General features: G+C 69.9%; 111 protein-coding genes and 2 pseudogenes (2 of these 113 cut by a window edge). 61 read left to right on the plus strand and 52 right to left on the minus strand.

What is annotated here, in order from left to right:
* The 7 genes from IE153_RS20650 to IE153_RS20680 form a co-directional block, all read right to left on the minus strand.
* Positions 1–1,206 carry the 5' portion of a uracil-xanthine permease family protein gene (locus IE153_RS20650; RefSeq protein ID WP_229829075.1) on the minus strand. It extends 384 nt beyond the left edge of the window, so only the first 1,206 of its 1,590 coding nucleotides appear in the window; its start codon is at positions 1,204–1,206; its stop codon lies beyond the left edge, outside the window.
* A 105-nt stretch (positions 1,207–1,311) separates the two neighbouring features.
* The gene (locus IE153_RS20655) at positions 1,312–2,547 is read right to left on the minus strand and encodes an ATP-grasp domain-containing protein (protein ID WP_189591361.1); all 1,236 of its coding nucleotides are present in this window, start codon (positions 2,545–2,547) and stop codon (positions 1,312–1,314) included.
* Positions 2,548–2,603: 56 nt separating this feature from the next.
* Positions 2,604–3,653, minus strand: a complete 1,050-nt coding sequence (locus IE153_RS20660) for an isopenicillin N synthase family dioxygenase (protein ID WP_229829076.1) — start codon at positions 3,651–3,653, stop codon at positions 2,604–2,606.
* A gap of 41 nt (positions 3,654–3,694) precedes the next feature.
* Positions 3,695–4,255, minus strand: a complete 561-nt coding sequence (locus IE153_RS20665; protein ID WP_031102743.1) for an LOG family protein — start codon at positions 4,253–4,255, stop codon at positions 3,695–3,697.
* A gap of 19 nt (positions 4,256–4,274) precedes the next feature.
* Positions 4,275–5,039 carry an FAD-dependent thymidylate synthase gene (thyX, locus tag IE153_RS20670; RefSeq protein ID WP_031102742.1) on the minus strand — a complete coding sequence of 255 codons (765 nt, stop codon included), beginning with the start codon at positions 5,037–5,039 and terminating at the stop codon, positions 4,275–4,277.
* Between the two features lie 53 nt (positions 5,040–5,092).
* Positions 5,093–5,278 carry a hypothetical protein gene (locus tag IE153_RS20675; RefSeq protein WP_189591363.1) on the minus strand — a complete coding sequence of 62 codons (186 nt, stop codon included), beginning with the start codon at positions 5,276–5,278 and terminating at the stop codon, positions 5,093–5,095.
* 209 nt (positions 5,279–5,487) lie between these two features.
* The gene (locus IE153_RS20680; protein WP_229829077.1) at positions 5,488–5,808 is read right to left on the minus strand and encodes a hypothetical protein; all 321 of its coding nucleotides are present in this window, start codon (positions 5,806–5,808) and stop codon (positions 5,488–5,490) included.
* A 120-nt stretch (positions 5,809–5,928) separates the two neighbouring features.
* Here IE153_RS20680 and IE153_RS20685 point away from each other — a divergent pair, with 120 nt between their 5' ends.
* The gene (locus IE153_RS20685; protein ID WP_189591547.1) at positions 5,929–6,111 is read left to right on the plus strand and encodes a hypothetical protein; all 183 of its coding nucleotides are present in this window, start codon (positions 5,929–5,931) and stop codon (positions 6,109–6,111) included.
* Here IE153_RS20685 and IE153_RS20690 read toward each other — a convergent pair.
* Complete coding sequence (locus IE153_RS20690; protein WP_189591365.1) at positions 6,084–6,893, minus strand: GNAT family N-acetyltransferase; 810 nt, start codon at positions 6,891–6,893, stop codon at positions 6,084–6,086. The two genes, IE153_RS20685 and IE153_RS20690, sit on opposite strands and share 28 nt — an antisense overlap.
* 433 nt (positions 6,894–7,326) lie before the next feature.
* On the opposite strand from IE153_RS20690, the gene IE153_RS20695 reads away from it, so the two are divergent.
* Both IE153_RS20695 and IE153_RS20700 read left to right on the plus strand, forming a co-directional pair.
* The gene (locus IE153_RS20695; RefSeq protein ID WP_189591367.1) at positions 7,327–7,593 is read left to right on the plus strand and encodes a ribbon-helix-helix domain-containing protein; all 267 of its coding nucleotides are present in this window, start codon (positions 7,327–7,329) and stop codon (positions 7,591–7,593) included.
* Positions 7,590–8,033 carry a PIN domain-containing protein gene (locus tag IE153_RS20700; protein WP_189591372.1) on the plus strand — a complete coding sequence of 148 codons (444 nt, stop codon included), beginning with the start codon at positions 7,590–7,592 and terminating at the stop codon, positions 8,031–8,033. The genes IE153_RS20695 and IE153_RS20700 overlap by 4 nt, the downstream gene beginning before the upstream one ends.
* Before the next feature lie 380 nt (positions 8,034–8,413).
* On the opposite strand, the gene IE153_RS20705 is transcribed toward IE153_RS20700, so the two are convergent.
* Positions 8,414–8,791: an ArsR/SmtB family transcription factor gene (locus tag IE153_RS20705; RefSeq protein WP_189591373.1), complete on the minus strand. Its 378-nt coding sequence runs from the start codon at positions 8,789–8,791 to the stop codon at positions 8,414–8,416.
* 178 nt (positions 8,792–8,969) lie between these two features.
* Between IE153_RS20705 and IE153_RS20710 the strand changes: the two genes are divergently transcribed.
* Positions 8,970–10,349 carry an NAD(P)-binding domain-containing protein gene (locus IE153_RS20710; RefSeq protein WP_229829078.1) on the plus strand — a complete coding sequence of 460 codons (1,380 nt, stop codon included), beginning with the start codon at positions 8,970–8,972 and terminating at the stop codon, positions 10,347–10,349.
* A gap of 26 nt (positions 10,350–10,375) precedes the next feature.
* Positions 10,376–10,864, plus strand: a complete 489-nt coding sequence (locus IE153_RS20715; RefSeq protein ID WP_189591374.1) for an ArsI/CadI family heavy metal resistance metalloenzyme — start codon at positions 10,376–10,378, stop codon at positions 10,862–10,864.
* 410 nt (positions 10,865–11,274) lie between these two features.
* On the opposite strand, the gene IE153_RS20720 is transcribed toward IE153_RS20715, so the two are convergent.
* On the minus strand, positions 11,275–11,712 hold the full coding sequence (locus IE153_RS20720; RefSeq protein WP_003974483.1) for a hypothetical protein: 438 nt from the start codon (positions 11,710–11,712) through the stop codon (positions 11,275–11,277).
* Between the two features lie 509 nt (positions 11,713–12,221).
* On the opposite strand from IE153_RS20720, the gene hemL reads away from it, so the two are divergent.
* The 7 genes from hemL to ccsB all read left to right on the plus strand — a co-directional run bounded on the left by hemL (position 12,222) and on the right by ccsB (position 20,436).
* The gene (hemL, locus tag IE153_RS20725; protein ID WP_189591375.1) at positions 12,222–13,538 is read left to right on the plus strand and encodes a glutamate-1-semialdehyde 2,1-aminomutase; all 1,317 of its coding nucleotides are present in this window, start codon (positions 12,222–12,224) and stop codon (positions 13,536–13,538) included.
* Positions 13,535–14,233: a histidine phosphatase family protein gene (locus tag IE153_RS20730; RefSeq protein ID WP_184909350.1), complete on the plus strand. Its 699-nt coding sequence runs from the start codon at positions 13,535–13,537 to the stop codon at positions 14,231–14,233. Before hemL ends, IE153_RS20730 begins: the two co-directional genes overlap by 4 nt.
* 569 nt (positions 14,234–14,802) lie before the next feature.
* A complete protein-coding gene (locus tag IE153_RS20735; RefSeq protein ID WP_189591376.1) occupies positions 14,803–16,101 on the plus strand; it encodes a polysaccharide deacetylase family protein in 1,299 nt (432 codons plus the stop codon).
* A gap of 66 nt (positions 16,102–16,167) precedes the next feature.
* The gene (locus tag IE153_RS20740) at positions 16,168–16,815 is read left to right on the plus strand and encodes a TlpA family protein disulfide reductase (RefSeq protein ID WP_189591377.1); all 648 of its coding nucleotides are present in this window, start codon (positions 16,168–16,170) and stop codon (positions 16,813–16,815) included.
* 28 nt (positions 16,816–16,843) lie between these two features.
* Complete coding sequence (locus tag IE153_RS20745) at positions 16,844–17,617, plus strand: cytochrome c biogenesis CcdA family protein (protein WP_189591378.1); 774 nt, start codon at positions 16,844–16,846, stop codon at positions 17,615–17,617.
* Between the two features lie 3 nt (positions 17,618–17,620).
* On the plus strand, positions 17,621–19,357 hold the full coding sequence (resB, locus tag IE153_RS20750; RefSeq protein ID WP_189591379.1) for a cytochrome c biogenesis protein ResB: 1,737 nt from the start codon (positions 17,621–17,623) through the stop codon (positions 19,355–19,357).
* On the plus strand, positions 19,354–20,436 hold the full coding sequence (gene ccsB / locus IE153_RS20755) for a c-type cytochrome biogenesis protein CcsB (protein ID WP_189591380.1): 1,083 nt from the start codon (positions 19,354–19,356) through the stop codon (positions 20,434–20,436). Before resB ends, ccsB begins: the two co-directional genes overlap by 4 nt.
* Before the next feature lie 16 nt (positions 20,437–20,452).
* On the opposite strand, the gene IE153_RS20760 is transcribed toward ccsB, so the two are convergent.
* The 3 genes from IE153_RS20760 to IE153_RS20770 all read right to left on the minus strand — a co-directional run bounded on the left by IE153_RS20760 (position 20,453) and on the right by IE153_RS20770 (position 23,208).
* Positions 20,453–21,865: a condensation domain-containing protein gene (locus IE153_RS20760; RefSeq protein ID WP_189591381.1), complete on the minus strand. Its 1,413-nt coding sequence runs from the start codon at positions 21,863–21,865 to the stop codon at positions 20,453–20,455.
* 136 nt (positions 21,866–22,001) lie between these two features.
* On the minus strand, positions 22,002–22,454 hold the full coding sequence (locus tag IE153_RS20765) for a nucleoside deaminase (protein WP_189591382.1): 453 nt from the start codon (positions 22,452–22,454) through the stop codon (positions 22,002–22,004).
* A gap of 4 nt (positions 22,455–22,458) precedes the next feature.
* The gene (locus IE153_RS20770; RefSeq protein WP_189591383.1) at positions 22,459–23,208 is read right to left on the minus strand and encodes a MerR family transcriptional regulator; all 750 of its coding nucleotides are present in this window, start codon (positions 23,206–23,208) and stop codon (positions 22,459–22,461) included.
* A gap of 82 nt (positions 23,209–23,290) precedes the next feature.
* Between IE153_RS20770 and uvrA the strand changes: the two genes are divergently transcribed.
* Positions 23,291–25,738 (plus strand): excinuclease ABC subunit UvrA, encoded by a 2,448-nt coding sequence (gene uvrA, locus IE153_RS20775; protein ID WP_189591384.1) that lies wholly within the window; start codon positions 23,291–23,293, stop codon positions 25,736–25,738.
* A gap of 75 nt (positions 25,739–25,813) precedes the next feature.
* Positions 25,814–26,209: a DUF6281 family protein gene (locus IE153_RS20780; protein ID WP_189591385.1), complete on the plus strand. Its 396-nt coding sequence runs from the start codon at positions 25,814–25,816 to the stop codon at positions 26,207–26,209.
* A gap of 18 nt (positions 26,210–26,227) precedes the next feature.
* Here IE153_RS20780 and IE153_RS42585 read toward each other — a convergent pair whose 3' ends face one another.
* Positions 26,228–26,833: a DUF7848 domain-containing protein gene (locus IE153_RS42585; protein ID WP_189591386.1), complete on the minus strand. Its 606-nt coding sequence runs from the start codon at positions 26,831–26,833 to the stop codon at positions 26,228–26,230.
* 104 nt (positions 26,834–26,937) lie between these two features.
* On the opposite strand from IE153_RS42585, the gene IE153_RS20790 reads away from it, so the two are divergent.
* Complete coding sequence (locus IE153_RS20790) at positions 26,938–27,885, plus strand: helix-turn-helix domain-containing protein (protein WP_189591387.1); 948 nt, start codon at positions 26,938–26,940, stop codon at positions 27,883–27,885.
* Entirely contained in the window at positions 27,833–27,946 is a 114-nt protein-coding gene (locus IE153_RS41700) for a DUF397 domain-containing protein (RefSeq protein ID WP_229829103.1), read from the plus strand. The genes IE153_RS20790 and IE153_RS41700 overlap by 53 nt, the downstream gene beginning before the upstream one ends.
* Before the next feature lies 1 nt (position 27,947).
* Here IE153_RS41700 and IE153_RS20795 read toward each other — a convergent pair whose 3' ends face one another.
* The 3 genes from IE153_RS20795 to IE153_RS20805 all read right to left on the minus strand — a co-directional run bounded on the left by IE153_RS20795 (position 27,948) and on the right by IE153_RS20805 (position 29,283).
* Entirely contained in the window at positions 27,948–28,292 is a 345-nt protein-coding gene (locus IE153_RS20795) for a hypothetical protein (RefSeq protein ID WP_189591388.1), read from the minus strand.
* Positions 28,289–28,921, minus strand: coding sequence for a DUF6232 family protein (locus tag IE153_RS20800; protein WP_229829079.1), 633 nt, complete (start codon positions 28,919–28,921; stop codon positions 28,289–28,291). The genes IE153_RS20795 and IE153_RS20800 overlap by 4 nt, the downstream gene beginning before the upstream one ends.
* A gap of 68 nt (positions 28,922–28,989) precedes the next feature.
* Positions 28,990–29,283, minus strand: a complete 294-nt coding sequence (locus IE153_RS20805; protein WP_189591389.1) for a PLD nuclease N-terminal domain-containing protein — start codon at positions 29,281–29,283, stop codon at positions 28,990–28,992.
* Between the two features lie 66 nt (positions 29,284–29,349).
* Here IE153_RS20805 and IE153_RS20810 point away from each other — a divergent pair, with 66 nt between their 5' ends.
* Both IE153_RS20810 and mqnP read left to right on the plus strand, forming a co-directional pair.
* Entirely contained in the window at positions 29,350–30,801 is a 1,452-nt protein-coding gene (locus tag IE153_RS20810; protein ID WP_189591390.1) for a menaquinone biosynthesis decarboxylase, read from the plus strand.
* Complete coding sequence (gene mqnP, locus IE153_RS20815; protein ID WP_189591391.1) at positions 30,798–31,700, plus strand: menaquinone biosynthesis prenyltransferase MqnP; 903 nt, start codon at positions 30,798–30,800, stop codon at positions 31,698–31,700. The genes IE153_RS20810 and mqnP overlap by 4 nt, the downstream gene beginning before the upstream one ends.
* Here mqnP and IE153_RS20820 read toward each other — a convergent pair whose 3' ends face one another.
* Positions 31,701–32,309, minus strand: coding sequence for a rhomboid family intramembrane serine protease (locus IE153_RS20820; RefSeq protein WP_189591392.1), 609 nt, complete (start codon positions 32,307–32,309; stop codon positions 31,701–31,703).
* Positions 32,310–32,424: 115 nt separating this feature from the next.
* On the opposite strand from IE153_RS20820, the gene IE153_RS20825 reads away from it, so the two are divergent.
* The 9 genes and pseudogenes from IE153_RS20825 (at position 32,425) to IE153_RS20860 (ending at position 39,128) form a co-directional block, all read left to right on the plus strand.
* Positions 32,425–33,087 carry a UbiX family flavin prenyltransferase gene (locus IE153_RS20825; RefSeq protein WP_189591393.1) on the plus strand — a complete coding sequence of 221 codons (663 nt, stop codon included), beginning with the start codon at positions 32,425–32,427 and terminating at the stop codon, positions 33,085–33,087.
* A 57-nt stretch (positions 33,088–33,144) separates the two neighbouring features.
* Positions 33,145–33,600 carry an Lrp/AsnC family transcriptional regulator gene (locus IE153_RS20830; RefSeq protein ID WP_031103084.1) on the plus strand — a complete coding sequence of 152 codons (456 nt, stop codon included), beginning with the start codon at positions 33,145–33,147 and terminating at the stop codon, positions 33,598–33,600.
* An 82-nt stretch (positions 33,601–33,682) separates the two neighbouring features.
* Positions 33,683–34,846 carry an aminofutalosine synthase MqnE gene (gene mqnE, locus IE153_RS20835; RefSeq protein ID WP_189591394.1) on the plus strand — a complete coding sequence of 388 codons (1,164 nt, stop codon included), beginning with the start codon at positions 33,683–33,685 and terminating at the stop codon, positions 34,844–34,846.
* Between the two features lie 115 nt (positions 34,847–34,961).
* Entirely contained in the window at positions 34,962–35,612 is a 651-nt protein-coding gene (locus IE153_RS20840) for a UdgX family uracil-DNA binding protein (RefSeq protein WP_189591395.1), read from the plus strand.
* A 16-nt stretch (positions 35,613–35,628) separates the two neighbouring features.
* A complete protein-coding gene (locus IE153_RS20845) occupies positions 35,629–36,153 on the plus strand; it encodes a GNAT family N-acetyltransferase (RefSeq protein WP_097218918.1) in 525 nt (174 codons plus the stop codon).
* Positions 36,154–36,244: 91 nt separating this feature from the next.
* Complete coding sequence (locus tag IE153_RS20850; protein WP_189591396.1) at positions 36,245–36,544, plus strand: DUF4229 domain-containing protein; 300 nt, start codon at positions 36,245–36,247, stop codon at positions 36,542–36,544.
* Positions 36,545–36,726: 182 nt separating this feature from the next.
* A pseudogene (locus IE153_RS42900) lies at positions 36,727–36,786 on the plus strand (putative leader peptide); the annotation flags it as partial.
* 66 nt (positions 36,787–36,852) lie between these two features.
* Positions 36,853–38,175: a dicarboxylate/amino acid:cation symporter gene (locus tag IE153_RS20855; protein ID WP_189591397.1), complete on the plus strand. Its 1,323-nt coding sequence runs from the start codon at positions 36,853–36,855 to the stop codon at positions 38,173–38,175.
* Positions 38,176–38,462: 287 nt separating this feature from the next.
* Positions 38,463–39,128, plus strand: a complete 666-nt coding sequence (locus IE153_RS20860) for a TetR/AcrR family transcriptional regulator (RefSeq protein WP_189591398.1) — start codon at positions 38,463–38,465, stop codon at positions 39,126–39,128.
* On the opposite strand, the gene IE153_RS20865 is transcribed toward IE153_RS20860, so the two are convergent.
* The gene (locus tag IE153_RS20865; protein ID WP_189591399.1) at positions 39,116–39,970 is read right to left on the minus strand and encodes a MaoC/PaaZ C-terminal domain-containing protein; all 855 of its coding nucleotides are present in this window, start codon (positions 39,968–39,970) and stop codon (positions 39,116–39,118) included. The two genes, IE153_RS20860 and IE153_RS20865, sit on opposite strands and share 13 nt — an antisense overlap.
* Positions 39,970–41,295 carry a 3-oxoacyl-ACP reductase gene (locus tag IE153_RS20870; RefSeq protein WP_189591400.1) on the minus strand — a complete coding sequence of 442 codons (1,326 nt, stop codon included), beginning with the start codon at positions 41,293–41,295 and terminating at the stop codon, positions 39,970–39,972. The genes IE153_RS20865 and IE153_RS20870 overlap by 1 nt, the downstream gene beginning before the upstream one ends.
* A 121-nt stretch (positions 41,296–41,416) precedes the next feature.
* Here IE153_RS20870 and IE153_RS20875 point away from each other — a divergent pair, with 121 nt between their 5' ends.
* The 4 genes from IE153_RS20875 (at position 41,417) to kstD (ending at position 48,402) form a co-directional block, all read left to right on the plus strand.
* Entirely contained in the window at positions 41,417–42,706 is a 1,290-nt protein-coding gene (locus IE153_RS20875) for an acetyl-CoA C-acetyltransferase (RefSeq protein WP_189591401.1), read from the plus strand.
* A 242-nt stretch (positions 42,707–42,948) separates the two neighbouring features.
* Complete coding sequence (locus IE153_RS20880; protein WP_189591402.1) at positions 42,949–44,868, plus strand: AMP-dependent synthetase/ligase; 1,920 nt, start codon at positions 42,949–42,951, stop codon at positions 44,866–44,868.
* Positions 44,869–45,020: 152 nt separating this feature from the next.
* Positions 45,021–46,097 (plus strand): sugar ABC transporter substrate-binding protein, encoded by a 1,077-nt coding sequence (locus tag IE153_RS20885; protein ID WP_189591530.1) that lies wholly within the window; start codon positions 45,021–45,023, stop codon positions 46,095–46,097.
* A 505-nt stretch (positions 46,098–46,602) separates the two neighbouring features.
* Positions 46,603–48,402 carry a 3-oxosteroid 1-dehydrogenase gene (gene kstD, locus IE153_RS20890; RefSeq protein ID WP_189591403.1) on the plus strand — a complete coding sequence of 600 codons (1,800 nt, stop codon included), beginning with the start codon at positions 46,603–46,605 and terminating at the stop codon, positions 48,400–48,402.
* Positions 48,403–48,544: 142 nt separating this feature from the next.
* Here the strand turns inward: kstD and IE153_RS20895 are convergent, their stop codons facing one another.
* The 3 genes from IE153_RS20895 to IE153_RS20905 form a co-directional block, all read right to left on the minus strand.
* Positions 48,545–49,198, minus strand: coding sequence for a class I SAM-dependent methyltransferase (locus IE153_RS20895; RefSeq protein ID WP_229829104.1), 654 nt, complete (start codon positions 49,196–49,198; stop codon positions 48,545–48,547).
* 116 nt (positions 49,199–49,314) lie between these two features.
* Positions 49,315–49,668, minus strand: a complete 354-nt coding sequence (locus IE153_RS20900) for a hypothetical protein (RefSeq protein WP_189591405.1) — start codon at positions 49,666–49,668, stop codon at positions 49,315–49,317.
* Between the two features lie 111 nt (positions 49,669–49,779).
* Positions 49,780–49,983, minus strand: coding sequence for a cold-shock protein (locus IE153_RS20905; RefSeq protein WP_003992177.1), 204 nt, complete (start codon positions 49,981–49,983; stop codon positions 49,780–49,782).
* Between the two features lie 321 nt (positions 49,984–50,304).
* On the opposite strand from IE153_RS20905, the gene IE153_RS20910 reads away from it, so the two are divergent.
* Complete coding sequence (locus IE153_RS20910) at positions 50,305–51,153, plus strand: menaquinone biosynthetic enzyme MqnA/MqnD family protein (protein ID WP_031103061.1); 849 nt, start codon at positions 50,305–50,307, stop codon at positions 51,151–51,153.
* A gap of 92 nt (positions 51,154–51,245) precedes the next feature.
* Complete coding sequence (locus tag IE153_RS20915; protein WP_189591406.1) at positions 51,246–53,051, plus strand: serine/threonine-protein kinase; 1,806 nt, start codon at positions 51,246–51,248, stop codon at positions 53,049–53,051.
* Here the strand turns inward: IE153_RS20915 and IE153_RS20920 are convergent.
* Together IE153_RS20920 and IE153_RS20925 are read right to left on the minus strand one after the other, a co-directional pair.
* Entirely contained in the window at positions 52,966–53,472 is a 507-nt protein-coding gene (locus IE153_RS20920; RefSeq protein WP_189591407.1) for a hypothetical protein, read from the minus strand. The genes IE153_RS20915 and IE153_RS20920 overlap by 86 nt on opposite strands.
* 162 nt (positions 53,473–53,634) lie before the next feature.
* On the minus strand, positions 53,635–58,278 hold the full coding sequence (locus IE153_RS20925; protein WP_189591408.1) for an FtsK/SpoIIIE domain-containing protein: 4,644 nt from the start codon (positions 58,276–58,278) through the stop codon (positions 53,635–53,637).
* A 391-nt stretch (positions 58,279–58,669) separates the two neighbouring features.
* On the opposite strand from IE153_RS20925, the gene IE153_RS20930 reads away from it, so the two are divergent.
* Together IE153_RS20930 and IE153_RS20935 are read left to right on the plus strand one after the other, a co-directional pair.
* On the plus strand, positions 58,670–58,972 hold the full coding sequence (locus IE153_RS20930; RefSeq protein WP_030840100.1) for a WXG100 family type VII secretion target: 303 nt from the start codon (positions 58,670–58,672) through the stop codon (positions 58,970–58,972).
* A 434-nt stretch (positions 58,973–59,406) separates the two neighbouring features.
* Positions 59,407–59,976, plus strand: coding sequence for a hypothetical protein (locus tag IE153_RS20935; RefSeq protein ID WP_189591409.1), 570 nt, complete (start codon positions 59,407–59,409; stop codon positions 59,974–59,976).
* Between the two features lie 52 nt (positions 59,977–60,028).
* Here the strand turns inward: IE153_RS20935 and IE153_RS20940 are convergent, their stop codons facing one another.
* The 8 genes from IE153_RS20940 to IE153_RS42995 all read right to left on the minus strand — a co-directional run bounded on the left by IE153_RS20940 (position 60,029) and on the right by IE153_RS42995 (position 68,548).
* The gene (locus IE153_RS20940) at positions 60,029–61,333 is read right to left on the minus strand and encodes a hypothetical protein (protein WP_189591410.1); all 1,305 of its coding nucleotides are present in this window, start codon (positions 61,331–61,333) and stop codon (positions 60,029–60,031) included.
* A 402-nt stretch (positions 61,334–61,735) separates the two neighbouring features.
* On the minus strand, positions 61,736–62,377 hold the full coding sequence (locus IE153_RS20945; RefSeq protein ID WP_189591411.1) for a hypothetical protein: 642 nt from the start codon (positions 62,375–62,377) through the stop codon (positions 61,736–61,738).
* Positions 62,374–62,784, minus strand: a complete 411-nt coding sequence (locus IE153_RS20950; RefSeq protein ID WP_189591412.1) for a hypothetical protein — start codon at positions 62,782–62,784, stop codon at positions 62,374–62,376. The genes IE153_RS20945 and IE153_RS20950 overlap by 4 nt, the downstream gene beginning before the upstream one ends.
* A 292-nt stretch (positions 62,785–63,076) precedes the next feature.
* Entirely contained in the window at positions 63,077–64,408 is a 1,332-nt protein-coding gene (locus IE153_RS20955; protein ID WP_189591413.1) for a putative T7SS-secreted protein, read from the minus strand.
* Positions 64,405–64,710, minus strand: a complete 306-nt coding sequence (locus IE153_RS20960; protein ID WP_189591414.1) for a hypothetical protein — start codon at positions 64,708–64,710, stop codon at positions 64,405–64,407. The genes IE153_RS20955 and IE153_RS20960 overlap by 4 nt, the downstream gene beginning before the upstream one ends.
* Positions 64,711–65,386: 676 nt before the next feature.
* Positions 65,387–66,361: a hypothetical protein gene (locus IE153_RS20965; protein WP_229829081.1), complete on the minus strand. Its 975-nt coding sequence runs from the start codon at positions 66,359–66,361 to the stop codon at positions 65,387–65,389.
* Positions 66,362–66,405: 44 nt separating this feature from the next.
* The gene (locus IE153_RS20970) at positions 66,406–67,059 is read right to left on the minus strand and encodes a hypothetical protein (RefSeq protein WP_308432197.1); all 654 of its coding nucleotides are present in this window, start codon (positions 67,057–67,059) and stop codon (positions 66,406–66,408) included.
* Between the two features lie 535 nt (positions 67,060–67,594).
* A complete protein-coding gene (locus tag IE153_RS42995) occupies positions 67,595–68,548 on the minus strand; it encodes a DUF8017 domain-containing protein (RefSeq protein WP_189591416.1) in 954 nt (317 codons plus the stop codon).
* A gap of 274 nt (positions 68,549–68,822) precedes the next feature.
* On the opposite strand from IE153_RS42995, the gene IE153_RS20980 reads away from it, so the two are divergent.
* Positions 68,823–69,080, plus strand: a complete 258-nt coding sequence (locus IE153_RS20980; protein WP_189591417.1) for a hypothetical protein — start codon at positions 68,823–68,825, stop codon at positions 69,078–69,080.
* A 48-nt stretch (positions 69,081–69,128) separates the two neighbouring features.
* Here IE153_RS20980 and IE153_RS20985 read toward each other — a convergent pair whose 3' ends face one another.
* The 7 genes from IE153_RS20985 to IE153_RS21015 form a co-directional block, all read right to left on the minus strand.
* Positions 69,129–69,746, minus strand: a complete 618-nt coding sequence (locus tag IE153_RS20985) for a hypothetical protein (RefSeq protein WP_229829082.1) — start codon at positions 69,744–69,746, stop codon at positions 69,129–69,131.
* The gene (locus tag IE153_RS20990; RefSeq protein ID WP_189591419.1) at positions 69,743–70,408 is read right to left on the minus strand and encodes a hypothetical protein; all 666 of its coding nucleotides are present in this window, start codon (positions 70,406–70,408) and stop codon (positions 69,743–69,745) included. Before IE153_RS20990 ends, IE153_RS20985 begins: the two co-directional genes overlap by 4 nt.
* Entirely contained in the window at positions 70,398–70,811 is a 414-nt protein-coding gene (locus IE153_RS20995) for a hypothetical protein (protein WP_189591420.1), read from the minus strand. The genes IE153_RS20990 and IE153_RS20995 overlap by 11 nt, the downstream gene beginning before the upstream one ends.
* Before the next feature lie 13 nt (positions 70,812–70,824).
* A complete protein-coding gene (locus IE153_RS21000) occupies positions 70,825–72,081 on the minus strand; it encodes a hypothetical protein (protein ID WP_229829083.1) in 1,257 nt (418 codons plus the stop codon).
* A 132-nt stretch (positions 72,082–72,213) separates the two neighbouring features.
* On the minus strand, positions 72,214–72,504 hold the full coding sequence (locus IE153_RS21005) for a hypothetical protein (RefSeq protein WP_189591422.1): 291 nt from the start codon (positions 72,502–72,504) through the stop codon (positions 72,214–72,216).
* An 88-nt stretch (positions 72,505–72,592) separates the two neighbouring features.
* On the minus strand, positions 72,593–73,624 hold the full coding sequence (locus IE153_RS21010) for a hypothetical protein (protein WP_229829084.1): 1,032 nt from the start codon (positions 73,622–73,624) through the stop codon (positions 72,593–72,595).
* Between the two features lie 53 nt (positions 73,625–73,677).
* Positions 73,678–74,349: a hypothetical protein gene (locus tag IE153_RS21015; protein ID WP_189591423.1), complete on the minus strand. Its 672-nt coding sequence runs from the start codon at positions 74,347–74,349 to the stop codon at positions 73,678–73,680.
* Positions 74,350–75,032: 683 nt separating this feature from the next.
* Between IE153_RS21015 and IE153_RS21020 the strand changes: the two genes are divergently transcribed.
* A complete protein-coding gene (locus IE153_RS21020) occupies positions 75,033–76,889 on the plus strand; it encodes a bifunctional polysaccharide deacetylase/glycosyltransferase family 2 protein (protein ID WP_498063511.1) in 1,857 nt (618 codons plus the stop codon).
* A 35-nt stretch (positions 76,890–76,924) separates the two neighbouring features.
* On the plus strand, positions 76,925–78,088 hold the full coding sequence (locus tag IE153_RS21025; protein WP_229829085.1) for an LCP family protein: 1,164 nt from the start codon (positions 76,925–76,927) through the stop codon (positions 78,086–78,088).
* A gap of 12 nt (positions 78,089–78,100) precedes the next feature.
* Here IE153_RS21025 and IE153_RS21030 read toward each other — a convergent pair whose 3' ends face one another.
* Together IE153_RS21030 and IE153_RS21035 are read right to left on the minus strand one after the other, a co-directional pair.
* Complete coding sequence (locus tag IE153_RS21030; protein ID WP_189591425.1) at positions 78,101–78,805, minus strand: hypothetical protein; 705 nt, start codon at positions 78,803–78,805, stop codon at positions 78,101–78,103.
* 58 nt (positions 78,806–78,863) lie between these two features.
* Positions 78,864–80,855: a hypothetical protein gene (locus IE153_RS21035; RefSeq protein WP_229829086.1), complete on the minus strand. Its 1,992-nt coding sequence runs from the start codon at positions 80,853–80,855 to the stop codon at positions 78,864–78,866.
* A gap of 279 nt (positions 80,856–81,134) precedes the next feature.
* Here IE153_RS21035 and IE153_RS21040 point away from each other — a divergent pair, with 279 nt between their 5' ends.
* From IE153_RS21040 to IE153_RS21095, 12 genes are all read left to right on the plus strand, one after another.
* A complete protein-coding gene (locus IE153_RS21040; protein WP_189591427.1) occupies positions 81,135–81,566 on the plus strand; it encodes an SMI1/KNR4 family protein in 432 nt (143 codons plus the stop codon).
* A gap of 120 nt (positions 81,567–81,686) precedes the next feature.
* The gene (locus tag IE153_RS21045; RefSeq protein WP_189591428.1) at positions 81,687–82,208 is read left to right on the plus strand and encodes a hypothetical protein; all 522 of its coding nucleotides are present in this window, start codon (positions 81,687–81,689) and stop codon (positions 82,206–82,208) included.
* A 443-nt stretch (positions 82,209–82,651) separates the two neighbouring features.
* Positions 82,652–83,374: a hypothetical protein gene (locus IE153_RS21050; protein ID WP_189591429.1), complete on the plus strand. Its 723-nt coding sequence runs from the start codon at positions 82,652–82,654 to the stop codon at positions 83,372–83,374.
* A gap of 17 nt (positions 83,375–83,391) precedes the next feature.
* Positions 83,392–84,282 carry a hypothetical protein gene (locus tag IE153_RS21055; RefSeq protein ID WP_189591430.1) on the plus strand — a complete coding sequence of 297 codons (891 nt, stop codon included), beginning with the start codon at positions 83,392–83,394 and terminating at the stop codon, positions 84,280–84,282.
* Positions 84,279–85,586 (plus strand): TadA family conjugal transfer-associated ATPase, encoded by a 1,308-nt coding sequence (locus IE153_RS21060; protein ID WP_189591431.1) that lies wholly within the window; start codon positions 84,279–84,281, stop codon positions 85,584–85,586. Before IE153_RS21055 ends, IE153_RS21060 begins: the two co-directional genes overlap by 4 nt.
* 46 nt (positions 85,587–85,632) lie before the next feature.
* Positions 85,633–86,583: a type II secretion system F family protein gene (locus IE153_RS21065; RefSeq protein WP_037820145.1), complete on the plus strand. Its 951-nt coding sequence runs from the start codon at positions 85,633–85,635 to the stop codon at positions 86,581–86,583.
* Positions 86,583–87,506: a type II secretion system F family protein gene (locus IE153_RS21070; protein WP_185012738.1), complete on the plus strand. Its 924-nt coding sequence runs from the start codon at positions 86,583–86,585 to the stop codon at positions 87,504–87,506. The genes IE153_RS21065 and IE153_RS21070 overlap by 1 nt, the downstream gene beginning before the upstream one ends.
* Before the next feature lie 74 nt (positions 87,507–87,580).
* Positions 87,581–87,832: a hypothetical protein gene (locus IE153_RS21075; protein WP_031107180.1), complete on the plus strand. Its 252-nt coding sequence runs from the start codon at positions 87,581–87,583 to the stop codon at positions 87,830–87,832.
* 44 nt (positions 87,833–87,876) lie between these two features.
* Complete coding sequence (locus IE153_RS21080) at positions 87,877–88,338, plus strand: TadE family protein (protein ID WP_097219035.1); 462 nt, start codon at positions 87,877–87,879, stop codon at positions 88,336–88,338.
* On the plus strand, positions 88,339–88,767 hold the full coding sequence (locus IE153_RS21085; protein ID WP_189591432.1) for a TadE/TadG family type IV pilus assembly protein: 429 nt from the start codon (positions 88,339–88,341) through the stop codon (positions 88,765–88,767).
* Positions 88,764–89,234, plus strand: a complete 471-nt coding sequence (locus IE153_RS21090) for a pilus assembly protein TadG-related protein (protein ID WP_189591433.1) — start codon at positions 88,764–88,766, stop codon at positions 89,232–89,234. Before IE153_RS21085 ends, IE153_RS21090 begins: the two co-directional genes overlap by 4 nt.
* 305 nt (positions 89,235–89,539) lie before the next feature.
* Positions 89,540–89,770 carry a hypothetical protein gene (locus IE153_RS21095; RefSeq protein WP_031107186.1) on the plus strand — a complete coding sequence of 77 codons (231 nt, stop codon included), beginning with the start codon at positions 89,540–89,542 and terminating at the stop codon, positions 89,768–89,770.
* A 94-nt stretch (positions 89,771–89,864) separates the two neighbouring features.
* Here the strand turns inward: IE153_RS21095 and IE153_RS21100 are convergent.
* Positions 89,865–90,197 (minus strand): annotated as a pseudogene (locus IE153_RS21100) (hypothetical protein); the annotation flags it as partial.
* A gap of 368 nt (positions 90,198–90,565) precedes the next feature.
* Between IE153_RS21100 and IE153_RS21105 the strand changes: the two are divergent.
* Entirely contained in the window at positions 90,566–90,709 is a 144-nt protein-coding gene (locus IE153_RS21105; protein WP_189591434.1) for a hypothetical protein, read from the plus strand.
* A gap of 136 nt (positions 90,710–90,845) precedes the next feature.
* Here IE153_RS21105 and IE153_RS21110 read toward each other — a convergent pair whose 3' ends face one another.
* The 5 genes from IE153_RS21110 to IE153_RS21130 form a co-directional block, all read right to left on the minus strand.
* Positions 90,846–91,814: a hypothetical protein gene (locus tag IE153_RS21110; protein WP_229829087.1), complete on the minus strand. Its 969-nt coding sequence runs from the start codon at positions 91,812–91,814 to the stop codon at positions 90,846–90,848.
* 86 nt (positions 91,815–91,900) lie between these two features.
* A complete protein-coding gene (locus tag IE153_RS21115; RefSeq protein ID WP_189591435.1) occupies positions 91,901–92,551 on the minus strand; it encodes a hypothetical protein in 651 nt (216 codons plus the stop codon).
* A 137-nt stretch (positions 92,552–92,688) separates the two neighbouring features.
* Positions 92,689–93,393: a hypothetical protein gene (locus tag IE153_RS21120; RefSeq protein ID WP_229829088.1), complete on the minus strand. Its 705-nt coding sequence runs from the start codon at positions 93,391–93,393 to the stop codon at positions 92,689–92,691.
* Between the two features lie 19 nt (positions 93,394–93,412).
* Positions 93,413–94,498 (minus strand): hypothetical protein, encoded by a 1,086-nt coding sequence (locus IE153_RS21125; protein WP_189591437.1) that lies wholly within the window; start codon positions 94,496–94,498, stop codon positions 93,413–93,415.
* Positions 94,495–95,145, minus strand: coding sequence for a hypothetical protein (locus IE153_RS21130; protein ID WP_189591438.1), 651 nt, complete (start codon positions 95,143–95,145; stop codon positions 94,495–94,497). Before IE153_RS21130 ends, IE153_RS21125 begins: the two co-directional genes overlap by 4 nt.
* A 326-nt stretch (positions 95,146–95,471) precedes the next feature.
* On the opposite strand from IE153_RS21130, the gene IE153_RS21135 reads away from it, so the two are divergent.
* Together IE153_RS21135 and IE153_RS21140 are read left to right on the plus strand one after the other, a co-directional pair.
* On the plus strand, positions 95,472–98,456 hold the full coding sequence (locus tag IE153_RS21135) for a BTAD domain-containing putative transcriptional regulator (protein WP_189591439.1): 2,985 nt from the start codon (positions 95,472–95,474) through the stop codon (positions 98,454–98,456).
* Positions 98,453–99,181, plus strand: coding sequence for a prepilin peptidase (locus tag IE153_RS21140; RefSeq protein WP_189591440.1), 729 nt, complete (start codon positions 98,453–98,455; stop codon positions 99,179–99,181). Before IE153_RS21135 ends, IE153_RS21140 begins: the two co-directional genes overlap by 4 nt.
* A gap of 25 nt (positions 99,182–99,206) precedes the next feature.
* Here IE153_RS21140 and IE153_RS21145 read toward each other — a convergent pair whose 3' ends face one another.
* Positions 99,207–99,515, minus strand: coding sequence for a hypothetical protein (locus IE153_RS21145; protein WP_189591441.1), 309 nt, complete (start codon positions 99,513–99,515; stop codon positions 99,207–99,209).
* An 81-nt stretch (positions 99,516–99,596) separates the two neighbouring features.
* Between IE153_RS21145 and IE153_RS21150 the strand changes: the two genes are divergently transcribed.
* The 3 genes from IE153_RS21150 to IE153_RS21160 all read left to right on the plus strand — a co-directional run bounded on the left by IE153_RS21150 (position 99,597) and on the right by IE153_RS21160 (position 102,631).
* Positions 99,597–100,676 (plus strand): CPBP family intramembrane glutamic endopeptidase, encoded by a 1,080-nt coding sequence (locus IE153_RS21150; RefSeq protein ID WP_229829089.1) that lies wholly within the window; start codon positions 99,597–99,599, stop codon positions 100,674–100,676.
* A 70-nt stretch (positions 100,677–100,746) separates the two neighbouring features.
* Entirely contained in the window at positions 100,747–101,946 is a 1,200-nt protein-coding gene (mqnC, locus tag IE153_RS21155; RefSeq protein WP_189591442.1) for a cyclic dehypoxanthinyl futalosine synthase, read from the plus strand.
* Positions 101,947–101,953: 7 nt separating this feature from the next.
* Positions 101,954–102,631 carry an imidazolonepropionase-like domain-containing protein gene (locus IE153_RS21160; protein ID WP_189591443.1) on the plus strand — a complete coding sequence of 226 codons (678 nt, stop codon included), beginning with the start codon at positions 101,954–101,956 and terminating at the stop codon, positions 102,629–102,631.
* Between the two features lie 72 nt (positions 102,632–102,703).
* Here IE153_RS21160 and IE153_RS21165 read toward each other — a convergent pair whose 3' ends face one another.
* The gene (locus IE153_RS21165; protein ID WP_189591444.1) at positions 102,704–103,726 is read right to left on the minus strand and encodes a chitinase; all 1,023 of its coding nucleotides are present in this window, start codon (positions 103,724–103,726) and stop codon (positions 102,704–102,706) included.
* A gap of 289 nt (positions 103,727–104,015) precedes the next feature.
* Between IE153_RS21165 and IE153_RS21170 the strand changes: the two genes are divergently transcribed.
* Genes IE153_RS21170 through IE153_RS21185 form a run of 4 tightly spaced genes read left to right on the plus strand, consistent with a single transcriptional unit; the run spans position 104,016 to position 108,411 of the window.
* Positions 104,016–104,330 carry a hypothetical protein gene (locus IE153_RS21170; RefSeq protein WP_308432199.1) on the plus strand — a complete coding sequence of 105 codons (315 nt, stop codon included), beginning with the start codon at positions 104,016–104,018 and terminating at the stop codon, positions 104,328–104,330.
* Between the two features lie 12 nt (positions 104,331–104,342).
* Complete coding sequence (locus tag IE153_RS21175; protein WP_189591446.1) at positions 104,343–106,580, plus strand: bifunctional polysaccharide deacetylase/glycosyltransferase family 2 protein; 2,238 nt, start codon at positions 104,343–104,345, stop codon at positions 106,578–106,580.
* On the plus strand, positions 106,580–107,719 hold the full coding sequence (locus IE153_RS21180; RefSeq protein ID WP_189591447.1) for an acyltransferase family protein: 1,140 nt from the start codon (positions 106,580–106,582) through the stop codon (positions 107,717–107,719). Before IE153_RS21175 ends, IE153_RS21180 begins: the two co-directional genes overlap by 1 nt.
* Positions 107,716–108,411 carry a demethylmenaquinone methyltransferase gene (locus IE153_RS21185; RefSeq protein ID WP_189591448.1) on the plus strand — a complete coding sequence of 232 codons (696 nt, stop codon included), beginning with the start codon at positions 107,716–107,718 and terminating at the stop codon, positions 108,409–108,411. Before IE153_RS21180 ends, IE153_RS21185 begins: the two co-directional genes overlap by 4 nt.
* A 39-nt stretch (positions 108,412–108,450) precedes the next feature.
* On the opposite strand, the gene IE153_RS21190 is transcribed toward IE153_RS21185, so the two are convergent.
* Together IE153_RS21190 and IE153_RS21195 are read right to left on the minus strand one after the other, a co-directional pair.
* The gene (locus IE153_RS21190) at positions 108,451–108,762 is read right to left on the minus strand and encodes a PASTA domain-containing protein (protein WP_189591449.1); all 312 of its coding nucleotides are present in this window, start codon (positions 108,760–108,762) and stop codon (positions 108,451–108,453) included.
* Positions 108,763–108,872: 110 nt separating this feature from the next.
* A complete protein-coding gene (locus IE153_RS21195) occupies positions 108,873–109,397 on the minus strand; it encodes a GNAT family N-acetyltransferase (protein WP_189591450.1) in 525 nt (174 codons plus the stop codon).
* Between the two features lie 100 nt (positions 109,398–109,497).
* Here IE153_RS21195 and IE153_RS21200 point away from each other — a divergent pair, with 100 nt between their 5' ends.
* Positions 109,498–110,650, plus strand: partial view of a geranylgeranyl reductase family protein gene (locus IE153_RS21200; RefSeq protein ID WP_030839958.1) — the 5' portion only. The gene runs 140 nt beyond the window's last position; the window shows 1,153 of its 1,293 coding nt (coding positions 1–1,153); it begins with the start codon at positions 109,498–109,500; its stop codon lies beyond the right edge, outside the window.

Raw genomic sequence — 110,650 nt, forward strand, 5'->3', positions numbered from 1 at the left:
GGGCACCAGGTTGACCGGGTCCGAGAAGTCCACCCGCGCCTTGATCCAGATCTTGGCGCCGAGCAGCCCGATCATCCCGTAGAGCACCACCGTGATGCCGCCCAGTACCCCGCCGGGCGTGGCCGCGACGAGCGCGCCGAACTTGGGGCAGAGCCCGAAGGCCAGTGCCGCGCCCGCGGCCGCCCAGTACGCGGCGGTGGAGTAGACCCGGGTCGCCGCCATCACGCCGATGTTCTCCGCGTACGTCGTCGTGGGCGGGCCGCCGACCGCCGCCGAGACCGCGGTGGCCAGGCCGTCGCCGAGCACGGCACGGCCGAGCACCGGGTCGAGGTTCTCGCCGGTCATCTCGCCCACCGCCTTGACGTGCCCGGTGTTCTCCGCGATCAGCGCGATCACGCCCGGCAGCACGAGCAGCGCCGCGGAGACGCCGAAGGACGGGGAGTGCAGGGTGGGCAGCCCGAACCAGTCGGCGGAGGCGACCGAGTCCAGCTGCACGCGTGCGTGCGTGGTGACCTTGCCGTCCGGGCCGGGCGCGGTGATCGGGCCGGCCACCCGGTCCAGGACCCAGGACAGGACGTAGCCGAAGACGAGTCCGACGAACACGGCGAGCCGGCTCCAGAAGCCGCTCAGCAGCACGCCCGCCGCGATGACCACGCCCATGGTCGCGAGCGCCGTCCACTGGTCCTGCGGCCAGTAGATGTCCGCCACCACCGGGGCCAGGCTGAGGCCGATCAGCAGCACCACGGCACCGGCCACCACGGGCGGGAACGCCCGGTTGACCAGGCCCGGTCCCATGCGGTGGACGAGCAGGCCGACGACCGCGAGGACCAGGCCCGCGACCACGATCGCGCCCGTGACCTGGGCCGTGCTGCCGCCCGCCGCGCGGATCGCGGCGACCCCACCGACGAACGACGCGCTGGTGCCCAGATAGCTCGGCACCCGGCCCTGCACGACGAGCAGGAACAGCACGGTCGCGACGCCGGACATCATGATGGCGAGGTTCGGGTCGAGGCCCATCACCACGGGGAAGACGAACGTGGCGCCGAACATCGCCACCACGTGCTGGGCGCCCAGGCCCAGGGTGCGGGGCCAGGAGAGGCGCTCGTGCGGCAGCACGGCCGCTCCGGGCCGGGGCGCCCGGCCGTCGCCGTGCAGCCGCCATCCCACGCCCAGCCTTCTTCGCGCCGGACCTTCCGTGTCCTTCATGGGATCTCTCCGGTTTTCGGTCATGCCGCACGACGACGGCCACGAACTGGTGTACGAATCAAAGGGAGTGGGCCGCCGTCGACCGTGTGCCGGTGCGGGGTGGGCTCAGGCCTCCACGTCGCAGTCGACCAGTGTCATGACGGCCTCGGCCCGCCGGTCGGCCTCCGCCGGAGCGTCCGCCGTGACGATCACATGGCCCACCCGGGTGTGGGTCGCCGCCGCCCCGCCGACCAGCTCGCCCGGGTCGATGTAGGAACGCGCGGCGGCCAGATGCGGGTTCAGCACGAGCCCCGTCAGGCCCCGGAAGGTGCCGTGCGCCGAGGTGTTGATGAAGCGCAGCGCGGCGGCGCCCGGGCGTACCGGCCGCGCCGTCGGCTCCTCGCCGAGCACGGCCTGGACGTACGCCTCGGCCAGGTCGATTCCGGTGGCGTGCTGGATCGCCTGCAGCACGGCCCCGTCCGGCGGGCCGGCGTCGATCTCGATGAGCACCGGGCCGTCCGGCGTCAGCTTGAGGTCGGTGTGCGCGATCCCGTCCCGCAGGCCGAGCGCCCGCAGACCCCGCAGCACGGTGCCGGCCGCCCGGGCCGCCGTCCGCTCGTCCAGGCCGTGCGGCACGGTGTACCCGGTCTCCTCACGCTCCCGGCCCTCGGTCGTGTACTTCCGGGTCAGCACCGAGTGGGTGCAGTTCCCCGAGTGCAGCACGCTCACCATGCTGTACTCCGGGCCCTCCAGGTACTCCTGGGCGAGGGCCACCGAGTCGTAGGCGAGGCCGTACGTCGGGTCCGAGGAGTGGTTCAGCGCCCGGCGGACGGCCGGCCGGAGCTCCCCGGGTCCGTCCATCACGCTCACCCCCACCGACCCGGTGTTCTCCACCGGTTTGACCACGACGGGGTAGTCGAGACCGGCCGCCGCCAGGCGCTGCTCGGCGGCCTCGAAGGAGACCAGGGCGACGGTGCGCGCACTGGGCACGCCGCCCCGCTGCAGCGCCTGCGCCATCTGCCACTTGTGACGACTGGCCGGAGCGAGGCTCACGGAGTGCCCCGGCGCGCCCAGCCGGACGGCGAGGGCCGCGGCCAGCGGGGAGAACTGCGCCCCGCTGACCGCCACCGCCTCGATGCCCTGCCGGGCGCAGTACTCGGCGAGTTGGTCGACGGCCTGGTCGGCGGAGCGGAAGTCCGTGAACACCACCCCGCCCAGCTCTCCGCGGATCTGCGGACGGCACCGCTCGTACAAGTCCCGGTGCGTGGCGGCGTGCACGCGCACGTCGAGGCGCCGCGCCGCCCGCACGATGCACTCGGCCGCCGTGTTCTCGACGCCGAGAAGCAGAGCTGCTCTGGCCACGTCATCTCACCTTGCTCTCACCGGTACCACCGCCGGGCGTCTCGCGGGCTCCACCGTCAACCGCCGTACGCCCTGCTGAACTTCCCGGTGATGTAGTCGCCGGAACGTACCGACGCGTGCCTGGGCGGGTTGTCCGGCCCGGTACAGGTGGGGATGCACTCGATCAGCGCATCGTAGGACGGCTGGTGGAAGAACGGCACCGAATAACGTTCCCTGTCGGCCAGTTCGCGCGGCGGGTTCACGACCCGGTGGACCGTGCTCACCCAGCGGTTGTTGGTCCAGATCGCCATCAGGTCGCCGATGTTGACCACGAACGAGCCCTCGATGTACGGGACGTCGAGCCAGTCGCCGTTCTTGTCCAGGACCTGGAGGCCGCCGGGGCCGTCGTCCTGGTACAGGATCGTCAGGCTGCCCCAGTCGCTGTGGATGCCCTTGCGCAGCTGGCCCGGGGCCGGCGCCACGGTCTGACGCGGGTAGTAGTTCGCCGTCAGATTCGTCATGTGCCGGTCGATCTTGTCCTCGAACCAGTCCTCGGGCAGGTCGAGGGCGAGCGCGAACAGCCGCATGATGTCGCCGGCCAGGACCTCCATGGCCCCGTAGTAGGACCGGTAGGCCTCGGCGAAGCCGGGCAGCGCGGGCCAGTGGTTCGGGGTGGCCAGTGCCGGGTCGGCGTCGGCCGGGAGGCGGTCCTTGCCGTCCGGCTCACCGAGCCGGTTGATCGTGAAGGTCTCGGAGACGTCGGGCAGGCTGCGCTCGCGCTCCACCTCGGCGTCCGTGTTGGAGGCGGCGAGGCTCCCCTTGCGGCCGAAGCCGCGCATCAGCGGGTCCTCCGGGACCGCCAGCAGCTTCGCCTTCTCCTCGGCGGGCAGCGCGAAGAACTCGCGGGTGGCCCGGTACATCTCCCGGATGGCGTCCTGCGGCACCCCGTGACCGACGATCACGAGAAACCCGCTGGTGCGGCAGACCTCGTCGATCACGGCGCCGAGCCGGCGGTCCGCCGCGGCCGACGACCGCGCCGAACTCAGGTCGATCACCGGGACGTAGCCCTCGACCACGGTCACCTCGGCGGTCCGGCCGACCGCGCTCTCAGCATTCAGTAGCGACATCGCTCCTACTCTCGATTTCAGCCCTGGCGAGGGGGTTTCGGTCAGCCCCAGCGCGGCGGCGGGGGCTCCCAGTCCCGCACGAGGCGGAGGAATTCGGCGGCGTCCGCGACGGGCGCGAGGGTGCCGAGCTCCTCCTCGCGCAGGAAGCCGCTGAGGGACATGCGGCAGGTCATGCGCAGCAGCCGGTCCCAGTAGCCCTCGACGTTCAGCAGCGTGACGGGCTTCTGGTGGGTGCCGAGCACCAGCCAGGCCCACACCTCGAGGATCTCCTCGGCGGTGCCCACCCCGCCCGGCAGCGCGATGAACGCGTCCGCGAGGTCGGCCATGAGCTGCTTGCGCTGGTGCATGGTGTCGACGACGTGCAGTTCGGTCAGGCCGCGGTGGGCGACCTCGGCGTCGACGAGATGGGTCGGCATGACGCCGGTGACCCGGCCGCCGGCCGCCAGCGCGGAGTCGGCGACCACACCCATGAGGCCCGCCGCTCCGCCGCCGTAGACGATCTCGTGGCCCGCGGCGACCATCTCCTTGGCGAACACGGCCGCCGCTTCCCGGTAGACCGGCCGGTTACCCAGGGCCGATCCCGCGTAGACGGTGATACGCATGGCAGGGACCCCCTCCGGGTCAGGGGCTGACCCGGCCGAACTTCTCGAACGCCTCGTGGGTCAGCGGCATCAGACGGGCGAACTGCTCCTCCATCTGCTCGGCCACGACCTCGATCTCGCGCTGCGGGTGCGAGACGTAGGCGGCGTCGGCGCGGTTGGTGCGCAGGCCCAGGAAGTGCATCAGGGAACGGGCGTTGCAGGTCGCGTAGACGGTGGAGTACGTCGCCACCGGCAGGACCACGCGGGCCAGTTCGCGGGCGATGCCGGCGTCGAGCATCCGCTGGTACTCGCGGAACGCGGCGCGGTAGGCCTCACTGGTGGCGGTGCTCACCAGGTCGTAGTCCTGCTCGTCGCCCGGCACGTACTGGTAGTGGCCCGGCTTGCCGATCTGCTTCAGGGCGCGCTCGCGGTCCGGTACGTAAAACACGCTCTTCAGGTCCTTGTAACGCGCACTTTCCTCGTTGAAGGACCACATTCGGTGCCGCATCATGTGCCGGATCGTGAAAATCGGCGCGTGCACCAGGAAAGTCATGGAGTTGTGCTCGAAAGGGCTGCCGTGGCGGCTGCGCATGAGATATCGGATGAGGCCGCCTATGTAATCGTCGCCGCGCTCCTCGCGGTGCGCCTCCTCGCCGGCCGTGGACACGCGCGCCGCACGGACGACGCCGAGGTCGGACGCGGTGTGATCGACGAGCTCGACGGTGATCTCGCTGCGCAGTTCGATCTCGGGGGTGAAGACGGTGCTCTCGTCGGGGGCGGTCTCGATCGCCGGGCTGATCGTCATTGCGTTTCCCTCCGTTGACCTGGCTTGATGTCGGCTGGCTGAAGTTGTGCGGGTCAGTCCCAGCCGTGGTCGTCGGGCGTCTCGCCCGCGACGACCGTCGTGGCGGCGGGGGTACCGGCCGGGCCGGCGACCGCGGGGACGGCGGGGGCGGCGAGGAAACCGGCGGCGGCGACGGCGGTCAGGGTGCGCAGACCACGGGCGCGGGTGGCGGCCAGGTGAAGGGAGATCGTGCGGAGCATTTCGTTCCTCTTTCTCGTCCGGTGTTTTGAGCGGCTCCCCCGCTCGCAATGTCCATTCTTCGGTCGCGAGTGCTCCGCAATAAGGTCACACTTGTGCAGTGCGTAGGTGGGAATCCCCTGCAGGTACCTTCCGGCATATGCGAAGAGCCCCGTCGCCGGCGGCTGAAAACCGCTCCCTGGCGACGGGGCAACTTCGTTGAATGCAACGCCTATCGGTCGAGTCCGCAGACCACCCTTCCGGGGCCGGCGGGGGCGGCGACCTGCTCGCCGCGTTCCCGGTCGTGGATCTCGCGCACGGCCACGGTCGCCGTCACCACGGCGGCCCGGGCCGCGCCCAGCACGTCACGGGCGGAGGCCAGATCGCGCTCGGGCAGCCGCACCACGACGTCCGTGGCGCACTCGATGAGATGCAGCGCGGCCCGGGCGAGCGAGTCGTCGCAGGGGTAGCTCTGCTCCACGGCACTGCGGGCGCCCTGCAGCAGGGCGGCCGCGCTGAGGGTCTGCTGGGACGTGTCCAACTCGGTTCTCATACGGGCCTTCCTAGAAGTCGTTCGTACGGGGCTGGACGCAGAAGCAGAACGACTGTGCTGGCGCATACAGGGCGCCCGGAAGGGTCATAGCCGTGCAGTGCAGGGTTGTGCAGGGCGGCGGTGCGCGCGAAGCCGGCCCTGAAGCTCATCGACGACTCGGACGGCGACCACGAACGCCACATCGTCCTGCCGACGCACGTGATCCCCCGGGGGACGACGGCTCCGGTGGCCGCGAGGACGACGACGGATGCCGCCGCGGCAGCGGCCCGGGACGATCAGTCCGCGAGTTCGGCGAGCGAGTAGAACCCGATCGGGGAGTTCGGCCGGAACCCGATCCGCGGGTAGACGGGCGCACCGGCGGCGGTCGCGTGCAGCGTCGCCCGGGTCAGTCCGGTCGCCCGGGCCCCCTCGTGCAGCGCCTTTCGGGTCACGGCCTCCCCGTACCCGTGCCGCTCCCACGCCGGATCGGTGGCGACGAGCACGACGAAGAGCCGTCCGTCCGCCTCGACGGTGGCGGCGCACGTCACCGGGACCCCGTCCCGCAGACCGAGATACGCGAACACGCCGCTCTTCCACAACGCGGACCCGGCGAGCCCGTCCCGCCCGTCCTCCGCCGGGAACCCGTAGGCACGCGCGTTGATGTCCGCGTAGGCCGCGAGGAGTTCGTCGTCGGTCACGCGCACGAAGGTCAGCTCGGGATGGGCCGGCTCGGGGATCGGCAGCAGATCGCCCGCCATGCCGGTGCCGGGAAAGGCGTAGGCGAGCCCCGCCTCCTCGGCGGCCTCACCGAGCGCGGCGCGCGCCGGGTCGTCGAGCAGGTCCTCGAAGACCCACAGGAACCCGGGGCGGGACTTCGACCGCATGATCCCGGCGGCCTCGTTCAGCCGCTGCTTCAGCAACCCGGCGTCCGCGCCGACGTCCGTCAGGGTCAGACAGTTCCAGAAGGCGAACCGGCAGTCCGCCCACCGCACGGCGATCCCCGGCAGATCCCGCACGTCGGCCCGCGGCTCCCGGTCGAGCACCATGATCCGCCAGACCGTGGCGAGTTGCTCCACCGATTCGATCGAGTCCGCGAGATCACGCACGGGGGTCCCCCTGGGGTCATGGTCACCGGCTGCGTACCGGTACTGCCCAAGACGGGCGCGGCTCATCCCCTCACCGGGGTGGGGAGGCCGGCCCGTCTCCCGGATACCGGCGTGATCCGTGGCGTGCGCCTTGCGTGGAGCGCCGTGAAAGACCTGCCTGGTGTGCCGGCTGCGGTGGGCGCAGCTACCGGGTGTGCCCCGGGCCGGCCCAGTGGAACGGGCTGCGAGGGTCGTCCTGGTCCGAGGAGAGCAGCGTGATCTCGATGGCGAGGGCGCCGAGCCCCTCTTCCTCGCCGGCGAGTTGACGCCGGAGCCGGGCGCGAGGGTAAGCAGGTCGACCGCCGTCGACTGCGGGCCCACGCCGGGCTGCGGCAGGCCCGCGGTTGGCGCCTCAGCGAATACATCAATCCGGTACATGGACTACTCTTGGTACATGTCCATGAAGCGCACCAACGTCTACGCCGACCCCGAGGACCTGGCCATCATCAAGGAGGCCGCCAAGCGCCGAGGTATAAGCGAGGCCGAGATCATCCGCCAGGGCATCCACCTTGCAGCCATGGCGAACAGGGTCTGGGACGAGCCGCTGTTCTCACGCACCTTCGAGGGGCCGGGGCAAACGTTGTCCAAGTCGGAGGTCCGTGACACGGTCACCGAGGCCGTCCGGCGTGAGACCGGCTCGGGTTCCGGATCCGCCGCGTGATCATTGTCATCGCCGATACGTCCGGCCTTCTGGCAGCCCTGGACTCGGCTCATCCGGAACACCGGGCGGCGAACGAGGCGATCATGGCCGCCGGCCTGCTGGTCATGTCCCCGCTCCTACTGGCCGAACTTGATCACGTGGCGACGCGTGAGCTCGGCAGGGAGGCCGCCTCCAGCGCGGTCGACGACCTGCGGCGCTGGATGGGCCGGGGGCGTGTCGTCATGCCGGAGGTCACGGAGGACCACTTGGGCGCCGCCCAGTCCGTCCGTGTCCGATACCGTGCGCTGGACCTCGACCTCGCCGACGCGGTGAACGTGGCGCTTGCCGCCGACTACGACACGGATGCGATCCTGACTCTCGACCGACGAGACTTCCGGGCCGTGCGCCCGTTGGGCCGCTTCAAGGCGTTCCGGGTGCTCCCCGACGACCTTCCCCTGTGACGCAAGCTCCTCGGCGGTCAAGTGCACGTTCCCACACAGGACTTGTGTGCCGCCCACGACGAAGCAGGTGCCGGGCCAGGTCCGGGCCGTCGATGCCCTAGGGGAAGCCGGGAAAGTCTGGACCTCGGTCGTCGTGGTCAGCGCGCCGCCCACGAAGATCGCACCGCCGAACACAAGTGGCTTGAGTTCGGCGCGGCCTGTGTAGAGGGCGGTGTGTATCCGGCGGGGCCGGAGCCGATGACGATGACCTCGCGTATGCCGGTCTCGGTCACTGAGGTCACGAAGCGAGCTCACCGTCCCTTCGATCATCTGCCTGTGCCAGGGGCCGGAGGGTGATGGGAGCGTCGTGCGGCGAGACGTTCACACAGACAGGCCGATCGTCAGGCCGCGGCCGGCGCGATGGTCAGCAGCTTGCCCATCGCGGCCAGTACGGACGGCTCCACCCGGTAGTAGACCCAGGTGCCGCGCCGCTCGGAGGTCAGCAGGCCGGCGTCCTTGAGCTTCTTCAGGTGATGGGACACGGTCGGCTGGGAGACGCCGACATCGGAGATGTCGCACACGCACGCCTCGCCGCCCTCGTGTGAGGCCACGGCCGAGAACAGTCGCAGTCGTACCGGGTCTCCCAGGGCCTTGAACATCCGCGCGGCCGTCTCGGCCTCCTCCGCGGTGAACGGGCGCTCGGTGAGGGGCGGGCAGCACGGCGCCACGGTCTCGGAGACCTCGGGCTCCAGCAGCGGCAGCACCTTCGTATTCGACATGCATCTATGTTGACATACGTCGAACCAAGTCGACGAGGGTCGGGGTGGTCTCCTTTCGGCCGGGCGGCCCTCTCCTCCGCTCCTTCAATTCGATGAATGTCTATGTTGACGGTCATCGAAGCAAGTGCCATGCTGGCATCACAAGCCATCGACGAATGTCGAAGCAAAGGGGAATCCCGTGGCCAACAACGGCGTGCTCGCCGCTGATCAGCTGCCCGTCGTGGTCGTCGGAGCGGGCCCGGTCGGCCTGGCCACGGCAGCCCGTCTCGTCGAGCGCGGCATCGAACCGCTGGTCCTGGAGGCCGGACCGTCCGCCGGCACCGCCGTGCGCGGCTGGGCGCACGTGCGCCTGTTCTCCCCCTGGTCGGAGATCACCGACCAGGCCGCCGAGAAGCTGCTCGCCCCGACCGGCTGGACCCGCCCGGACGGCTCCGCGTACCCGACCGGCGGTGACTGGGCCGAGAACTACCTCCAGCCTCTCGCCGACGTCCTCGCCGGCAGGATCCGCTACGGGGCGACCGCGATCGGCGTCGCCCGCGCCGGACGCGACCGCACCGTCGACTCGGGACGCGACGAGCAGCCCTTCACCGTGCACATCGCCCTGGCCGACGGCCGCGAGGAACGGATCAGCGCCCGCGCGGTCGTCGACGCCTCCGGCACCTGGTCCACCCCGAGCCCGATGGGTGCCGACGGCCTTCCCGCCCTCGGCGAGAAGTCCGCGGCAGACCGCATCTCCTACCGCGTCCCCGACCTGAGCGACCCGGCCGTGCGCGGCCGGTACGCGGGCAGGCGCACCGCCGTGGTCGGCTCCGGCGCCTCCGCCTTCACCGCCCTCGCCGCTCTCGCGGACCTGGCCGAGGACGAGCCGGGCACCCACGCGGTGTGGATCCTGCGCCGCGGCATCACCGGCTCCACCTTCGGCGGCGGCGAGGCCGACCAACTGCCCGCACGCGGCGCCCTGGGCCTGCGCGCCAAGGCCGCCGTCGAGGCCGGCCACGCCGGTACGGCGACCGGATTCCGCACCCGGGCCGTGGAGCGCGACGGCGACCGGCTCGTCCTCGTGGACGACGACGGCCGCCGCCTCGACCCGGTCGACGAGGTCATCGTCCTGACCGGCTTCCGCCCGGACCTGTCCTTCCTCTCCGAGGTCCGCCTCGGCCTCGACGAACGCCTCCAGGCCCCGACCGCGCTCGCCCCGCTCATCGACCCCAACGTCCACTCCTGCGGCACGGTCTACCCGCACGGCGTGAACGAGCTGTCCCACCCCGAGCAGGGCGTCTACCTCGTGGGCATGAAGTCCTACGGCCGCGCCCCGACGTTCCTCGCGATGACCGGCTACGAGCAGGTCCGCTCCGTCACCGCGGCCATCGCCGGAGACCGAGAGGCCGCCGAACGCGTCGAACTGACCCTGCCGGAAACCGGAGTGTGCGGTGGCGCGGGCCTGTTCGACGAGCCGGAGAACGCCGAGCAGGACGCCGCCGGATGCTGCTCGACCACCGGCGCCCCCCGGATCGAGACCGGCATCGGCACCCCGGCCGCCGGCTCCGGCGGCTGCTGAACACTCCGCAACCAGAGAGGTCCGCCATGTCCCGCGTACAGCTCGCCCTTCGCGTCCCCGACCTGGCCGCGTCGGTCGCCTTCTACAGCAGACTGTTCGGCACCGAGCCCGCCAAGCTCCGCGACGGCTACGCCAACTTCGCCATCGCCGAGCCCCCGCTCAAGCTCGTCCTCATCGAGGGCGCGGCGGGAGAGGCGACCCGCATGGACCACCTCGGCGTCGAGGTCGAGAACACCGATGCCGTCCGGGCGGCGACAACCCGCCTGAGCGACGCCGGTCTGACCACCGACGTGGAGAACGACACCACCTGCTGCTACGCCCTCCAGGACAAGGTCTGGGTCCACGGCCCCGGCCGGGAACCCTGGGAGGTCTACGTGGTCAAGGCGGACGCGGCGTCCCTGGCCAAGCAGCGGGGAAGCACGTGTTGCGACAGCTCGGCCGATCGCTCCGACAGCTCCGCCGATAGCCGAGCCGAGAGCCCCGGTGATCCGGTCGCGACGCGCGGCTGTTGCTGAGCCGCTCCGGCGATGCGCGAGCGGGACGGCGGTGGGATCAGCTCAGGGCCACACCAGACAGTACGGCCGATGCCCCGCCTCGTGCAGCCGGTGCGACTTCCCTGCCGATCGGTGGGAGCTGCGCCGCCGTGTGGCTGGAGCCGGCGTCTGTCTGGCCGCCGGGCCTGTGCAGGGGCTTTAGGGTCGAGTCGGCATGTGGGCCGGACGGCAGGGACGAAGGTGAGGCGGAGCGCGTGATCCGGGTAGTGGTGGTGGACGACGAGGCTCCACGCTCCACCCCGGCCTGGACCGCTCATGGATCCAGCAAGCGGCTCAATGCCCTGGATGTGCCCCGGCCGCTTGACGACCCCTTCCCGGCACGCAAAAGGGCGAGGCCCGAAGACCCCGCCCGACTCCTACGAAACCCCAGCTCAGGGCCACACCAAGCAATAAGGCTGATGCCCCGCCTCATGCAACCGATGTGAGAAGTCCTGCCACTCGTGCAGCAGTTGGTACACGTTGAACGCGTCCCGGGGGCCGCCCCGGTCCGGGACCGTCGACCAGATGAAGGCCGCCGCGCCCACCGCCTCCTCGCCGATGCCGCGCAGGGGGTCGACGACCGTCATGGGGAGTTTCACCACGGCGTAGTCGGGGTGCAGGACGACCAGTTCCAGGGGCGGGACCTTGTGCAGAGGGACGCCTTCGATGCCTGTGAGGACCATGGCCGCCATGGTCTCCGGCTTGATCTTCGTGAACATGCCGTTCATGCCGAGCTCATCGCCGCCGAGCTCCTCGGGGCGCATCGAGATCGGGACGCGGGCCGCGGTCGCGCCGTCGGGCGCACCGAAGTACTTGTACGTCACCCCCACCCGACCACCATTCCCGCTGCCCCCGGCCCGAAGATCGTCCACCTGGCGTTCAGTACGTCCGGCGGCCCGCTCCGGTTCACTCGGCCGATCCTGTGTCTGACGCGGTTCCTGAGCGTCCTCCGCCTCGCGCCGGTGCCTTCCCCGCCGGGCACGTCGAGGACCCAGGTCATCAGTCCCCTCGCCCAGTCCGCCACCGCGATGCATATCTCCACCCGACTGCTTTTCCAGAACGCGTCGCCCCCGCCGCGCAACCCGATCATCGTGTCAGTGACCTCCCCCACGGCCGCCCGCCGAAACGTGCGCTGAAACATCTGCCCGCAGGATCTCCGCAGCCTCCGACCACCCCGGGCCGTTTGAGCTGTGTGTATCAGGGACCAGTCTCGCAGACGACGGCGACCTGGGGGCCGGTTGTCCCACGCCCCGCCCGCGCACGCCCCTGGCCTACCCTGAACAGGTCACTGGCACCCGGAGCCCGACAGCGTCGGAGAAGGTCGGAGAAGTCGCAGGTCATGAGTGAACTGGCATATCCGTATGAAGCACCGGCCTCGCAGGCTCTGTTCGACCGCGCGGCGGCCGTCACGCCCGGCGGCGTGAACTCACCGGTGCGGGCCTTCCGAGCCGTCGGCGGCACGCCGCGGTTCATGGTGTCCGGCACCGGTCCCTATCTGACGGACGCGGACGGGCGGGAGTACGTCGACCTCGTCTGCTCCTGGGGGCCCATGATCCTCGGGCACTCCCACCCCGAGGTCATCGCCGCCGTGCAGGACGCCGTCTCGCGCGGCACGTCCTTCGGCACGCCCGGTGAGGGCGAGGTCGCGCTCGCGGAGGAGATGGTCGCGCGGGTCGCGCCGCTGGAGCAGGTGCGGCTGGTGTCCAGCGGCACTGAGGCGACCATGTCCGCGATCCGGCTCGCCCGCGGCTTCACCCGGCGCACCAAGGTGATCAAGTTCGCCGGGTGCTACCACGGTCACGTCGACTCGCTGCTCGCCGCGGCAGGCAGCGGCGTCGCCACCTTCGCGCTGCCCGACACCCCGGGCGTCACCGGCGCGCAGGCCGGCGACACGATCGTCCTGCCGTACAACGACCTCGACGCCGTCCGCGAGGCCTTCCGGGCGCACCCCGGCGAGATCGCCTGTGTGATCACCGAGGCCTCCCCGGGCAACATGGGCGTCGTCCCGCCCGCAGACGGGTTCAACCAGGGCCTGAAGGACATCTGCTCCGAGAACGGCGCGCTCTACGTCTCCGACGAGGTCATGACCGGCTTCCGGACCAGCCGCGCCGGCTGGTTCGGGGTCGACGGCGTCGTCCCCGACCTGATGACCTTCGGCAAGGTCATGGGCGGCGGCTTCCCCGCGGCGGCCTTCGGCGGACGGGCGGACGTGATGGCCCACCTCGCCCCGGCCGGGCCCGTCTACCAGGCCGGCACCCTCTCCGGTAATCCCGTCGCCACCGCGGCCGGCCTCGCCCAGCTGCGGCTTCTCGACGACGCCGCGTACGCCAAGGTCGACGCCGTCTCGAAGGAGATCCAGGGGCTCGTCACCGGGGCCCTGACCAAGGAGGGTGTCGCGCACCGGTTGCAGACCGCCTCCAACATGTTCTCGGTGTTCTTCACCGACCGGCCGGTGCGGAACTACGAGGACGCCAAGACGCAGGAGTCCTTCCGCTTCACCGCGTTCTTCCACTCGCTGCTCGCCGACGGCGTCTACCTGCCGCCGTCCTCCTTCGAGTCCTGGTTCGTGTCCACCGCGCACGACGAGCGGGCCGTGCAGCGGATCGCCGACGCCCTTCCGGCGGCGGCCCGGGCGGCTGCGGAGGCGACGGCATGAGCGACCAGCGGAACGACAGCGCCGAGGACATCACCGTCGTCCACCTCATGCGGCACGGCGAGGTCGCCAACCCGGACGGCATCCTCTACGGCCGCCTCCCCGGCTACCACCTCTCCGACCTGGGCCGGCGCATGGCCGACCGGGTCGCCGAGCACCTGTCCGGCCGCGATGTGACGCACGTCGTCGCCTCGCCGCTGGAGCGGGCGCAGGAGACGGCCGAGCCGATCGCCAAGGCGCACGGGCTCGGTCTCGCCACGGACGAGCGGCTGATCGAGGCCGACAACATCTTCCAGGGCAAGACGTTCGGCGTCGGGGACGGGGCGCTGCGCAAGCCCGGCAACTGGAAGCACCTGGTCAACCCGTTCCGGCCGTCCTGGGGCGAGCCGTACGTGGACCAGGTCGTCCGCATGATGAGCGCGCTGGGCGCGGCGAAGGACAAGGCCCGGGGGCACGAGGCGGTCGTGGTCAGCCATCAGCTGCCCATCTGGATCGTCCGGTCGTACGTCGAGCGCCGCCGCCTCTGGCACGACCCGCGCAAGCGCCAGTGCACGCTCGCCTCGCTGACGACCTTCACGTACCAGGGCGACCGGATCGTCTCCGTCGGCTACACCGAGCCGGCCCGCGACCTGGTCCCGGCCCACCTCCTCGCCGGTGCGAAGCCGGTGAAGGGCCAGGCGAAGGCCTTCGGGGCGTAGGCGCGGTACGCGTCAACAGGGTGTGGACAAGCGCGCCTGCCCGGGCGGAACCCGGGGCAGCCGGGCACCCCGCCCCTCGGGGGACGCCCGTGACCCGGGCGGGGACGCCGCTGCGGGCGCAGGCTCTCGGCGTCGGCACCCGGGAGAGGGGAGCGGGGGCGGTGAGTCGAGTGCGAGCGGGCGCACCCGCGGCGCGGTGCGCCTGAACGGGCGCCGCAGAGGCGCCGCGCCCGGGCGGAACCCCGGCGTGGCGTCCCCCGTCTTCGCCCCAGGGGCGCCATTGAGCCGCCAGGATGCGGGTGCGAAGCGCAGCGGCGCCGCCGGCGCCCCGGGGCGTCCGCCCGCCCTGGCGGACGCATGAACCCACGGTCGGCCCGGCGACCGCTCCCGCCGCCCCCGCGACGGGCAGCGCACGCGGCGTCTTCGACAGGCGCGCACGCCCCTCTCTTCGCCCCCTTCTGATCGCTTACGACCGCTTCGTTACGGAATCTGCGCAATTAAGCGGAACCTCCCCGCTCTTCACGTCCTCTGACTGGGTGACCAGCACGACGTGACGAATCGGGGATGCCATGCGCGCTCTCTCCCGCAGGGGAATGCTCGGACTCGGCGCGGGAGCCGCCGCCGCCGTCTCACTCGCCGGATGCGGCGGTCTCACGGGCTCGGACGAATCCGGCCACGCCGACGGTTCCGGCGGCGACTCCGCGCAGGGCGGAGCGAAGGCGAAGCCCGAGCCCACCGCCCGCCCCATCGGCGATGGCTCCACCGCCCACACCGGCAAGCAGCCCCACCAGCCCGCGAAGCCCGAGCCGCTGGAGCCGGGTCAGACCCCGCCGCAGTTCGTCGTGTTCTCCTGGGACGGCGCCGGCGAGGTCGGCAACGGTCTCTTCCCGCGCTTCCTGGACCTCGCCAAGGAACACGGCGCGAGCATGACCTTCTTCCTGTCCGGGCTGTACCTGCTGCCCGAGTCGAAGAAGCGCCTCTACAACCCCCCGAACAACCCCCGCGGCGCCTCCGACATCGGCTACCTCACCGACGACCACGTCAAGGCGACCCTGAAGAACGTCCACCGCGCCTGGCTCGAGGGCCACGAGATCGGCACCCACTTCAACGGGCACTTCTGCGGCGAGGCCCACGGCTCGGTCAAGAACTGGACGCCCCGGCAGTGGCGCAGCGAGATCGACCAGGCCAAGGCCTTCGTGAAGGAGTGGCGCACCAACACCGGCTGGACGGACCTGCCGTCGCTGCCGTTCGACTACGACAAGGAACTCGTCGGCGGCCGTACGCCCTGCCTGCTCGGCCAGGACAACCTGCTGCCCACCGCCCGCGAGCTCGGCTGGCGCTACGACGCCTCCTCGCCCGGCGGCCTCCAGGTCTGGCCCGCCAAGCGCCAGGGCATATGGGACCTGCCCCTACAGCAGATACCTTTCCCCGGCCGCGGCTTCGAGGTCCTGTCGATGGACTACAACATGCTGGCCAACCAGTCCCTCGCCACCACGAAGGCCCCGGCCCACAACTACCCGGGCTGGCGGAAGCAGTCGGCGCAGGCGTACATCCAGGGATTCAAGCGGGCATACGAGACGAACCGGGCACCCTTCTTCATCGGTAACCACTTCGAGCAGTGGAACGGCGGCATCTACATGGACGCCGTCGAGGAGGCCTTCAAGCACATCGCGCGCGAGAAGGAGAAGGGCGCGGATGTGCGTCTCGTCTCCTTCCGGCAGTTCACCGACTGGCTGGACGCGCAGAAGCCCGAGGTGCTCGCCAAGCTCCGCACGCTCGGGGTCGGGCAGCAGCCGGCCGGTGGCTGGCGGGAGTTCACCGGTCAGGCCGCCACGCCCAGCGGAGAGGCCTCACGGAACGCCGCCTGAAATGCGGTTTTCCGCCCGCAAGGGGGGTGGGCGAGACCCCCAGAACGGGCATGCGAAACTTTTCACATGAGTGCCGACAGCGCCCCCCAGCGTTCGAACCGCACGACCCGTGCCACCGAGCGCACCCGCCGTGTCCGACGTAGCGCCGCCCTGACCGCCTCTCTCGCCGTGACCGCGCTGCTCGTCTCCGCGTGTGGCTCCGGCGGCACCTCCGGCGGGGGCGGCAACACCAACTTCGTCACCGGCACCGACGGCGTCGCCACGGCCGCGCAGGGCAAGCGCACCCCGGCCCCCGACCTGTCCGGCAAGACCATCGCCGGCAAGACCCTCGACGTCGCCGACTACAAGGGCAAGGTCGTCGTCCTCAACGTCTGGGGCTCCTGGTGCAACCCCTGCCGCGCCGAGGCCAAGTACTTCGCGAAGGTCTCCAAGGCGTACGCGGACAAGGGTGTGCAGTTCGTCGGCATCAACACCCGGGACACCTCCACCGGCGCGGCCCTCGCCTTCGAGAAGGACTGGGACATCACCTACCCCAGCCTCTATGACCCCACCGGCAAGCTGCTGCTGCGCTTCAAGAAGGGCACGCTCAACCCGCAGGCGATCCCCTCCACGCTCATCCTCGACCGGGACGGCAAGATCGCGGCCCGCTCGCTGTCCGCGCTCAGCGAGGAACGGCTGCTGAAGATGCTCAAGCCGGTCGTCGCCGAGAAGTGAGCGGAGTAACAGTGAGCGGAGTAGCGACGTGAGCGCGGTCACCACGCTCGCCGCGGTGGCGGACCCCAACGGCACGGTGCTCAACGGCGCCCTGCTGGTGGCCCTGCCGATCGCGCTGCTCGGCGGAGTCGTCTCCTTCTTCTCGCCCTGCGTCCTGCCGCTGGTGCCCGGTTACCTGTCCTATGTGACGGGCGTCGCGGGCACCGACCTCGCCGAGGCGCGGCGCGGCCGGATGGTCGCGGGCGCCTCCCTGTTCGTGGTCGGCTTCACCGCCGTCTTCGTCTCCGGCGGGGCGCTGTTCGGCTACTTCGGGCAGACGCTGCAGGAGCAGCAGGGCGTCCTGTCCAAGGTGCTCGGCGTCCTCATGATCCTCATGGGCGTCTTCTTCATGGGCCTGATGCCCTGGCTCACCCAGCGGGAGTTCCGCTTCCACCGGCGGCCCGTGGCCGGGCTGGCCGGCGCGCCCCTGCTCGGCGCGCTGTTCGGCATCGGCTGGACGCCCTGCATCGGCCCCACCCTCGCCTCCGTGCAGGCGCTCGCCATCGACCAGGCCAGCGCCGGACGCGGTGCCGTGCTGACCATCGCGTACTGTCTGGGCCTGGGCGTGCCGTTCGTGCTCGCCGCGGTCGCCTTCCGCAAGGCCCTCGGAGCCTTCGGCTGGATCAAGCGCCACTACGTCTGGGTGATGCGGGTCGGCGGCACCATGATGATCGTGACCGGTCTGCTGCTGCTGACCGGCGCGTGGGACCGCATCGTGCAGGAGATGCAGGTCTGGTCCGACGGCTTCACTGTGGGGATCTGATCGATGAGCAAGACCACCGCCTCCGACCCGGCCCCCTCCGCCGCCGAGGATCAGGAGCTGGGCGACGCCGGCTCCCAGCTGTCCACCGCCCCCAAGGAGGACGCGCCCAACCTGCCCGCCCTGGGCGTCATCGGCTGGGCCCGCTGGTTCTGGCGGCAGCTGACCTCCATGCGGGTCGCCCTGCTGCTGCTCCTGCTGCTCTCCCTCGGCGCGATCCCCGGCTCGCTCATCCCGCAGTCCGGCAGCGACGAGACGAAGGTCGCCGACTTCCGCAAGGCGCACCCTGCGCTCTCGGACGTCTACGACAAGATCGGGATGTTCCACGTCTACAGCTCGGTGTGGTTCTCCGCGATCTACATCCTGCTGTTCGTCTCCCTCATCGGCTGCATCGTGCCCCGCACCTGGCAGTTCGTCGGCCAGCTGCGCGGTCTGCCGCCCGGCGCGCCCCGGCGGCTGAACCGGCTGCCCGCCCACACCACCTGGCGCACCACGGCCGAACCCGAGCAGGTCCGGCAGGCCGCCCTGGCCCTGCTGAAGAAGCGCCGCTTCCGCGCCCACCTCACCGGGGACGCCGTCGCCGCCGAGAAGGGCTACCTGCGCGAGGTCGGCAACCTCGTCTTCCACATCGCCCTCATCGTGATGCTGGTCGCCTTCGCCTGGGGCCAGCTGTACAAGTCCGAGGGCAACAAGCTGGTCGTCGAGGGCGACGGCTTCTCCAACACCCTCACCCAGTACGACGACTTCAAGTCCGGCAACCTCTTCACGTCGGACGACCTGGTGCCGTTCAGCTTCAACCTGAAGAAGTTCACCGGCACCTACGAGCGCACCGGCCCCAACAAGGGCACCCCGCGCGTCTACAAGGCCGACATCACCTACAGCTCGGGCGCCTACGGCAAGGACGAGACCGACACCGTCGAGGTGAACCACCCGCTGGAGATCGGCGACTCCAAGGTCTACCTCGTCAGCCACGGCTACGCCCCCGTCATCACCGTCCGCGACGCCAAGGGCAAGGTCGTCTTCGACGACGCCGTGCCGCTGCTGCCGCTGGACGCCAACGTCACCTCCTCCGGTGTCGTCAAGGTCCTCGACGGCTACCGCAACGCCAAGGGCGAGAAGGAGCAGCTCGGCTTCAACGCGTTCTTGGTGCCGACCTTCGGCGGCCATGCCAGCGGCACGATGCTGTCGCAGTTCCCCGCGCTGGACAATCCGCTGCTCGCGCTGTCCGCCTACCACGGCGACCTCGGGGCCGACTCCGGCATCCCGCAGAGCGTGTACCAGATGGACCGCAGCAACATGAAGGAGTTCAAGAACTCCGAGGGCAAGCTGTTCAAGAAGCTGCTGAAGCCCGGCGAGACCATGAAGCTCCCGAACGGCGCCGGTTCGGTCACCTTCGGCAAGGACATCAAGGAGTGGGCCGGCTTCCAGGTCGTCCAGCAGCCCGGCAGCGGCTGGGCCCTCGCCGGTGCCCTCGCCGCGATCGGCGGCCTCGCCGCCTCCCTGTTCATCCAGCGCCGCCGCGTCTGGGTGCGCGCGGTCGAGGGCGCCGACGGCGTCACCGTCGTCGAGATGGCCGGCCTCGGCCGCAGCGAGTCCGCCAAGGTCCCCGAGGAACTGGGGCACCTCGCCGGCGACCTCTACGAGCAGGCACCCGGCGCCCCCGACGACCCCGCAGATTCCCCCGACACCGACCAGGAGCCGGGTACCGAACCCCCCGTACCTGCCGAAGGGGCTGAGAAGTGACTCTCGCCGCCGCCACCAACGAAAACCTCGCGCAGATCAGCAATGTGCTGATCTACTCCGCGATGGCCGTCTACACCCTCGCCTTCTTCGCGTACATCGCCGAATGGCTCTTCGGCAGCCGCAGCAAGGTCGCCCGCACCGCCGCCGCGCTCACCACCAAGGCGGACGCCAAGAAGGCGGCCCCGGCCGTCACCGTGAACCAGGCCGGCGGCACCGCCCTGCTGGAGCGGCCCAAGGTCACCGTGCGGGCCGCGTCCGGTCAGCGCGACGTGCCGGACGGCCCCGGGGCGCACGGCGGGGACGAGCAGGGCGACCTGTACGGCCGGATCGCCATCTCCCTCACGGTGCTCGCCTTCCTGGTCGAGTTCGCAGGTGTCCTCACCCGCGCCCTGTCGGTGGAGCGCGCCCCGTGGGGCAACATGTACGAGTTCAACATCACGTTCTCCACGGTCGCGGTCGGCGTGTACCTCGGGCTGCTGGCGCTGAAGAAGAACGTGCGCTGGCTCGGCCTGTTCCTGATCACGTCGGTCCTGCTCGACCTGGGCCTGGCGGTCACGGTCCTCTACACCGCCAGCGACCAGCTGGTCCCGGCGCTGCACTCGTACTGGCTGTACATCCACGTCTCGACGGCGATCTTCTGCGGCGCGGTCTTCTACGTGGGCGCGGTCGCCACGATCCTCTACCTCTTCAAGGACTCCTACGAGAGCAAGCTGGCGAGCGGTGGCACGCCCGGCACCTTCGCGACCTCCGTCCTGGAGCGGCTGCCCTCCTCCGCCTCCCTCGACAAGTTCTCCTACCGCGTCAACGCGGCCGTCTTCCCGCTGTGGACGTTCACGATCATCGCGGGCGCCATCTGGGCCGGCGACGCCTGGGGCCGCTACTGGGGCTGGGACCCGAAGGAGACCTGGTCCTTCATCACCTGGGTCGCCTACGCCTGCTACCTGCACGCCCGCGCCACCGCCGGCTGGAAGGGCCGCAAGGCCGCCTACCTGGCCCTCATCGCCTTCGGCTGCTGGCTGTTCAACTACTACGGCGTGAACATCTTCGTCTCCGGCAAGCACTCCTACGCGGGCGTGTAGGACCCGCCGGGGCTCCTCACCGCCGGGGGACGGGGGCGTGGTCCGCGACCGACACGATGATGTCGCGCAGCCGGTCGGCGTACAGCCGCAGGTTCTTGTGCGCGACGTCGGTGTCCGGGTAGCGGGCCGCGAACCACAGGCCCTCGTGGAGCCGGGTGACCCAGGCGCAGACCTGGTCGCCGTAGGACACCCGGATCAGGCCGTAGGCGTTGCGCTCGGTCCAGTTCGTCGACTCGGGGATGCCACGGGCATCGGCGAACGACACGATCGAGTACATGTCCGGGGAGGTCGGCCGGAAGTCCGCGCCGAGCAGCCGCAGCACCCGGGCCAGCGGCATCCGGGCCAGCGGCCGGGTGGCATGCAGTGCGGCGCGCACGGTCTTCAGCGCGGCGGGGAAATCCCGCGCCTGGTCGACGGGCACCTCGATCGGGGCGCCTCCCACGTACCAGCCCACTGAGTCCGAATACGCGGACTTCGTCCGGGTGTGGAAGGGCACCACGGTCCGGTAGACCGGCTCACCGCCGATCTCGTGGACGATCAGGGCCGTCGCCGCCAGCAGCCCGACCAGCGAACCGCCGAAGGGGCGGCAGTACGCCTCGAAGGCGGCGGCCGCGTCGGCGTCCACGAGCATCTCGCGCATGAGCTTCTGGGTCGGCAGCACGCCGTCCGGCTCCAGGCCGAGGTCGACGGGGAAGCTCGGCAGCCGCCCGTCGCAGCGCCGGATGAACTCCCGCCAGCGGGCGACGATCTCGTGGTCCGCGTCGATCCGGTCGGCGTCCGCCCGCTCGGCCTCGCAGAAGTCGACGTAGCTGGAGACCGGCGGCTGCTCCGGGGCGCGGCCGGTGCGATGAGCGGTGTACAGCTCCTGGATCTCCGCGGGGATGCGGTAGATGGAGAACGCGTCGACATTGCTGTGGTCGAAGGCCATGTACACGCTGGTGCTGTCCTCCCGGACGACGGCCGTGTAGATGAGGTTCGGCCAGCGCAGTGCGTCGGCGGTGGTGTCGAAGCGGTCCTGGAGATGCTGGGCCAGAGCCGCCGGGTCGGTGAACTCCCCGGCGTCCTCGCGGTGCAGGGTGACGGAGGCCGGGTCGAGGGTGAAGCGGCGGATCGAGTCGCCCGGGCCGCCCGCCCAGCGGAAGCCGCTGCGCAGCGTCTCGTGCCGCAGCGTCCAGCCGCGCAGTGCCTCGCCGAGGGCGTCCAGGTCGGCCCGGCCCGGGAGGTCGAAGGCCGCGCCGAGCCAGGTCGGCACGAACAACCCGTCCTCCCGCACCGACCGCGCCGTCCGCAGGTGTGACTCCTGGATGTAGGCGGGTGGCCTTGAGTCCTCCGGCAGGGCCTTCGCCGTCGCGACGGTCGCCGGACTGAGCGTCCATTCGACGAGTCGTCCAGGCCGGACCATGCAGCGTTGGATGTCGGTCATTCGCACGGGGCGTCTCCGTTCGCAGGTGGGACAGACCCGATCAAGGGAATGCCGAGCCGGGCCACCGGCCACACCGCGTGTCGCCACATTTCAGGGGAACGGATGGCATCTCGAACGGCGATACGGGGCCCGGCCGGTGCGCTCAGTTGACGCCGATGTCCTCGTTCCAGAGCGCGGGGTGGTCCGCGATGAAGGCGCGCATCAGTTCGGCGCACTCGACGTCGTCCAACAGCACGATCTCCACACCGTGTTCGGCCAGCCAGTCGTGGCCGCCGTGGAAGGTGACCGCCTCGCCGATCACCACCCGGGAGATGCCGAACTGCCGCACCAGGCCGGAGCAGTACCAGCAGGGCGACAGCGTCGTCACCATCGTCGTGCCCCGGTAGGTGCGTTGCCGCCCGGCCGCGCGGAAGGCCGCCGTCTCCGCGTGCAGGGACGGATCGCCGTCCTGCACGCGGCGGTTGTGGCCGCGGCCCAGCAGGGTGCCGTCGGCGCCGAACAGCGCGGCACCGATCGGGATGCCGCCCTCGGCGAGCCCGGAGCGGGCCTCCTCGACGGCGGTCGTGAGCCACGTGCGTGCCCGTGCCTGGTCCATGACCTCATCCATGGCCCTGGTCTGCCCTTTCGTAACCTGGCCCGATCTTCACCGCGTCGAGGTAGGCGTGCAGGACCCCCGCCCCCTCGATCATGACCCTGGTGCGGGCCGTCAGTGCCTCGCCGCGTGCTGCCACGGCCGCCCGCAGCGCCGCACTGCTGCCCTCCCGCCGCAGCCCGTCCAGCACCGGCCTGATCTGGTCGAACAAGTAGTGGCTGCGGCGCAGGGTGTGCACGAGCCGGGCGTCGCGCACATCGGCCGGCTCGTAGACCCGGTACCCCGTCGCGCGTTCCCGGCCCGGAGTGAGCAGCCCGGCCTCCTCCCACACCCGCAGCGCCGATGTCCGTACGCCCAGGAGTACCGCCACCTCGCCGATGCGCAGCCCGCCCGACCGCGGCAGTGGGGCGGGCGGTTCGGCCGCGAGCAGTTCCAGGGCCTCGCTCGCCGCCCGCAGCGACACCCGCTCCTCGTGCAGGGCGGCGTGGGCGGCGTCGAGCAGCGCCAGGGCGCCGGGGACGTCCCCCTCGTGCACGGCCCGCATGATCGCCGTCGCGGTCACCGGCCCGTACCCGCGCATCAGCGTCCGGTACGCCAGCAGCGCGCCGCGGTGCGTCTCGCCGAAGACGCGGTAGCCGGACGCGGTCCGCGCGGCGGGCGGGAGCACACCGGCGTCCTCGTAGTTGCGGATCTGCTGCGTCGAGACACCGGCCGACCGGGCCAGGTCGACGGGGCGGAGGCGGCGCTCTTTCGTCATCGATTTGAAGGTTACGGCAGCAAGCAGGCCGCACAAGCCCTCTCAAGTCTCAACACCGCACTTCAATGGAAGACTTGAAGGAATGGACGACTTCATCCGCGTCACCGGTGCCCGCCTCCACAACCTCAGGAACGTCTCCCTCTCCCTGCCGAAGAACAAGCTGGTCGTCCTGACCGGCCTGTCCGGCTCCGGCAAGTCCACCCTCGCCTTCGACACCCTCCACCGGGAGGGCCAGCGGCAGTACCTGGAGTCGCTGGGCATGGTCACCGGCTTCGTCAGCAAGCCCGCCGTCGACTCGATCACCGGCCTGTCCCCGTCCATCAGCGTCGATCAGCACCTCACCAACCGCAGCCCCCGCTCCACGGTCGGCACGGTCACCGAGGTCTTCACCTACCTGCGGCTGCTGTGGTCGCGCATCGGGGTCCGGCCCTGCCCCGGCTGCGCCAAGGACATCCCGCCGTCCCACGCCGACGGCGCCGAGGCCGACGAGGACGCCGAACCCGGGCAGCGGCCCTGCCCGCACTGCTCCACCCCCGTGCCCGAACTGGTCATGGGCTCCTTCTCCTTCAACAAGCCCGCCGGAGCCTGCCCGGCCTGCACCGGCCTGGGCGAGGTGATCCGGCCCGACGTACGGCGCCTGGTGGACTACGACAAGTCGGTCGCGCAAGGGGCGGTGCACGGCTGGAACGCCAAGTTCACCGACTGGAGCGTCCCCGTGCTGCGGGCCGCCGCCGGCCACTACGGCTTCACCTTCGACGTGGACACGCCGCTCGGCGAACTCGACGACAGGCAGCGGGACCTGCTGCTCCACGGTGTCGAAAGCCCCGAGTTCCGGCGGCACTTCCCCGACACCGCCCCTCCGGCGACCGTGGCGGCGGGCCGCTTCGAAGGGGTCGCGACGGCCCTGCTGCGCCGCTACAACGACCGCGCCGACGACCCCGAGTACCGCGAACGGGCCGAGCGACAGGGACTGGTGAAGCAGCCCTGCGGGGAGTGCGACGGAACCCGGCTGAGCGCTGCGGCCCGGGCGGTCACCGTGCACGGGCTCACCGTCGTCGAGGCCACCCGGCTTCCGCTGACCGACCTGGCCGACTGGCTGGGAGGCCTGCGCGAACGCTCTGCCGAGGACGAGTGGCCGCTCGTTGAGCCCGTCGTCGCCGACCTGGAGGAGCGGGCCCGCCGCCTGCTGGACGTCGGCGTCGGCTACCTCACCCTGGGCCAGGCCACCCCCAGCCTCTCCGCGGGAGAGACCCAGCGGCTGCGCCTGGCCGCGCTGCTCGGCTCCGGCCTGACCGGCGTCCTCTACGTCCTGGACGAGCCGACCATCGGCCTGCACCCCTCGGACACCGCCCGCCTGATCGGCGTGCTGCGCCGCCTGCGCGACCTGGGCAACACGGTGCTGGTCATCGAGCACGACCTGGACGTCCTGAAGGCCGCGGACCATGTGGTGGACGTCGGGCCGGGGGCGGGCCGGGACGGCGGGCGGATCGTCGCCGAGGGCACGCCGCAGGAGGTGGCCCGGACCGAGGGCTCGGTCACCGGCGCGTACCTGTCCGGCCTGCTGTCCGCGCCGCCGTCACGGGGGCGCGGAGGCGGCGAGGCGGCCGTCGTGATCCGCGGGGCCAGGGCCCACAACCTCCGGGACCTGACCGTACGGATCCCGCTGCGCCGCCTGGTCACTGTCACGGGTCCGTCCGGCTCCGGCAAGTCGACGCTGCTGCTGGACATCCTCGGCCGGGCCGCCCGCCGCCACTTCCACGGGGCGGGGGAACTGCCCGCCGAGCACGACGGCATCGACGGCTGGGAGCACCTGTCCAAGGCCGTCCTCATCGACCAGCAGCCGATCAGCCGCGTCCCGCGCTCCAACGCGGCGACCTACTCGGACGTCTTCACACCGATCCGGGAGGTCTTCGCCGCCCGCAGCCGAGGCCGCCTGACCGCCGGCCACTTCTCCTTCAACGTGCCCGGGGGACGTTGCGAACGCTGCGAGGGCGCGGGCGTCCTCACCGTCCACATGCACTTCCTCCCGGCGGTGGAGGTGCGCTGCCCGGCCTGCAAGGGCCGCCGCTTCCGGCCGGAGGTGCTGACGGTCCGGCACGAGGGCCATGACATCGCCGAGGTACTCGGGGCGACGGTGGACGAGGCCCTGACGGTGTTCGGGGACGTCCCGCCGGTCGCCACCCGGCTCCGGCGCATGGCCGACGTCGGCCTCGGCTACCTCCCCCTCGGCCAGCCCGCCACCACCCTCTCCGGCGGCGAGGCCCAGCGTCTGAAGCTCGCCAAGGAACTGGGGCGGCGGACGACCGGACGCGCCCTGTACCTGCTGGACGAACCGACGACGGGCCTGCACTCCGCCGACACCGCCCGCCTCCTCGACGTCCTGCAACGCCTCGTCGACGCCGGGCACTCGGTCGTCACCATCGAGCACAACCTCGACGTCGTCCGCGCCTCGGACTGGCTGATCGACCTGGGGCCGGAAGGCGGCGCGGGCGGGGGTCGGCTGGTGGCGCAGGGGGTGCCCGGGAACTGAACCGATCCTGACCCCCGGACGTCTTCGTTGCGTATCCATCGCACCGGAGCCCAGGCTCCCGAAGGAGGCCCACCGATGAAGGCGTCACTTCTCCTGGCGGCGGCCCTGGCCTCGTTGTCCGTGGGCTGCACGTCGGCGTCGTCACCGGACGACGACACCGACGGCGCGCGGCCCGCGCCGTCCTGCGCGTACGTCGTCGAGTACGACGGCCGCACCTACCTGGGCAGGGAGGAGACCGACGTCCCCGTGGGGAAGTCGCTCGGTGCCGCCACCCGCCCGGCGTGCGACGACACTCCGAGCGACGGCGACGAGGGGGAGGGCCCGGCCCTGATGACGGCGTTCGCCGTGCGGGGGGTGGACCCGGCCGTCGCCGTCGCGGTGGCCGAGGACCCCGGTGCGTACCGTCTCGTCGTCGCCGACTCCGTCAAGGAACTCCCGCCGGAGCTGAGGAAGGTGACCGAACGCTCCTGACGGGCACCGGCCGGGGCGTCAGCCCTGCCGCTCCAGCACCGCGTAGTCGGCGAAGCAGCGGCGGTAGCGCAGGTGCCTCGTCTCCTGGGTGTGCCTGCGCTGCCACTCCTCCACCTCGCCGGGTGCCTGGCACGGGCCCGAACCCGCCCCGCAGTCCTCCTCCTCGCCCGAGACGCAGTACGCCTCGTACTCGGGCTGCGCCGACGCGTCCTGCACGATCGTGTAGGGCACGTACCGGAAGATCCTGCGGCCGGTCGATTCCCCGCCGTGCTCGTCGCGTTGGTGCTGGCGCAGCAGCACGTTCGCGTCGGTCACCGCGCTGCCGTCGAACGCGGCTCGCGCCCTGTCCCGCCGGAGCGCCAACTCCTCACAGGTCGCGCACCCGGGCACCGGAGAGGGCGGCCGGGTCGGATCGGCCGACAAGCCCTCCCTGGAACGGTCGTTGAGCGCGCGCACGCCCGCGCTGAGCCGCTCGTCCAGGGTGGCCTCCCGGATCCTCGCCGGGTCGGCCTGCCATTCCCGGCCGCCGCCGACCGGGCGCAGCATCACGTAGGGGCCGGTTCTGTCCTGGTACTCGCCGACCTTGCGCGTGTGCGGGTCGTAGACGAGCGTTCCCGGTTCCATTTCGCGTACCTCCGTCACTCTGGGTGTATCGAGCGTTGCGCACGGGAACAGTCCGGTTCAATGCTTGGCGTGTGACACCGGTGCACTGTCACGGAGGGGGAGCCGTGAGCCGACGGAACGGCGGGGCGAGCTCGGCGGCGGTCTTCGGCGAGGTCCTGCGGCACTTCCGTGAGGCCGCGCTGCTCACGCAGGAGGGTCTGGCCAGGCAGATCCCGTGCGACCGCTCGCATGTGGCGCGGGTCGAGGGCGGTACGAGGGTTCCGCAGGACACGTTCGCCAAGACCTGTGACGAACTGCTCGGTACGGGTGGGGTGCTGCTTCGGCTGTGGGCCCGGATCGACTGGTATCCGCAGGTGGAGCATCCGGATTGGTTCCGGCGGCGGGCGGAGATGGACGAGGAGGCCGTCACCCTCCGGGAGTACCAGGAGCGGCTCATCCCAGGGTTGTTGCAGACAGGGGAGTACGTCCGCGCGCTGTTCGCACGCGTAGCCAGGGGTGACGAGATCGAGGAGCGAGCTCGTGCACGACTGAGCAGGCAGCGCCGATTCCTGACCGATGAAGGCCCACTGTACGTAGTCGTGCTGGACGAGAGCTGCCTGCGCAACGTGGTGGGAAGCCCGGCGATCATGAGGGATCAGTGTGCCCACCTGCTGAGCGCCGGACAGCGCCCCAACATTCGCATCCAGGTTGCTCCGGCGAGCTTCTCGGACCTGCTGCGCCCCAACGTCTCCATGTCGCTGATCGAGCTGCCGGACGGGCACCGATGGGTGTACTCGGAGTCGCTGGACCGAGGGCATTTCAACGACGATCCGGCCGCCTACATCCGACACAGCCACGCTTATGATCTGCTCAGGGCAGACGCTCTGTCAGTCCGCGAGTCCGTCGACCTGATCAGCGACGCGATGAAGGGGTACGAGCAGCATGAAGAGGCACGAACTCTGCGCGGCAAACTGGATCAAGAGCAGCTACAGCGGGGAAAACGGCGGCAACTGCATAGAAATAGCCCCCGCTTACCCCGAAACCGTCCCCGTCCGCGACAGCAAGAACCCTGACGGACCGGTCCTGTTCGTCACCCGGTCCGCCTGGTCCGCGTTCCTCGGATCCCTGCGCTGACCTACTGCCCGCTCACCATCTGCAGGATCCGGTTGGCCGCCTCCGCGACCGGCTGCCCCACCGCCCCGACGGCCGCGGCGATCGCGGCGACAGCCATCAGCGCCCGGTGCCGCTCCTGCGCGGGCGCGGCGTCCGCGGCCAGCACCGGCAGGGACTCGTCGATGAGCTGCGCGCTCGGCTGCGGCAGCAGATCGCGCAACTCCTGCACCTCGCGGATCAGTTCGGCGAGGGCCAGCCGCAGCGCGGGGTCCGTGTCGCCCGTGGCCCCGTTCTTCACGATGCCCGTGTTGCCGCTGCCGCCGTGCATGTTGACGTTGTCGCCGTAGTAATAGTTGTTGCCGCTCATGCCGCGATCCCCGTGTTCCCGCTGCCGCCGTACATGTTCACGCTGTCACCGAAGTGGTAGTTCGTGGGTGAGTTGATCGTCAGGCGCTCCACCGTCACCTGGAACTCGGTGTCCGGGTTCTCCAGTGCCCCCGAGACGTAGCCCACGAGCCGGTCCAGGTGCTGTGGGTCGGGGCTGGTCACCATCGCGGTGGAGGGGCCGGCCGTCTCGATGGCGAGGACGTAGTGGGACGGCGCCGTGACCACGGAGAGCATCTCGACGAAGAAGTAGATCAGCGCCGCACCGGAGCAGATCCACACGAAGACGATCAGTCCGCCGCCGCTGGACTGCTCGCTGTCGTAAGGGCCGCTGGAACTGCTGGCGAGGGAGATCAGACCGCCGATGATCGACAGGCCGATGGCCACGGCCAGGATGATCCCGGCGCGTTTCAGGAAGCGGAAGACCGCCTCCTTGCGCTTGGGGCGGAGGGTGAACGTGTACACCCGGGCGATGTTGCGCAGGGGGTAGGCGGCTGTGCCGACCCATAACAGGCGCTTGTGGACGCGTAATTCGACGTCGGTCATGGCGCGGGGCGGAGTGGAGGGCGGGGGTGGTACGTCCCACTGCCCCGGTGGCTGCTGTGTCTCCATGGACACCATTGGCGACCATGCGCCTACCGAGGGCAAGTCGTTTCACACGGACGGGAGAGCCGGCGCCCTCAGGACTCGTCGCGCCTCGGGTCGTCGTCCTTGTTCTTGTCCTCGTCGAGGGACTTCAGGAAGTCCGGATTGTCGTCCGGCGCCACCCACTGCCGCGGACGCTCCGCCGCGGGCACCCGCTTCTTACCGGCGATCAGCCAGGAGATCGACCCGACGAGCGGGAACACCAGGACGAGGAGTGCCCACAGCGGCTTGGGCATGTGGCGGATCTCGTCGTCCTGCGTGCTGATGCAGTCGATGAACGCGTACACGCTGAGCGCCAGCGGCACGAGGAACATCAGTACCCGGAGCATGCGGCCTCTCAGCGAAAGCGGTGGGTGGTTCCAGGCCAGGGTAGCGGCTCGGGGATACTGGACCCCATGGCTTACGACGATCTTCGCTCCCTGCTCAGGGCGCTGGAGCGCGAGGGCGACCTCAAGCGCATCAAGGCCGAGGTGGACCCGTATCTGGAGGTCGGGGAGATCGTCGACCGGGTGCAGAAGTCCGGCGGCCCCGCCCTGCTCTTCGAGAACGTGCGCGGTTCGAGCATGCCGCTCGCGATGAACGTGTTCGGCACGGACCGGCGGCTGCTGAAGGCCCTGGGCCTGAAGTCGTACGGCGAGATCTCCGAGCGGATCGGCGGGCTGCTGAAGCCCGAGCTGCCGCACGGCTTCGTCGGCGTGCGCGAGGCCTTCGGCAAGCTCGGCGCGATGACGCACGTACCGCCGAAGAAGGTGAAGGACGGCCCCGTGCAGGAGGTCGTCCTGACCGGGGACGACGTCGACCTGGACCTGCTGCCGGCCCTCTTCACCTGGCCGAAGGACGGCGGGTCGTTCTTCAATCTGGGGCTGACCCATACGAAGGACCCGGAGAGCGGCGTCCGCAACCTCGGGTTGTACCGCCTCCAGCGCCACGACAAGCGCACCATCGGCATGCACTGGCAGATCCACAAGGACAGCCGGAACCACTACCAGGTGGCGGCCAGGCGCGGGGAGCGGCTGCCCGTCGCCATCGCCTTCGGGTGCCCGCCCGCCGTGACGTACGCGTCCACGGCCCCGCTGCCGGGGGACATCGACGAGTACCTGTTCGCCGGGTTCCTCGCGGGCAAGCGGATCGAGATGGTCGACTGCAAGACCGTGCCGCTCCAGGTGCCGGCGCAGGCCGAGGTCGTGATCGAGGGCTGGCTGGAGCCGGGCGAGATGCTGCCCGAGGGGCCGTTCGGCGACCACACCGGCTTCTACACGCCGCAGGAACCCTTCCCCGCGCTGACGATCGACTGCATCACGATGCGGAAGCGGCCGCTGCTCCAGTCGATCGTCGTGGGCCGCCCGCCGACGGAGGACGGGCCGCTTGGCCGGGCGACGGAACGCTTCTTCCTGCCGCTGCTGAAGATCATCGTGCCGGACATCGTGGACTACCACCTGCCGGAGGCGGGCGGCTTCCACAACTGCGCGATCGTCTCGATCGACAAGAAGTACCCGAAGCACGCGCAGAAGGTCATGCACGCGATCTGGGGCGCGCACATGATGTCGCTGACCAAGCTGATCGTGGTCGTCGACTCCGACTGCGACGTGCACGACCTGCACGAGGTCGCCTGGCGGGCCCTGGGCAACACCGACTACGCCCGCGACCTGTCGATCGTCGAGGGCCCGGTCGACCACCTCGACCACGCCTCCTACCAGCAGTTCTGGGGCGGCAAGGCCGGCATCGACGCGACGAAGAAGTGGCCCGAGGAGGGCTACACCCGCGACGGCGGCTGGCCCGACATGGTGGAGTCCGACCCGGAGACGGCGGCGAAGGTGGACCGTCGCTGGAAGGAGTACGGCCTGTGAGTTCCGCTTCCGCCGCGATCCCGCAGCCGGGACGCACCAAGGCCTTCCTCCGGCTGGTGATGATCGAGCACTCGGTCTTCGCGCTGCCCTTCGCCTACATCGCCGCGCTGACCGCGATGTTCCAGTGGGACAAGAACATCCACTGGGGCCGGCTGCTGCTGGTCACCATCTGCATGGTGGGTCTGCGCACCTTCGCGATGGCGGTCAACCGGATCATCGACCGGGAGATCGACGCGCGGAACCCGCGCACGGCGCAGCGCGAGCTGGTGACGGGCGCGATGTCGGTGAAGCACGCCTGGACGGGCGCGCTGATCGCCCTGGCCGTGTTCCTGACCGCGGCCGCCCTGCTGAACCCCCTGTGCCTGGCGCTGGCCCCCATCGCGGTGATCCCGATGGTGGTCTACCCGTACGGCAAGCGGTTCACGAACTTCCCGCAGGCCATCCTCGGCCTTGCCCAGGCGATGGGCCCGGTCGGCGGCTGGCTGGCGATCTCGGGGGAGTGGTCCTGGGACGCGGTGATCCTCGGCCTCGCCGTGGGCATCTGGATCGGCGGCTTCGACCTGATCTACGCCTGTCAGGACGTGGAGACCGACCGCGAGATCGGCGTCATGTCCGTCCCGGCGCGCTTCGGAATCCCGTCGGCGATCTGGGGCGCGCGGGTCTGCCACGCCCTGACGACGGCCCTGTTCGTCTGGTACGCCCTGGCCACCGGCACCGGTGCCTTCTTCTGGCTGGGCCTGCTGATCGTCGCCGCCGCGTTCCTCTACGAGCACTCGATCGTGCGCCCTCACGACCTGTCCCGCGTGAACCGCGCCTTCTTCAGCGTCAACGGCTTCATCGGGATCGCGCTGTTCGTGTGCGCGCTGCTGGACCTGCTGGTGCGGGGCCTGACCGTCTGATCACGGTGCGGTGAGCGCGCGGCTCGCCTCCGGGCGGCGGCGGAACAGGAACGCCGCCGCCACGCCCGCGAGCAGGCCTATGAGGTGGCCCTGCCAGCTGACGCCCGTCTGCGTGGGGGCCAGGCCCGTGAGGATGGAGCCGCCCCAGATCGCGGCGATCAGGACCCCGGCCAGGACGCCCAGGGGGCGGCGCTCGACGAAACCGGTGACCAGGAGGAACCCGAACAGGCCGAAGATCACGCCGGAGGCGCCCGCGGTGTTGGTGTGGGCCGGGGCGATCAGCCAGACGCCCAGGCCGTCCACGACGATGATCAGCGCGCAGACGAGCAGGAACCGGCGCAGCCCCGCGAGCGCGGCGAGGAATCCGAGGACCAGCAGCGGCACGGTGTTCGCCGCCAGATGGGCGAAGCCGAAGTGGATGAAGGACGAGGGGACGACATCGACCAGCTCGGAGGGGTCGCGCGGGGTGACACCGAAGCCGTCCAGCGCATGGCCCGTGGCCACGTCCACCACTTCCAGCAGCCACAGCAGCGCCACCCAGGCCAGCATCAGCTTGCCCGCGGCCAGCGCACGATCGCTCTGTGACCACCCGGCTCGCGGATCCGGCATGGCGACCCCCAGTGCTCGCTCGTCCCCTCCGTGCAACGGCCCGCACCCCTTGGCCGGTTCCCACCCTGGGACGCCGGATAGGCTCGGTGTTGTGAACCCAGTCAAGCCAGGCGAGATGCCGCGTACGCCTTGGATCGTAGGGGTGTCCGGGGCCTCCGGCACCCCGTATGCCGCTGCCGTGCTGAGGGCGCTTCTCGACGCCGGCGAGAGCGTCGATCTCGTGGTGTCCCGGGCTTCCCGGCTCACCCTGCTGGACGAGACCGGGATCTCCTTCCGGGACGCCCACTGGCGGGACGACCTGCGGGAATGGCTGTCCCGGGGCGCCGACGGCAAGCCGGACACCTTCTCCGTCGACCTCGACGCCGTACGGCACTGGAGCGCCGGCGACCTGGCCGCCGGGCCCTCTTCGGGGTCGTACCGCACCAAGGGCATGCTCATCGTGCCCGCCTCGACGGCGAGCGTGGCGGGGGTCGCGCTCGGTCTGTCGAAGGACCTGCTGCAACGGGCGGCGAGCGTGACCCTCAAAGAGGACCGCAAGCTGATCGTGGCCGTGCGCGAGACACCGCTCAACGGCCAGACCCTGCGGCACCTGGTCACTCTCGACGACGCGGGCGCGACGGTCGTGCCCGCCTCACCCGCCTTCTACGCGGGCGCGACGCACATCCAGGACCTGGTGGACTTCGTCGCCGGACGCGTACTCGACGCGGCGGGCGTGCCGCACGGGCTCTACCGCCGTTGGCAAGGTGAACTCGGCGGCGGTGCGCACCGCGACGGCTGAGCAGCACCCGAACCCCATCGGACTCAACTACAACTTCAGCGGAAGGCTTCGATCGCAATGGACGCGGTGGACAGGCAGCTCATCCAGGCCCTGAGGGAGAACGGCCGGGCCTCCTACGCGGAGCTGGGACGCCTCGTCGGACTGTCGGGACCCAGTGTCACCGACCGCATCAACCGGCTGGAGGCGGCCGGAGTCATCACCGGCTACCGGGCCACCGTCGACGCCGCCTCGCTCGGCCTCGGCGTCACCGCCCTGGTCGGCATCTCGCTCTCGGACGCCACCGACCACGAGGACGTGGCGCAGCGGCTGAAGGACCTCTCGGAGATCGAGGACTGCTGGTTCATCGCCGGCGACGACTCGTACATGCTCAAGGTGCGCGCGGCCGACGTGGACGGCCTGGAGAAGATGATCCGGCGGCTCAGCGGCACGAAGGGGGTCTCCCGGACGCGTACGACGATCGTGCTCTCCACGAAGTGGGAGAACCGGGTCGGGGAACTGCCCGAAGAGGAGTAGGCCCGGAGGGCCGTTTGGGGGCACCTCCCGTCCGAAGGGTGGGGGCGTACGGTAAGGGACGTCGTCGTAGAAAGGTGAGGGCATGGATCTCGGGCTCAAGCGCGAGCTGGAGGAGAAGGTCAGGGCGGGTGTCCGGCTGACCCGTGAGGACGGCATCGCGCTGTACGAGTCGGACGACCTGGCCTGGCTCGGCGGCCTGGCGCACGAGGTGCGCACCCGCAAGAACGGCGACGTCGTGCACTTCAACGTCAACCGTCACCTCAACATGACGAACGTGTGCACGGCCTCCTGCGCGTACTGCTCCTTCCAGCGCAAGCCGGGGGAGAAGGACGCGTACACGATGCGCATCGAGGAGGCCGTCAAGCTCGCGAAGGCGATGGAGTCGGAGAACCTCACCGAGCTGCACATCGTCAACGGGCTGCACCCGAACCTGCCGTGGCGCTACTACCCGCGGTCGCTGCGGGAGCTGAAGGCCGCGCTGCCGGACGTCTCGCTGAAGGCGTTCACGGCCACGGAGATCCACCACTTCGAGACGATCTCGGGGATGAGCGCGTCGGAGATCCTCGACGAGCTCATCGACGCGGGTCTGGAGTCCCTCACCGGTGGTGGCGCGGAGATCTTCGACTGGGAGGTCCGGCAGCACATCGTGGACCACCGGACCCACTGGGAGGACTGGTCCCGGATCCACCGGCTCGCGCACGAGAAGGGTCTGAAGACCCCGGCCACCATGCTCTACGGCCACATCGAGGAGCCGCGGCACCGGGTGGACCACGTGCTGCGGCTGCGTGAGCTGCAGGACGAGACGGGCGGCTTCCAGGTCTTCATCCCGCTGCGGTACCAGCACGACTTCGTCGACATGAAGGACGGCAAGGTCCGCAATCGCCTTCAGGCGCGGACGCAGATGGCGACGGGGGCGGAGGCGCTGAAGACCTTCGCGGTGTCGCGGCTGCTGTTCGACAACGTGCCGCATGTGAAGGTGTTCTGGGTCATGCACGGCGTCCAGACCGCCCAGCTCGCCCTTCAGCACGGTGCGGATGACATGGACGGGTCCGTCGTCGAGTACAAGATCACTCATGACGCGGACAACTACGGGACGCCGAACAAGCTGACGCGTGAGGATCTGCTGGATCTGATCCGCGATGCCGGGTTCCGGCCCGTGGAGCGGAACACGCGGTACGAGATCATTCGGGAGTACGAGGGTGCTGACCCGGAGCGTCGTGAGTCTCCGCAGCCGATGAGGGTTTGATCGCTTTCGGGTGCGGGTGCGGGTGCGGGTGCGGGTGCGGGTGCGGGTGCGGGTGCGGGTGCGTGGGGGCTGGTCGCGCAGTTCCCCGCGCCCCTGAGGGGGGTACCCGGCGGGCATGGTCAGGACCTCGGCACCTGAGGATGCCCATACCGCTGAACCCTTCGTTCCTGAGCGGGGTGGGCTTCCCGCCCTGCGGCGTGCCGCTGCCGGATGCCGGGGCTGTCCCCTCCACCGGGACGCCACCCAGACCGTGTTCGGGGCGGGGAGCCAGGACGCCCGGGTCATGCTCGTCGGTGAGCAGCCCGGGGATCAGGAGGACCGGCAGGGGAAGCCGTTCGTCGGGCCTGCCGGGAAGCTGCTGGACCGGGCCCTGGGGGAGGCCGGGATCGATCCGGCCGAGGCCTATGTCACCAACGCCGTGAAGCACTTCAAGTTCACGCAGGCCGAGCCGCGGAAGCGGCGGATCCACAAGGCGCCGACCCTGCGGGAGACGGCCGCCTGCGGGCCCTGGCTTGCCGCGGAGCTCGCCGTCGTGGAGCCCGAGCTGATCGTCGTGCTGGGGGCCACCGCGGGGAAGGCCCTGCTCGGGTCCTCGTTCCGGGTCACTCAGGTGCGCGGGACGGTGCTGGAGGAGGAGATCCACGGGCGGGCCGAGCGGCTGGTGCCCACCGTGCATCCCTCGTCGGTGCTGCGGTCCGACGACCGGGAGGCCGCGTACCGAGGACTGGTGTCGGACCTGAAAGTGGCGGCGGACGCACTGTCGTAATAGCTAGAATCCATGCATGCCCCTTACCTTCACGCTCGACCCCGCCGTCACCCCCGAGCTGCGTGACGGCCTGCTCGATCTGTGGACCGATGTCTCCAACGCCGGCGGAGCCGTCGGGTACGTGCCGCCGGTGACGCGCGAGGAGATCCGCCCCGCGCTGGTGCAGCACTTCGCGTCGATGGCCGAGGGGCGGGTCAAACTGCTCGTCGGGCACGACGAGGAGGGGCGGGTCGCCGCCACCGCGTTCCTGACCTACAACACGCATCACCTGATGACGCACTGGCTGTGGCTGTACACGGTGATGGTGCACCCGCGGCACCAGGGGAAGGGCTACGGCCGGGACCTGCTCGGTGCCGCCGCCGACGCGGTCCGGCGCATGGACGGGATCGAGGCGATCCGGCTGACCTGCCGAGGCGGACTCGGCCTTGAACGGTTCTACGCGTCCTGCGGGTACAAGGAGGTCGGGCGCATCCCCGGGGCGATCCGGGTGGCACCGGGGGACGACCGTGACGACGTCATCATGCTGCTGCCCCTGGCCTGACCCCCCTGCGAGATCGGCCGCTCGGCGTGCTTCACTGGACGGTGCCCCTTTGGGTGCGTTCCGACCGTTCGAACCGGAAGAGTGGATTGAGATGCTCCGCTACACGCTGATGCGCCTCGGAGTCTTCGTGGGCTGCCTCGTGGTCGTCTGGGGCGCCGTCTACTCCGGCATCGCCCCGCGCGGTCTCGGCAACAGCAACGGGCTGTGGGTCGTGCTGCTCGCCCTGCTGATCTCCGCGCCGATCAGCTTCGTCGTCCTGCGCAAGGAGCGGGACCGGGCGTCGGTTCAGGTCGCCCAGCGCGTCGACCGGATGAAGGCCAACCTGGACGCCAACCGCAGCCAGGAGGACGGGGCCGACGACGGCGCCCGGGCCCAGGGGCAGACCTCGTAAGGTCCCCGCACGCGTTCGCAGCGCCCCGTTTCCGTACATCCTCGGAAACGGGGCGCTTTGCGTTGTATGGGTGTGTGTGCGTCGTCACCTGTCAAAGCCAGGCTTTGGGGTCCCCAAAGCTCAGGTGTTAAGGTCGTGGTATGAAGTCAGCAGTCGCGCCCCATTCGCCCCTGAGCGCTCCGCTCGTGGCGCGGCTGCACGTGGATCTCTGTCGGTGCGCGTCCGCTTTCTGTCGTCCCTGACGTAACGCAACCCCCCGTCGTCTCCCACGTCAGTTCCCCCCTCGCGTCCCCCAACGGAGTCAGTCCGTGTCCTCACACACGAAGTCCTTCAAGGTGCCCTTCTGGGCCCAGATACTCGCCGGTCTCGTCCTGGGTGTGCTGCTCGGCTGGCTCGCCCGCGACCAGGACGTGTCCTGGCTGGTCACGACGCTGGAGAAGGTCGGCGACACCTTCATCGGGCTGCTGAAGCTCGCCGTCGCCCCGCTCGTCTTCTTCGCGATCCTGGTCTCGATCACCAACCTGCGGAAGGTCAACAACGCGGCCCGCCTGGCCTCGCGCACCCTCCTCTGGTTCATGATCACGTCGCTGATCGCGGTCAGCATCGGCCTGATCATCGGCCTGGTCACCAACCCCGGCGCCGGTACCGGCCTCACGCCCAAGGACGGCGCGAAGCCCGAGAGCACCGGCTCCTGGATCGACTTCCTGACCGGCATCATCCCGACCGACGTCATCACGCCGTTCACCCAGCTGAACGTGCTGCAGATCGTCTTCATGGCCGCCGTCGCCGGTATCGCCGCGCTCCAGCTCGGCGAGAAGGCCCAGCCGATCCTCGCCCTGAGCGAGTCGGTCCTCAGCCTGCTCCAGAAGGCGCTGTGGTGGGTCATCCGGCTCGCCCCGGTCGGCACGATCGGCCTCATCGGCTACGCCATCGCCACGTACGGCTGGGACCTGATCGGCAAGTACGCGACGTTCACCGCCGACATCTACGTCGGCTGCCTCATCGTGCTGTTCGGCGTCTACCCGACGCTGCTCGCGACCGTCGCCAAGGTCAACCCGATCCAGTTCTTCAAGGGCGCCTGGCCCGCGATCCAGCTGGCCTTCGTCTCCCGCTCCTCGGTCGGCACCATGCCGCTGACGCAGAAGGTCACCGAGCGGCTCGGCGTGCCGAAGGAGTACGCGTCCTTCGCGGTGCCGTTCGGCGCGACGACCAAGATGGACGGCTGCGCCGCGATCTACCCGGCCATCGCCGCGATCTTCGTCGCCCAGATCTTCGACATCCAGCTGGGCGTCGGTGACTACCTGCTGATCGCGTTCGTCTCGGTGGTCGGCTCCGCCGCCACGGCCGGCCTGACCGGCGCGACGGTCATGCTGACCCTGACCCTCTCCACCCTCGGTCTGCCGATGGAGGGCGTGGGCCTGCTCCTCGCGATCGACCCGATCCTGGACATGATCCGCACCGCGACCAACGTCGCCGGACAGGCCCTGATCCCCGTCCTGGTCTCCGCCCGCGAGAACCTGCTCGACCGTGACGCCTACGCCACGGCCGACGGCTCGTCCCTGGACGACCCGTTCGACGAGCCGCGTGACGAGCCGCGCGACCGGACCGAGCCGATCGGCGCGACCGCCTGACGGCACTCCGGCCTGACGGCACTCCGGCCTGACGGCACTCCGGGGGCGCCCCCTGCTACCGCGGCAACTCGCCGAAGAGCAGGCGGTGCCCCTTGCCCGTGTCCATGTGACTCGGCACCTCCAACGCGACAGCCGTGGCATGGCCCACCGGCGCGGTCCACTCCGCGTCCTCGGCAAGCACCGCGGAGATCCGGCCGGCTTCATGGCTGGCGGTATACCGCCATCACCCCTGGTCTGTCAGGGCAGGCCCGGGGGCGGCGGCCCGCCGGGCCCGTACGCTAAGCGCTATGGGTGCCGTGAAGACCAAGCGGATGCCGCGCGCGGTCCGTGAGCAGCAGATGCTGGACGCCGCCGTGCAGATCTTCGGCCAACGGGGCTACATGGCCGCGTCGATGGACGAGATAGCCGAACTCGCCGGTGTGTCCAAGCCGTTGGTCTACCTGTACCTCAACTCGAAGGAAGACCTCTTCACCGCCTGCATCCGCCGGGAGGCGGGGGCCCTCGTCGAGGCGGTACGGGCCGGGGTCCGCCGCGACCTGCCCGCCGACCGGCAACTGTGGGAGGGCCTCGGCGCCTTCTTCACGCACACCGGCGAGAACCCGGACGCCTGGTCGGTCCTGCACCTCCAGGCGCGTACGCACGGCGAGCCGTTCGCCGCCGAGGTCACCGCGATGCGCGAGGAGATCGTCGCCTTCGTGACGCAGCTGATCCTCGCCGGCGCCCGCGAGGCCCACCGCGACCCCGACCTGCCCGAGCGCGAGGTCGCAGGTCTCGCCGAGGCCCTGGTCGGCGCCGCCGAGTCGCTCGCCGCCTGGGCCAACGCCACCCCGGGCGTCACCGCCCGCCAGGCCGCGGCCACGCTGATGAACTTCGCCTGGGCCGGGCTCGGCGACCTCATGGCGGGACGGCCCTGGGCACCTCCGGAGGAGCAGCCGGGCCCTCACACCGGGTAGACGTCCCCCGTCACATGGATCCGGTCCTCCCCGCCGCGCAGCTCGAACCGGCCGTCCCGCTCCGCGTACGTCACCTCGCCGGGCAGCAGGACCGGGGCCCGGAACTCCGCGCGCAGATGGCAGGACTCCGGGACGCCGTGCGCGGCGAGGCAGCGGGCCACGGTCCACATGCCGTGGGCGATGGCCCGGGGGAAGCCGAACAGCCGGGCCGTGAGCGGGTGCAGGTGGATCGGGTTGCGGTCCCCGGAGGCGGCCCCGTAGCGGCGTCCGACGTCCCCGGCGAGCCGCCACCGCGCGGCCTCGGGCAGCGGCTTGCGGGCCTCCGCCTCCCGGGGAGCCGCGACCGGCTCCTGCGTGCGGTGCCGGGCCAGATAGGTGCTCCTGGACTCCCAGACGAGGTCCCCGCCGCCGCGCACCTCGGTGACGACCGTGGCCTCCGTGCCGCGCCGGTGGGGGGCCAGCCCCTCGATGTGCACGGAGAGTTCGTACGTGCCGCTCGCCGGCATCCGTGCGTGCCGGGTGACGGTGATCGACGTGTGGACGAGGCCGAGCAGCGGCAGCGGGAAGCCCCGGCCGCTCATCAGCCGCATGGCCAGGGGGAATCCGAGCACGTGCGGATACGTCACCGGCAGCGCGTCCTCCCCGGTCGGGAACCCGCAGACCCGCTCGTACGCCGCGAGCCGCGCGAGGTCGACGCGCAGGCCGGGCAGGACGAGCCGGGTGCGGGGGAACTCCCCGTCGGGGCCCGGGCGTTTGAAGGGCGACAGCAGGGCGCCCCGGGCGAGGAGCGGGGCGAGGGAGGGGGACTGCGTGAGGACGAGAGCGGCGGCGGAGTCGGCCATCACGCCCCCAGCAGGCTCTGGCCGCAGACGCGGACGACCTGGCCGTTGACCGCGCCCGAGGCCGGGTGCGCCAGCCAGGCGGTGGTCTCGGCGACGTCGGCCGGGAGGCCGCCCTGCGCGAGGGAGTTCATGCGCCGGCCCGCCTCGCGGATGAACAGCGGGACGGCGGCCGTCATCTTCGTCTCGATGAAGCCGGGCGCGACCGCGTTGACGGTCACGCCGTGCTCGTCGAGGGCGCGCGGCGCGAGGGAGCGGACCAGGCCGACGACGCCCGCCTTGCTCGCGCCGTAGTTGGTCTGGCCGGCGTTGCCGGCGATCCCCGCGATCGAGGCGGTGGCGACGATCCGGCCGCCGCGCTTCAGCGTGCCGTCCTTCAGCAGGGCGTCCGTGGTGCGCAGCACGCTCGCCAGGTTCACCTCCAGGACGGAGATCCAGCGTTCGGCGGGCATGTTCACCAGACGCCGGTCGCGGGTGATGCCCGCGTTGTGGATCAGCAGGTCCAGGCCGTCGGGCAGCGCCTCGGCGATCCGGGCGCCCGCGTCGGCGGACGTCATGTCGAGCAGCAGCGCGCTGCCCCCGAGCCGCTCGGCGACCCGCCGGGCATCCTGCTCGGCCTGCGGCACGTCGAGCACGACGACCCGGGCACCGTCCCGCGCGAGGGTCTCGGCGACCGCCTCACCGATGCCCCGGGCGGCCCCGGTGACGAGGGCGGTGCGGCCGGACAGGGGGCGGTCCGGGTCGGCGGAGGTCGGCTCCCGGTCGGCGGCGGTCGGCTCCCGGTCGGCTCCGACCTCGATCACCTGCCCGCTGACGTAGGCCGACTTGGGCGACAGCAGGAAGCGCAGGGTCGACTCCGCGGCGGCGGCGTCCGTGAGCCGGACCAGGTTCACCGTCCTGCCCCGGCCGATCTCCTTGCCGAGGGAGCGCGTGAAGCCCTCCAGGGCCTGCTGGGCCGCGGCCTGGTGGTGGTCGGCGGGGTCGAGCGGCGCGCCGAGCACCACGACGCGCCCACTGGAGGCGACCGACCGTACGACCGGATGCAGGGCGGCGTGCACCTCTGCCAGGGCCTCGACGTCCCGCACCCCGGTCGCGTCCAGGACGACGGCGGCCGTTCGGCCGGAGCCGGCCGGGCCGATCCCCGTACGGGCCAGGACCGGAGCCAGGTCGAGGGCGGACCGGCCGGCGGTGAGGTGCAGCAGGCCGCCGTCCAGGGCGGGCCGCTCGGCGGACCAGCGGGTCAGCGCCGCGGGCTGCGGCAGCCCCAGCCGGCGCGTGAGGAAGCGGCCGGGCGCGGTGCCGGTCAAGCGCAGATAGCGGTCGGCCATGGACGACTCCCAGTTCCCGAGGACGGCTCACCGAAGCCCCACTCCTGCTTACTCTGGAGTAAGGTTACCGGAGGTAAGGCTACGTCATGGACGAGGAGCAGGTCGAGATGAGCTGGTCGAGATGAGCCCCCAGCAACTGTCGCAGTCGGTGCGGCGCGTGGCGATCGTCGGCGGAGCGCGCATCCCCTTCGCCCGCTCCGACGGCCCCTACGCCACCGCCTCCAACCAGCAGATGCTCACCGCCGCCGTGGACGGCCTCGTCGAGAGGTACGGACTCCAGGAGCCGGGCGCGGTCGGCGAGTTCGTCGCCGGTGCCGTGCTCAAGCACAGCCGCGACTTCAACCTCGCCCGCGAGACCGTCCTCGGCTCGACCCTCCACCCGCGCACCCCCGCCTACGACATTCAGCAGGCCTGCGGCACCGGCCTCCAGGCCGTCATCGCCGCCGCCAACAAGATCGCCCTCGGCCAGAGCGAATCGGCCGTCGCGGGCGGCGCCGACACCGCCAGCGACGCGCCCCTCGGCGTCAACGACTCCCTGCGCCGCATCCTCCTCGAAGCCCGCCGGGCGAAGTCGGCGGGCGCCCGCCTCAAGGCCCTCGCGAAGGTGCGCCCGGGCCACCTCGTCCCCGACATCCCGCGCAACGCCGAGCCGCGCACCGGCCTGTCCATGGGCGAACACGCCGCCGTCACCGCCCGCGCCTGGGGCATCCCGCGCGAGGCGCAGGACGAACTCGCCGCCACCAGTCACCAGCGGCTGGCGGCGGCGTACGAACGCGGCCTGTTCCAGGACCTGGTGGTCCCCTTCCGCGGCCTGGCCCGCGACCAGAACCTGCGCCCCGGCTCGACGGTGGAGAAACTCGCCTCCCTGAAGCCGGTGTTCGGGCTCGGCCACCCCGACCCGACCATGACGGCCGGGAACTCCACCCCGTTGACGGACGGCGCCGCGACCGTCCTGCTGGCGAGCGAGGAGTGGGCCCGCGAGCGCGGCCTGGAGCCGTTGGCGTACCTCACCGCGTACGAGACGGCGGCCGTCGACTTCGTGGGCGGCGACGTGGCCGGCGGCGAGGACGGACTGCTCATGGCACCCGCCCACGCCGTCCCGCGCATGCTGGAGCGGGCCGGGCTGGGCCTGGACGACTTCGACCTCGTCGAGATCCACGAGGCGTTCGCCTCCCAGGTGCTGGCGACGCTCGCCGCCTGGGAGAAGCAGGGCCTCGGCACCGTGGACCGCGCCCGGCTGAACGTCGCCGGCTCGTCCCTCGCCACCGGCCACCCCTTCGCCGCCACGGGCGCCCGGATCGTCGCCACCCTCGCCAAGCTCCTCACCGAACGGGACGCCCCCGCCCGCGGCCTGATCTCCGTCTGCGCGGCGGGCGGACAGGGGGTGACGGCCGTTCTGGAGCGCGCCTGAGAGCGAGGGCCGTGCGGAACCTGAAACACCCTCACGTAACCCCCGAGATTGCACAGGCCTGGCTCCGGACCATCCCCGAACCCGCACAAACCCGCCACGTGCGCGCCGTACGATCCCGTTCCTACCGTCAGTAACCCCTTAGGGACCTCTCAAGGGGGATTGAGCCGGTTGAGCGCCTCGGCGTGCGAGGCACGTACGTCATGCAGCAAGCAGTCCTTCGCTGCACGCCCCAGGAGCCGCCCGTGTCCACTGCGTATCCCTCCTCCGCCTACGGCGACGCGTACGGAGGGCCGGTGCTGGTCGAGCCCGAGGTGCGGCGGCTGGACGGGGCGGTACGGGAGGCCTCCGTACCGCCGCTGGCCCCGCCGTGGACCCACGGCTCGCTCGCCGACCTGCCGTTCGACAACGCGAGCGCGAACCCGGGTGCCGTGGCCCTCAGCCGCAAGGACGCCGACGGCCGCTGGAGCGACGTCACGGCGGCGCAATTCGCCGACCAGGTGCGGGCCGTGGCCAAGGGCCTGGTCGCCGAGGGCCTGATGCCGGGCGACCGGATCGCCGTGATGGCCCGCACCATCTACGAGTGGACCGTCCTGGACTTCGCCGCCTGGGCGGCCGGACTGGTCACCGTCCCCGTCTACCCCACCTCCTCCGTCTTCCAGGCCCGCTGGATCCTCCAGGACTCCGGCGCGGTCGCCCTGGTCACCGAGACCGCCGCACAGGCCGCCGCCCTCGGCCCGGAGCGCGAGCGGCTGCCCGACCTCCAGCACCTGTGGATCGTCGAGAAGGGCCACGTGGACCGGCTCGTGGAGGCCGGGGCGCACCTGCCCGACCAGGAGGTCGAGGTGCGGCGCGGCATGCTCGGCCCCGACACCCTCGCCACCCTCGTCTACACCTCGGGCACCACGGGCCGCCCCAAGGGCTGCGCCCTCACCCACGGCAACTTCTTCGCCGAGGTCGACAACGCCATCGAGCTGCTCTACCCCGTCTTCCGGGCCAAGACCAGCGAAGAGGCCTCCGTCCTGCTGTTCCTGCCGATGTCCCACGTCTTCGGCCGCATGGTGGCGATCGCCTGTATCCGGGCCCGCGTCCGGCTGGGCCACGCCCCCAGCATCAAGGCCGACCGACTGCTCCCGGACCTGGCCAGCTTCCGGCCGACCTGTCTGCTGGCCATCCCGTACATGCTGGAGAAGGTCTTCAACTCGGCCCGCGCCAAGGCCGAGTCGGGCGGCCGCGTCTCCTCGTTCGACCGCGCGGTGTCGGTCGCGCAGCGCTATGGAGAGGCCCTGGAGGCCCAGCAGACCGGCACCGGCCCCGGCCCCTCCCGCGCCCTGAAGACCGCCCGCGCCTTCTACGACCCCCTGGTCTACCGTCGCCTCCGCAACGCCATGGGCGGCAGGGTCCGCTACGCCATCTGCGGCGGCTCCCCGCTCGGCCCCCGCCTCGCCGCGTTCTACGCCGGTGCCGGCATCGAGATCTTCGAGGGCTACGGCCTGACGGAGACCACCGGCGCGAGCACCGTCACCCCGCCCCTCAAACCCCGCCTCGGCACCGTCGGCTGGCCGCTGCCCGGCACCCGCGTCCGCATCGCCGCCGACGGCGAGATCCTGGTCGGCGGCGACCACGTGCTGCGCGGCTACTGGGACCCGCAGGCCGGGGGCGTCGTCCCCGCCGCCCCCGACGGCTGGCTCGCCACCGGCGACCTCGGCGAACTCGACGACGAGGGCTATCTGACGATCACCGGCCGCAAGAAGGAACTGCTCATCACCGCGGGCGGCAAGTCCGTCGCCCCGGCCCCGCTGGAGAACTGGCTGCGCTCGCACCCGCTGATCTCCCAGTGTCTCGTCCTGGGCGACGGCCGCCCCTTCGTCTCGGCGCTGATCACCCTCGACCCGGACGGCATCACCCACTGGCGCCAGATGAACGGCAAACACCCCGTGCCGGCCACGCTCCTCGTCGACGACGAGGAACTGCGCGCCGTCCTGCAACGCGCGGTCGACGAGGCCAACAAGATGGTCTCCCGCCCGGAGTCCATCCGCCGCTTCGCCATCCTGCCCGAGGACTTCACGGAGGAGGCGGGTCTCCTGACTCCGTCGATGAAGCTCCGCCGGGAGGCCGTGCTGCGCGCGTTCGCCACGGAAGTGGAGGGTCTGTACACCCGGTGAGTCACCTTTGCGATCTCTTCACACGTGGTTCTTGACGACGCACGGCGTCTGCCCGTTGGCTTTCGACCACCTCGTCACGATGCTCCCCCCATCGGAAGGCTCCACCAGTGATAGCGCGCAACCCCCGTCAGGCCGCCGTGCGGCGAATCTCCATGGCCCTGGCGGTCTCCGTATCGGCCGTGTCCCTCGCCGCCTGCGGCGACGGCGGGAGTGACGACTCCGCCGCGAAGAAGGGCAACGACATCACGGTGGGCCTGCTGCTGCCCGACCGGGACACGGCACGCTTCGAGAAGTTCGACTACCCGCTGATCAAGCAGGAGGTCGCGTCCCTCACGGAGAACAAGGGCACGGTCCGCTACGCCAACGCCGAGGCCAGCGTCACCAGACAGAGCGAGCAGTTCCAGAAGATGATCGCCGACAAGGTGGACGTCATCCTCGTCGACGCCCTCAACTCCAAGACCATCGCCACGGACGTCCAGAAGGCCAAGGACGCCGGCATCCCGGTCATCGCCTACGACCGGCTCGCCGAGGGCCCGATCGACGCCTACGTCTCCCACGACAACGAACTCGTCGGGCAGGTCCAGGGCCGCGCCATCATCGGAGAGCTCGGCGACAAGGCCGAGAAGAGCAAGGTCGTCATGATGAACGGCGACCCCGGCGACCCGAACACCGCCCGGTTCAAGGACGGCGCGCTGAGCGAGCTCCGGGGCCAGGTGAACATCGTCAAGGAGTACGACACCAAGGAGTGGAAGCCCGCGATCGCCAAGGCCAACATGAAGAAGGCGATCCAGTCCGTCGGGCTGAACAACATCGCCGCCGTCTACTCGGCCAACGACGGCATGGCCGGCGCCGTCATCGAGGCGCTCCAGGAGGCCGGGGCCACCAGGATGCCGCCGGTGACCGGGCAGGACGCCAACCTCGACGCGGTGCAGCGGGTGGTCTCCGGCGAGCAGTACATGACCGTGTACAAGTCCTTCCTGCTGGAGGCGACCAACGCCGCGAAGATCGCGGTGGCCAAGGTGCAGGGCCGCGCGATCGAGTTCGCGGCACTGACCCGGGAGACCGTCGACAGCCCCACGAAGAAGAGCATCCCGGCGATGCTGGTGCCGGTGGTCGCCCTCACCAAGGACAACATCGAGGACACGGTGATCACGGATGGCGTGTACACCGTGAAGGACATCTGCACCTCCAAGTACAAGGCGGACTGCGCGGCCATCGGGCTCGAGTAACGGACGCGGGTGGCCGTCGGGTCCGGGCCGGCGGCCGCGCATGGCCATCGGCTTCCGGTGGGCGGGCTCGTGTGGCCGTCGGGTCCGGCTCCGGCTTCGGGCTGCGGGCGGGTGTGGCCGTCGGGTCCGGCTCCAGGTACGGGCGGGTGTGGCCGTCGGGCCCGGCTCCGGGTGGTGGGCGCGTGTGGCCGTCGTCTCCGGCTCCGGGTACGGGCTCGTGTGGCCGTCGCGTGCGGGTGGTGGAGGCGTGTGGCCTCGGCTTCGGGTGGCGGACGCGCGGCGACGTCTCCGGGTGCGGGCGTGTGTGGCCGTCGCGTGCGGGTGGTGGAGGCGTGTGGCCTCGGCTTCGGGTGGCGGGCGCGTGGGGGCGTCGGGTCCGGGTGGCGGACGCGCGGCGACGTCTCCGGGTGCGGGCGCGCGGTGGGTGTCGCGGGGGTCTTGACTTCGCAAGACCCCCGCGCGACATTCCCCACCCCTTTCGCGTTCTCGTCGGGCTGGAGCGGCCATGACCACACGCACGGACACCGCGGACACCGCGGACACCGCGGGCACTGACACAGCCCCGACCCGAAGGCGACTGCTGGCCGGGGCCGCCGGTGCCGGGCTCGCCGTCGCCACGGGCGTCCGACAGGGCGCCCGGGCAGCCGACTTACCCCCGCTCGGCACGTACGACGTCGTCGTCATCGGCTCCGGGGCCGCCGGCATGACCGCCGCGCTGACGGCCGCGCGGCAGGGCCTGAGCTGCGTCGTCGTGGAGAAGGCACCGACCTTCGGCGGCTCGGCCGCCCGCTCCGGCGCCGGGATCTGGATCCCCAACAACTCCGTGATCCTCGCGGCCGGCGTCCCGGACACCCCCGCGAAGGCCGCCGCCTACCTCGCCGCGGTCGTCGGCCCGGACGTTCCCGCCGACCGGCAACGGGCCTTCCTCACCCACGGCCCGGCGACGATCTCCTTCGTCATGGCGAACAGCCCCCTCCGGTTCCGCTGGATGGAGGGCTACAGCGACTACTACCCCGAGCTCTCCGGCGGCCTGCCGAACGGCCGCTCCATCGAGCCCGACCAGTTCGACGGCAACCTCCTGGGCGCCGAGCTGGCCCACCTGAACCCGCCGTACATGGACGTCCCCGCCGGCATGGTCGTCTTCAGCGCCGACTACAAGTGGGTCGCCCTGGCCGCCGTGAACGCCCGGGGCGCGGCCGTCGCCGCCCAGTGCCTCGCCCGCGGCGTGAAGGCGGCGACGCTCGGCCAGAAACCCCTGACGATGGGCCAGGCGCTGGCGGCCGGCCTGCGCGCGGGCCTGCGATCGGCCGGGGTCCCGGTCTGGCTCAACACACCCCTGACCGACTTGCACGTCGAGAACGGCACGGTGACCGGAGCCGTCGTCACCCGCGACGGCACACCCGGCCTGGTCCGCGCCCGCCGGGGCGTGATCGTCGGCTCGGGCGGCTTCGAGCACAACGCCGCGATGCGGGAACGCTTCCAGCGTCAGCCCATCGGCACGGACTGGACCGTCGGGGCCAAGGAGAACACCGGCGACGGCATCCGGGCGGGCGAGCGGCTGGGCGCGGCGCTCGACCTGATGGAGGACGCCTGGTGGGGCCCGGCGATCCCGATCCCCGGCCGGCCCTACTTCTGCCTCGCCGAACGCACCCTGCCCGGCGGGCTGCTGGTGAACGGCTCGGGCCGCCGCTTCGTCAACGAGGCCGCGCCCTACAGCGACGTCGTGCACACCATGTACGACGTCCACGACACCGACCCGGCCATCCCCTGCTGGCTGATCGTCGACCAGAACTACCGCAACCGGTACCTCTTCAAGGACGTCCTGCCGACCCTGCCCTTCCCCGACGCCTGGTACGACTCCGGGGCCGCGCACAAGGAGTGGACCCTGGACGCCCTGGCGGCCTCGATCGGTGTGCCCGCGGCGGCCCTGCGCAGCAGCGTGAACCGCTTCAACGCTCAGGCGCGACAGGGCGAGGACCCCGACTTCCACCGCGGCGACAGCGCCTACGACCACTACTACACGGACCCCTCGGTCCTCCCCAACTCCTGTCTGGCCCCCCTCTGGCTGCCCCCGTTCCACGCCTTCCGCATCGTCCCCGGCGACCTCGGCACCAAGGGCGGCCTCCGCACGGACGCCCGGGCCCGGGTGCTGCGCGAGGACGGCTCGGTGATCCCGGGCCTGTACGCGGCGGGGAACGCCAGCGCGGCCGTGATGGGCCACAGCTACGCGGGCGCGGGCTCGACGATCGGCCCGGCGATGACGTTCGGGTACATCGCGGCGCGGGACATCGCGGGGGCGCTGTAGGGGGCGGGGCTGGGCTGGGCGGGGCCGGGGGTCTCCAGAGAGCTGAGCGTGAACCGGTCGCGGTGCGCCTGTGGGCATCCGCGGCCGATCACGGGGCCACCCGGGGCGTCGCGCGTGGGGCTGCGGCGATGCCCCGGGCGGTTCAGTCCCCGGGCTTGCGCGCCACGAGGCTCGCCTGGGCGACCGGCTCGCCCTGTGTCTCGTCGGGCTCTCGTACGGTCGTGGCGCGGACGGTGAAGCCGGCGTCGCTCAGCAGGGCGCCGATGCGCTCCGGCCGGCCCCGGCGGAAGGTCAGGGACACCTGGTGGCCGAAGGCCTCCTCGTAGCGGCGGGGCTCGTCGCCGCACTGGAAGCCGAGCAGCAGATGGCCGCCGGGGCGCAGGACGCGGTGGAAACCGGCGAAGAGGGCGGGCAGGTGCTCCTCGGGTGTGTGGATGATCGAGTACCAGGCCACGACACCGTCGAGTGAGCCGTCCGGCAGGTCCAGCTCCTGCATCGCGCCCTGTTCGAACCGCAGGCCCGGATTCTCGCGGCGGGCGATCGCGAGCATCGACTCCGACAGGTCCAGCCCGAACACCGACAGCCCCTGGGACGCCAGGTACGCCGTCACCCGCCCGGGCCCGCACCCCAGGTCGGCGACGTCGCCCCCCTCGCCCACGAGCTCCGCGAACCCGTGCAGCACGCCCCGGTCCAGCGCCGTCCCCGGGCGCAGGTCACCGAACTGGACGGCGTACTCCTCGGCGACGGTGTCGTAGAACAGGCGGGTCTCGCACACGAAGCCGGGGGTGTCGGTCACGAGGTCAGGGGCGCCGGTCACTGGACCGGGGGTGTCGGTCACAAGACCGGGGGTGTCGCTCACGAGGTCCGGGGCGTCATTCACGCGGTCAGGGGCATCGGTCATGGCCGGAGACCCTAGCGCGAGCCGCTGTCTTCCCGGCCCTCGTCCGAGCGGCCGTCCGCCTGGTTCCGGCCATGCTCCACGGCGCCCTGCTTGCCCGCGTCGCCCGGGTTCTTCCCATCGCCCGGGTTCTCCCCGTCCCCCTGGACCTGCCGGGCCCGCCCCGCGCCGATACCCGCGCCCGCTCCGATCGCCGTGCCGAAGCCGAGGCCCAAGGCCAGGCCCAGCGCGGGATTGTCGAAGACGGTCATGCCGAGCACGATGCCTATGGCCGTGCCGAGGGACAGGCCGACCGACAGGCCCATGGCCAGGGGCTTGTCGGCGGGCGTACCGCCGGCTTCCCCACTGTTCTCCTGGTCTTCCCGCATCCGCTCATCGTCCCACGGCCGGAATTCACCGGGAATTCACCGGACAGAAGGGCTTGGATAAGGGCAGGAGCCCCGTCGCCTGGCGGCGCGGGGCTCCTTGGGTACTACAAATCAGACCGGCGTGACGTTCTCAGCCTGCGGGCCCTTCGGACCCTGCGTGACGTCGAAAGACACCTGCTGGTTCTCCTCGAGCGAGCGGAAGCCGCTAGCGTTGATCGCGGAGTAGTGGACGAAGACGTCGGGGCCGCCGCCCTCCTGGGCGATGAAACCAAAGCCCTTTTCGGCGTTGAACCACTTCACGGTTCCGGTAGCCATAAGCCCTCCTTGGGCCCAAAAGGGTTGCCCTGCTCCAGAACCAGCAAGTGTGAAGATGAATTCCGCACAAGTGCATATGTCTGAGAATGACGAGAGCCCGCGGTCACATGCTCCGCAGGCTCTGTACTGCAAGGGAAACCAAACTGCAACTTGCGACGAGCCTAGCACGCAGGCCGCGGAATGCAATAGGGGTCAAGATCACGTCACCCGAATGTTTGAACATCGTCCGGCCGACTGGCGGAGGGGGTGCCCGCAACGGGCCCACACCCCGACGGCGGGGTCGCGCGCCCGCCCGTACGCCGTGAGGGCTAGCCTCACGATGTGGACAATCCTCGCACCCGGCCGCGCGTCGGCCACATCCAGTTCCTGAACTGCCTGCCCCTGTACTGGGGGCTCGCGAGAACGGGCACGCTCCTCGACTTCGAGCTCTCCAAGGACACCCCGGAGAAGCTCAGCGAGAAGCTGGTGCAGGGCGAACTCGACATCGGTCCGATCACCCTCGTCGAGTTCCTCCGGCACGCCGACGACCTGGTCGCCTTCCCCGACATCGCCGTCGGCTGCGACGGCCCGGTCATGTCCTGCGTGATCGTCTCGCAGGTCCCCCTGGACCGGCTGGACGGCGCCCGCGTCGCCCTCGGGTCGACCTCACGCACCTCCGTGCGCCTCGCCCAGCTGCTTCTCGCCGAGCGGTACGGCGTCCAGCCGGACTACTACACCTGCCCGCCCGACCTGAGCCTGATGATGCAGGAGGCCGACGCCGCCGTCCTCATCGGCGACGCCGCGCTGCGCGCCAACATGCTCGACGGGCCGCGCTTCGGCCTGGAAGTGCACGACCTCGGCGCGCTGTGGAAGGAGTGGACGGGCCTGCCGTTCGTCTTCGCGGTCTGGGCGGCCCGACGCGACTACCTGGAGCGCGAGCCGGTCATCACGCGCCGGGTGCACGAGGCCTTCCTCGACTCCCGCAACCTCTCCCTGGAGGAGGTCGGCAAGGTCGCCGAGCAGGCCGCCCGCTGGGAGGCCTTCGACGAGGAGACCCTCGCCCGCTACTTCACGACCCTCGACTTCCGCTTCGGCGGCCCGCAGCTGGCAGCGGTCGCCGAGTTCGCCCGGCGGGTCGGTCCGACGACCGGCTTCCCCGCGGACGTGAAGGTGGACCTGCTCCAGCCGTGAGCCGGACGGTGCTCCCGCACTACTCTGCTGGTGGTGCAGGCGTACCGGGACCGGAGCCGTCCCCGCCTGCCCACGGGGGAGGGGTGACGCCCATGCGGCCGCTCGACGTCGACGAACCCACCGTCGTGGGGCCCTACCGGCTGCTCGGCCGACTGGGCTCCGGCGGCATGGGCCGGGTCTACCTGGGCCGCAGCGCCGGTGGCCGCACGGTCGCCGTGAAGATCGTGCATCCGCACTTCGCGCTGGACGAGGAGTTCCGGGCGCGTTTCCGGCGTGAGGTCGAGGCCGCGCGCCGGGTGGGCGGCGCCTGGACGGCGCCCGTCCTGGACGCCGACCCGGGGGCACGAGTGCCTTGGGTGGCCACCGCGTACGCCGCCGGTCCGTCCCTGTCGGCCGCGGTCACCGACGGCGGGCCCCTGCCGGCCCACACCGTACGGGCCCTGGGCGCGGGACTCGCCGAGGCGCTGGCGGCGGTGCACGAGCTGGGCCTGGTGCACCGGGACGTGAAGCCGTCGAACGTCCTGCTGACCCTCGACGGTCCGCTGCTGATCGACTTCGGGATCGCCCGGGCCACCGACGGCACGGCGTCCCTCACCTCCACCGGCGTGTCCATCGGCTCGCCCGGCTACATGTCGCCCGAGCAGATCCTGGGCAAGGGCGTCACGGGCGCGGCCGACGTCTTCTCGCTGGGCGCGGTCCTGGCGTACGCGGCGACCGGGCAGCAGCCCTTCCCCGGCGACTCCTCCGCCGCCCTCCTCTACAAGGTCGTCCACGAGGAACCGGAACTCGGCTTGATGGACGGCGAGTTGCGGGGCCTCACGGCGGAGTGCCTCGCCAAGGACCCGGCGGTGAGGCCCGCCCCGGCCGAGCTGGCCCGCCGCCTGGCCCCCGAGGGGGCGGCCCGGCTCGTGGCCGGCGGCTGGCTGCCGGGGACGCTGGTGGAGCAGGTGAGCCGCAGCGCGGTGCAACTACTGAACCTGGAGGCGACGGGGGCGGGAGCGGGCGTGGGGGCCGGTGGGCCTTCCGGGCCGGTGGGGTTCAGCAGCCCTTCGGTGGGGGCGGCGCCGGGAGCAGCCGGGGGCGAGGAGCAGGGGCTCGGAGTATTCGGACCGCCGCCGGTGATGCCATCGCCCGGGACCGGGGCGCAGACACCCGTCATTGCCGCAGTACCCGAACCCCGGGACGGCGACCACCCGCAGGGCGCGGTATCCGAACCCCGGGACGGCGACCACCCGCAGGGCGCGGTATCCGAGCCCCGGGACGGCGACCACCCGCAGGACACCGCCCCGACCTCCGGTCGGCGGCCCGGCAGGGTCACCGTTTCCGTCGCGGCGACGTCCACGCCGGAGGGCGAGGGCGGCGGACGGGTGCGCAGGCTGAGCTGCTCCGTGGCGCTGGCGGTCGCGGGGGCGATGGCGGCCGTGACGATCGGGTCGGTGTTCGTGTTCGACCTGCTGCCCGGGCGCGGTGGCCAGGACGACGCCGACTCGGGCAGCGGGTCCGACTCGCCCCCGGCGGCGACCGCGAGCTCGGCCCCCTCCACCGGTGCCGTGCCCGCCGCGTACCTCGGTACCTGGGAAGGCCAGGGCGTCGCCCTCGACGGCAGACTGCCCCTCGGCACGTTCCGCATCACGGTCGAACGGGCCGCCGTCGGCCAGGAGTTGGGCAAGCTCCGCCAGACCGACCCGATCGGCGGCGTGTGTGTCGACGTACTCACCCTGAAGCAGGTCACGAAGAAGGAGCTCGTCGCGACGTCGGTCGGCGCGAAGACCAACCACAGCGGCTGCAACCCCGCGAAGACGACGGTCCACCTCAAGCCGGTGGGCGACGACCTGCAATACCGGTCGGAGAGCGAGGAGTCGGGGCGGCCACAGGCTCGGATGTCGAGGGTGGGGTAGAGGGCGTCCTGCGGCTGAGCCTGACCAGCAGGGTGATCAGCAGCGCAGCTGCCACGAGGGTGGAGACGAGGCCGACGACCCACAGCCATGGGTAGTGCACGTGCACCCAACAGGGGCCGCCCTCGCCGTAGCAGTCGGCGTCCCAGTTGCGGCGCCGTTTGGGCCGTACGGTCGTGGCGATCACCCCGGCGACCAGGTAGCAAGCGGCCAGCCCGGACAGGGACGCGGCCGCCCAGGCCAGCGAACGCGCCTTGCCCCTCTTCCAGTCCATCCGCAAGAGCGGCGCCACCCAGGCGAAGAAGACCACCGGCACCAGGGCACCGACCGTGCCGGCGAAGGCGTACGCACCGCCGGGCCACGCCGGAGCGAAGTCGCCCCAGAGCTCGTGGCCCCAGTACATGTCGAAGAGGACCAGCGGCATGATCAGGGCGACGAAGCCGGGGAGTACCAGGCAGGCCCACAGACAACCCCAGCCCTGCTTCTCCTGCTCGGAGACTGACGGGCGGCCCGGCCGGTGCTCGTACCGTAGCGCCGACCCCGCCGCCTTCCTCCGCTTCGGCCTCGCCGACCCCCGCTCAACGCCTCACCCCGGGATGACCACCGTCCGCAGCTCCCCGTCGCCGAGGTGGAGCATGCCCTTGCCGGGGGCGACCTGGCCGCCGACCATGCTGCGGTTGAGGCGGACGCCGACGAGGTCGCCGCTGGAGGACTCCTGCGGGGACAGCAGGATGCCGCGGCGGGCCTTCTTCGCGTCGACCTGCCAGCCCGAGAAGCCGCTGCACACGTCCTCCTCGTCACCGGCGATGACGAGCGCGAGCCCGCGTTCGGCGCCGCGGGAGACGAGCTTCTTCATCTGGCTCTCGGCGTCGCAGTCCTCCAGGAGCTCGCCGTCGTCGACGAGGACGGCGATCGGCTCCTCCAGGGAGGCCTGGTCGATGAGCTCCTCGAACTCGTCCTCGTCGATGTCGTCACCGGTGAAGACCTTCAGGACACCGTCCGTGCCGTCGAGCTGGCGGAGCGGGGACTGGCGTGGGGCCGCGATGACCAGGCGGGTGCCCTGGGACAGGAACGAGTGGGCGAAGTTCAGCATGACCGTCGAGCGGCCCGACTTGGCCGGGCCCGCGACGACGAACGCCGGTACGCCCTCGGCCAGATCGGGACCGAAGCCGACGATCTCGTCGCCGCCGATGCCGACCAGACCCCACAGCCGCGAGCGGGACGCGTCCGGGTCGCGCATCTCCCACGCCTCCGGGAAGGAGATGCGGCTGGGCAGGCTGTCGACGCGGAACGGCCGCCGCGAGCGGGGGACGTCCGCGTCGCGGGCCGCGGCCGCCTCGCCGATCGCGGCCAGCGCCGCGGCCTGGCCCTGACCGGTGGTGTCCGCGGCGAGCAGCGCGAACTGCGTCTCCGTACCGAACTCGTTGCGGAACGCGCGGCCCGGCGGAATCTCCTCCGGCACCTTGCGCGCCGGGATGCCGAGCGCGGAGAAGTCGCTGCGGTCGGCGAGCCGCAGACCGTACTTGTCCTCGGTGAGCGTCGCGATCCGGCCCACCAGGAGGGTGCGGTCGCCCGTCAGCACCAGGTGGATGCCGACGCTGGCGCCCTCGCGCATCATCGTCTGCAACTCGTCGGTCAGCGACCCGTGGTCGACCTCGCCGAGGGTGGGCACCCAGCCCTCCCAGCGGTCCAGCAGCACCACGATGTGCGGCAGCCGCTCGTCCTCGGCGACCGACGCCCGCTGCTCGCCGATGTCCGCGAAACCCTTCTCCGCCAGCACGTCCTGGCGGCGGCCCATCTCGCCCTTGAGCCGGTTGACCAGCCGCACGACCCGCTCGGTCTGGTTGCGGCTCACGACCGCACCGCAGTGCGGCAGCCGTGTCAGGGCGTTGAGGGCGCCGTTGCCGCAGTCGATGCCGTAGAGATGCACGTCGGCGATGGAGTGCGTGCGGGCGATGGAGCCCGCGAGGGTGCGCAGCACCTGGGAGCGGCCGCTGCGCGGGGCGCCGCCGATCATGAGGTGGCCGAAGGAGGAGAAGTCCACGGCGACCGGGCGGCGGGCCTGGCTCGCGGGCAGGTCCTCGATGCCGTACGGCGCCGGCGGCAGCCTGCCGGGGCCACCGGCGAACGCGGGCAACTCCACGTCGTCCAGCAGCAACGTCTCGTCCAGGGCGGGCAGCCACGGGCTGTGCTGCGGCGGGATGCCGAGGGAGCTGTTGGCGTCGCGGATGGTGTCCACGAGGACCTTCAGGTCGGTGATCTCCTCGTCCTCACGGGACTCGGCCTTCGGCTTGACCAGCGCCGCCCGGCCCAGGTCCTCCCAGGCCAGCGGCCCCACCCAGGGCATCAGCACGGCCGGGTCGGCCGCACCGGGCCGGCGGCCACCGACACGGCCGGACTGGAACGGCACCAGCGAGGCGTGCCCGAGCCGGGCGTACGCGCGACCCGGGGTGTTCTTGGAGATGTGCCCGGCCTCGGGCGAGTCGATGACGTCCGACGACTCGCCGCCGTCCGTCACCCGCAGCGCGATACGGAGGTTGGTGTTGGCGCGGATCTCGGGAGACACGACACCGGACGGCCGCTGCGTCGCCAGCAGCAGGTGGATGCCGAGGGAGCGACCACGCTGGGCGATGTTCACGAGCCCCGTGACGAAGTCGGGCAAGTCGCGCACCATCGAGGCGAACTCGTCGATGACGATGAGCAGTCGGGGCACCGGCTGGTGCGAGGGATCCCGGCGCACCAGGTCCTGGTAGTCCTCGATGTCCTTGGCGTCGGCGGCGGCCAGGATGTGCTCGCGCCGGTGCAGCTCCGCACCCAGCGACTCCAGCGCCCGCTCCACCAGGTGGGCGTCGAGGTCGGTCACCATGCCGACCGTGTGCGGCAGATGCACACAGTCCTTGAACGCCGCGCCACCCTTGTAGTCGACCAGCACGAACGTCATGTTCTCGGGCGTGTTCGCCACCGCCAGCGCCGCCACGATGGTCTGCAGCAGCTCCGACTTACCCGAACCGGTCGTACCGGCGATCAGACCGTGCGGCCCGTCCTTGCGGATGTCGAGCCCGAACGGCCCGTCGTACGACTCGCCGATCACGGCCAGCGTCGACTGCCCGCCCATCCGCCAGCGCGCCACGATCGCGTCACTGGTCGGCGGCTCCAGCTGGAGCACGTCCAGCAGCCGGCTCGACCCGGGCAGTGCCGAGTCCTCGGTCTCGCCGCTGATGTCCCGCAGCGGCGACAGCGACCGGGCCAGGCGCAGACACCAGGCCGCGGAGACGAAGTCCGGCCGTACGTCCTTCAGGCGCTCCGCACCGGCCTCCTCGACGCGCAGCCGCAACTGCTCGGTGCGGCCGGCCTGTTCGGGCTGCTGAGCGCTGCTGTGCCAGGCCTGGAAGGAGGGGAAACCACCGGCGGCCTGCTGGGGCTGCTGCTGGGTCTGCTGAGCCGGCTCGTACTCCGCGGCCTTCGGCTCGGCCACCACGTACGCCTGGCACTCACCGGGCAGGAAGCGCTCCTCGGCGTCCAGGCAGATGGCGAACATCGACACGGCCGGCCCCTCGCGCAGCAGCCGCACCACGCCGGGAAGGGACCGCAGCCGCCGCGACCCGTCCCACACCACCACGATGTCGGGGTCGCCGAAGCTCGAATTGCCCTGCGACTTGTTCTCCTCGGCGGCCTTCTTGCGCGCGTCGAGGATCTGCGTCAGCTCCCCGATCCGCGCGCCGACCGTCTCGGCGTCCGTCCCGATGAGCGCGTTGACGTCCTGACCGCCGGACGGCCGGGCGTGCGGCAGCCATCGCACCCAGTCCCAGGACTCCTGCGCGGCGTTGTCGCTCAGCACGTAGAACTGCACGTCCATCGGGCTGTGCAGCGTCGCGGTCTGCGCGACGGCCCAGCGCCCGAGGGCACGGGCGGAATCCCCGGGCCCGGCCATACCGACGACACCGAGGGTGCGCAGGTGCAGCGCGACCGGGGCGTCCTCGATCTTCCAGGTCACCTGGCGGCGGTGGTCATCCTGCTCGGGGTCGTCGAGCACCACCTCGGAGGGCAGCTGCCCGGTCCCGAAACGGACCAGCAGGTGGTCGCGGTCGGTGCGCCGCCGCTCCCACAGACGGGTACGGGGCCCGGTCCCGAGGGCGAGCACGGTGGCCGGGTCGGGTATGGCGTGCCGCCGGTCGTTCCGCTCGGCGACGAGCGCGTCCTGGGCGTCCTTCTCGATCCGCTCCTTCTGCTCCTCGTACTCCTCGACCTGCTTGGCGTGCGACTTACGCCCGTGCTTCTTGTCGTTGTAGTAGTTGGCGAAGAGCAGGATCGGGCTGAGGGCCGCCATGATCAGGTAGTACCAGCGCTGGAAGATCATCACCGACACGACGGCACCCACGAGCGGCGTCAGCGCCATCAACCAGGGGAGCGGTCTGGCCTCGTACTCTCGGGGCGGCGACGGCAGCCGGAAGCTGGTCTGCCGCTCGGGCGGACGCAGCCGCGGGGGGCGGTTGTAGTCGAGGCCGACGCCGTCGTCGGACCACTTGAGGGCGGCGTTCGGGGGTGTGTACCGGGTGAGTTCGAGAAGGGTGTTCCCGACCCCGATCTGAGCGCCGAGGGGCCACTCGGTGGGACCGTCCTTCTTCTCTTCCCTCTTCTCCGGGTCCTTCTTCTTGCCGCGCTTCTTGCCGCTGGGCTCGTCCTTCTTCTCGTCCGCGTCCTCCGCGAGGGAGGTGCCGTCGAGGGTGACGTGCTCCCTGTCCGAGTGCACGGCGACCTGGCAGGTGCCGTCGGTGGCGACGGAGAGGGTGAGGGCCCGGGCGTCGACCTCGGGGTCGTCGAGGCGGATGTACGACGCCGCGCCGCTGCCGATGTCGTAGCGCCCGACGCCGAGCCGGTGCACGAACCCGGCGGCCGGCCCGCCGACCACCCGCAGCTCGACGAGCCCGGTGGGCTCACCGGGCAGACACCCGGAGGGGTCCTGCAGGCTGACGACGGCGCCCTCGCGCAGGGGCGATCCGACGACGGTGGCGCCGGGATCGACGGCGTACCCGTCCACGTACACGAGGGGCGCGTTGTTGGCCGGCGCGTGCCGGTGCTGCCCGAGCGGGATGACCTGCGCCCCGCTGTGCCCCACCTGCTTGGCCAGCTCCTGCGCGATGTCCCCGACGGTGGACTCAGGATCGGCATCGAGCACCACGTCGGCGGTGCCGCCGCCGTACGGGTCGACGACGGTCAGAGTCAGGCGCACGACTTGTCCTCCCCGTGCCACTGGGCCGGTACGGCCGCGTGGTGTCTGTCGCTGGTACCGCTGTGCTGTTGGCTTGCTGCGGTGCTCGTTTGTTGTGCTCTTCAGCCACGCGGGTCACAGCGGTACAGGGACGATATCCGTTCGGTACGACGGCGGGGCAATGGGGAGGCGCCGTGACGTTCCCGATGGCAACGGCGTACACGCTTTCATGACGGCTCGTTCACAAGGCGGGTATGGGGCACCACAGGCCACACCCGTAAGCTGCTGACGCAAGAGCGGACGATCACACCGGTTGCCACGTGCGACCGGCAACTCGGCTTCCGGGCTGAAGAGTCCGCAAACAGGGAGCCACGGGGGTTGGCCCTGCGGCGTTGTGAGAGGGAGCGGCTTCATGGCCAAGGACCTTGATGTCACATATCAGGACATGCGGGATGCAGCCAAGCATGTCGTGAAGGAGAAGGAAAAGCTCCAGGAGAAGCTCGAGGGCCTCAAGAAGTACATCAACAACCTGGTGCAGGGCGGCTACGTCACGAAGAGCTCGTCGAAGGCGTTCGACGAGAACTTCGACGAGTTCGTGCGCGGCATGAAGGACACGCTGGACGGTCTCGACGGCATGGGTGACTACCTGACCATGGCCGCGGACAAGTTCGAGCAGATCGACGACGAGCTGGCCAAGCAGGCTCGGAGCAAGTAGGGCCAAGGGCCGGCCGGGTGCCGACAGCCGATGGAGTCGGCGCCCGGTTCCCGGGCGGGGGCCGTCAGTCGGGAAGAGGCTGCCGCAGCAGGTGCATGTGCAGGTCGCTCCGGAGCTCCCTGACGATCTCCCGGGATGGCGGCCTCCCCGCCTCGCTCCTGGTGTCCCTGGTGCCGATGGGCGATACCCCCGCCGACCCGGAGAAGTACTCGGCGTGACTGGAACTGCGTGAGCCTGAAGGTGCGGGGGCGGCGACACGTGTCCGCGTTCTCGGTGCCACGACGTTGAGCGTCCACGTCCTGATGCCCGGCGGGGTTGGCTACCTGACGCGCTCCTTCTCGCCCCCGCTCACGGGGATGGCTGGTCCGATGGAGCGCTTGTGCGATGCCATCGCGGGTTCACGTCGGTGAGTGCAGTGACTCGGAGGGACATAGATGCAGAGGCAGGCTGACAGGACGGGCACCGACCGGCGCTGGGGAGTGCGCGACGGCTTGGGAATCGCCGGAGTGATCCTCTGCCTGGTGGTCGGCACGGGCCTGATCCTGCTGCTCACGGGCCTGTGGAAGCGGTTCGCCCGCGAGACCCTCCCGCCCCTCGTGGGACTGCCCGGAGGCTCATGGGCGCTGGGTGCGGCCCTCGGTGTGATCACCGTGCTCGGGGTGATCGGAGGGCTGCGTTGCACCCCCGGAGTCCCGGGCGGGACCCACCTGGCGCGTGGACTGCGCTCCGCGGGAACGGCGATCTGCTGCGCTGCGGCTTTCGGACCGCTCTTCTACCTGCTCGCCGGCTTGCGTACCAGGAATTGCCGTTCGATGAGTTGCGCCTACCTTCCGGGGACGGGCACCGCGTTCCTCGCCTACGTCGTCACTGTCGGCCTGGTCGGCTGGTCCATCCACCGCTGGACGAGCACGCGGGCAGCGGAACAACTCGCGAGGGAGCAGATGCGGGTGCGGAGGCTTCGGAAGAAGGGTAAAGGGAAGAGCCGGGCGGCACGGCAGCGTTAGCACGCAAGACTGCGGCCTCACTGTCCGCGCAACCCAGCATCTGAGTCCCTGCTTAAGCAGTCGTCACCGGCACGCCCGCGTCGGACAGTGCCTCGGTGATGGCCCTGGCCTCGGGTGACCGGAACTCGATGGCCTCCCCTGACTGCAGCAGCACGTCGACGGAGGGCGGAAGCCACGCCACTCCACTGCCGATGAGGACCGCACCCTGTACCTCGCCGAGTTGGAGGTCCAGGGCATCCCCGTCCGTCCCGCGGGCCAGCAAAGCACCCGCGTCGACTGCCAAGGCCCCGGTGCGCGAGGGCCCGGTGTCCCAGGCAGAGGACGTCGACCCCGCGAACGGGCTGTCCGGCTCTCCGAGCCCGTAGCGCACAGGATGCACCACGGCGCCCCCGGGGAAGGCCGACGCCACGGAACTCGCTGTCGAATCGAGGGGCACCTGCTCGCGACGACGCATGCGCACGATCTTGGGCAATCCCAGCACGAGAAGCAACAACGCCAGTAGGCCTGCTACGGCGAGACCGAAAGCGTCCTGAGGGTGAGCGGAGACGAAGACCACGGTGACGATCACAGCAGGGCTGAGGAGAGCGGCGTTGAGCACGGCCGGGTGATTGCGCATGCCGGACAGGTAGGTTCTGGGCGACTCGGCACGGGACGCTGTCTGCGCGAACTGCGTGCGATGCAGGTCCCTCCTCCGAGCTCGGGCGCGAATCACCCGCTCGCGTACGGCCCAGCCGTATCGAGCCGCATACTTCCTGATCGTGCTCCAGGCGAAGAGCCCTGCCACGACCAGGCAAGGGAGCAGCCCGAGGACGGACGGATCGGACAAGTCGGCCAGGACAACCGCCGTCAGGATGAGCGCCAGGGTGAGCCCCAGCGCCGAGTAGAAGAAGCGGCCGTGCGGATACCCTTCCGCGCCGTAGCGTGTCGGGAAGTCCGCGTCGGGCCCGCGGTCCACCGCCGCCCACTGACGAAGCAACTCGAAGCGGCGAGCTGACCGCATACGCAGCGCGCGCAGGACGAACAGCGCCGGAACAGAGAGAACGGCGAGCAGCAGGAGCCCGAGCACGCTCGCCACCGCGACGTCGGTCATATCGCTCGAAGCGGAGTCGGCGGCGTCGATCACCATCGCCGGAACCAGCCCTGCGACCAATGTCACGACGCCCGCACACAGAAGGAATACGAGAGCACGACCGCGCGAGAGGTCTTCGCGGACCAGCATGTCCAGCGCCTGCCCCTGATCCCGCAAGCGGGACCCACGATCAGGCCAGCTGTCCGGTGCTCCCGGGGGTTCAGGCAACGGAGCTGCCTGGAAGAGCGGTGTGCGGGCCGAGGATTGACCGTCGATGTTCGTCGTCATGTCCGTTCCTGTGCCGTCCGCTCATTCGGGCGAAGCGGGAAACGAGGCGGAGGCTTCGACGAAACGCAAGAGTGGAAGAGCCGGGCAGAGCGTTACCGATACCGGGCAACATTCAGGTTACCGGGGTACCGGCCCGGAGTAGTTGGCCAGATAGGAAATGGTGAGGATCACCGATATCGCCACCAGTGGCGCAGGGCTGTCCCTCCTGCAACAGTCAGCAGGATGCCCAGCACGGTAAATCGTCCTACTGGGGCCGAGAAAAGAAGCCATACCCCACCGAACGAGAAGATCATTCCGCCGCTGCACATCAAGAAATTGTAGGCTCCGGCAGGCAGGTTTCCGGGCGGAATCCAAGGCACGTGTATCTCCCTGTAGCCAGGACGGGAGTTCCCGTCCTACAGCTCAGTCGTCATCTTCGTCGAGGGGCACGTAATCATTGTGGCGGAGCACGATGGAGTGGGCCAGTTCGTCCATGTCGTCCAGCGAGCGCAGCACCTGGCTCGGTGCTGGTGACCCTGTGATGACGACCACGTCCCGACCGTGTTCTTCACTGCGCCACGCATAACGGAGACTTGAGACGACAGCGTTACTTTCACTATCTACTGAGTAGCGGAGAACGCGTACTCCAGTTCCCAGCGACTCTGTCGCGAACTCTTCGACGATCGGTGCCTCGACTGCCCCATCATCGTCTGCGAGGGTAACCCGACGCAGTTCCGATGTCTTCTCGCCTTCGGAAGGGAATTCGCTCACGAAGACCGGGAGTGGGAGTGCTGTGGGACTGGGAAGATACAAGAGCACTTCGAACCCGGGAAACATCTTCGGGTACTGCTCAACACATGCTGCCAAGGTGTCTGCCAGTAGTTCGACCTCGCCCGCTACAGGATCCGACTCGTGCTCTTCCCACCAGAGCTCCGCTGTCTCAGTCGCCCACTCTTGGGGTGTTCGCTCGTCGTCATCCTCCCAGGGCTCCGTTGCGCCAATCGTCCAGCGTGGAGGAATCTCAAGCCATACGTCCAGGTCGTACTCGATATCTAGCCAGCTCATTCACTACTCCAACGAAATGTGGTCACGATGGCGTCAAAGAGGGAAACCGTAGCATCAGACAACTCATCATTGGGATCTCCGCCACCCATGGTCGAGAAGGAGATCGTCAGCCATCTTCTACGATCACCGGGTACGGCTGCCACGTAGTCGACGCGACGTGAGGCCAGCTCGATGCCTTCCTGCACATCGGCTTCGGCCACTACCTCCCGCCTGGCGCCCGGCGCCTCATCAATAGTGACAGCTTCGTAACCGCCGGTCGATGTCATGACTCCGAGGAATCGGCTGGGATCGCCTTCGGTGCTGATTTCACCCACTACGAACGAGGCAGCGATGGGGCTTTCTCCGGGGTCCGCCATCGGCAGGTAGAAATCCAGCCCACCACTCTTTCGTGCACGCTTGATCCCCATTGACAGACGTCGCTCGACCTCCAGCCTGTACCGGGTAACCAAGTCTCTCGGAAAATTCTTGGGGAGCTGCTTGCATGCGGACTCAACGATGTCTCGGACTGTCGCCTCCCTCTCGCTTTTTCGGCGCAAGGGAATTCGTTTCCAATTTGGTGGAAGAATCAAGGAGTATCCATTTGCTACACCTTTCTCCGATGGCTCGGCAGGAGCCAAGCTCGAATTTTCCGCAGGATGATCTGGTCCCACTCTACACCTCGAGGTTCGTAAGATTGGAGCTGATATAATTCTCAGTCATTTACCAACCTGACCCACGTTGTACGGTAAATTGCTCTTTGGTCTCGTTGTAACCCTCGACGTAAGGCTTGTCCGGCCATATATCGCTGGTTCCCAACCCCTTGTCTGCTAGGTCAGCTGTAAGTCCAGCACCGAAGGCAGTACGGAACCTGTCGCGGTAGACCTCCGCATTTTGGCCGGCTTTCAGGACTTCTGGAGAGTTGGGATGGGTTGCACGCATGTGCTGGATGTCTTTGTAAGACCGAGCAAATTCCTTGTCGCCGCCAGATGCCGCCAACTCGCGCCGGTTCGAATTCGGCAACTCCCTACTGCGCTCAGCAGCGCGGGCTTCATTCCGCGCCGCATTCTTCTGCTTTTGGGCGGCCTGTAGAGCCCGCTCGGCCCCTCTCCTCTTCTTCTTGCTGGTAGTCCTCTTCCGCGCCTGCCTGTCTGCGTTCCTAATGGCATTGTTGATCTTATTGTTGTTTGCGGCTCCCTTTGCGGCTCTAGCAGCCTTTCCTGCCTCCTTCACAGAAGCTTTACGCATAACTGTCTGTACTGCCTTGAGGCCCTTCAAGGCCTTGGCGCCCATCCCCATGGTAACGAGCGAAAATGCATCCGTGGCCACGTCCATCCACGACCCGTCTCCAGTAATGGCCAACAGCACGTGGCCACCCATCACCAGAGCGGTTGCCACTGTAGCGATCATGGCAACCCAGCCGACAGGGGTGATGAAGAGGGCCACAAGACCAATAATCGTGGCGGTCCAACTCAAAACGTCAATGGCGATCTTCACATAATCGACTACACCTTCCCACCATGAATCCTTGATGATATCTTTGATTTCAGTACCGATTTCCTTTGCGTAGTAACCGGCACGTTCATCTCGGTGGCCCTCAACCTTTTTGAGGCGCGTGCGGTAGTCCTTCAACGGGTCGTCGCCTGAAGACTTTGTAGGATTATCACCGCCCGACTCTGCCTTCTTCTTGGCCGCGTCGTTCTCTTCTTGCTCTCGTTTCGCGTCAGCGAGGATCTTGTCGGCGTCCGTCTGACAATCCTCCAGATCGGAAGCCCATTTACTCAGGGAGCCATGCACGCGTTCATAGCGGCTGGCAACTTCTCGGAGATGCTTTTCGAGGTCACCCGATTCTTCCCGTAGCTTGCCCGCGTACTTTCCCTTGAGTTCGTTGTCGTCTCTGATTCGGGTTAGATCTTTCGCCTGTGCCCGTAGTGACTTTGCCATGTTGATCATGTGCTTCACTTCGGCACGGATTTCCTCTGGGTCGCCCGGTACAGGGTCCGAATCGGCGAGAGGGTGCCAGTCCTTGGGGCGAGGCTTCGAGGAGGCGGTCACTTCTTCTTCCCGGCTTTCCTGAGTTCTTTGGCGAGGTCGGCATCAAGTCCGGTGAAACCATCGATGGTGGAGGTGACCAGCTTTCCCACATTCTCGACGGTTTCGAGCATCTTTTCGCGATACTTCTCCCAGTTGTCAACGAAATCGCCCATCACATCCGCTATTTGACTGCTGCCCCAGTATGGGTGCATGTCATCTTTGCGGTTGTCGAGGTCGTTGAGTTCCTTTTTGATTGTCTTGAGCCGTGATTCTGAATCGACGAGTAGATCAATATTTACGACGAGGTCGGAGTCGTTTGCCATGACTGTCCGTAGTGCCTTCTTTGATTGGATTTGCGGTGGCCATACGCGGTGAGCATTTGACGGCTCTGATCTTTTGGACGCTGATAGCCCTCTCGTCGGCCGAGGAGGCCCGGTGAAGATTCCGTGGATCGTGAGGTGGAAGCTCGGTCTGAGCAGTCGAAGCGCCGACTTCAACCCTGGTCTTGTTGCCGTCGGCAGACATGCCGTCCTCGCTACCGCAGGCTGCGGGAAGGTGTGCCGTAGTCACGATCGGCGCGGTCGCAACGGGCAAAGGGCGGCACTTCAACATGGGCTCCCCGTGAGACAAGGGTTCATTCAAGAGCACTGACGCTATCGTTGCGGTTCTCGGTTTCGCCAGCGCGAACTGCACCGGGAACACCGGCAATTCGGATGTATGGGGGCCCACCGGGTTGGGCTTGTGTCCCTGATCGCCCGCCGGCAGTGGGCAGCCCCGGGCGGTTGCTGTCGCGTCCAGGGCCGTCACCGCTGCCGGAGCCAGGTATCGGCCAGTCGTGTTCGTGCTCTAGACAGTGCGGAGCAAGGCCCCAGCGGCGGCTGGCTGGTGGCCAGTCGAAGTTCGGTCCCGGTGCGTGACCGTACTTCATTGGGCTCGCCTGGCTGGGGCTGTCGTGCCGCTGTGGGAGAGCGGTGTGAAGGGCGGAGCTTCCCGGCTCGGTCACCTGTTGACGGACTGGATCTCCTGAACCGTGACGTCCTGGTCATTGCCGAACGAGCCGTTGGGGAGCTGTGTCGGGTTGGGGCTGCCCGTGCCGGTCCAGGTGATCTCCCAGGTGACGGTGGCCTGGAGTTTGAAGGTGCCGTCGCCGGAGGAGCGGAGGTACCTGATGCCGCAGGGCGGGGTCCTGTCGGCCTTGCCCTTGGCGTAGGGCTCGCCGATCGAACCGATCTCGTTGATCGCGCACTCGCCGGAGGCGGGATAGGTCTCGGCGTCGGGCGTACCGGGCTCCAGCTTGAGAGAGACCGGCTTTGCGGTGGTCGTGGCTTGGATGTTGAGGCCGCCCACATTGAGCGCGGCGGTGACCGAGACCTCTTTGAACTTGGCTTTGTCCAGCCAGGCCCAGGTGGGGAGATTGACCTTGGTGGTCGTCTCGGGGGCGACGGTTACTTCGGTGTTCGGCAGTTGGATGCGGTTGTAGGCGAGTTCGGCGAGAACTTGGGGGCTGACCGGGTTCTCCACGGGTGGGGCGGCACCGTTCTCGACCCAGAAGGGTGGCTTGTCGCAGAGCTGGGCTTCGGGTTCCATCCAGCGGTCCTCGTCGCGGACAGCGACCCACCAGTTACCCTCGTCCTTCTGGTCGAGGTTGTAGTTCTTGTACTTTCCGTCCTTGTATGTGTCGCGGAACATACCGGCCGAAGTCTTGGCGTAGCCGTGCTGGCCCGGAGTGTTGATCGTCTCGTCGTACATGTTCTCGACGTACTTGGAGAACTCCTGCGCGGAGCGCGGTTCGTACCAACATGCCGGCGGGGTCCAGTTGCCTACGGGGGTGACGTTGCCCTTGCCGCCACCGCCTGAGGCGGTGCTTGTGTACCTGATCATGGAGACGAGGTCGCTTCCGGACCGCTTGCCGCTGGCACCGACCTCGGCCTCGGACGCGCCAGGACCCTTCGCCGCTGCAGTGCCGGCGGTCATGCCGATAGCCGCGAGGAGAGCACTCAGCGTGGTTATGCCACGGGTCAGGGCGCGCACGTCTTGTCCCCTCGCTTCGACAGCACCTCCGTGGTCTGCCAGACCCCCTTGCTGTTCTTCTTGAGCTGTGTGCTGTACGTGACGTACGGGCTCTCGTCGGACGGCGACTCGTCCACCGTTCCGGATTTGCGGTTCCTGTTGTAGGCCTTGCTCTCGTCGGCGCAGTAGACAACCGCGGCCGTGTCGCTGTCCGCGACCTTGACCTTCGGGTTGAAGTAGCGCGTGGAGCCTGTCCACGTGAGGTCCTCGTCCAGCCAGGCCCGGACCCACTTCTGCGCGCTCACGAGTGCTTTGCCCTGGCGGTAGTACGCGAGTGTCGCCGAGTTCGTGTCGCCGCGAAGGATCGCGTCGTCCACCGCGTTCACCGTCTGCGTCACGTCGGACAGCACCGCGTTCTCGGCTGGATCACCTGTCTTCCAGCCCTCGAACTTGTTTTCCACGCCTTCGGGGAACGTGATCTTGGGGCGGTCGGAGGGACCGGATTCGCCGGCGCTGGGTGAAGCCGAAGTCGCCGTCTCACTCGCATCGGCCCCGGCAATCTTGTCGTTGCTCTTCGAGCTGCCGTCCCCGCTGCCGCAGGCCGTCAACAGCAGTGCTGCCGTCGCCATCAGTGCGGCAGCAACGGGCAATGGGCGGCGCATCACAGTGACTCCCCGTGAGACAGAAGTTCAGTCAAGAGCACTGACGCTATCGGTGGGGTTGCTGGTTTCACCAGAGCGAACTACTGCAAGAACAGGGGCAATCCGGAGCGTATGGGGCCTCAGAGTGCTGGTTGTGTCCTGATCGTTCCCGAAGAGGGGGCGGCCCCGGCGTCGCGGTTCGCGGCATCCGGGGCCATAGAAGTGGGGGTTCTGATTCGCTAGTGCGGTGCCCTGCACCTCGGGCAACTGCACGGCGGATACGCCGACGTGAAGGGAGCCGGGGTGATGTGTTCGTGGCCAGGATCTCGACCTTGCCGCGGTCTTCGGTCACCGCTCTCTCTGCGTTGCCGGCCCAGCGAGAGGTCGACGCCAGGAGCGATGAGATCACCGCATTCCGGCCGCTGCTGGTCCCGCGTACCTGGCCGGTGCAGTGGTGACCTTTGACACGCTGCTGACCAGACCGGCACGCGAAGCGGGAGTTGAGGCGTGATCGCTGGTGGGGCCGGCAGGGCCGTTCCTGGTGTCTGTTCGATGTTCAGGAGTCAGACGGGTCCTTGTAGAGCCGTACGGTGGCGGCGATCTTCCGTACGGTCTCGTCCGGTACCTCGTCGGACACGCCCCTGGCGCCGAAGAACGACCAGGAAGCCAGGTCTCCTTGGGAGTTCTTGAAGGCGAATGTCCATGCCTTGCCATTCGTCGCGCACTTCTGTGTTCTCTTCACGCCCATCGACCAGGCGGTCCCCAGGGTCCCCTTGATGCCGGAGTTCGTGGTGAACGGCTCCACGGTGCCCGGCCTCACCTTGTTCTTGTCGGGCTGGGTGAATTGCCCGTACACCCAAGTCCTGGGGTCGGAGCCGGCAATCTCCTCGGTACTCCGGGCGCCGTCGTTGCCCCTGGAACCTGCGACGGCCAGGGGCGTGTCCTCCACGGTGCTGCTCTTGTCCTCGTCCGAAGTGCACCACTGTTCCTTCAAGTACGCGGGGGCGCGCATCCCGATCAGTGGTGTGTCGTCCGGGTCGTCGTTCTCGGAGACATACGTGACCCAGCTCGTGGACTGGAGCGCCCACTGCGGCGGGACGTCGAACGCGATTCCCTGGCTCGGGTTCACCACAACCCTCCAGCCCTTGACGGTGGCGGTCTCGGTGTCCGTGTCCCGAGGATTGTTCGGAGCCGGCGGAGAGGTTGTCTCGGTGGGGCCGGTGCCTGCCCGGTCGTCCTCACCGCTGCCGAGTAGGACGAAGCCGGTTGCGGTCACCGCTGCTACGACGGCTGCCGCCGCGATGACGGCGACGATGGTGCTGCGGCTCCGGCCGCCGCTCGGCGGCCGAGGAACCGGCATATTGGCCTGTCGCGGGGGTGCGTTCGACGCCTGCGGCTGCTGGAATGGGTTCGGCTGGTGGTACCCGGGCTGCAGGTACGGATTTGTTGGCTCCCCGCTCGGCTGCTGCGGTTCCTGCCCGCCCTCGGGCGGCTGCTTTCCTGGCCACATGTGGCGCAACGATACGACGATCAGCGCCGGAGTGCGGTCGTCGAGAGGGGCGGACTGCCCCTACCCCCTGCCCGACCCGACGTCATTCGCGCCTTCCGTTCCGGCAAAGTCTGTGAAGCTCGCCGTTCCGCCGTACGCCCGGGCCTTCGAAACTGCACTCGCGCCCCATGCGTAACTCCCGCCGCATCAGCGCGAATACGACGCCCGCAGTATCCAGCATGTTCTGCGGGAGCGCGTGGAGAAGACGCCCCGTGGACGGCGTGGGAGTCGCACGGTGGCCGGAGCCCGGGGGCGGTGGCGCACCCTCACCCCCGCCGCGTCCAAGGGCCGGGCCCGGGCCCGCCACAAACAGTCCCGTAACCCCCGAGCCCACTGGCTCCTCCTCGCCCTCCCCCTCCTCTTCGCCCTGCTGATCTTCCAGGGCTGGACCCAGCACGAGGTCGATCGTTGGGGGTGGTCAGTGGAGGTCCTCAGGAATAGCTCCAGCGGAAGGCTCATCACGGCGTCGAACAGCTCCACGAGGGTGTCGTAGAGGGCGGGATCCGCCTGTCGCATGTCAGTGGGATGAGTGAGCCGCTGCTCAGGGGTTGTACACGGCCAGTCGGTGCGCGAGCTGTTCCAGATCCTGTGCCGCGTACATGATGCGGGCGACGTCCTCGGTAGCGGTCCACATCACGACATCCGCTCCATGCTCCTCGACCCGCCACGCATAGCGTGCACACGCCAGCAGGTGCGGAGCGACGTCCTGGTTTGTGTAGCGGAAAGTGGTCAGGCCCTCACCGAGCCTCTTGGCCTTGAAGCGTTTGATGACTGGGGGCTCGACCGCTTGGGGATCGTCCGCCATGGCCAAGGTCCGCAGTGTCTCCTCGCGGGGGCCTGAAGACGGTCCGATCGCCGCGAATACGGGGAGCGGCAGGTCCGTGGGGTGATCGCGATGTAGGAACAGCCAATGGTCCGTGCCAGGCGGGGAGAAGGCTTCTGCGCACTTCGCCAGTGTGTCGGCGACGAAGTCAATGCCGTTCGGACCCGAATCAAGCTCGCGGTCGAGCCACAGGTCCTCGGCTTCTTCGCGGCACCAGGCCTGGATGTCGTCCCACTCCTCGAAGGGGCCAACGGCGCCATCACGGGGCGGGATCACTGTCCAGGGGTACGGGTCGATGTACTCGATATCAATGACAGGGAAGAAGTGCTCGCTCACCCACGCCTCCAGCGGAGAGTCGCCATGACGGCGTCGAACCATTCGACGAGGGCGTCGGCCAACTCGTCCCGCGGGTCACCGCCGCCGATTGTTGAGAAGGCAGCGGTGAACCAGCGATCGGGGTCGTCCGGCACAGACACGATGTACTCCACGCGGCGTGATCCAAGCTCTGCTCCTCGATCGGGGTCGGCGTCTGCGACGTGCTCTCGACGAACAGCGAGAGCTCCGTCGAGCTCTCCTGAACTCAGGTCGATGTTGTCAGCTCCGTCGGACACCAGCAGTTGCACTGCCACGTCGGTGGGCTCAACGTGAGCGATCTGCTCGTTACGGCGGGGGAGAAGCGTTTCGGACACGACGATGGAAGCGCCCAAGTTCACGTTGTCCGCCGACTTCACCGGCAAGTACAGGTCGAGAGCATTTCCTTCCTGCACCCGGCGGACAACAGCGCGGAACCGGCGTTCCAACTCTCTTTTGTAGGGTCCGACCTTGTCCTCCGGTGATCCGGGCGGGAGGCGCCTGAAAGCCTCGTCGAGAACGCGGCGAACGGCTTCCTCTGTCCCGTACCTCAAGGGGATCTGGGCCCAGTCATCAGGGAGAATGAGTCGGTAGCCGGTAACAAGCGCACTACCGCCCGTTGCTGATTCACTCTGCTCAGCGGGCACTCAAACGCTCCTTGCGATTCAGCCACCAGATACCGAGAAAGGTTCCCAGCGACGCCGCGACGGCGAACCAGAGAACCCAACCACCTTGGAATGCAACGAAAGTAGTGGCGTAAAAGAGATAGAGGCCAGCCGCCGACTTCAGATAGATGGCGTCATATGACAGTCGTTTCCAGTCTCCCGGACTTCGATAGATGGCGAGCATGGCAAGTGGACTGAGGGCACACAACGACCACTCCCAGGTAGGAAGATCCACCACGGAGGCGCCCAGGAAGTCCTCGGTCGCCGGCCCAGCCAGCAGGCGCACGATCGCGATCACCAGGATGATCTTCAGGGTCGTAAGTGATCTGTCGATACGCTTCTGCTCTTGCCCCGAATCTTTCTGTGAATCCGCCTTCTTGGTCATAGCGCTTCTTCTCTCACCACTGTCCCACTGGAGCTTCCATGCGACCCTTCATCCTGTCGTACTCACCACTTGAGACATCATTTCCGTACTTGTCGCCCAAGTCGAGACCGGTGCCGACCGCCCATGATCCCTGAAGTATGTTCTGATGGCGTTGGGCTTGGGCGGCGTTGTCCGCGAGGGTTGGACTGTCCGGGTACTCGTCCCGCCACTTCTTAATATCCTTCATCTGCTGGCTTAGCTTCGCGTCGCCGATGGTGCCAGCCTTGTCTCGCAGCGTGGCCTCGGGGAGGTCGGCGTCCTTCACCTCGTCTGCCGCCCGCTTGCCAGCCGCACGGTTCTCGGCCTCCATGCGTAGTTTCCTAGCGCGCGCCGCGTTTCGATTGCTACTCGATGTGCCTCCGCGCTTGCGAGCAGCCCTGGCTGCGGTCTTGCGTGCACCGGAATTGGCTGCGGCTGCCCCGGCCTTCGCGCCGTCGTTGGCCATGCCAGCTGCCGTCTTGCGGGAACTTTGCTGAAGAGCCTTGATGGCTTTAGCCGCTTTGAGCCCGTTGCGTGCCATTTTGAGTGCACCGATATCCATCACGACGTCGAACCACGAGCCGTTTCCGGTAGCCGCCAGGGTGATGTGAGACAGCGTAACTGCGATCGTCAGCCCCAGTGCGATCCATCCCACGACAGGGATGAACATGGCGATGACTCCCGCGGCCGTGGCGAGCCAGCTGAGGCGTTCGGTCCAGTCCTTGAGCCACTCGGCGTCAGCCACCCAAGCCTTGACATCGGTCCACCAACTGTCCTTCATGTCATCGTCGATGGAGGACCGAATTTTGCCCGCAAAGTGGTTCGACCGCTCGGTGTAGTCGCCTTCCGCGGTGTTTAGTCGCTTTCTTGCGTCATCGAGGTCGTCCTTGGCCCGCTTGAGCGCCGGATCCTCGTCCGAAGAGTCGCCGGGCTCTCGCTTCTTGTCATCCTCTTTGTCGGGTGCCGGCTTGTCATCAGCCTTTGCGGCGTGACTGTCGATCACACGCTGGGCTTCCTTTGCGTCACCGAGGGCCTTGTCGGCCTTCTGTTGGAATTCCTCCAGCTCGTCAGCCCAGTTGGACAGGTGACCCTTGACTTCGCGATACCGGTCTTCGGCCTCATCGAGCTTGCGCCCCAGCCCGCGAGACTCTTCTCCCAGCTTTTCCGCGTACTTACCCTTTAGGTTGTCGGCGTCGGCCATCGCGGAGAGTGCCGCAGCTTGTGTGCGCAGATACTCCGCGATTTTCTTCATATGCTTGACCTGGCCGCGGATTCCCTCGGGGTCTCCGGGAACAGGGTCGCTCTCACGCAGCGGCTGCCAGTCCCTGGGCCGTGCCATACATATCCCCCCAGCTTAAAATGGTTGCGAGTGGAACGGTAGTTCCTACTTGCTCTTCTTCTTTCCTGCCTTGGCCAATTCGTCATCCACCTTCGCAAAGGCGTCTCTCGTGCCTTCCACCATCTTGCCTACGGTTTCCAGAGATTCGAGTAGGCGCTTGCGGTTGTCGTCCCAGTTGTCGATGAAGTCGGTCATGGCATCCTTGAGTTCGGCTGCTCCGACTACCGACTTGATGTCGTCTTTCCACTCGCCCAAATTGCGGAACTCAGTCTGAATCGCCTTGAGTTGCTTGGACGATGTGCTGAGCAGGTCGAAGTCGACGACCAAATCCGACATGTGTTACCCCGTGTTCTTGTTTTCCTTGACGTCAGTCAAGATTCGCATGCCTCAGGATGTCGTCTCGGCGTTCGCATAGCGGCAACAGTCACCTGTTGACGGCCTGGATCTCCTGGACGGTGACCGCCTGCTCGTTGCCGAAGGTGCCGTTGGGGAGTTGTGTCGGGTTAGGGCTGCCCGTGCCGGTCCAGGTGATCTCCCAGGTGACGGTGGCCCGGAGCTTGTACGTGCCGTCGCCTGAGGAGCGGAGGTACCGGATTCCACAGGGCGGGGTCTCGTCGGCCTTGCCCTTGGCGTAGGGCTCGCCGATGGAATCGTCGGCGTTCATGACGCACTCGCCCGAGGCCGGATAGGTCACGGCGTCCTTGGTGCCCGGCTCCAGCTTGAGGGACACCGGCCTGGCGGTGGTGGTGGCCTGGACGTTGAAGCCGGGGACGTTGAGGGCCGCCGTCGCCTGGACCTCGTCGAAGACGGCCTTGTCGAGCCATGCCCAGGTCGGCAGGTTCACCTTGGTGGTGGCCTCGGGAGCGAGGGTGACCTTGGTGTCGGGGAGCTGCATGTGCTGGTAGGCGAGAGCGGCGAGTATCTCGGGTGAGATGGCCTCTTCGTACTGGGGTGGTGGCGCATCGCCGTTCTCCACCCAGAAGGGGAGGTCGGTGCAGGAGGACCTCTTGAGGTAGTCCGGCTCGTCGGGGTTCTCGACGCCGGCCCAGAACATGCCCTTGCCGTCGTTCTCGACGTTGTAGTCCTTGTAGCCGGGAGTGTCGGCCCAGCCGTACCCGTCCTCGTAGTGGCGCTGCGTCTCGCCGATGGCCGCCCCCGCGGTTCCGCCCATGCCGGGTGCCTTCAGCTGGTCCTCGATGTGCTTGGACATCTCCTTCTTGAAGTCCTTGGCGCCGAGGTACGGGGCGTACCAGCAGGGCGGGGGCGTCCAGTTGACGTCCGCGGACGTCACGTTCCCGGCCCCGCCGCCCTTGGCCACGGATCCGGAGTACTGGATGCGGGCGGCGGCGTAGATGCCTTTGCCGTTGCCGCCACCCGACTCTTCTGTGTTGGCGCCCTGGGAGTTGGCGGGCTCTTCTCCCGCGTAGGCGGGTTCCGCGAGGCCGAGTACACCCATGGTCAGCCCCAGGGCAGCTGCGCCTGTGCTGAGGGCTAGATGCCGTGACCTGTTCACTGGCACTTCGCCGCCTTGGCCTCGACGAACACCTTGGACGCCTGCCACAGACCATCTCCGGTGGGGAGTTTGATCATGATGATCTTGAAGTAGTCGAAGTCTGTGATGTTGGGGGCGCCCTTCAGGACCTTTCCGGTCTTGATCTCTTTGGAGTAGAACTTGCTCGAATCCACGCAGAACGCAACCTCCACCGAGTTGCCGTTCGGCGAGGACCGCGTGGTGGCCTGGTAATGGCGCCGGGTGCCGTATGCCGTCCAGCCGCCGTCCAGCCGGGCAGTGATCTGCGTCTTCGCGTAGCTCGTCCCATCGCCTGTCGAGTAGGCGACCAGGGAGGCGTCCTTGGTCGTGCGCTTGTCGACGCCTCGGTAGATGGCCCGGACGAAGTTCGCCGCGTCATCCATCGCCGCCGCCTCGTTCTTGTCCTTCGGCTTGTCCCAGTCGAAGACCAGGTTCATGTCCTTCGGCAGGGACACGTCCACGCCGTCCGGCTTGTCCCCTGCCGGTGCGCCCGAGGCGGGCGCCGACTCCTTCGGCGTCTCCGCTCCCTGGCCGGCGCCGGCGATCTTGTCGTTGTCGCCGGACTTGTCGTCCCCGCTACCGCAGGCCGTCAAGAGCAGTGCTGCCGTCGCCGTCAACGCGGCAGCAACGGGCAATGAGCGGCGCTTCACAGTGACTCCCCGTGAGTGACAGAAGTTCAGTTGGTGCCCTGACGGTACCGGTGAGGTTTCCGGTTTCACCAGCGCGAACTTCCGCGAGAACACAGGCAATTTCGGGCGTATGGGGCTCTCGGAAAGCCGGTTGTGCCCTGATCGTGCCCGGACAGGCGGCGGCCTCCTGTGCCGCCGAAGTCTGGGCGACATGGTGTTGCGTGGCTCCGATTCGCTAGTGCGCGCGAAGCGTGTCCAATCTGTGAAGCTCACCGTTCCACCCCTACGCCCACACCTCCGAAACTACACTCGCGCCCCATGTGTAACTCCCGTCGCACCACCGCGAGTACGGCCTCCGTCCAGACCCGCACGTTCCACAGAAGCGTGTGGAGAAGAGGCCCCGCGCAACGCGCGGGAGTCGGACGATGGCCCGAGCCCGGTGGCGGTGACGCCCCCTGACCCCCGCCGCGTCCAAGCGCCGAGCCCGAGCCCGCCACAAACAGTCCCGCGACCCCCGAGCCCACTGGCTCCTCCTCGCCCTCACCCTCCCCCTCCTCTTCGCCCTGCTGATTTTCCAGGGCTGGACCCAGCACGAGGTCGACGCGGCCAAGACGCGATCGCCCTGTACGGCTCCTGTGCCCGACGCCGTTGCCCGCGGCGGGCCCGTGATCGGGATCAACCGGGACGGGATCCGGAGCGGGTCGATGCCCGCGCGGACCGTCGCGCTCACCTTCGACGGGGGGCCCGACCCCGTCTGGACACCCCGGATCCTCGACCTGCTGCGCAGGAACAACGCGCGGGCGACCTTCTTCGTGCACGGGGCCCAGGCCGCCCGGCACCCGGAGCTGGTGCGGCGGATCCGGGCCGAGGGGCACGAGATCGGGTCCAACACGTACACCGGCGCCGTGCTGGGGGAGTCCTCCTCGCCCCGTTTCCGGGCCGAGCTCGAGATGACGCAGAGCGCCCTCGCCGGGGCCACCGGGCGGCGGACCAATCTGCTGCGGATGCCCCGCACCACCAGCCCGGACACCCTGTGCGGCCGCGAGTGGCAGGCCGCGCGGCGGGCCGCCGGGTACGGGTACGTGCTCGTCGCCGCCGACAAGGGCTCGCGCAGGCCCGCGCAGGGCATCGTCCGCCAGCTCAGCCAGACGGAGACCGCGTATCAGGAAGCGCGCCGGCTGCTGAGGAACCGCGGCGTCGAACGGTTCACCACCGTGTCCGATGGGCTCGGGCTCGTCCCGGACGCCCCCTCGTCCCTCGTCGCGCGGTGGCTCGGGCGGGGGCTGATCTGGGTCACCGGCCTCGGGCAGGTCTTCTCCACCGCCATGATCTGGATCCTCGGCGTCGCCGGTGGCCTCGGCGTGCTGCGGCTGTTGCTGCTCGCCCTCTTCGCCCGGGCCCATGTGCGGCGGCTGGAGCGGTTCCGGACCGGTGCGCCCTGGATGCGGGAGACGTCCGGGCCGGTCACCGTGCTCGTCCCCGCGTACAACGAGGAGGCCGGGATCGGGGCGACCCTGCGGTCGCTGCTCGATTCCCGGCACCGGGAGCTCCAGGTCGTCGTCATCGACGACGGGTCCACCGACCGGACCGCCGACATCGCCGCGAACACGGGGGACCCGCGGGTGGAGGTCGTGCGGCAGGCCAACTCCGGCAAGGCAGCCGCCCTCAACACCGGCCTCGCGCACGCGCGGTACGACATCGTCGTGATGGTCGACGCCGACACCGTCTTCGAGCCCGACGCCATCGAGCGGATCGCGCAGCCGCTCGCGCACCCGGCCGTGGGCGCCGTCAGCGGCAACACGAAGGTGGGTAACAGACGCAGTCTGCTCGGCCGTTGGCAGCACCTGGAGTACGTCTTCGGCTTCAACCTCGACCGGCGCATGTTCGAGGTGCTGGAGTGCATGCCGACCGTGCCGGGTGCCATCGGGGCGTTCCGCCGGGACGCCGTGCTCGGTGTCGGCGGGGTCAGCGAGGACACCCTCGCCGAGGACACCGACCTGACCATGGCCCTGTGGCGGTCCGGCTGGCGGGTGCTGTACGAGGAGTCCGCCGTCGCCTGGACCGAAGTGCCCACCAGTATCAGGCAGTTGTGGCGGCAGCGGTACCGGTGGTGCTACGGCACGCTGCAGGCGATGTGGAAGCACCGGGGGGCTCTCCTCGGCAGAGGCCCGGCCGGGCGGTTCGGGCGGCGCGGGCTGACATATCTCGCGCTGTTCCAGGTCGCGTTGCCGCTGCTCGCGCCCGTCATCGACGTGTACGCCCTCTACGGCGTGCTGTTCCGCGACCCGTGGGAGTCGGCCGCGGTGTGGTTCGCGTTCCTCGGCGTGCAGATCGTCTGCTCCGGCTACGCGCTGAGGCTCGACGGCGAGCCGGTGCGGGCCCTGTGGTCGATGCCGTTCCAGATCGTCGTCTATCGGCAGCTGATGTATCTCGTCGTCATCCAGTCGCTGGTCGCGCTGCTGCTCGGCAGCCGGCTGCGGTGGCAGCGGATGCAGCGGTCGGGGACGGCCGGTGAACAGATCGGTGGGCCCGTTCCGTATAGGGGTGTGCCGATGCGCTGACCCGAGAGCCCCCCCACAGCACCTTCGAGGCGTCGATGAGCGACTGGACCGACCAACCGGGAGAACGCCCGCCGGAGTGGAGCGCGCGGCGGGAACCCCTCGTTCCGCCGCCCTCGACCCGCACCGCCCCCCTGCCCGGCATGCCCTCGCCCGCCGCGCCCGGCCGCTACGACAGCGGCCCGGATCCCCGAGGCGGGCGTGGCAGCAGGAATCCGCGGCGCCGGGCGGGCAGGGGCCGCCGGTACCTTCGGACGGCGGCCGTCCTGTCGTCCCTGCTGCTGCTCGGCGGCGCCGGTACGTACGTCTGGGCCGACACCCGGCTCAACCAGGAGGTCGATCTCGGCGCGCTCGGTGCCCGGGTGCCGGCCGGCGAGGGCACCACCTACCTCGTCGTCGGCTCCGACAGCCGCGAGGGACTGTCGGAGCAGGACCGGAAGGACCTCAACACCGGCTCGGCCGAGGGCCGCCGCACCGACTCGGTGATCCTGCTGCACACCGGCGCGAACGGCGCCACGATGCTCAGCCTGCCGCGCGACTCCTGGGTGACCCTCCCGCCCTACGTCGACCCCGGCACGGGCCGCAGCCACCGGGCCGCGCCGGACAAGCTCAACGCCGCGTTCTCGCTGGGCGGCCCCGACCTGCTGGTGCGGACCGTGGAACGCAACACCGGCGTGCGCGTCGACCACTACGCGGAGATCGGCTTCGCCGGATTCGTGGGGGTGGTAGACGCCGTCGGCGGGGTGGACCTGTGCCTCGACAAGGCCGTCCGCGACGAGGACTCCGGCGCCGACCTGCCCGCCGGATGCCAGACCCTCGACGGCGCCGAGGCGCTGGCCTTCGTACGGCAGCGCAAGCAGGAGGCCCAGGGGGACCTGGGCCGCACCCGCAACCAGCAGAGATTCCTCGCCGCCCTCGCCCGGAAGGCCGCCGCCCCGGCCACCCTCGCCGACCCGTCGAAGTCGTTCCCGACCCTGGACGCGGGACTCGACACCCTCATCGTCGACGAGGGCACCGAACTACCGGATCTCATGGGGCTGTTCGAGGCCCTGCGGAAGGCCACGGGCGGCGGAGGGCGGCGGCTCAATGTGCCCGTGGCCGACCCGGACCTGCGCACCTCCAAGGGCAGCGCGGTGAAGTGGGACGACCGCCGGGCCCGCGCCCTGTTCGACGCCCTGCGCGAGGACAGGCTGCCCGGCTGATCGGCGGGCCGCTCACCGCGCGAGCTTGGAGTTCTGCGCCTTCACCACGTTCGCGGGCATCTTGGCGTCGCTGGGCCGCGTGCTGTCGGCGATGGCGAAGCCGTTCACCGAGAAGTAGACGGCGAGCACGTCGCCGTCGCGGACGGCTTCGGTGCGCAGGGTGTGGGTGATCCCCCGGAACGTCATCGTCGAGCGGAAGGCGACGGCACCGCTCGCCGTGCCCTTCTCGGCGGTGACTGACTCGTAGGCGGTGGAGTTCTCGCCCGCCTTCGCGGTGAACCCGCCGCCGCACTCCGGTACGGCCTTCGCCAGCCCGGCCAGCAACGACTCGGCCTCGGCCGCCGGCTCGTACGAGGCGAGCGTGATGTACGTGCTCTCCTTGCCGAAGCCCGCCCCGGCGCTGCGCACGAGGTCGGCCTGCGGCTCACCGAGCGGGAGTTGATTCATCGCAAGGGCCAGCGGGGCGCAGCCGGGCTTGTCGACCTTGAGCTCGTCGGAGGACTTGGCGAAGGCGTACTGGGCGTCCGGCTCGGACACGTTGTATCCGGGCAGGTCGTCCTTCGTCACGATGGCCTTCGCCAGTCTCTGGGCCGGAGTGATCTGCTTGGCCTTCGGCGTCGTCGGCGCAGCGGAGGGCTTGTCCTCGCCGCCCGAGCAGGCGGTCAGTGCGGAGGTCAGGGCCAGGACGGAGACGACGGCCAGGGCGGCGCGCTTCAATGGGGGGCTCCTAGATCGCTGATCGAGCGGAGATCATGGCATGGCGGGCTGGGGGGCCTCAGTGGACACCTGCTGCCCCCCTCACCCTGTCGACGAGCCGGCCGATGCCGTCGGGTACGGCTGTCAGAGGGCTGTCGGTGATGTCGTAGTAGGGGAGGCGGGTGTTGCCGAGGGCGGGGTCGGGCAGCTTGAGCAACCGGTCCGGGATGCCGCCCGGTTCGGCGACGGCCGTGTCGTGGCAGGGCGCGCAGACGGGGAGCAGGCGGCGGCGGTTGCCCTCGGCGGTGACGCGCACGTGGTGGCGGTGTTCGGCGGGGCCGTGCAGCGGGTTCACGCCGCAGCACAACTTCGACGGCCGTCCGGTGAGGGCGGCCCGGCCCGCTCGGGCGAGCACGATGACGGCGACCAGGGTCGTGGGCTCCGTCCCGGGTCGCCGGGCGCGGCCGGGGTCGCCGCCGACCAGGAGCAGGGCCGCGTCGAGACGCTCCCGGTCGCGAACGTGGTCCTCCGGGTCGAACTCGGCGCTGAGTGCGATGAGTTCGTTGTACGCGGTGCGCCGGAGGTAGGACGTCGACGGTGCCGTCGGGGCCGTGAACGGCATCCGGTCGAACGACTCGGGCACGGGCGAGCGCCGGCGCAGCAGGCCCCGGATGATCCAGGTCGCCCCGGCCGCGACGCCCGTCAGCAGGAGAGCCGCGAAGGCGCCCACGATCAGGCCGGGCCAGAAGTCGGTGGAGTACAGGGCCGGGAGGGTGTGCTCGTCGGCGGCCCTCGGCGCGGCGGCCGGGGCGGGCTCGGATTGCGGCCGGTCGGTGCGCGGGGTCTCGTCGAGGAAGGTCATCAGCCGGTCGAGACGCTCGCCGAGGAGGTGGTCGTCGGCCTCGTCCGCCCTGCTGTCACCCAGGCTGACGGAGTCCGGCAGGTCGAAGGACAGGTGGCTCGAGTCCAGGCGCAGGCCGTGGTTGAGGACATCGATCGTGCCGTCGTCCGGATCGGCGACGACGTACACACCGTCCTCGCCCACCTTGGCGTGCACCGCCGCTGCGAACAGGTCCGCGTCACCGGCCGATTCGCTCTCCGGGGTCTGCGGCACGAGGGACACGTACACGGGGCCGCCGCCGTCGGAGCGCCGAAAGTCCCGGATCCGCTCGTGCAGCCGGTCCAGTTGCCGGGCGTCGAGGACGCGCGGGCTCTCCGGGTCGGCGTACACCGGGTCCTGCTTCAGACCGGCCGCGACCCGCTCCACGCGCGCGGACATCTCGGCGGGGGTGGGGGGCCGCGCCGCGCTCGACCTGGTCTCGTCGAAGACGACGGGAGCGGTGAGGGCGATCGCGGCGGCGGACAGGAGCGCCAAGCCCGGGACGATCAGGCGCAGAGCGGGCTTTCCGGTGCGTCCGCGCCTCGCGTACGCCGCGAGCAGCAGGATCGACAGCGGTACGCCGGTGAGCAGGATCCCCGTGAGGAACGACTGGTTGCGGCGGTCGGACGGGCCGATGTACGCCTCGGCGGGCTCGTTGTCCCGGTACGTCTCGCGAGCGGCCTCGGCACGGGCGGCGGCCTTCTTCTCGCCCTGCGCGATGACCTCGACGAAGCGCTCGAAGCTCGCCAAAGCGCCTGCGTCGTAGGCAAGTTCGTACACCGTGACGGTGACTGCGGACTCAGCGGGGGCGCGCACGCCGTAGGCCGTGGCCCGCGCGACGTCCGTCCCTTCGATCAGGACGTACAGTCCGTCGCGCCCGAGCCGGTCGTGCACGGCGCCGAGCAGCTGGTCCCCCTCGGTGCTGCTCATCATGGGCAGGACCAGGACGTAGGTCGGGACACCGGTCCTCTTCGCGAGCCTCGCGAAGTCGGGGGCGGTGGATCGGGGGACCTCGCGGGGGAGTTGGTCGGTGACGTGGACCGGGTTCTCGCGCAGGCGGTCGGCGAGGTAGGCGGCCTGGGTGTCGGGACCCCGGTCCGCGCCACGGGCCGGGGCGGCGGTCGAGGCCCGGGTGTCGGGAGTCGTGTCCGTCGCGTGGGCGGGGGTGGCGGTCGCGAAGACGGCCGGCAACGCGCAGAGCGCGAGGAGCAGTCGGAGTGCGCGGGCGCGGCCATTGCTCCGGGTCCGTATTCGTCCTGCCCAGGCGTGGTTCGTCCTGACTGCTCTCACCGGTGAGCCCCCCGCGGTCCGATCGCTGTCCGCGCGGCACTCTACTCGGGCTTCGCGAGTGCTACAGGTCGCCCGGTGGCGGTGTGGCCGGTTCGCCAAAGGGGCCCATGAGGATGCCGTGGTCTCGTGGAGGTCCGTGCCCCCTCACCGGGAGCGGGGCGAAGGGAGCCGAGGGGCGATATGTGGCGTGACCTGATCGAGGAGTACGGAGCAGGACCGTCGTGCCCTCCGGCGGATCCCGCCGTCCTCCACCGTGTCGAGCAGGCCCTCGGCCACTCGCTGCCGCCCGACCTGAGCGCCCTGCTGCTGCAGACGGACGGCATCGAGGGCCCGTACGGCGAAGGCATCGTCTGGCCCGCTGAACAGGTCCTCGAGAACAACCGGACCTTCCGCACCGACCCCGAAATCCGCTCGCTCCACCGACCGTTCGACTCGCTGCTGTTCATCGGTGACAACGGCGGGGGAGACCAGTTCGCGCTCCTCTGGGCCTCCGAACGGGCCGACGTCCACGTCTGGGACCACGAGACGGACGAACGCAGCCCGGTGGCCCCGGACCTGGCCGGCTATGTGCGCAGGGCGCTGGAGAGCGAGGGGGAGGACTGGTACCGGTAGTTTCAGCTCCGCTCTGCTCTGCTCCGCTCTGCTCTGCTCCGCTCAGTCCGGCGTCCCGAGCCGCGCGGCCGGCGACCCACCGCTGGGCCCCCGGCGGACCCGGAGTGCTAGAGATCCCCCATGCGCATCCTGGACCTCGAGATCCCCCGCCACGACTGGCAGGCGATGACCTGCGGTTGCAACAGAAGCGCGGCCCATGTCCCCGAGGACTTCCTCGCCGCGCTGGACGGCCCGCTCCCGGCCCGGGTCGGGGAAGGCTGGGCGGACAACCACGTCTACATCCAGTCCAACCTCATGGAGCCGGCGTACGCGACCGCGGTGATGCTCGTCGCCGCTCTCGCCGACCGGCAGGTGCCGCTCGTCTGGCGAGCGCACATCCTGGCCGTTCTGAGCCACCTCACGGGCGGTGAGCAGGAGGACATCGCGGCGCAGTGCAAGGAGGCGGTGCGCGGGTGCACGGAGATCCTCTTCGAGGAGATCGCGACCGGCCGCTGCGCGACGGCCGCGGCCCACGCCTTCGAGGTGTTGACGGAATTCGCCGACCTGAAGGACAGGTTGCGCACCTACCAGGTGGAGGCCCGGGCGCATCTTCCGGCGGATCTCCGACCGGGACGCCTGGACCTCGATGCCCTCCAGGAGTGACACCTGCGGGCGTCGACGTCACCCCGCGAGGTCATCCGCGCGCGCTGCCCACCCCCGCTTCGTGAGTGAATCGTGCAGGCATGATGGCCGATAGGTGACGAACCGGCCGCTCGGCAGGCGCCGTTGGGGTCGATGGCGATTCGCTGGCGCACAGGTGGTGCTGTCATCCGGGGCTGGTCCCGGAAGGGTTGAGCGTGCCTGACGTTGCAGATGGATAACGGGCCGCACCCTGCGGCCCGTGGGGCCGGACGCGTCTTGAGGGGCTTATGTGCGGCTGATACGGTGCGATGGCTTGACACTCACCCCCAGTGCTGGCTATTTGCCCAGGTCGGGCGGGTACGTCCGGCCCGTCCCGCACTTCTCCGTGCGGGTCGACGCGGGTGAAGTGTCCGAATTTGAAGGCACATGACAGACATCTTCTTGGGTGTACGGGGAGCGGTTGCGTGAAGATCCAAGAGCGTACGGGGGCGGGCGCCGGTCGTTCCGCCGCTCCGGCTCAGCCGTCGGTCGGCGACCGGCTTCCCACCCCGCCTCGCGAGCGCAAACCGGCACTGGCCGCGCTCGCGGTGCTGCTGATCCTGGTGGGTGCGCTGGGTGTGACGATGCTCGTGCTGCAGGTCGGCGACCGGGTCGAGGTCGTCAAGGTGACGAAGGAGATCCAGGCCGGGGAGTCCGTCGGCACCAACGTGACCTCGGTGATGGTCGCCGCCGACGACAGCATCAACTACGTCAAGTGGGACCAGCTGGCCACGCTGAAGACCCTCAAGGCCAAGTCCACGATCTACTCCGACACGGTCGTGATGGGCCAGATGTTCGCCAAGAAGGCCAGCCTGCCCGCGGGCAAGGCCTCCGTCGGCCTCGCCCTCAAGGAGGGCACGTACCCCGCGGACCTCAAGGCCGGTGACCTCGTATCCGCCTACCGCGTCAGCTCCACCGGCTCCGGTTCGAACAGCTCCGACAGCAACAGCGGTTCGGGCGGCACCTCCTCCTCCGGCGGCGCCCTCGTCGACGCCGCGCGTGTGAACACCGTCGCGGCGGACGACGACGCCACGGTGAGCACCGGCAACCTCTCGATCACCGTCCTCGTCGACCAGGCCGACGCGGCAGCGCTCGCCTCGGCGGCGGCGGCGAACCAGGTCGCCATCGTGCACGTCCCCGGCAACTAGAAGGCGGCACCCACCCCATGGCGCTCATCGCTCTCGCCGCCGACAAGGGTTCCCCCGGCGTCACCACCGCTGCCGTCGCGCTCTCGGCGGTCTGGCCGCGGCGTGTCCTGCTCGCCGAGGCGGACCCGGCGGGCGGTGACCTCGTCTACCGCAGTGCCGCCGCGCACGGCGGACCGCTCAACCCCAACACCGGCATGCTGTCCATCGCCGCCACCGCGCGCCGCGGCCTCGTGCCCGACCAGCTCTGGGACCACGTACAGCCGCTGAGCGGTGGGCTGGAGGTCCTCGTCGGGCTCGGGATCGCCGAACAGGCCGCCGGACTCGCGGGGTTGTGGCCGACCCTCGGGCACGCCTTCAACTCCCTCGCCGATTCCCCGCACGCCGCCGCCGACGTCATCGCCGACTGCGGCCGCATCAGCGGCGACACCCCGGCCGTGGAGATGTTCCCGCACGCCGCGCTCGTGCTGCTCGTCTCGCGCACCGAGCCCGAGGCCATCGCCCGCGTCCGTGACCGCGCCGCCGCCCTCGCGGGCAAGCTGCACGGTGGATCGCGTGGCGCCGCGAGCCTCGGCACCCCGATGATCGGTGTCGTCCTGATCGCCGACACCGGCACGGCCGGCAAGCTCGCCTCGCAGGTCAACGACATGCTCGTGCACGCCCAGACCGGCGCCCGCGTGGTCGGCACCATCGCCGACGACCCGGCCGGCGCCGACCAGCTGGCCGGCCGCAAGCGCGGCCGCCTCGACAAGTCGCTGCTGATCCGCTCGGCCCGCAAGGTCGCCGCCGACATCTACCAGCAGTACGGCGCCGCCTGGGCCGCCTCCGACCAGGCCAACCAGGCGCCCCAGGCCCACCACGCCCCGCACGCCCCGGGCCAGATGCAGGGCCACGCGGGGGCGGGCGCATGACCGCTGTCGACCACCAGTTGGTCAAGCGGTTCCGCCAGGACGCCGGTGACCGCATCGCCGAGCAGCGCCGGCAGGACCAGGTCGCGGGCGTCACCCCGATGTCCACCGAGGACGAACGGCAGTACGCCCGGGCCGTCATAGCCCAGATCCTGGAGGAGTACGCCCGCTCCGAGATCAACGCGGGCCGTACGCCGCTGGACGCCGAGACCGAGGAGCAGTACGCGGCAGCCGTGCACGCCGCGCTGTTCGGCGTCGGCCGGCTCCAGCCGCTGCTGGACAACCCCGAGGTCGAGAACATCGACATCAACGGCTGCGACCAGGTGTTCATCGGGTACGCCGACGGCCGTGAGATGCAGGGCGACCCCGTCGCAGAGACCGACGAGGAACTCATCGAGCTCATCCAGGTGCTCGGCGCGTACTCCGGTCTGTCCTCCCGGCCCTTCGACTCGGCCAACCCGCAGCTCGACCTGCGCCTGCCCGACGGCTCGCGTCTGTCGGCCGTCATGGACGTCACCCGGCGCCCCGCGCTGTCCATCCGCCGGGCGCGCATGGGCAAGGTGTTCATCTCCGACCTCGTCGGCAACGGCACCCTGTCGCCCGAGGTCGCCCACTTCATGGCCTGCGCGGTCCGCGCCCGCAAGAACATCATGATCGCCGGCGCCACCAACGCCGGCAAGACCACGCTCCTGCGCGCCCTCGCCAACGAGATCCCGCCGCACGAGCGCCTCATCACGGTCGAACGGGCCCTGGAGCTCGGCCTCGACACCTTCCCCGACCTGCACCCCAACGTCGTCGCCTTCGAGGAGCGCCTGCCCAACTCCGAGGGCCAGGGCACCATTTCGATGGCCGAACTGGTGCGACGCTCGCTGCGCATGAACCCCTCCCGCGTCATCGTGGGTGAGGTGCTCGGCGACGAGATCGTCACCATGCTCAACGCGATGTCGCAGGGCAACGACGGCTCCCTGTCCACGATCCACGCCAACAGCTCGCACGAGGTCTTCAACCGTATTTCCACCTACGCGCTGCAGGCCACGGAACGGCTGCCCATCGAGGCCAGCCAGATGCTGATCGCGGGCGCGGTCAACTTCGTCGTCTTCATCCAGCGACGCAACAACTACGGCAGCGGCGGCCGCCTCCAGCGCATGGTCACCTCGGTCCGCGAGGTCAACGGCGTCGACGGACGCGTGCTGTCCAGCGAGGTGTTCGCGGAGGCCCCCGACGGCCGGATCGTGCCGCACGCCCCCATAGCCTGCCTGGAGGAACTGATGGCACACGGCTACCGGCCGACCGGGACCTGGGGGTGAGCCGGGAATGACCACGAACCTCGCGGCACTCGGCTCGCTCGGCTCCATGGGCGGCCTGTTCTCCACCACCGTCCTGTACTCGATAGGGAGCGGCGTCGCCGTCGGCGGCGGCCTCGCCCTCCTCCTCATCGCCGTACGCGGGCTGCCCGCCAAGCCCGACCACGAGAAGCAGAAGGCCGCCGAGCGGGCGAGCGAACTGATCCGTTTCGCCGGCCGGCGCGGCTCACTCGCCGCCATCGTCGGCCTGGTCGTCCTCGTCCTCACCCGCTGGGCGGTCGCGGGCATCGCGGCCGGTGTCCTCGTCTTCTTCTGGGACCGCCTCTTCGGCGGAGCCGGTGAGGAACGGGCCGCCATGCGCCGCGTGGAGGCCCTGGCGTCCTGGACGGAGTCCCTGCGCGACACCATCGCCGGCGCCGTGGGCCTGGAGCAGGCCATCCCGGCCTCCGCCCGCGCCGCGGCACCCGTCCTGCGGCCCCACCTCGACGCCCTCGTCGACCGGCTGCGTGCCCGCACCCCGCTGCCCGAGGCGCTGCAGCAACTCGCCGACGAGATCGACGACGCCTCCGCCGACATCATCGTCGCGGCCCTCATCCTCAACGCCCGCCTGCGCGGCCCGGGTCTGCGCCAAGTCCTCGGCGCCCTGGCCAAGTCGGCCCGTGAGGAGGTCGACATGCGCCAGCGGGTCATGGCCCAGCGCGCGTCGACCCGTAGGTCCGTGCAGATCGTCGTCGCGGTGTCCGTCGCCTTCGTCCTCGGCTTGTCGATCTTCAATCGCGACTTCGTGGCGCCGTACGGGACGGCCGTCGGCCAGCTCGTCCTGGCCTGTGTCTGCGGTCTGTTCGCGCTCGGCTTCTGGTGGCTGCGCAAGCTGTCCACCATCGAGACGCCCGAGCGCTTCCTCGTCCGCGACGAGGCCTCCGTCCAGTTCGTCCGTCCCCGGACGCCGTCGCACGCGCAGTCCCAGCAGCGGATGCCGCAGGAAGAAGGGGCACGCTGATGGACCTCACGATGCCGCTCGTCGTCGGCGCCGTCATCGGCCTGGGCATCTACGCCCTCGTCCGCGCCCTCATGCCCAGCAAGCGCAGTGCGATCTCACAGGTCGCGCGGATCGACGCGATGCGGGCCCGCGGCTCGGCCTACGAGTCGGCCCGCGTGGAGCGGGAGAAGGGACGCCTGGGCGCGCTGCGGGCCGAAGTCGGCTTGCGTGTCTCGGAGTTCTACCTCCAGCAGGGCTGGGAGCAGCGCTCGCTGCGCGCGGACCTGGCGGTGCTGGACCGCAGCTGGGAGAAGTTCCTGGCGACGAAGGTGCTGCTGGGCGTGGCCGGCCTGTTCTTCGGCCCGTTCCTGTTCGCCATCGTCTACACGCTGGGCTTCGGCCGCAGCCCGATCATCCCGGTCTGGCTGGCCCTGCTCTTCGGTGTGATCTTCTTCTTCCTGCCCGACCTCGAAGTACGGCGCGACGCCGCCGAGAAGCGGCGCGACCTGCGGCGTGTGATCGGCGCCTACCTCGACCTGGTGTCGATGAGCCTCGCCGGCGGACGCGGTCTGCCCGAGGCGCTCATGGCGGCGGCCGAGATCTCCGACGGCTGGGCCAACCAGCGCATCCGCAACGCCCTGTCCGACGCCCGCATCACCGGCGTCAGCCAGTGGCAGGCACTCGGCGCGCTCGGCGAGGAGATCGGAGTCGAGGAACTCAAGGACCTCTCCGCCTCCCTGGCCCTGGTCGCGGACGACGGTGCCAAGGTCCGCGAGTCCCTGGCCTCCCGCGCCGAGACCATGCGGCACCGCGAACTCGCCGAGATCGAGGGCAGTGCGGGCGAGAAGTCCCAGTCGATGCTCGTCGCGCAGCTGCTGCTGTGCGCCGGGTTCCTGGTGTTCCTGATCTTTCCGGCGGCGATGCGGGTGTTCCAGGTGCAGTGAGCCGTGCGTGAGCCTTGCAGCGACCTTCACAACTCCAGAACTTCCGTGAACCGATTTCGAAAGGACAAGACGTCATGAACGGACGCACCTTCCACACCGGCATCCCCGCCGTGGACTTCCTCGTCACCTTCCTCCAGGCCCGCACCGAGCGGGCCCGCTCCGGCGAGCTGGACCGCGGTGCCTCCGCGGTCGAGTGGGTCATCATCTCCGCGGTCGTCGTGGCGATCGTCGGTGTCGTGGCCGCCATCATCAACGCCGCGCTCAGCGAGGGCGCCAACAAGGTCGGCGACTGCATCAAGGGTGCGGACGCGGGCAAGACCTGCTGATCGCCTCGACCATCAGGAGCATCAGAGCAACGGGGTTCACGGGGATGCCGGCAGACGTCAGCAGACGGGTACGCCGCTGGGTGCGGGCCGCACGGGAACGGGCGGCCACCCGCGGCGACTCAGGCATGACCGCGATCGAGTTCGTGCTGCTCACCCCGGTCCTCTTCTTCATGATCTTCGCGACCGTGCAGTTCGCCCTGTACTTCTTCGCGGACCACGTCGCCCAGGCGGCGGCCCAGGCCGGAGCCCGCAAGGCCCGCGCCACGGCCGACGAACAGCCGGGCGCGTGGCGGGGCGAGGCGCGGGACGTGGTGGACAGCTACATCCGTCAGCTCGGCCCCCAACTGGTCCTGTCCCCGGACGTGACGATGGTGCAGCCGGAGCAGAACACGGTGGGCGTGGAGATCGCGGCGAGGGTCCCGACGGTGTTCCCCGGGCTGGATCTGACGGTGCACGCGCAGTCGGTGGGGCCGGTGGAGCGGTTCGTACAGGAAGAGGGCAACTGAATGTCCGTCCCTTCCCTCGCCCGAGGCCGCCGGCCCGTGGACGACAGGGGCTTGTCCACCGTCGAGGTCGTCATCCTCGCGCCGGTGATGATCCTCTTCATCCTGGTCCTGGTGGCCTTCGGTCAACTCGTGGACGGCCGCGGAGCACTCGACGGAGCGGCCCGGGACGCGGCCCGCGCGGGGTCGATCCAGAAGGACCACGCGACGGCCATGGCCGAGGCCAGGAAGGCCGCCGAGGCGAACCTGGCGGACGTCTGCTCGGGCCCCGTGACCGTCACGCAGACCAGCCAGGGCTTCGAACCGGACACCATCTTCACGGTCGAGGTGAGCTGCCAGGTGCGGGGTCTCGCCATGCTCGGTCTCGACGTCCCGACGACCCTGTCGGCGAGCTTCAGCTCCCCGCTCGACCCGTTCCGGAGGTCGGTGTGAGACGCCTTCGGTCCTTCGGGCCGGCCTGGTGGGCGGCCCGTGCCGCACGTCTGGACGACCGCGGCTCCGGTGCCGGCGCGGTCATCATCTTCACGCTCGTCTTCCTTTCCCTCTCCGCGTTCGTCATCGACGGCGGCCTGTCCATCTCCAAGCGGGAACGCGCCGCCGACATCGCCGAACAGGCGGCTCGTTACGCGGCCCAGGACATCGACCGCGACGCCCTGTACGAGAACGAGGGCGGCCCGGCGCCGATCAACTTCGAGAACTGCAACGCCCGCGTGAAGGCCTTTGCCCGCGAGATGGACATGACGGGCGCGGACATCGGCGCGACCCACTGCGTGGCGGCGAACGCCGAGCAGGTACAGGTCGAGGTCCAGCTCACGTACTCCCCGGTCTTCACGGGCATGTTCTACGGCGGCGACGTGGTGGTCCACGGCGAAGCGGTGGCGCAGAACGAGGTCGGCTGAGCGGGTCCGGAACATTCGGCGAATCTGCACACCGTTCACCGTGAGGTCGGGACGGGGTGGGGCAGGAACCGAGCCCGGCTCATTTCTTGTGCTGCGGGGCGCATTTCCGGACCGCGAAGTGGCAGAAGGTGTGAAGGCCGCGGGGTATCGGGTGCCGGAATGGTCACACCCATGAATGCGCGCCCGGAAATCCACGCACATCCCTATCCACGGACTGGGCACTGACTGGCCGCCCCTTCTTCGGACGTGCTTTGATCGGTCGCGCTCGAGCACTTCGAATTATTGAACGAAGGGAACCGCCCCCCATGGCCTTCACCCCGCAGATCCAGACCGCCCAGATGTCCGACGCCGAGCTGGACTCCATCGCCGGCGGCCAGGCGGGCGGTGCTGCCGCGGGTGCCGGCGCCGCGGCCGGTCTCTACGTCGAGACCACGGCCGCCGGCCTCACCGCCGGCGTCGGCGGTGGCCTGGGCCTCGCCGTCTCGCCGCAGGGCATCGCGGCGGACCTGCACCTCAACGCGGCCGTCGCTTCCTGACGCACGCGCAGGAAAGGCCCCGGATCTCCGGATCCGGGGCCTTTCGCGTCTCTCGGGCGGCGGTCCACTTCCCCCCGCCATCCCCCTCACGGCTCTTTCCGCCCTTACCGCCCCGCTTGTCCTCGGCCTTCATGGCGTCGTTCACCTTCTTGGCGAGTTCGTCATCCAGCTTCTTGAACTCGCGCACGACGGCATCGGACATACTCGCCAGCGCATCGAGCTGCTGCGTGATGTCCTCGCGCCCGTCTTCCCAGTCGGACTCGAAATTGCCGAGCGCGTCATTGACACTGCCGTCGCCGATGTCGTCCTTGTACGACTCGAAGAGCTTCTTGGTGTGATTCAGCCGCGTCTTGATGGACCGCAGCCGGTGCCCGTAGCTCTCCAGCTCGGTCAGCGGGAGCGCGAGGTCGCTCTTGCCCTTGCCCATGTGGATTCCCCCAGCAGATCGGACGGTCAGACGAAGCGGAAGGTACTCGTCACAGCGTCGAAGATGTCATGGAAGGCGTCGGCCAGGTCCAGTACGGGGCCGGCTCCGGAGATGAATGCGGGGACGGTTCTGAGCGGATGCGAGGCTCGAAGTAGTGGCAGGTCAGGTTGTTCCCATTCCGGAAGGCGTGCTGGCTCGCGAGATCCTCGGGCCCCTCGGCGGCATCGTGGAGATCGGTGCCGTGTCGGCGACCGGCGCATGGAACGTCGGTGCTGCCTCCGTCGGCGAGTTGGTGAGCAGCCGCCGCGGAGAGGTGGACCGACTGCTCGACCTCGTCCGCGACACCGGCGGCTTCTCACTGGCCACCATTGGCCATCGCGGACGGACTGGGCTACCTGCGCGAGCACGAGGTGACGCCCCCGGCCCTGCTCCTGTGGTCGGGGGCGGTCGAGGAAATTCCGCCGCGGCTCGCGGACGAGGCACTCGAAGCCCTGACGACGAGCGGATCCTGAAGTCGCACTCGTCCCTATAGATCGACTGATCTCCGAGCCGGGCCATCGAGGCGGCAGCGCCACTCGCGAACTCGCCCCGTCAGCACACGGATTCCTCGCCCACGACTTCCCGCACCCGTCACGCCGCTTGTGTCGCTCAGCGGTTGATCGACTGGATCTCCTGGACGTTCATGTCCTGGGTCGTCTCGAAGGTGCCGTCGGGCAGTTTGCCGCCGGTGCCGTCCGATCCTTCCCAGGTGATCTGCCAGGTGACGCTGGCGGAGAGCTGATAGGGGGCGCCGTCGGTGGCGCGGAGGTAGCGGATGCCGCACGGCGGGGTCTTCTCGGCGTTGCCCTTGGTGTACGGGGTGCCGATGGAGCCGTCGTCGTTGATCTCGCAGTCGCCGGAGGCGGGGAAGACCTCTGCGTCCTTGGTGCCCGGGTCCAGGTGGAGGGCGACCGGCTTGGCCGTGGTCTCCGCCCACAGGCCCGTACCGGGGAGTTCCGCGCGGACCTTGACGTCCTTGAAGGTGCCCTGGTCCAGCCAGACCCAGGTCGGGAGGTTCACCGTCGACTTGGCGGCAGGCTTCAGCTCGACCTCGGTCTCGGGGACCTTGACCTTGTCGTAGGCGTACTCGGCGAGGGTCTCGGGCGTGGGGGCCTTCGGCACATCCGGGATCCCGCCGGCGTCCTGCCAGAACATCAGCCGGCTGCACAGCGTCGTGTCGTCGATCCCGGTCACGTTCGGTGCCACCCCGCGCCAGAAGTAGCCCTTCTTGCCGAGGTTGTAGTTCTTGTACCCCTTCACGGTCGCCGGCTTCGTGAAGATGGTGGTGGCGTCCTTCTCGTCCCTGAAGTGGTCCGTCCAGAGCTCCGAGCCGTACCAGCCGTCGCGCAGACCGGCGTCGCCGCTGCCGTCGTTCTCCGAGAAATCCTTCAGCTGCTCGGGGGTGAAGACGGGCTCGTACCAGCACGGCGGCGGCTTCCAGTTGACGTCCGTCGACGACAGGGTGCCTTGCTCTCCGCCGGTGGGGCCGCTCGTCTGGGTGACCTTGATCCGGGAGTGCTGGGCAGAGGCGGTCAGTTCACCGCTGTCCTTGGCGCCGCCTCGTACACCGCTTCCCATGCCTCCGAACGCACCTGCCGGTGACGAGCTCAGAAGTGCACCTGCCAGTGACGTGGCAATCAGGGGTATCGCTCGGTACTGCGCCCTCACCTGGAGCACTTCCCTCGTTCACCCCGCACCGAGGAGTTCTGCCACACGCCCTGCTCGCTCTTCGCCAGGGAGAGCGAGTAGCGGACGTAGGGGTTTGTGCCCGCCGGGTTCCCCTCGACCTTGCTGGTCTTGCGGTTCTTGGTCTTCGCGTCGGTCTCGTCCGTGCAATAGGTGAGGGCCGCACCCCTGCCGTTTCCGGCCATGACGACCTTGGGGGCGAAGGCGGGCAGCTTGCCGATGACGGTGAGGTCCTTGTCCGTGTAGGACTTGATCCACTGCTTGGTCTGCCCCCGGACGCCCTCGGTGTCGTAGAAGGCGACGGCTTCACTGTCCGGGTCGTCGGCGATGATCGCCGCGTAACCGGCCCGGACTTCTTCCTTCGCGTCGTTCAGCACCGCCTGCTCCACCGGATCGCTGCTCGTCCAGTTCTCGAACGTGAGCTGGAAGCTGCTCGGGAGCTTGATCACCGGGCGCTTGACGTCGGACCCCGCGGAGGGCGAAGCCGATGCCGACGGGCTGCCGGAGCTGTTGCCCGCGCCCTTGATGTCGTCCGACGACGAGTCGCCGCCCCCGCCACAGGCGGTCAGGAGCAACGCCGCCGTCGTGGCGAACGCTGCGGCAGTGGTGGTCAGTGCGCGGCGGGCCACAGTTGATCTCCCCCGGAGTTTCGGTGTACGCGACAGGGAACGAAGCTATCAGGGGCGGGTCATGGCGCCATGGGAGGCAGTGGTGGATTGTGTGGGGAAGGTGAGGAGTGTGGCGTGGCGGTTGCGAACGGTACAGCTCACGACAGGGCGGCTGCGGGGCCGCTTTCGGGCGTCCCTTGACCGAGCAGGGCGACGATCCTCTGAGCACCGTGCGGCGAACTCGTCAGCCGGGCCCACGAACCGTCCCGGAAGGTGATCCTGAAGTCGGACTCGGCGCTGCTGAATCGCTTGATCTCCGCGCCTACGATCTCCTTCCGCGGCACCGACCAGAGGACGGCCTCGGACCCCGCAGCCTTCTCGCCACCGCCCCAGGACACGAATCGACTGCCCCGTGCGGTGTCCTCGTACGACAGGATGCGCACCAGCCCGTCCGGCTCCGCCAGGTCGATCTCGGTCACGGTGCGCCAGGAACGCCGGGAGGGGTCGAGCTGCCAGGGCAGTGTGCGGGCCGTCTGGCCCACGCCCGCCCATATGACGGGGAAGTCGTCGATCTCGTTCTCACGTTCCTCCAGCTTTCCCCGCTTCTCCGACGACACGGGGCTGCCGAGGGCGTCGGCGATGATGTAGAGCGGCAGCAAGAGGAGACCGGTGGTGACGGTGAGGACGTGGTGGCCGAGCTTGCCGAAGAACCCTCGCACTCTGAAGGGTCGTTGGGACGGCCAGCCGGGCAAGTCCCCTTCGATGTCGTTGCGTGCGAGGTCTCGAAATGAGCGGCGCTTCGCCACCGAGGCGGCTGTGCCACTCGCGAACTCGACCCGGTAGCGCTCGGGTTGCTCGAGCATGGCCTTCCTTCACCGTCGCTCAGCGGTTGATCGACTGGATTTCCTGGACGTTCATGTCCTGGGTGGTCTCGAAAGTGCCGTCGGGCAGGTCGCCGTCGGAGCCGTCGGAGCCTTCCCAGGTGATCTGCCAGGTGACGCTGGCGGAGAGCTGGTAGGGGGCGCCGTCGGTGGCGCGGAGGTAGCGGATGCCGCACGGCGGGGTCTTGTCGGCGGCGCCCTTGGTGTACGGGGTGCCGATGGAGCCGTCGTCGTTGATCTCGCAGTCGCCCGAGGCGGGGAAGACCTCTGCGTCCTTGGTGCCCGGGTCCAGGTGCAGGGCGACCGGCTTGGCCGTCGTCTCCGCCCACAGGCCCGTGTTCGGCAACGCGGCCCGGACCTTGACGTCCTTGAAGGTGCCCTTGTCCAGCCAGACCCAGGTGGGCAGGTTCACCGTGGACTTCGCGGCCGGCTTCAGTTCGACCTTGGTGTCCGGGACCTTGACCTTGTTGTAGGCGTACTCGGCGAGGGTCTTCGGGGTGGGCGCGTTCGGATCGTCCGGGACTTTGCCGGCGTCGACCCAGAACATGATGCGGCCGCAGTCCCACGAGTCCGGATCGCTGGGATCGGGGGCGACGCCCCGCCAGAAGGAGCCGTCCTTGCCGAGGTTGTAGTCCTTGTACCCCTCGGCGGAGCTGTTCGTCGCCGCGTGCATGTCGAAGTTGTCCGCCGGTTTGCCGTCCCGGTAGTGGTCGGTCCACAGACCCTTGCCGATCCACGACTCGTGGATACCGACGTCACCACCACCGTCCGAGTCCACGAACTTCTTCAACCGCTCTGGGCTGAATGCGGGCTCGTACCAGCAGGCCGGAGGCTTCCAGTTGGGATCTACCGTGCCGAGGTTGCCTTCTTTGCCGCCGCCGTCACCGCCACTCACGTACGTGATCTTGATGTTGGAGACGGAAGCCGACAGGCCACCCTTGCCGTCCGCGCCGCCGCTCTGCTGGTCAGCCGGAGGCACATTCGTGTTGTCCCCCGGCCCCGCTCCGTACGCGGTGCCGCCGGATCCGACTACGGCGGCCACCGTCAGCGCGGTGGGCCAGGCCAGAGTGCGTCGCAGGTGACTCATCGCCGGCAGTCCTCCACGCGCCCCTGCACCTCGATCTGCAGCACCTTCCACACCTTCTGGGATCCCCGCGGCGGCTTCATCAGAAGGCGGAACTCCTGGAAATCGTTGAGGCTTTGCTTCGTGTACCGGATCTTCTTCGTCTTGACGTTCTTGCCGTAGAACTTGCTCTGATCCCTGCACATCGTGACGAGCACACCACCCGATGTGCCGACATCGTCGGTCCTGCCCCGGTAGTAGCTGTCGGAACCTGTCGCGGTCCAGTCGTCGTCGACCCATGCCTGAATCTGCGACTTTGCGTACTTGGCGGCACTTCCTAGTGAGTAGAACCGGTAGGCAGGGTCGTCCGGGTTCTGGGCGGTGATGCCGTGGTTGAGGGCCAGGATGTAGTTCCGTGCGTTGTCGAGGGCCGCCGCGTGGCGTGTGTCGGACGGCTTCGTGATGTCGAACTCGACCTCGAGGTCACTCGGCAGGCTGACGTCCGGTCGGCCGGAGGCCGCAGACGGGGAAGCCGAAGGGCTGTCCGTGCCGGTGTCCGCTCCCTTGATGTCGTCCGACGACGTGTCGTCACCCCCGCCGCACGCGGTGAGCAGAAGTGCCGCCGTCGTGGCGAACGCGGCGGCTGTGGTGGTCAGAGCGCGGCGGGCCACGGCTTCTCCCCCGAAGTTCGGTGTGTGCAACAGGGAACGAAGCTATCAGTGGCCCGCGGTGTCCCCCTGAACGACCTCGAGAGGTTGTGTGGGGAACGTGACGAGCCTGCGTGGCAGTTGCGAAGGCGGAGTTTCTGGTCGTGCGGGCCCGGGGCAACTGTCCCCGGCTACAGGGGCAAACCGGACGTCAATGGCGTTCCCTCGCTCCGCCCTTCGACGACCCCGATAAGAGTCCATAAGATCTCTGTAGGCTCAGCACACCCCCCACCCCACAGCTCGGCCCACGTCTCTCGACTCACTCCACACTCGACCCCAGGACACCCGCCATGCCGCGACGCCGCACCTCAAGCTCGTCAAGCTCGACGGGCAGTACGACGGGGACCACGGCCACCCCTCGTAACCGGACACCGCAAGCCGTGCGGATCCGGCGGCGGTCGTTCGGGGACGTCGTGAAGGCGTTCTTCGCCTTCGTCGCCCTGGCCGTGCTGCTCGTCGGTGTGCCGGGCGCGCTGGCCACGCAGATCGGGTGGCCGCTGCCGGACGGGGTGCCCAGTTTCGACTGGCTGCAGCAAGAGATCACCGTTCACACGTTCCTGAACATTCTCACCGTCATCGTGTGGCTGGCGTGGGCGCAGTTCACGGCGTGCGTGCTCGTGGAGATGAAGGCCGCGCTGTCGGGCGTCGGTGTGCCGGGCCGGGTGCCGGGTGCGGGGCCGAGTCAGCTGCTGGCGCGCCAGCTCGTCGCCGCGCTGCTGCTCGTCGGCGCGACCGCCGCCAGCTTCACACCCGGGCTGTCGCAGCTCGGGAACAGCTATGACGCCAACCAGAAGCCGACCGTCGCGGCCGCCCAGGCCACCCCGGGCCTCTTCGCCCAGCAGCAGGAGCAGGCCTCCGGCGCCGCGGCGGCCCTCGCCGAGCAGGCCTCGCACGCCGCCGCCCACGCCGACGCCGGCGGCAGCACCGCCAAGCAGGGCGACACGAAGTACTACCGGATCCAGCCGCCCGAGGGCCGTCACCACGACTCCCTCTGGGAGATAGCCCAACGCCACCTCGGTGACGGGCGCCGCTACAAGGAGATCTTCGAGCTCAACAAGGACCGCGTGCAGCCGGACGGGTCCAAGCTCTCCGAGGCCAGCCTCATCCGGCCCGGCTGGATCATGGAGATGCCGGGCGACGCCCGCGGCGGCGACCTCGTGGAGATGCCCGACGAGGCGCCCAACGTGTCGCCGGACGTGCAGCAGCAGATCGGCGACTACGCCCAGACCGGCGACCACGCCCAGAGCGGTGGCGGCTCCGGCGCCCAGGGCGGTGGACACGAGCACGCCGGTGGCGGCGCCACCCAGGTGTCCGTCCCCGACCAGCAGCGGCCCGCCCACGACACCGGCCACCAGCAGGCCACCGCCGTCGGCGCCGAGTCCGACAGCTCCTTCGGCCTCCCCGAAGCCCTCCTCACCGCCCCCCTCCTCGCCGCCGGTCTCCTCGGCGCCCTGGGCCGGCGGCGCCGGCAGGCGCTGTGGCAGTCGGCGTTCGGGGCCGTCGGCGGGCGGCGCGGCATGGAGCCGCCCACGCCGAGCGGTGACGCGCAGGACGTCCAGGACGCGCTGCTCGTCGGCGCCGATCCCGAGGGCGTACGGCTGCTCGACCGCAGCCTGCGCGGTCTCGCCGCCTCCCTCGCCGAGGAGTCGCGCGCGCTGCCGGTCGTCTACGCGGCCTGGCTCAGCAACGGCGACCTGCACCTCCAGCTCGCCCAGCCCGCCGGGAAGCCCCCGGCCCCCTGGCAGCAGGGGCAGGACCAGACGTTCTGGATGCTGTCCCGGACCGACGCCGAGCGCTACGAGGACGTCGACACCGCCGCGCCCTACCCGGGTCTCGTCAGCCTCGGCACGATGGACGACTCGCGGCTGCTGCTCAACCTGGAGGCCGTGCCCGGCATCGTGTCGCTGAGCGGCCGGGAGGCCGACCGGGCCGCCGTCTTCGCCTCCGTCGCCGCCGAGTTGGCGACCAACGGCTGGTCCGACCGCATGACCATCACGCTCGTCGGGTTCGGCGAGGACCTCACCCCGCTCGCCCCGAACCGGATCCGGCACCTCGAGGACATCGAGGCGCTCGTCGAGACCATGGAGGCCGAGACGCGCCAGCGGCGCGGAGCGCTGGGCGCCGCCGGGCACGACTCGGTCCTCACCGGGCGCACCGGGCCCGCCCAGCACACCCGTTGGGCCCCGCACCTCGTCCTGCTCGCCGCACAGCCGTCCGCCGAGGACGCCGTCACGCTCGCCGAACTGGCCGCCGACGCGAGCCGACTCGGCATCGGCTACCTCGTCGGCACCGAGACCGGCGATCTGCCGGGCGCCGCCTGGGAGATGGAGATCACCGGCGAGGGCAAGCTGCTCGCGCCGCTCCTCGGGCTCGAACTCGACGCGCAGTTGCTGCCGGTCGCCCAGCAGCGGGCCGTGGTCGAGCTGTTCGTCGAGGCCGACCCGGAGCGCGAGAGCGACGGGCCCGCGACCACGCCGCCGTTCCTCGTCGACATCAGCGAGCAGGGCCGGCCGGCCGTGTACGCGCGGCTGGTCGGACCGTACGAGATCATCGGCCTGGACACCCCGGACGGTGAGCGCAGCGCGCTGCTGCACGAGGCGCTCGCCCTGCTGCTCCTGCACCGCGAGGGCGTCCACCCGCGGGTGCTGTCCTCCGCGCTGTGGCCGCGCGGCGTCACCGACGACGTGCGCAGCGCGCTGCTCGACCGGCTGCGGATCTGGCTCGGCACCGACCCCGACGGCACGCCCCGCCTCGGCAGGGACGCGAGCGGGCGGCTCACCCTCGCCAAGAGCGTCGTCTCCGACCTGGACGTGCTGCGCTCCCTCTACCACGAGGCCACGCAGGGCAAGGGCGTCGACAGCCGGGCCGTGCGCGGGCGGCTGCTCACCGACGCGCTCGTGCTGGTGCGCGGGCCGCTGCTCGCCGACCGGCCCGAGGGACGCTACCGGTGGCTCACCCACGAGATCGTCGACGCCCAGCTGCCGCTCCTCGTCGCGGACACGGGCCTCGCGCTGTGCGAGTTCCACATGGAGCGGGACCGTGCGGAGAAGGCGATCGAGGCGCTGAACGCGGCCCTGCGTACCGCTCCGGCCGACGAGCGCCTGTGGCACGAGCTGCTGCGCGCGACCCACTCCACCGGCGACTCGGAGCGGCTGACCGGACTCGCCACCGACCTCATCGGCCGCAGCGGGGCCCGCGGGCTGCCGCCGCGCACCGAGGCACTGCTCGACGAGCTGCTGCCGACATGGCGTGACGCGATCGCCGCGACGGGATGAGCATCTGGGTGCTGGTCGTCGCCGCCGCGCTGTGGGGCGCGGCGGCGGGAGCGCTGCTGCCGCGGGCGGCCTACCGGTTCTCGGCGCCCTCGGGTGAGGCGTGGCGAGGGGAGTGCCCCGGCGGGCACGCCCTCAGGGGCTGGCTGGGGCGCGCGGCGTGCCCGCAGTGCGCGGAGCGCGGATACGGGCCGCGTACGACCCCCCTGGTGATCGCCACCGCCCTGGTCTGTGCCGTCCTCGCCGCCGCGACCGGCACCCGCCCCGAGCTAGGCGTCTGGCTGCTGCTCGCCCCGGTCGGCGTGCTGCTCACGGTCGTCGACTTCCGCGTCCGGCGGCTGCCCGACCCGCTCACCCTCCCCTTCGCCGGTGCCGCCCTGGCCCTGCTGGGCCTCACCGCCCTCGTCCCCGAACACGCGGGCGTCTGGACGACCGCTCTGCTCGGCTCCCTCGCGCTGGGCGGAGGCTACTTCGTCCTGTTCCTCGTCAACCCCGCGGGCATGGGCTTCGGCGACGTCAAACTCGCCCTCGGCACCGGCGCGGCCCTCGGCTGGTACGGCTGGCCGACGGTCATGCTCGGCACCTTCGCCGGCTTCCTCCTGGGCGCCCTGTACGGCGCCGCCCTGGTCGTCACCCGACGAGCCACCCGCAAGACAGCGATCCCCTTCGGCCCGTTCCTGATCGCGGGCGCGTACCTGGGTCTGCTGGTGGGCGCGTACACGGCCTGACACCGGTGCCCGGCGCCTGACGGGGTCATCCCGTGAGGCCGTGGAGCACGCGATACGTGACGTACAGGCCGTAGGCGGCGAGAAGCACGCCGAGGAAGCGTGTCCAGCCGGGCTGGGCGCGGCGCTGGTGTGTGGCCCACATCCGCCGCAGACATACGGCGGCGCTCACCACGCCGAGCACGGCCACGGCCGCGAACAGCCCGAACAGCACGGGCCGGTCGCCGGCCGACGCCTTCGCGGTCCCGGCGTCCGCCAGGACGAGCAGAAGGTAGGGGGCGATGTACCGAGCGGGGCCGAAGTCGCGGGGCTCGGCGGAGCGGGCGGAGTCGATCATCCGGGTGCCTCCTGGGTGGGGTGGGCGAGTGTGCGCTGAAGGCGTGTGATCCACGCAACCGGCGCTGTCATGATGCTGATCATGACAAACGCCTCGCCCTACCCCGCCTACCCGATCGCGCACCCCCACGGCCCGCTCCCGGACCCCACCCCTCACCCGTACCACCGCATGGACCGCACCACAGGACGTCACCGCTGGTGGCGGCCGCTGGTCGGCACCGTGCTGATGAGCCTCGCCTACGTCGTGCTCCTGCTCGTGCTGCTGGCCGTCACCTACGGTCTGGGAACGGCGCTCGGCGCGCCGGAACTGCCCGACGGGGGTGTCGACTTAGGGCCGCTCGGGAACACGGCGATGGATCTGGTGTCCCTCGCGATAGCCCTGCCCCTGGTGCTGCTGGCCACGCTCTGGCCGGCGAGACGGGCCGCCGGGACCGTCACGTCGGTCACCGGACGGCTGCGGACCGGCTGGCTCGGATGGTGTCTGCTGGCCGGGCTGCCGCCCATCCTCCTGCTCACGGTGATCGCCTTCTTCCTGCCGGGCGACTCGGGCGAGTCCGACACCTGGGTGGGGTGGAGCTCCTTCCTCGCGGCCCTGGCCGTGCTGGCCGTCCTCGTGCCGCTGCAGGCCGCGGCCGAGGAGTACGTGTTCCGGGGCTGGCTGCTCCAGGCGGTCGGGGCGTTCGTGCGCTCCCCGTGGTTCGCCGTGCTCCCGCAGGCCGTGCTGTTCGCCGCCGCCCACGGCTGGGGCACCCGGTGGGGCTTCCTCGGGCTGCTGGTGAACGGCCTGGTGGCGGGGCTGCTCACGATCCGCACCGGCGGGCTGGAAGCGGCGATCGCCCTGCACGTCCTGAACAACCTGCTGGCCTTCGGCGTCTCCGCCGCGGTCGTCGACGGACTGTCGTCGGACGAGACCGCGGCCGACGCCCCCTGGCCGCTGGCCCTCGCCGCCGTGGTCACCGACCTGCTCTACGCCGCGCTCGTGCTGTGGCTCGCCCGGCGTCACAAGCCGCAGCGTCTCTCGTCCCCGGCGCCGCCGCCCACCCCGTACTCCGGGCACCCCGACCACCCCGACCACCCCGACCATCCCGGACACCCCGGGCACCCTGCGCACCCCGACCACCCTGCGCACCCCGACCACCCCGGCCCCGCCCGCACGGCCTGACGTCCAGCCCGCCGAACCCCTGGCGTACGCTGGGCTGGTCCGTCCACAACCCTTACGAAAGGGACGCCCGGTGACCGAGAAGGCCGACCTTCAGCCCATCCTCGACCGCGCAGCCGCCGGTGGGCGGATCACCCCGGACGAGGCACTCGTGCTGTACCGGGACGCCCCGCTGCACGCGCTGGGCGCCGCCGCCGACGCCGTACGCCGCCGCCGGTACGCCGGGACCGAGCACATCGCGACGTACATCATCGAGCGCAACATCAACTACACGAACGTGTGCGTCACGGCGTGCAAGTTCTGCGCGTTCTACGCCCCGCCGAAGGCCACGGACAAGGGCTGGACGCGTGACCTGGACGACATCCTGCGCCGCTGCGCGGAGACCGTCGAGCTGGGCGGCACGCAGATCATGTTCCAGGGCGGGCACCACCCGGACTACGGCGTCGAGTACTACGAGAAGCACTTCAAGGCGATCAAGGACGCCTTCCCCCAGCTGGTGATCCACTCGCTGGGCGCCTCCGAGGTCGAGCACATGGCCCGGATCTCCAAGGTGAGCGTGGAGGAGGCCGTCCAGCGCATCCACGCCGCCGGCCTCGACTCCTTCGCCGGTGCCGGTGCCGAGCTGCTGCCCGAGCGGCCCCGCAAGGCCATCGCCCCGCTGAAGGAGTCCGGCGAGCGCTGGCTGGAGATCATGGAGATCGCGCACAACCTGGGCGTGGAATCCACCTCCACCATGCTGATGGGCACCGGCGAGACCAACGCCGAGCGCATCGAGCACCTGCGGATGATCCGGGACGTCCAGGACCGCACGGGCGGCTTCCGCGCCTTCATCCCGTACACCTACCAGCCCGAGAACAACCACCTGAAGGGCCGCACGCAGGCGACGCTCTTCGAGTACCTGCGGATGATCGCCATCGCGCGGCTGTTCATGGACAACATCGCCCACATCCAGGGCTCGTGGCTGACCACGGGCAAGGAGGTCGGGCAGCTCTCCCTGCACTACGGCGCCGACGACCTCGGCTCGATCATGCTGGAGGAGAACGTGGTGTCGTCGGCCGGTGCCAAGCACCGGTCCAACCGGATGGAGATCATCGATCTGATCCGGAAGGCGGGCCGGGTGCCCGCCCAGCGCGCGACCACGTACGAGCACCTCGTCGTCCACGACGACCCGGCGAACGACCCGGTCGACGACCGCGTTGTCTCGCACATCTCCTCCACGGCCATCGAGGGCGGCACGGCTCACCCCGAGCTGAAGCTGCTGGCGCCCAACTGACCCGACCGTGCTGACGATTCACGCCGCCCCGCTGGTCCTCCCGGCGGGTGCGGCACCCGGCATGGACGGACCCGTCGTGGACGGCGCCGTCGTGGTCGACGGCGACCGGGTCACGGCCGTGGGGCCCTACGACGAGGTCGCCGAGGACGCGCCCGGCGCCCGGGTGCGGCGCTGGCCCGGCGTGCTCACCCCGGGGCTGCGCCAGTGGCACCCGCTGTGGCTGCTGCGCCACTGCTACCACCCCGACCCGCGTGAAGCCGATGAGCTGGGCGACCAGCCCCTGTGGGGCGAGCGGCTGGCCGCCCTGGGTGACCTCACCGAGACCCGCTGGTCGGGCAGCGTGCGGCGCGGTGTGCAGCGGATGCTGCGCTACGGCACGACCGCGGTCGCCTCACCCGGCGCCCGCTTCCGCGATCCGCTGGTGGCCACGGCCGTCGCCCGCTCCGGGCTGACCGTCGTAGGGACCACAGGGGCTCCCGGCATGCTGCTCGGCGAGCGTCCCGACCTCGACCCGTTCGCGGAGGGGTACGACCTCCCGGGCACGGTCCACGGCCCGTTGACCGTCGGCGGCCGGGCCGACCTGGCCGTGTTCGACGTGCCCGACGAGGCGGCCCTGCGCGAGCGCGGCGCGGCGACCTGTGTGGCGACCGTGCTGGCCGGCCGGCTGGTGTACCGGGCCCGCTGACCCCGGGCGCTCGGGTCAGCCGCGAGACCCTTTCCCCCGGTCCGCCGCGAGCCCCTTGCCGCCCCCCTCGCGTCAGCCCGCGAAGGCCTTCCCGAACGCCCCCGACTCCTGCGTCACCCCGCTGCAATCCGTCGCCGCCTCGGTCGACTTGGAGCCGTCCGCGCACTGCCGGTCCCGGGCCGTCGACCACATCGACACCCAGGCGATGCCCTTCTCCTCGGCGAACGCCCGCACCTCGGCGGCGTCCGCGAGCGTGAAGGTCTCGTTCTCGACGTCGTTGACGCCGATCATCGAGGTGAGCGCCATGCCCTGCCAGGCGGTCGCATCCGAGGTGCCGAAGACCTTCGTCAGCTGGGTGTGCGCGGCCTTGGCGGACGTGAGGGCGTAGCCGCCCATGTCACCGTCGTACGAGGAGCCGTAGTTCATCGTCATGAGGTTGACGGTGGAGACCTGCACGCCGTTGTCGTTGGCGGAGCCGAGCAGCGCCAGGCCGTCCTTGTCCAGGCCCGAGGGCATCACCGGGAGCGTGAACGAGACCTCCAGGCCGGTCCGTTCCTTCTGCAACCGCGCGATCGCCTTCGAACGCAGGGCGACGGAGGCGGAGTCGGAGAGCTCGTCGCCCTCGATGTCGAAGTCGGCGAGGGTGGTGCCGGCCGCGTCCAGGGCCTTGCCGTACGCCGCCGCCAGCTCCGCGGCGCTGTCGCAGTTCGCCGCGAGTTCCTTGCCGGAGGCGCCGCCGAAGGAGACCCGGACCCGGCCGCCGTCCGCCGTGAGCTTCGCGATCCGGGACGTGACCGTCGCGTCGCCGATGGCGTGCGTGCCGTTCCAGCGCGGGGTGCAGTCGTCGCCGTCGGCTATGACGAACGCCAGGTTGAACGTCGTGGGGGAGCCGGCGGTGTCGGTGTCGGCGGCCTCGGTGGCGCTGAGGTACGGGGCGTACGAGGTGCCGGCCGCGGCCGTCGCTGTGGGAGACGTGGCGGACGTGGGGGCCTCGGAGGCCGGAGGGGCCGCGTCGCCCTGCCCGGAGCATGCGGCGGCGGCGAGGGCGAACAGGCAGCCCAGCCCGGCCGCCGCCGGTTTCCGGTAACTCCTCATGATGTGCGCTCCCGTTCTCGTGAGGATAGGGGTAGGACAAGAAGTACGTTTCCCGGCAGCAAACGTCTCACGATGTCGGTTGCGCACGGCGAGTTCCGCGGGCATTCCCGAGAACTCTCAGAGAAAGGACAGATTCCGTCGTTTCTCATGGGTCTCTCACAAGAAAACCCGAGTTTAGAGCACATAAAGGCGCCCTACTGTCCGGGGAATGCATTCCGAGCCTGCCATCGAAAACCGCACCCCTCGCGGTCGCCGCCGCAAACGCGGCAACGGGTCCGCCGAAGGCCCCGTGTTCGTTGACAACTCCGGACGCCGCGCCCGGCTGCTGCGCCGGATCGGCCTCCTCCTGGGGGCCCTCTGCCTCGGGTACGCGGCCGTTCTCGGCGCGGCCTTCATGGGCTGGGGGACGTCCCTGACGCCGTCGCAGTTGCTGCCGTTCGCGGGTGCGGGGCCCGGCGGTGGTCAGCCGGAGGGAGTTCCGGGAGGTCCCGGCGGCCCGGGAGTCCGGCCCAGCGGCGCCCCGTCGGCCCCGGCCGGGGAAGCCGTGAGCGCCACCACCTCGTCCCCGTCCGCTTCCCCGTCCGCCTCCGCCGACGCCAACTGACCGGGGCGCCCCATGACCACGACCACCCCCTCCCGCGGCCGGCGCCGCGCGCCCTCCCGGATGGAACGGGCCGCGGGCAAGGCCGCCGCGCTGCAACGACCGCGCGTCGTCCTCGCCCTGCTGCTCCTGCTCGCGCTCGTCTGCGTGATGCTCCTCGACGGCTATCTGCGCGCCGAGGTCGGCGGCGACCAGCGCGTGCGCACCGGGGCGAGCTCCAGTGACGTACCCGACGACGTCCTGGACGGCGGGCCGATCGTCACCTTCCGCGGCGGACAGGCCACGACGGTCTCCGTCCCCGACAAGACCATCGCGCTCACCTTCGACGACGGCCCCAACCCGACCTGGACGCCCCAGGTGCTGGCGATCCTCGAGAAGTACGACGTGCCCGCCACGTTCTTCCTGGTCGGCTCGATGGTGTCGCGCTACCCGAGCGTCGTGCGGGACATGGTCGACCAGGGCCACGAGGTCGGGATCCACACCTTCACGCACGTCGACCTGTCGTACCAGAGCGACGCCCGCGTCCGGCGCGAGATGGAGCAGACCCAGCTGGCGCTCGCGGGAGCGGCCGACATCACGACCACCCTGTTCCGGGCGCCGTACTCCTCGGAGACCGACGCCATCGACAACTACAGCTGGCCCGTCTACAAGAAGCTCGGCCAGGACGGCTACACCAGCGTCTTCGTCGACACCGACAGCGACGACTGGAAGCGGCCGGGCGTGACGAAGATCGTCCAGTGGGCCACGCCGAAGAAGAACAAGGGCGCCTCCGTCCTCTTCCACGACGCGGGCGGCGAGCGTTCGCAGACGATCAAGGCGCTGCCGGAGTACATCGAGAAGATGCGGGCGAAGGGATACACCTTCACCACCATCAGCGGCGCCCTGGACGAACAGCAGGGGCGGCAGGCGCCTGCCGGAGCGGCGCCGGGCACCGGCGGGTCCCGTCTCCAGGCCGCCCACCGCGAGGCCACCGGCGCGATCCTCTACGAGGGCAAGGCCCTGGTCGCGGCCGTCGCCGTCGCCGAGTGGGCCGTACCGACGCTCTCCGTCGGTCTCATGGTCGTCGGCGTCGCCGTCATGGGCCGCTTCGGGATGATGCTGCTCCTCGCCCGCCGCCACCACCGGCTGCGCAACAGACGCCGGTTCAGCTGGGGGCCGGAGATCACCCGCCCGGTGACCGTGATCGTGCCCGCGTACAACGAGAAGGAGTGCATCGCCAACACCCTCGACTCACTCGCGCGCAGCACCCATCCGATCGAGATCATCGTCGTGGACGACGGCTCCACGGACGGCACGTCCGAGATCGCGCGCGAGGCGGCCCTCGCGCTCGGCATGACCAACGTCCGGGTCGTCCGCCAGGAGAACACGGGCAAGCCGGCCGCCCTCAACAACGGTGTCCGCAGCGCCCGGCACGACATCGTCGTGATGATGGACGGCGACACCGTCTTCGAGCCGGACACCGTACGGCAGCTCGTCCAGCCCTTCGCCGACCCCGAGGTCGGCGCGGTCGCGGGCAACGCCAAGGTCGGCAACCGCACCACGGTCATCGGCGCCTGGCAGCACATCGAGTACGTGATGGGCTTCAACCTCGACCGGCGCATGTACGACCTGCTGCGCTGCATGCCGACGATCCCCGGCGCGATCGGGGCGTTCCGCCGCGAGGCGGTGCTCCAGGTGGGCGGCATGAGCGAGGACACCCTCGCCGAGGACACCGACATCACCATCGCCATGCACCGCGACGGCTGGCGGGTCGTCTACCAGGAGCACGCCCGCGCCTGGACCGAGGCGCCGGGCTCCCTCAAGCAGCTGTGGTCCCAGCGCTACCGCTGGTCGTACGGCACCATGCAGGCGCTGTGGAAGCACCGCAAGTCCCTGACGGACAAGGGGCCTTCGGGGCGGTTCGGACGGGTCGGCATGCCGCTGGTGGTGCTCTTCCAGATCGTCACGCCGGTGTTCGCCCCTCTCATCGACGTGTTCACCGCCTACTCGATGATCTTCATCGACCTCAAGGCGGCGCTGCTGGCGTGGCTCGCGGTCCTCGGGGTCCAACTGGTGTGCGCGGCCTACGCGTTCCGGCTGGACCGCGAGAAGTACCGCTACCTGCTGATGATGCCGCTCCAGCAACTGGCCTACCGGCAGATGATGTACCTCGTCCTCATCCACTCCTGCGTCACCGCCCTCACCGGCGGCCGGCTGCGCTGGCAGAAGCTGAAGCGGACCGGCGAGGTCGGCACCCCGGCGGGAGCGGGCTGATGGGGGCGCACAGCAAGACGCACAGCCAGACGCACAGCAAGGGGGCCGCCCTGGCGGCGGCCCCGGACCGGCCCGCGCCCGCCGGCCGGGACCGCTACTTCGACACTCTCCGGGCCGTCGCCCTGGTCCGCGTGGTCGCTTACCACACGTTCGGGTGGGCCTGGGCGGGACTGGTCTTCCCCTCCATGGGGGTGATGTTCGGCCTGGCCGGCACCCTCATGGCGCGCTCGCTGAAGCGCCCCGCGCTCCAGGTGATCCGGAGCCGGGTCCGCCGGCTGCTGCCGCCCTTCTGGTTCTGGGGCGTGTTCGTGGTCGCCGCGATGCTGGTGCACGGCTGGATGCCCGGCCTGCAGATCGTCTACTGGGTCGTGCCGCTCGGCGACCCGCCGGGCAACGCCTGGGGCGAGCAGGCCTGGGAGATCCTCTGGTACCTGCGCACCTACCTGTGGTTCGTGTTGCTCTCCCCGCTCCTGCTGCGGGTCTTCCGGCTCGCCCCCGTCCCCGTGCTGCTGCTGTCCCTGGGCCCGGTTCTGGCCTTCCAGCTCGTGTGGCAGCCGCCGGACGACCGGCTCGGCGCCGCGCTGTGGGACCTGGCGACCTTCCTGTGCTGCTGGCTCCTCGGCTTCGCCCATCAGGAGGGCGTCCTGGCCCGGCTGAAGCCCGCCGCGGTGGTCCCGCTCGCGCTGGCCGCCCTCGGGTGCGGCGGCTGGTACGCCGTCACGCACCAGGCCGACTACGGCACGTACGACCTCGACGAGAACCCGCTCGCCCAGGCCTTCTGGTCGGCGGGGTTCGTGACGCTGCTGATGTACGCCAAGGCCCGCTTCGGGACCGACTTCGCGCACCTGGTCCGGCTGCGGCGGCTGGACCGGCTCGTGACCGTCTTCAACGCGCGGGCGGTGACCATCTACCTCTGGCACGAGATCGCGCTGATCCTCGCCGTACCGCTGATCGACCGCTTCTGGGACGTGCCCGCCTTCGAGGCGTACCTGCCGCTGGACAGCCAGTGGTTCCTGTTCGGCGTGGGCTGGGTGCTGATCGCGGTGTTCGTGCTGCTGTGCGGCTGGGTGGAGGACGTGGCGGCTCGCAAGCAGCCGCGGCTCCTGCCCGGAGGGGGTACTGCAAGAATGGGCCCGTGACCCGCGCATCCCTGGACAAGCAGCCGCACGAAGTCGCCTCGATGTTCGACGACGTGGCGGAACGGTACGACCTGACCAACGACGTGCTGTCCCTCGGCCAGGACCGGCGATGGCGCAAGGAGGTCGCCAAGGCGGTCGACGCGCGCCCCGCGCAGAAGATCCTCGACCTGGCGGCGGGCACGGGCACCTCCTCGCTGCCCTTCGCCCGCACCGGCGCCTACGTCGTCCCCTGCGACTTCTCCCAGGGCATGCTCCAGGTCGGCAAGCAGCGGCAGCCCTGGCTGCCGTACACCGCCGGCGACGCGACGCGGCTCCCGTTCAAGGACGACACCTTCGACGCCGTCACCATCTCCTTCGGGCTGCGCAACGTGCAGGACACGGACGCGGGCCTGCGCGAGATGCTCCGGGTGACCCGGCCCGGCGGGCGGATCGTGATCTGCGAGTTCTCGCACCCGACGTGGGCGCCGTTCCGCACGGTCTACACCGAGTACCTGATGCGCGCCCTGCCGCCGGTCGCCCGGGCCGTGTCCTCCAGCCCCGACGCCTACGTCTACCTCGCCGAGTCCATCCGCGCCTGGCCCGACCAGCCCGCCCTCGCCGAGCGGCTGGGCAAGGCCGGCTGGTCGCGGGTGGCCTGGCGCAACCTGAGCGGCGGCATCGTCGCCCTGCACCGGGGCTTCAAGGCCGCGTGAGGCCGGGGTCCGTCGGCCTCGGGCCTGGACCTCTCGGCCCTAGGGCGAGCTGAGGACCATCGAGGGGTCGCCCGGCTCGTCCAGCTCGCGCTGGAGACCGCCCCTGGGCGGACGCGGGATCCGCGGTTCGTGCACGCCCCCGCCGCCCTCACCGGGGCCGAAGTCGAACCACACGTAGACCATCGAGTCCCGCGGCACCTCGGCACCGGGCTGCGGGTACTGGCGTACGACGTAGTCGACGACGACGAGAGGGAGCTCGGGCCGGTCCGGTGCGTTGAGGAGGAGGCCCTGCGCCCGGGCGGTCTCCCTCGCGTCCACGGCCATCAGGCCGACCAGACGCGGTACGCGCACTTCGGGTGTCTTGCGGGATATCTGCACAGATGTCACCCCCAGCGGTACAGGAAGGGTAACTCCCGCCCCGTACCGACCGGAAGCGATCGATGTCGGTCTGTGACAGTCGACTACTCTCCGTCAACCGTCCGGAGATCGAGGCGGTAGCAGTGCCCCGCCCGCTGCGAGGCCGGTGTCGTGAACGTCTCGGCGAGGCGCATCCCCAGGCGCTGGGTCACCGCGATGGAACGGCTGTTGCGGGCGTCGACCATCGCGACGACGCCCGGGACGCCACTGGCCCGCATCCGCTCCAGCGTCTGCCGCGCGGCCGCGGTGACGTAGCCCTTGCCCCAGTGCTCCCGGCCCAGCCGCCAGCCGATCTCGATCTCGCCGGCCGGGCCCCAGGACCGCTCCCAGGGCTGGGCGCCGGTGAAGCCGATGACCTGCCCCGACTCGTCGAGCACGGTCCACAGGCAGAAGCCGAGCTCCGCGTCGTGCCGGCGCTGGCGGGCGGTGAGCTCCTCGTAGACCGAGAGTTCCGCGGCCCTGCCGCCCTGGTACTCCATGACGTCCGGGTCGTCGAAGATCCGGTGCCAGGCGAACGCGTCCTCGTGGGTGGGGACGCGAAGCCGCACAGCGGGGAGAGCTCGATTCACGGAGGCAGCCCTTCAGCCGGGTGATGAATGCTGCTGCATAGACTGCCCATGTCCAGTGCCGGTCGGCACGCAAGATTGACGAACTTGGGGAGATCCCGCCGTGACCGTCGTGACCGAGCCCCTCTCCGAGAACACCGCCGATGTGATCGTCGTGGGCGCGGGGCCGGCCGGCTCCACCACCGCCTACCACCTCGCCAAGGCCGGACTCGACGTCCTCCTGCTGGAGAAGACCGAGTTCCCCCGCGAGAAGGTCTGCGGCGACGGCCTCACCCCGCGTGCCGTCAAGCAGCTGGTGGCGATGGGCATCGACATCTCGGAAGAGGCGGGCTGGCTGCGCAACAAGGGCCTGCGCATCATCGGCGGCGGGGTGCGGCTCCAGCTCGACTGGCCGGATCTCGCCTCCTTCCCGGACTACGGCCTCGTCCGCAAGCGCGACGACTTCGACGAGCAGCTCGCCCGGAACGCCCAGAAGGCCGGCGCCCGGCTCTTCGAGCGGTGCAACGTGGGCGCGCCGATCCTCGACGAGCGCACGGGCCGCATCACCGGGGTGCACGCCAAGCTCGGTGAGGAGAAGCGCGAGGTCACCTTCCGGGCGCCGCTCGTCGTGGCCGCCGACGGCAACTCCACCCGGCTGTCCCTGGCGATGGGCCTGCACCGCCGCGAGGACCGCCCGATGGGCGTGGCCGTGCGCACGTACTTCACCAGCCCGCGCCACGAGGACGACTACCTGGAGTCCTGGCTGGAGCTGTGGGACCGCCGCGGCGCCGAGGACCGCCTGCTGCCCGGCTACGGCTGGATCTTCGGCATGGGCGACGGCACGTCGAACGTCGGCCTCGGCGTCCTCAACACCTCCGACTCCTTCAAGGAGCTGGACTGGCGCGAGGTCCTGAAGGCCTGGTGCGCGTCCATGCCGGAGGACTGGGGCTACACCCCCGACAATATGACCGGCCCGATCCGCGGCGCCGCGCTCCCGATGGCCTTCAACCGCCAGCCGCACTACACCAAGGGCCTGCTGCTCGTCGGCGACGCCGGCGGCCTGGTGAACCCCTTCAACGGCGAGGGCATCGCCTACGCCATGGAGTCCGGCCAGATCGCCGCCGACGTCATCGTCCAGGCCCACGCCCGGCCGACCCCGGCGAGCCGCGAACTGGCCCTCCAGCGCTACCCGCGCGTCCTGAAGGACACCTACGGCGGCTATTACACGCTCGGCCGCGCCTTCGTGAAGCTCATCGGCAACCCGAAGGTCATGCAGA

This window comes from Streptomyces massasporeus (assembly GCF_014648995.1).
Lineage (GTDB): Bacteria > Actinomycetota > Actinomycetes > Streptomycetales > Streptomycetaceae > Streptomyces > Streptomyces massasporeus.

What these genes read in the sequence shown, in the direction of transcription:
- IE153_RS21110 (WP_229829087.1), bottom strand. Translation starts at nt 91,814, where the DNA reads ATGGGAAGCGGTGTACGAGGCGGCGCCAAGGACAGCGGTGAACTGACC.
- IE153_RS42995 (WP_189591416.1), bottom strand. Translation starts at nt 68,548, where the DNA reads ATGTGGCCAGGAAAGCAGCCGCCCGAGGGCGGGCAGGAACCGCAGCAG.
- IE153_RS21070 (WP_185012738.1), top strand. Translation starts at nt 86,583, where the DNA reads ATGGACCTCACGATGCCGCTCGTCGTCGGCGCCGTCATCGGCCTGGGC.
- IE153_RS20780 (WP_189591385.1), top strand. Translation starts at nt 25,814, where the DNA reads ATGAAGGCGTCACTTCTCCTGGCGGCGGCCCTGGCCTCGTTGTCCGTG.
- IE153_RS21140 (WP_189591440.1), top strand. Translation starts at nt 98,453, where the DNA reads ATGAGCATCTGGGTGCTGGTCGTCGCCGCCGCGCTGTGGGGCGCGGCG.
- IE153_RS20995 (WP_189591420.1), bottom strand. Translation starts at nt 70,811, where the DNA reads ATGACCAAGAAGGCGGATTCACAGAAAGATTCGGGGCAAGAGCAGAAG.
- IE153_RS21175 (WP_189591446.1), top strand. Translation starts at nt 104,343, where the DNA reads ATGACCACGACCACCCCCTCCCGCGGCCGGCGCCGCGCGCCCTCCCGG.
- IE153_RS21000 (WP_229829083.1), bottom strand. Translation starts at nt 72,081, where the DNA reads ATGAAGAAAATCGCGGAGTATCTGCGCACACAAGCTGCGGCACTCTCC.
- IE153_RS20940 (WP_189591410.1), bottom strand. Translation starts at nt 61,333, where the DNA reads ATGACGACGAACATCGACGGTCAATCCTCGGCCCGCACACCGCTCTTC.
- IE153_RS21085 (WP_189591432.1), top strand. Translation starts at nt 88,339, where the DNA reads ATGTCCGTCCCTTCCCTCGCCCGAGGCCGCCGGCCCGTGGACGACAGG.
- IE153_RS20810 (WP_189591390.1), top strand. Translation starts at nt 29,350, where the DNA reads ATGGCTTACGACGATCTTCGCTCCCTGCTCAGGGCGCTGGAGCGCGAG.
- uvrA (WP_189591384.1), top strand. Translation starts at nt 23,291, where the DNA reads ATGGACGACTTCATCCGCGTCACCGGTGCCCGCCTCCACAACCTCAGG.
- IE153_RS21180 (WP_189591447.1), top strand. Translation starts at nt 106,580, where the DNA reads ATGGGGGCGCACAGCAAGACGCACAGCCAGACGCACAGCAAGGGGGCC.
- IE153_RS20800 (WP_229829079.1), bottom strand. Translation starts at nt 28,921, where the DNA reads ATGGAGACACAGCAGCCACCGGGGCAGTGGGACGTACCACCCCCGCCC.
- IE153_RS20960 (WP_189591414.1), bottom strand. Translation starts at nt 64,710, where the DNA reads ATGGCAAACGACTCCGACCTCGTCGTAAATATTGATCTACTCGTCGAT.
- IE153_RS21125 (WP_189591437.1), bottom strand. Translation starts at nt 94,498, where the DNA reads ATGAGTCACCTGCGACGCACTCTGGCCTGGCCCACCGCGCTGACGGTG.
- IE153_RS20805 (WP_189591389.1), bottom strand. Translation starts at nt 29,283, where the DNA reads ATGCTCCGGGTACTGATGTTCCTCGTGCCGCTGGCGCTCAGCGTGTAC.
- kstD (WP_189591403.1), top strand. Translation starts at nt 46,603, where the DNA reads ATGACCACACGCACGGACACCGCGGACACCGCGGACACCGCGGGCACT.
- IE153_RS42585 (WP_189591386.1), bottom strand. Translation starts at nt 26,833, where the DNA reads ATGGAACCGGGAACGCTCGTCTACGACCCGCACACGCGCAAGGTCGGC.
- IE153_RS20920 (WP_189591407.1), bottom strand. Translation starts at nt 53,472, where the DNA reads ATGCCGCTGGTCCTCTTCGACATGTACTGGGGCCACGAGCTCTGGGGC.
- IE153_RS21005 (WP_189591422.1), bottom strand. Translation starts at nt 72,504, where the DNA reads ATGTCGGATTTGGTCGTCGACTTCGACCTGCTCAGCACATCGTCCAAG.
- IE153_RS21045 (WP_189591428.1), top strand. Translation starts at nt 81,687, where the DNA reads ATGCGCATCCTGGACCTCGAGATCCCCCGCCACGACTGGCAGGCGATG.
- IE153_RS21095 (WP_031107186.1), top strand. Translation starts at nt 89,540, where the DNA reads ATGGCCTTCACCCCGCAGATCCAGACCGCCCAGATGTCCGACGCCGAG.
- IE153_RS20900 (WP_189591405.1), bottom strand. Translation starts at nt 49,668, where the DNA reads ATGCGGGAAGACCAGGAGAACAGTGGGGAAGCCGGCGGTACGCCCGCC.
- IE153_RS20795 (WP_189591388.1), bottom strand. Translation starts at nt 28,292, where the DNA reads ATGAGCGGCAACAACTATTACTACGGCGACAACGTCAACATGCACGGC.
- IE153_RS20730 (WP_184909350.1), top strand. Translation starts at nt 13,535, where the DNA reads ATGAGCGACCAGCGGAACGACAGCGCCGAGGACATCACCGTCGTCCAC.
- IE153_RS20740 (WP_189591377.1), top strand. Translation starts at nt 16,168, where the DNA reads ATGAGTGCCGACAGCGCCCCCCAGCGTTCGAACCGCACGACCCGTGCC.
- IE153_RS21040 (WP_189591427.1), top strand. Translation starts at nt 81,135, where the DNA reads ATGTGGCGTGACCTGATCGAGGAGTACGGAGCAGGACCGTCGTGCCCT.
- IE153_RS20660 (WP_229829076.1), bottom strand. Translation starts at nt 3,653, where the DNA reads ATGTCGCTACTGAATGCTGAGAGCGCGGTCGGCCGGACCGCCGAGGTG.
- hemL (WP_189591375.1), top strand. Translation starts at nt 12,222, where the DNA reads ATGAGTGAACTGGCATATCCGTATGAAGCACCGGCCTCGCAGGCTCTG.
- IE153_RS20825 (WP_189591393.1), top strand. Translation starts at nt 32,425, where the DNA reads ATGCCGCGTACGCCTTGGATCGTAGGGGTGTCCGGGGCCTCCGGCACC.
- IE153_RS20965 (WP_229829081.1), bottom strand. Translation starts at nt 66,361, where the DNA reads ATGACCGCCGGCACTGCAGCGGCGAAGGGTCCTGGCGCGTCCGAGGCC.
- IE153_RS20675 (WP_189591363.1), bottom strand. Translation starts at nt 5,278, where the DNA reads ATGCTCCGCACGATCTCCCTTCACCTGGCCGCCACCCGCGCCCGTGGT.
- thyX (WP_031102742.1), bottom strand. Translation starts at nt 5,039, where the DNA reads ATGACGATCAGCCCGGCGATCGAGACCGCCCCCGACGAGAGCACCGTC.
- IE153_RS21145 (WP_189591441.1), bottom strand. Translation starts at nt 99,515, where the DNA reads ATGATCGACTCCGCCCGCTCCGCCGAGCCCCGCGACTTCGGCCCCGCT.
- IE153_RS21025 (WP_229829085.1), top strand. Translation starts at nt 76,925, where the DNA reads ATGAGCGACTGGACCGACCAACCGGGAGAACGCCCGCCGGAGTGGAGC.
- IE153_RS20770 (WP_189591383.1), bottom strand. Translation starts at nt 23,208, where the DNA reads ATGACGAAAGAGCGCCGCCTCCGCCCCGTCGACCTGGCCCGGTCGGCC.
- IE153_RS20950 (WP_189591412.1), bottom strand. Translation starts at nt 62,784, where the DNA reads ATGGGGATCAAGCGTGCACGAAAGAGTGGTGGGCTGGATTTCTACCTG.
- IE153_RS21020 (WP_498063511.1), top strand. Translation starts at nt 75,033, where the DNA reads ATGCCCGCGCGGACCGTCGCGCTCACCTTCGACGGGGGGCCCGACCCC.
- IE153_RS20945 (WP_189591411.1), bottom strand. Translation starts at nt 62,377, where the DNA reads ATGAGCTGGCTAGATATCGAGTACGACCTGGACGTATGGCTTGAGATT.
- IE153_RS20680 (WP_229829077.1), bottom strand. Translation starts at nt 5,808, where the DNA reads ATGAGAACCGAGTTGGACACGTCCCAGCAGACCCTCAGCGCGGCCGCC.
- IE153_RS20875 (WP_189591401.1), top strand. Translation starts at nt 41,417, where the DNA reads ATGAGCCCCCAGCAACTGTCGCAGTCGGTGCGGCGCGTGGCGATCGTC.
- IE153_RS21080 (WP_097219035.1), top strand. Translation starts at nt 87,877, where the DNA reads ATGCCGGCAGACGTCAGCAGACGGGTACGCCGCTGGGTGCGGGCCGCA.
- IE153_RS20665 (WP_031102743.1), bottom strand. Translation starts at nt 4,255, where the DNA reads ATGCGTATCACCGTCTACGCGGGATCGGCCCTGGGTAACCGGCCGGTC.
- IE153_RS20705 (WP_189591373.1), bottom strand. Translation starts at nt 8,791, where the DNA reads ATGTCGAATACGAAGGTGCTGCCGCTGCTGGAGCCCGAGGTCTCCGAG.
- IE153_RS21165 (WP_189591444.1), bottom strand. Translation starts at nt 103,726, where the DNA reads ATGAGGAGTTACCGGAAACCGGCGGCGGCCGGGCTGGGCTGCCTGTTC.
- IE153_RS21055 (WP_189591430.1), top strand. Translation starts at nt 83,392, where the DNA reads ATGGCGCTCATCGCTCTCGCCGCCGACAAGGGTTCCCCCGGCGTCACC.
- IE153_RS20870 (WP_189591400.1), bottom strand. Translation starts at nt 41,295, where the DNA reads ATGGCCGACCGCTATCTGCGCTTGACCGGCACCGCGCCCGGCCGCTTC.
- IE153_RS20840 (WP_189591395.1), top strand. Translation starts at nt 34,962, where the DNA reads ATGGTCAGGACCTCGGCACCTGAGGATGCCCATACCGCTGAACCCTTC.
- IE153_RS21060 (WP_189591431.1), top strand. Translation starts at nt 84,279, where the DNA reads ATGACCGCTGTCGACCACCAGTTGGTCAAGCGGTTCCGCCAGGACGCC.
- IE153_RS20850 (WP_189591396.1), top strand. Translation starts at nt 36,245, where the DNA reads ATGCTCCGCTACACGCTGATGCGCCTCGGAGTCTTCGTGGGCTGCCTC.
- IE153_RS20915 (WP_189591406.1), top strand. Translation starts at nt 51,246, where the DNA reads ATGCGGCCGCTCGACGTCGACGAACCCACCGTCGTGGGGCCCTACCGG.
- IE153_RS20860 (WP_189591398.1), top strand. Translation starts at nt 38,463, where the DNA reads ATGGGTGCCGTGAAGACCAAGCGGATGCCGCGCGCGGTCCGTGAGCAG.
- IE153_RS20830 (WP_031103084.1), top strand. Translation starts at nt 33,145, where the DNA reads ATGGACGCGGTGGACAGGCAGCTCATCCAGGCCCTGAGGGAGAACGGC.
- IE153_RS20715 (WP_189591374.1), top strand. Translation starts at nt 10,376, where the DNA reads ATGTCCCGCGTACAGCTCGCCCTTCGCGTCCCCGACCTGGCCGCGTCG.
- IE153_RS21150 (WP_229829089.1), top strand. Translation starts at nt 99,597, where the DNA reads ATGACAAACGCCTCGCCCTACCCCGCCTACCCGATCGCGCACCCCCAC.
- IE153_RS20935 (WP_189591409.1), top strand. Translation starts at nt 59,407, where the DNA reads ATGCAGAGGCAGGCTGACAGGACGGGCACCGACCGGCGCTGGGGAGTG.
- mqnE (WP_189591394.1), top strand. Translation starts at nt 33,683, where the DNA reads ATGGATCTCGGGCTCAAGCGCGAGCTGGAGGAGAAGGTCAGGGCGGGT.
- IE153_RS20845 (WP_097218918.1), top strand. Translation starts at nt 35,629, where the DNA reads ATGCCCCTTACCTTCACGCTCGACCCCGCCGTCACCCCCGAGCTGCGT.
- IE153_RS20865 (WP_189591399.1), bottom strand. Translation starts at nt 39,970, where the DNA reads ATGGCCGACTCCGCCGCCGCTCTCGTCCTCACGCAGTCCCCCTCCCTC.
- IE153_RS20695 (WP_189591367.1), top strand. Translation starts at nt 7,327, where the DNA reads ATGTCCATGAAGCGCACCAACGTCTACGCCGACCCCGAGGACCTGGCC.
- IE153_RS21010 (WP_229829084.1), bottom strand. Translation starts at nt 73,624, where the DNA reads ATGGGTGTACTCGGCCTCGCGGAACCCGCCTACGCGGGAGAAGAGCCC.
- resB (WP_189591379.1), top strand. Translation starts at nt 17,621, where the DNA reads ATGAGCAAGACCACCGCCTCCGACCCGGCCCCCTCCGCCGCCGAGGAT.
- IE153_RS20970 (WP_308432197.1), bottom strand. Translation starts at nt 67,059, where the DNA reads ATGCGCCGCCCATTGCCCGTTGCTGCCGCACTGATGGCGACGGCAGCA.
- IE153_RS20735 (WP_189591376.1), top strand. Translation starts at nt 14,803, where the DNA reads ATGCGCGCTCTCTCCCGCAGGGGAATGCTCGGACTCGGCGCGGGAGCC.
- IE153_RS20765 (WP_189591382.1), bottom strand. Translation starts at nt 22,454, where the DNA reads ATGGACCAGGCACGGGCACGCACGTGGCTCACGACCGCCGTCGAGGAG.
- IE153_RS20885 (WP_189591530.1), top strand. Translation starts at nt 45,021, where the DNA reads ATGGCCCTGGCGGTCTCCGTATCGGCCGTGTCCCTCGCCGCCTGCGGC.
- IE153_RS21065 (WP_037820145.1), top strand. Translation starts at nt 85,633, where the DNA reads ATGGGCGGCCTGTTCTCCACCACCGTCCTGTACTCGATAGGGAGCGGC.
- IE153_RS20930 (WP_030840100.1), top strand. Translation starts at nt 58,670, where the DNA reads ATGGCCAAGGACCTTGATGTCACATATCAGGACATGCGGGATGCAGCC.
- IE153_RS21120 (WP_229829088.1), bottom strand. Translation starts at nt 93,393, where the DNA reads ATGCTCGAGCAACCCGAGCGCTACCGGGTCGAGTTCGCGAGTGGCACA.
- IE153_RS21075 (WP_031107180.1), top strand. Translation starts at nt 87,581, where the DNA reads ATGAACGGACGCACCTTCCACACCGGCATCCCCGCCGTGGACTTCCTC.
- IE153_RS20820 (WP_189591392.1), bottom strand. Translation starts at nt 32,309, where the DNA reads ATGCCGGATCCGCGAGCCGGGTGGTCACAGAGCGATCGTGCGCTGGCC.
- IE153_RS20905 (WP_003992177.1), bottom strand. Translation starts at nt 49,983, where the DNA reads ATGGCTACCGGAACCGTGAAGTGGTTCAACGCCGAAAAGGGCTTTGGT.
- IE153_RS21135 (WP_189591439.1), top strand. Translation starts at nt 95,472, where the DNA reads ATGCCGCGACGCCGCACCTCAAGCTCGTCAAGCTCGACGGGCAGTACG.